The 115343-nt window shown below is 45.6% G+C and carries 104 protein-coding genes and 1 other RNA gene (2 of these 105 cut by a window edge); 56 read left to right on the top strand and 49 right to left on the bottom strand.

Annotated features, from left to right (window positions below):
* Both LG368_RS03795 and LG368_RS15570 read right to left on the bottom strand, forming a co-directional pair.
* Positions 1 to 905 carry the 5' portion of a mechanosensitive ion channel family protein gene (locus LG368_RS03795; RefSeq protein WP_226753399.1) on the bottom strand. Its footprint begins 205 nt before the window's first position, so only the first 905 of its 1110 coding nucleotides appear in the window; the start codon lies at positions 903 to 905; its stop codon lies off the left edge, out of view.
* 28 nt (positions 906 to 933) lie between these two features.
* Positions 934 to 2265 carry a magnesium transporter gene (locus tag LG368_RS15570; RefSeq protein WP_226753398.1) on the bottom strand — a complete coding sequence of 444 codons (1332 nt, stop codon included), beginning with the start codon at positions 2263 to 2265 and terminating at the stop codon, positions 934 to 936.
* Positions 2266 to 2559: 294 nt separating this feature from the next.
* Here LG368_RS15570 and LG368_RS03785 point away from each other — a divergent pair, with 294 nt between their 5' ends.
* The 4 genes from LG368_RS03785 to LG368_RS03770 are packed head-to-tail and all read left to right on the top strand — an operon-like array spanning position 2560 to position 5511.
* On the top strand, positions 2560 to 3138 hold the full coding sequence (locus LG368_RS03785; RefSeq protein ID WP_226753397.1) for an anthranilate synthase component II: 579 nt from the start codon (positions 2560 to 2562) through the stop codon (positions 3136 to 3138).
* A 43-nt stretch (positions 3139 to 3181) separates the two neighbouring features.
* Entirely contained in the window at positions 3182 to 4225 is a 1044-nt protein-coding gene (gene trpD / locus LG368_RS03780) for an anthranilate phosphoribosyltransferase (protein ID WP_226753396.1), read from the top strand.
* A gap of 17 nt (positions 4226 to 4242) precedes the next feature.
* Positions 4243 to 5058 (top strand): indole-3-glycerol phosphate synthase TrpC, encoded by an 816-nt coding sequence (trpC, locus tag LG368_RS03775; protein ID WP_226753395.1) that lies wholly within the window; start codon positions 4243 to 4245, stop codon positions 5056 to 5058.
* A gap of 45 nt (positions 5059 to 5103) precedes the next feature.
* Entirely contained in the window at positions 5104 to 5511 is a 408-nt protein-coding gene (locus tag LG368_RS03770) for an OsmC family protein (protein WP_226753394.1), read from the top strand.
* A gap of 106 nt (positions 5512 to 5617) precedes the next feature.
* Here the strand turns inward: LG368_RS03770 and LG368_RS03765 are convergent, their stop codons facing one another.
* From LG368_RS03765 to LG368_RS03755, 3 genes are all read right to left on the bottom strand, one after another.
* Positions 5618 to 7495 (bottom strand): Lnb N-terminal periplasmic domain-containing protein, encoded by a 1878-nt coding sequence (locus LG368_RS03765; RefSeq protein WP_226753393.1) that lies wholly within the window; start codon positions 7493 to 7495, stop codon positions 5618 to 5620.
* A 108-nt stretch (positions 7496 to 7603) separates the two neighbouring features.
* Positions 7604 to 8089 carry a DUF3015 domain-containing protein gene (locus tag LG368_RS03760; protein WP_226753392.1) on the bottom strand — a complete coding sequence of 162 codons (486 nt, stop codon included), beginning with the start codon at positions 8087 to 8089 and terminating at the stop codon, positions 7604 to 7606.
* A 284-nt stretch (positions 8090 to 8373) separates the two neighbouring features.
* Complete coding sequence (locus LG368_RS03755; RefSeq protein WP_226753391.1) at positions 8374 to 9816, bottom strand: NAD-dependent succinate-semialdehyde dehydrogenase; 1443 nt, start codon at positions 9814 to 9816, stop codon at positions 8374 to 8376.
* 151 nt (positions 9817 to 9967) lie between these two features.
* Here LG368_RS03755 and LG368_RS03750 point away from each other — a divergent pair, with 151 nt between their 5' ends.
* Positions 9968 to 10978: an MsnO8 family LLM class oxidoreductase gene (locus LG368_RS03750; protein ID WP_226753390.1), complete on the top strand. Its 1011-nt coding sequence runs from the start codon at positions 9968 to 9970 to the stop codon at positions 10976 to 10978.
* A gap of 9 nt (positions 10979 to 10987) precedes the next feature.
* Here LG368_RS03750 and hpaR read toward each other — a convergent pair whose 3' ends face one another.
* The 3 genes from hpaR to LG368_RS03735 form a co-directional block, all read right to left on the bottom strand.
* Positions 10988 to 11419, bottom strand: a complete 432-nt coding sequence (hpaR, locus tag LG368_RS03745; protein ID WP_226753389.1) for a homoprotocatechuate degradation operon regulator HpaR — start codon at positions 11417 to 11419, stop codon at positions 10988 to 10990.
* A 287-nt stretch (positions 11420 to 11706) separates the two neighbouring features.
* Positions 11707 to 12621, bottom strand: a complete 915-nt coding sequence (locus LG368_RS03740) for a p-hydroxyphenylacetate 3-hydroxylase reductase component (protein ID WP_226753388.1) — start codon at positions 12619 to 12621, stop codon at positions 11707 to 11709.
* 89 nt (positions 12622 to 12710) lie between these two features.
* Positions 12711 to 13880, bottom strand: a complete 1170-nt coding sequence (locus LG368_RS03735) for a p-hydroxyphenylacetate 3-hydroxylase oxygenase component (protein ID WP_226753387.1) — start codon at positions 13878 to 13880, stop codon at positions 12711 to 12713.
* 314 nt (positions 13881 to 14194) lie between these two features.
* Here LG368_RS03735 and LG368_RS03730 point away from each other — a divergent pair, with 314 nt between their 5' ends.
* The 5 genes from LG368_RS03730 (at position 14195) to LG368_RS03705 (ending at position 19159) form a co-directional block, all read left to right on the top strand.
* On the top strand, positions 14195 to 15151 hold the full coding sequence (locus LG368_RS03730; RefSeq protein ID WP_226753386.1) for a tripartite tricarboxylate transporter substrate binding protein: 957 nt from the start codon (positions 14195 to 14197) through the stop codon (positions 15149 to 15151).
* A gap of 72 nt (positions 15152 to 15223) precedes the next feature.
* Entirely contained in the window at positions 15224 to 16582 is a 1359-nt protein-coding gene (locus tag LG368_RS03725; RefSeq protein WP_226753385.1) for an aldehyde dehydrogenase family protein, read from the top strand.
* Between the two features lie 56 nt (positions 16583 to 16638).
* The gene (locus LG368_RS03720) at positions 16639 to 17151 is read left to right on the top strand and encodes a universal stress protein (RefSeq protein ID WP_226753384.1); all 513 of its coding nucleotides are present in this window, start codon (positions 16639 to 16641) and stop codon (positions 17149 to 17151) included.
* On the top strand, positions 17141 to 17668 hold the full coding sequence (locus LG368_RS03715; protein ID WP_226753383.1) for a tripartite tricarboxylate transporter TctB family protein: 528 nt from the start codon (positions 17141 to 17143) through the stop codon (positions 17666 to 17668). The genes LG368_RS03720 and LG368_RS03715 overlap by 11 nt, the downstream gene beginning before the upstream one ends.
* Before the next feature lie 9 nt (positions 17669 to 17677).
* Entirely contained in the window at positions 17678 to 19159 is a 1482-nt protein-coding gene (locus tag LG368_RS03705) for a tripartite tricarboxylate transporter permease (protein ID WP_264193958.1), read from the top strand.
* A gap of 120 nt (positions 19160 to 19279) precedes the next feature.
* Here LG368_RS03705 and LG368_RS03700 read toward each other — a convergent pair whose 3' ends face one another.
* The 8 genes from LG368_RS03700 to LG368_RS03665 all read right to left on the bottom strand — a co-directional run bounded on the left by LG368_RS03700 (position 19280) and on the right by LG368_RS03665 (position 25982).
* Positions 19280 to 20458 carry a multidrug effflux MFS transporter gene (locus LG368_RS03700; protein WP_226753382.1) on the bottom strand — a complete coding sequence of 393 codons (1179 nt, stop codon included), beginning with the start codon at positions 20456 to 20458 and terminating at the stop codon, positions 19280 to 19282.
* Positions 20459 to 20470: 12 nt separating this feature from the next.
* Complete coding sequence (locus LG368_RS03695; RefSeq protein WP_226753381.1) at positions 20471 to 20908, bottom strand: GlcG/HbpS family heme-binding protein; 438 nt, start codon at positions 20906 to 20908, stop codon at positions 20471 to 20473.
* 61 nt (positions 20909 to 20969) lie between these two features.
* Entirely contained in the window at positions 20970 to 21869 is a 900-nt protein-coding gene (locus LG368_RS03690) for a helix-turn-helix domain-containing protein (protein WP_226753380.1), read from the bottom strand.
* 134 nt (positions 21870 to 22003) lie between these two features.
* Entirely contained in the window at positions 22004 to 22810 is an 807-nt protein-coding gene (gene hpaI, locus LG368_RS03685; RefSeq protein WP_226753379.1) for a 4-hydroxy-2-oxoheptanedioate aldolase, read from the bottom strand.
* A gap of 32 nt (positions 22811 to 22842) precedes the next feature.
* Positions 22843 to 23646 carry a 2-oxo-hept-4-ene-1,7-dioate hydratase gene (hpaH, locus tag LG368_RS03680; RefSeq protein WP_226753378.1) on the bottom strand — a complete coding sequence of 268 codons (804 nt, stop codon included), beginning with the start codon at positions 23644 to 23646 and terminating at the stop codon, positions 22843 to 22845.
* A 10-nt stretch (positions 23647 to 23656) separates the two neighbouring features.
* The gene (locus LG368_RS03675; RefSeq protein ID WP_226753377.1) at positions 23657 to 24424 is read right to left on the bottom strand and encodes a fumarylacetoacetate hydrolase family protein; all 768 of its coding nucleotides are present in this window, start codon (positions 24422 to 24424) and stop codon (positions 23657 to 23659) included.
* Between the two features lie 9 nt (positions 24425 to 24433).
* A complete protein-coding gene (locus LG368_RS03670) occupies positions 24434 to 25171 on the bottom strand; it encodes a fumarylacetoacetate hydrolase family protein (protein ID WP_226753376.1) in 738 nt (245 codons plus the stop codon).
* 76 nt (positions 25172 to 25247) lie between these two features.
* Entirely contained in the window at positions 25248 to 25982 is a 735-nt protein-coding gene (locus tag LG368_RS03665; RefSeq protein WP_226753375.1) for a response regulator transcription factor, read from the bottom strand.
* 226 nt (positions 25983 to 26208) lie between these two features.
* Here LG368_RS03665 and hpaE point away from each other — a divergent pair, with 226 nt between their 5' ends.
* The 9 genes from hpaE to LG368_RS03620 all read left to right on the top strand — a co-directional run bounded on the left by hpaE (position 26209) and on the right by LG368_RS03620 (position 35261).
* Positions 26209 to 27672, top strand: a complete 1464-nt coding sequence (gene hpaE / locus LG368_RS03660; protein ID WP_226753374.1) for a 5-carboxymethyl-2-hydroxymuconate semialdehyde dehydrogenase — start codon at positions 26209 to 26211, stop codon at positions 27670 to 27672.
* A gap of 84 nt (positions 27673 to 27756) precedes the next feature.
* Entirely contained in the window at positions 27757 to 28137 is a 381-nt protein-coding gene (locus tag LG368_RS03655; RefSeq protein WP_226753373.1) for a 5-carboxymethyl-2-hydroxymuconate Delta-isomerase, read from the top strand.
* A 47-nt stretch (positions 28138 to 28184) separates the two neighbouring features.
* Positions 28185 to 29210, top strand: coding sequence for a TRAP transporter substrate-binding protein (locus tag LG368_RS03650; protein WP_338086296.1), 1026 nt, complete (start codon positions 28185 to 28187; stop codon positions 29208 to 29210).
* 3 nt (positions 29211 to 29213) lie between these two features.
* Positions 29214 to 29735, top strand: coding sequence for a TRAP transporter small permease (locus LG368_RS03645; RefSeq protein ID WP_226753372.1), 522 nt, complete (start codon positions 29214 to 29216; stop codon positions 29733 to 29735).
* Positions 29732 to 31060, top strand: a complete 1329-nt coding sequence (locus LG368_RS03640; protein ID WP_226753371.1) for a TRAP transporter large permease — start codon at positions 29732 to 29734, stop codon at positions 31058 to 31060. The genes LG368_RS03645 and LG368_RS03640 overlap by 4 nt, the downstream gene beginning before the upstream one ends.
* Positions 31061 to 31083: 23 nt before the next feature.
* Positions 31084 to 32013, top strand: coding sequence for a 3,4-dihydroxyphenylacetate 2,3-dioxygenase (hpaD, locus tag LG368_RS03635; protein ID WP_226753370.1), 930 nt, complete (start codon positions 31084 to 31086; stop codon positions 32011 to 32013).
* Between the two features lie 268 nt (positions 32014 to 32281).
* Positions 32282 to 33421, top strand: a complete 1140-nt coding sequence (locus LG368_RS03630; protein ID WP_226753369.1) for an ornithine cyclodeaminase family protein — start codon at positions 32282 to 32284, stop codon at positions 33419 to 33421.
* Between the two features lie 50 nt (positions 33422 to 33471).
* A complete protein-coding gene (locus tag LG368_RS03625) occupies positions 33472 to 33894 on the top strand; it encodes a Rid family hydrolase (RefSeq protein ID WP_226753368.1) in 423 nt (140 codons plus the stop codon).
* A 74-nt stretch (positions 33895 to 33968) separates the two neighbouring features.
* Positions 33969 to 35261, top strand: coding sequence for an NAD(P)/FAD-dependent oxidoreductase (locus LG368_RS03620; RefSeq protein WP_226753367.1), 1293 nt, complete (start codon positions 33969 to 33971; stop codon positions 35259 to 35261).
* Between the two features lie 30 nt (positions 35262 to 35291).
* Here LG368_RS03620 and LG368_RS03615 read toward each other — a convergent pair whose 3' ends face one another.
* From LG368_RS03615 to gap, 6 genes are all read right to left on the bottom strand, one after another.
* Positions 35292 to 35765, bottom strand: coding sequence for an Lrp/AsnC family transcriptional regulator (locus LG368_RS03615; protein WP_226753366.1), 474 nt, complete (start codon positions 35763 to 35765; stop codon positions 35292 to 35294).
* 298 nt (positions 35766 to 36063) lie between these two features.
* Positions 36064 to 37134: a 5-(carboxyamino)imidazole ribonucleotide synthase gene (gene purK, locus LG368_RS03610; RefSeq protein ID WP_226753365.1), complete on the bottom strand. Its 1071-nt coding sequence runs from the start codon at positions 37132 to 37134 to the stop codon at positions 36064 to 36066.
* 3 nt (positions 37135 to 37137) lie between these two features.
* Positions 37138 to 37629 (bottom strand): 5-(carboxyamino)imidazole ribonucleotide mutase, encoded by a 492-nt coding sequence (purE, locus tag LG368_RS03605; RefSeq protein ID WP_226753364.1) that lies wholly within the window; start codon positions 37627 to 37629, stop codon positions 37138 to 37140.
* Between the two features lie 250 nt (positions 37630 to 37879).
* Entirely contained in the window at positions 37880 to 38350 is a 471-nt protein-coding gene (locus LG368_RS03600) for a methylglyoxal synthase (protein WP_226753363.1), read from the bottom strand.
* Positions 38351 to 38356: 6 nt separating this feature from the next.
* A complete protein-coding gene (gene pyk / locus LG368_RS03595; protein WP_226753362.1) occupies positions 38357 to 39805 on the bottom strand; it encodes a pyruvate kinase in 1449 nt (482 codons plus the stop codon).
* Positions 39806 to 39887: 82 nt separating this feature from the next.
* Positions 39888 to 40901: a type I glyceraldehyde-3-phosphate dehydrogenase gene (gene gap / locus LG368_RS03590; protein ID WP_226753361.1), complete on the bottom strand. Its 1014-nt coding sequence runs from the start codon at positions 40899 to 40901 to the stop codon at positions 39888 to 39890.
* Positions 40902 to 41302: 401 nt separating this feature from the next.
* Here gap and edd point away from each other — a divergent pair, with 401 nt between their 5' ends.
* Positions 41303 to 43117, top strand: a complete 1815-nt coding sequence (edd, locus tag LG368_RS03585; RefSeq protein ID WP_226753360.1) for a phosphogluconate dehydratase — start codon at positions 41303 to 41305, stop codon at positions 43115 to 43117.
* A 201-nt stretch (positions 43118 to 43318) separates the two neighbouring features.
* Here the strand turns inward: edd and putP are convergent, their stop codons facing one another.
* On the bottom strand, positions 43319 to 44815 hold the full coding sequence (putP, locus tag LG368_RS03580) for a sodium/proline symporter PutP (protein ID WP_226753359.1): 1497 nt from the start codon (positions 44813 to 44815) through the stop codon (positions 43319 to 43321).
* Positions 44816 to 45212: 397 nt separating this feature from the next.
* Entirely contained in the window at positions 45213 to 46079 is an 867-nt protein-coding gene (gene hexR / locus LG368_RS03575) for a transcriptional regulator HexR (RefSeq protein ID WP_226753358.1), read from the bottom strand.
* Between the two features lie 89 nt (positions 46080 to 46168).
* Here hexR and LG368_RS03570 point away from each other — a divergent pair, with 89 nt between their 5' ends.
* On the top strand, positions 46169 to 47110 hold the full coding sequence (locus LG368_RS03570) for a phosphotransferase (protein ID WP_226753357.1): 942 nt from the start codon (positions 46169 to 46171) through the stop codon (positions 47108 to 47110).
* Positions 47111 to 47174: 64 nt separating this feature from the next.
* Complete coding sequence (ung, locus tag LG368_RS03565) at positions 47175 to 47999, top strand: uracil-DNA glycosylase (RefSeq protein WP_338086295.1); 825 nt, start codon at positions 47175 to 47177, stop codon at positions 47997 to 47999.
* Between the two features lie 39 nt (positions 48000 to 48038).
* On the opposite strand, the gene LG368_RS03560 is transcribed toward ung, so the two are convergent.
* The 4 genes from LG368_RS03560 to LG368_RS03545 form a co-directional block, all read right to left on the bottom strand.
* Positions 48039 to 49058, bottom strand: a complete 1020-nt coding sequence (locus LG368_RS03560) for a PDDEXK nuclease domain-containing protein (RefSeq protein WP_226753356.1) — start codon at positions 49056 to 49058, stop codon at positions 48039 to 48041.
* 41 nt (positions 49059 to 49099) lie between these two features.
* Positions 49100 to 50020 carry a CAF17-like 4Fe-4S cluster assembly/insertion protein YgfZ gene (gene ygfZ, locus LG368_RS03555; protein ID WP_226753355.1) on the bottom strand — a complete coding sequence of 307 codons (921 nt, stop codon included), beginning with the start codon at positions 50018 to 50020 and terminating at the stop codon, positions 49100 to 49102.
* 152 nt (positions 50021 to 50172) lie between these two features.
* Positions 50173 to 51177: a response regulator gene (locus LG368_RS03550; protein WP_226753354.1), complete on the bottom strand. Its 1005-nt coding sequence runs from the start codon at positions 51175 to 51177 to the stop codon at positions 50173 to 50175.
* Complete coding sequence (locus LG368_RS03545; protein ID WP_226753353.1) at positions 51174 to 54560, bottom strand: MHYT domain-containing protein; 3387 nt, start codon at positions 54558 to 54560, stop codon at positions 51174 to 51176. Before LG368_RS03545 ends, LG368_RS03550 begins: the two co-directional genes overlap by 4 nt.
* Positions 54561 to 54738: 178 nt before the next feature.
* Here LG368_RS03545 and xylB point away from each other — a divergent pair, with 178 nt between their 5' ends.
* On the top strand, positions 54739 to 56235 hold the full coding sequence (gene xylB, locus LG368_RS03540) for a xylulokinase (protein ID WP_226753352.1): 1497 nt from the start codon (positions 54739 to 54741) through the stop codon (positions 56233 to 56235).
* On the opposite strand, the gene LG368_RS03535 is transcribed toward xylB, so the two are convergent.
* The 6 genes from LG368_RS03535 to LG368_RS03510 all read right to left on the bottom strand — a co-directional run bounded on the left by LG368_RS03535 (position 56232) and on the right by LG368_RS03510 (position 63003).
* The gene (locus LG368_RS03535) at positions 56232 to 57119 is read right to left on the bottom strand and encodes an AraC family transcriptional regulator (RefSeq protein ID WP_226753351.1); all 888 of its coding nucleotides are present in this window, start codon (positions 57117 to 57119) and stop codon (positions 56232 to 56234) included. The two genes, xylB and LG368_RS03535, sit on opposite strands and share 4 nt — an antisense overlap.
* A 147-nt stretch (positions 57120 to 57266) precedes the next feature.
* Entirely contained in the window at positions 57267 to 58697 is a 1431-nt protein-coding gene (locus tag LG368_RS03530; RefSeq protein WP_226753350.1) for a mannitol dehydrogenase family protein, read from the bottom strand.
* A 1-nt stretch (position 58698) separates the two neighbouring features.
* Positions 58699 to 59793 carry an ABC transporter ATP-binding protein gene (locus LG368_RS03525; protein ID WP_226753349.1) on the bottom strand — a complete coding sequence of 365 codons (1095 nt, stop codon included), beginning with the start codon at positions 59791 to 59793 and terminating at the stop codon, positions 58699 to 58701.
* Positions 59794 to 59811: 18 nt separating this feature from the next.
* Entirely contained in the window at positions 59812 to 60642 is an 831-nt protein-coding gene (locus tag LG368_RS03520; RefSeq protein ID WP_226753348.1) for a carbohydrate ABC transporter permease, read from the bottom strand.
* Between the two features lie 10 nt (positions 60643 to 60652).
* Positions 60653 to 61513 (bottom strand): carbohydrate ABC transporter permease, encoded by an 861-nt coding sequence (locus LG368_RS03515; protein ID WP_226753347.1) that lies wholly within the window; start codon positions 61511 to 61513, stop codon positions 60653 to 60655.
* Positions 61514 to 61683: 170 nt separating this feature from the next.
* The gene (locus LG368_RS03510; RefSeq protein ID WP_226753346.1) at positions 61684 to 63003 is read right to left on the bottom strand and encodes an ABC transporter substrate-binding protein; all 1320 of its coding nucleotides are present in this window, start codon (positions 63001 to 63003) and stop codon (positions 61684 to 61686) included.
* Between the two features lie 341 nt (positions 63004 to 63344).
* Between LG368_RS03510 and LG368_RS03505 the strand changes: the two genes are divergently transcribed.
* Both LG368_RS03505 and LG368_RS03500 read left to right on the top strand, forming a co-directional pair.
* Positions 63345 to 63611, top strand: coding sequence for an FAD assembly factor SdhE (locus tag LG368_RS03505; protein ID WP_226753345.1), 267 nt, complete (start codon positions 63345 to 63347; stop codon positions 63609 to 63611).
* Positions 63592 to 64047 (top strand): hypothetical protein, encoded by a 456-nt coding sequence (locus LG368_RS03500; RefSeq protein WP_226753344.1) that lies wholly within the window; start codon positions 63592 to 63594, stop codon positions 64045 to 64047. Before LG368_RS03505 ends, LG368_RS03500 begins: the two co-directional genes overlap by 20 nt.
* On the opposite strand, the gene nadB is transcribed toward LG368_RS03500, so the two are convergent.
* Positions 64044 to 65633, bottom strand: a complete 1590-nt coding sequence (nadB, locus tag LG368_RS03495; protein ID WP_226753343.1) for an L-aspartate oxidase — start codon at positions 65631 to 65633, stop codon at positions 64044 to 64046. The genes LG368_RS03500 and nadB overlap by 4 nt on opposite strands.
* A 335-nt stretch (positions 65634 to 65968) precedes the next feature.
* On the opposite strand from nadB, the gene rpoE reads away from it, so the two are divergent.
* From rpoE to LG368_RS03470, 5 genes are all read left to right on the top strand, one after another.
* A complete protein-coding gene (gene rpoE / locus LG368_RS03490; RefSeq protein WP_226753342.1) occupies positions 65969 to 66556 on the top strand; it encodes an RNA polymerase sigma factor RpoE in 588 nt (195 codons plus the stop codon).
* A gap of 2 nt (positions 66557 to 66558) precedes the next feature.
* On the top strand, positions 66559 to 67197 hold the full coding sequence (locus LG368_RS03485; RefSeq protein WP_226753341.1) for a sigma-E factor negative regulatory protein: 639 nt from the start codon (positions 66559 to 66561) through the stop codon (positions 67195 to 67197).
* Between the two features lie 3 nt (positions 67198 to 67200).
* Positions 67201 to 68172 carry a MucB/RseB C-terminal domain-containing protein gene (locus LG368_RS03480; protein WP_226753340.1) on the top strand — a complete coding sequence of 324 codons (972 nt, stop codon included), beginning with the start codon at positions 67201 to 67203 and terminating at the stop codon, positions 68170 to 68172.
* Positions 68173 to 68178: 6 nt separating this feature from the next.
* A complete protein-coding gene (locus LG368_RS03475) occupies positions 68179 to 68658 on the top strand; it encodes a SoxR reducing system RseC family protein (RefSeq protein WP_226753339.1) in 480 nt (159 codons plus the stop codon).
* 75 nt (positions 68659 to 68733) lie between these two features.
* Complete coding sequence (locus tag LG368_RS03470) at positions 68734 to 70137, top strand: DegQ family serine endoprotease (protein ID WP_226753338.1); 1404 nt, start codon at positions 68734 to 68736, stop codon at positions 70135 to 70137.
* 99 nt (positions 70138 to 70236) lie between these two features.
* Here LG368_RS03470 and argA read toward each other — a convergent pair whose 3' ends face one another.
* Entirely contained in the window at positions 70237 to 71559 is a 1323-nt protein-coding gene (argA, locus tag LG368_RS03465) for an amino-acid N-acetyltransferase (protein ID WP_226753337.1), read from the bottom strand.
* A 305-nt stretch (positions 71560 to 71864) separates the two neighbouring features.
* On the opposite strand from argA, the gene LG368_RS03460 reads away from it, so the two are divergent.
* The 6 genes from LG368_RS03460 to LG368_RS03435 all read left to right on the top strand — a co-directional run bounded on the left by LG368_RS03460 (position 71865) and on the right by LG368_RS03435 (position 79144).
* Positions 71865 to 72815 carry a CYTH domain-containing protein gene (locus LG368_RS03460; RefSeq protein WP_226753336.1) on the top strand — a complete coding sequence of 317 codons (951 nt, stop codon included), beginning with the start codon at positions 71865 to 71867 and terminating at the stop codon, positions 72813 to 72815.
* A gap of 93 nt (positions 72816 to 72908) precedes the next feature.
* On the top strand, positions 72909 to 75848 hold the full coding sequence (gene glnE / locus LG368_RS03455; RefSeq protein WP_226753464.1) for a bifunctional [glutamate--ammonia ligase]-adenylyl-L-tyrosine phosphorylase/[glutamate--ammonia-ligase] adenylyltransferase: 2940 nt from the start codon (positions 72909 to 72911) through the stop codon (positions 75846 to 75848).
* A 145-nt stretch (positions 75849 to 75993) separates the two neighbouring features.
* On the top strand, positions 75994 to 76203 hold the full coding sequence (locus tag LG368_RS03450; RefSeq protein WP_226753335.1) for a hypothetical protein: 210 nt from the start codon (positions 75994 to 75996) through the stop codon (positions 76201 to 76203).
* A gap of 265 nt (positions 76204 to 76468) precedes the next feature.
* Positions 76469 to 77428, top strand: coding sequence for an ABC transporter substrate-binding protein (locus LG368_RS03445; protein WP_226753334.1), 960 nt, complete (start codon positions 76469 to 76471; stop codon positions 77426 to 77428).
* A gap of 13 nt (positions 77429 to 77441) precedes the next feature.
* The gene (locus LG368_RS03440; protein ID WP_226753333.1) at positions 77442 to 78344 is read left to right on the top strand and encodes an ABC transporter permease; all 903 of its coding nucleotides are present in this window, start codon (positions 77442 to 77444) and stop codon (positions 78342 to 78344) included.
* Complete coding sequence (locus LG368_RS03435; protein ID WP_226753332.1) at positions 78341 to 79144, top strand: ABC transporter ATP-binding protein; 804 nt, start codon at positions 78341 to 78343, stop codon at positions 79142 to 79144. Before LG368_RS03440 ends, LG368_RS03435 begins: the two co-directional genes overlap by 4 nt.
* Positions 79145 to 79317: 173 nt before the next feature.
* On the opposite strand, the gene LG368_RS03430 is transcribed toward LG368_RS03435, so the two are convergent.
* The 5 genes from LG368_RS03430 to LG368_RS03410 form a co-directional block, all read right to left on the bottom strand.
* Entirely contained in the window at positions 79318 to 81810 is a 2493-nt protein-coding gene (locus LG368_RS03430; RefSeq protein WP_226753331.1) for a heavy metal translocating P-type ATPase, read from the bottom strand.
* Between the two features lie 31 nt (positions 81811 to 81841).
* On the bottom strand, positions 81842 to 82300 hold the full coding sequence (locus LG368_RS03425) for a MerR family transcriptional regulator (protein ID WP_226753330.1): 459 nt from the start codon (positions 82298 to 82300) through the stop codon (positions 81842 to 81844).
* Positions 82301 to 82475: 175 nt separating this feature from the next.
* Positions 82476 to 83747 (bottom strand): peptide antibiotic transporter SbmA, encoded by a 1272-nt coding sequence (sbmA, locus tag LG368_RS03420; protein ID WP_226753329.1) that lies wholly within the window; start codon positions 83745 to 83747, stop codon positions 82476 to 82478.
* 170 nt (positions 83748 to 83917) lie between these two features.
* Positions 83918 to 85141, bottom strand: a complete 1224-nt coding sequence (locus LG368_RS03415) for an aspartate aminotransferase family protein (protein ID WP_226753328.1) — start codon at positions 85139 to 85141, stop codon at positions 83918 to 83920.
* A 64-nt stretch (positions 85142 to 85205) separates the two neighbouring features.
* Complete coding sequence (locus LG368_RS03410; RefSeq protein ID WP_226753327.1) at positions 85206 to 90023, bottom strand: NAD-glutamate dehydrogenase; 4818 nt, start codon at positions 90021 to 90023, stop codon at positions 85206 to 85208.
* 295 nt (positions 90024 to 90318) lie between these two features.
* Here LG368_RS03410 and LG368_RS03405 point away from each other — a divergent pair, with 295 nt between their 5' ends.
* The 5 genes from LG368_RS03405 to LG368_RS03385 all read left to right on the top strand — a co-directional run bounded on the left by LG368_RS03405 (position 90319) and on the right by LG368_RS03385 (position 94668).
* Positions 90319 to 91338, top strand: a complete 1020-nt coding sequence (locus LG368_RS03405; RefSeq protein WP_226753326.1) for a GlxA family transcriptional regulator — start codon at positions 90319 to 90321, stop codon at positions 91336 to 91338.
* 146 nt (positions 91339 to 91484) lie between these two features.
* Positions 91485 to 92252, top strand: a complete 768-nt coding sequence (locus LG368_RS03400; protein ID WP_226753325.1) for an ABC transporter ATP-binding protein — start codon at positions 91485 to 91487, stop codon at positions 92250 to 92252.
* Positions 92253 to 92391: 139 nt separating this feature from the next.
* Positions 92392 to 93150, top strand: a complete 759-nt coding sequence (locus LG368_RS03395; protein WP_226753324.1) for a transporter substrate-binding domain-containing protein — start codon at positions 92392 to 92394, stop codon at positions 93148 to 93150.
* Between the two features lie 114 nt (positions 93151 to 93264).
* Positions 93265 to 93954 carry an ABC transporter permease gene (locus tag LG368_RS03390; protein ID WP_226753323.1) on the top strand — a complete coding sequence of 230 codons (690 nt, stop codon included), beginning with the start codon at positions 93265 to 93267 and terminating at the stop codon, positions 93952 to 93954.
* Between the two features lie 3 nt (positions 93955 to 93957).
* Positions 93958 to 94668 (top strand): ABC transporter permease, encoded by a 711-nt coding sequence (locus LG368_RS03385; protein ID WP_226753322.1) that lies wholly within the window; start codon positions 93958 to 93960, stop codon positions 94666 to 94668.
* Between the two features lie 134 nt (positions 94669 to 94802).
* On the opposite strand, the gene LG368_RS03380 is transcribed toward LG368_RS03385, so the two are convergent.
* The 4 genes from LG368_RS03380 to LG368_RS03365 all read right to left on the bottom strand — a co-directional run bounded on the left by LG368_RS03380 (position 94803) and on the right by LG368_RS03365 (position 97785).
* Positions 94803 to 95141, bottom strand: coding sequence for a P-II family nitrogen regulator (locus tag LG368_RS03380; protein WP_226753321.1), 339 nt, complete (start codon positions 95139 to 95141; stop codon positions 94803 to 94805).
* Positions 95142 to 95204: 63 nt separating this feature from the next.
* Positions 95205 to 96305, bottom strand: coding sequence for a uroporphyrinogen decarboxylase (gene hemE, locus LG368_RS03375; RefSeq protein ID WP_226753320.1), 1101 nt, complete (start codon positions 96303 to 96305; stop codon positions 95205 to 95207).
* Between the two features lie 177 nt (positions 96306 to 96482).
* Positions 96483 to 97262 (bottom strand): DUF2927 domain-containing protein, encoded by a 780-nt coding sequence (locus LG368_RS03370; protein WP_226753319.1) that lies wholly within the window; start codon positions 97260 to 97262, stop codon positions 96483 to 96485.
* Positions 97249 to 97785, bottom strand: coding sequence for an NUDIX hydrolase (locus tag LG368_RS03365; protein ID WP_226753318.1), 537 nt, complete (start codon positions 97783 to 97785; stop codon positions 97249 to 97251). The genes LG368_RS03370 and LG368_RS03365 overlap by 14 nt, the downstream gene beginning before the upstream one ends.
* A 288-nt stretch (positions 97786 to 98073) precedes the next feature.
* Here LG368_RS03365 and astE point away from each other — a divergent pair, with 288 nt between their 5' ends.
* The 8 genes from astE (at position 98074) to traF (LG368_RS03325) (ending at position 106760) form a co-directional block, all read left to right on the top strand.
* Positions 98074 to 99093 carry a succinylglutamate desuccinylase gene (gene astE / locus LG368_RS03360; RefSeq protein ID WP_226753317.1) on the top strand — a complete coding sequence of 340 codons (1020 nt, stop codon included), beginning with the start codon at positions 98074 to 98076 and terminating at the stop codon, positions 99091 to 99093.
* Positions 99094 to 99183: 90 nt separating this feature from the next.
* Entirely contained in the window at positions 99184 to 100260 is a 1077-nt protein-coding gene (locus LG368_RS03355) for a zinc ABC transporter substrate-binding protein (protein WP_226753316.1), read from the top strand.
* A gap of 188 nt (positions 100261 to 100448) precedes the next feature.
* Positions 100449 to 101423 carry a KpsF/GutQ family sugar-phosphate isomerase gene (locus tag LG368_RS03350; protein ID WP_226753315.1) on the top strand — a complete coding sequence of 325 codons (975 nt, stop codon included), beginning with the start codon at positions 100449 to 100451 and terminating at the stop codon, positions 101421 to 101423.
* Between the two features lie 54 nt (positions 101424 to 101477).
* On the top strand, positions 101478 to 102326 hold the full coding sequence (gene kdsA / locus LG368_RS03345) for a 3-deoxy-8-phosphooctulonate synthase (protein ID WP_226753314.1): 849 nt from the start codon (positions 101478 to 101480) through the stop codon (positions 102324 to 102326).
* 3 nt (positions 102327 to 102329) lie between these two features.
* On the top strand, positions 102330 to 102911 hold the full coding sequence (locus tag LG368_RS03340) for a KdsC family phosphatase (protein ID WP_226753313.1): 582 nt from the start codon (positions 102330 to 102332) through the stop codon (positions 102909 to 102911).
* Positions 102911 to 103711: a 3-deoxy-manno-octulosonate cytidylyltransferase gene (gene kdsB, locus LG368_RS03335; protein WP_226753312.1), complete on the top strand. Its 801-nt coding sequence runs from the start codon at positions 102911 to 102913 to the stop codon at positions 103709 to 103711. The genes LG368_RS03340 and kdsB overlap by 1 nt, the downstream gene beginning before the upstream one ends.
* Before the next feature lie 225 nt (positions 103712 to 103936).
* A complete protein-coding gene (gene traF, locus LG368_RS03330; RefSeq protein WP_226753311.1) occupies positions 103937 to 105220 on the top strand; it encodes a conjugal transfer protein TraF in 1284 nt (427 codons plus the stop codon).
* Positions 105221 to 105347: 127 nt separating this feature from the next.
* Positions 105348 to 106760 carry a conjugal transfer protein TraF gene (gene traF / locus LG368_RS03325; RefSeq protein ID WP_226753310.1) on the top strand — a complete coding sequence of 471 codons (1413 nt, stop codon included), beginning with the start codon at positions 105348 to 105350 and terminating at the stop codon, positions 106758 to 106760.
* On the opposite strand, the gene LG368_RS03320 is transcribed toward traF (LG368_RS03325), so the two are convergent.
* The 3 genes from LG368_RS03320 to LG368_RS03310 all read right to left on the bottom strand — a co-directional run bounded on the left by LG368_RS03320 (position 106757) and on the right by LG368_RS03310 (position 107970).
* The gene (locus tag LG368_RS03320; protein WP_226753309.1) at positions 106757 to 107359 is read right to left on the bottom strand and encodes a 5-formyltetrahydrofolate cyclo-ligase; all 603 of its coding nucleotides are present in this window, start codon (positions 107357 to 107359) and stop codon (positions 106757 to 106759) included. The genes traF (LG368_RS03325) and LG368_RS03320 overlap by 4 nt on opposite strands.
* 4 nt (positions 107360 to 107363) lie before the next feature.
* Positions 107364 to 107541, bottom strand: a non-coding RNA gene (gene ssrS, locus LG368_RS03315) — 6S RNA.
* Positions 107542 to 107670: 129 nt separating this feature from the next.
* The gene (locus LG368_RS03310) at positions 107671 to 107970 is read right to left on the bottom strand and encodes a cell division protein ZapA (RefSeq protein WP_226753308.1); all 300 of its coding nucleotides are present in this window, start codon (positions 107968 to 107970) and stop codon (positions 107671 to 107673) included.
* Positions 107971 to 108114: 144 nt separating this feature from the next.
* Here LG368_RS03310 and prfB point away from each other — a divergent pair.
* From prfB to LG368_RS03280, 6 genes are all read left to right on the top strand, one after another.
* Positions 108115 to 109210, top strand: a protein-coding gene (gene prfB, locus LG368_RS03305) for a peptide chain release factor 2 (protein ID WP_226753307.1) whose coding sequence is annotated in 2 segments (ribosomal slippage) — positions 108115 to 108186 and positions 108188 to 109210 — 1095 coding nt in all. Because the reading frame shifts where the segments join, the coding sequence is not laid out codon by codon here.
* A 77-nt stretch (positions 109211 to 109287) separates the two neighbouring features.
* Positions 109288 to 110790, top strand: coding sequence for a lysine--tRNA ligase (gene lysS / locus LG368_RS03300; protein WP_226753306.1), 1503 nt, complete (start codon positions 109288 to 109290; stop codon positions 110788 to 110790).
* 132 nt (positions 110791 to 110922) lie between these two features.
* Complete coding sequence (hisC, locus tag LG368_RS03295) at positions 110923 to 111990, top strand: histidinol-phosphate transaminase (protein WP_226753305.1); 1068 nt, start codon at positions 110923 to 110925, stop codon at positions 111988 to 111990.
* A 220-nt stretch (positions 111991 to 112210) separates the two neighbouring features.
* Positions 112211 to 112465: a type II toxin-antitoxin system Phd/YefM family antitoxin gene (locus LG368_RS03290; protein ID WP_226753304.1), complete on the top strand. Its 255-nt coding sequence runs from the start codon at positions 112211 to 112213 to the stop codon at positions 112463 to 112465.
* Positions 112458 to 112724, top strand: a complete 267-nt coding sequence (locus LG368_RS03285; RefSeq protein WP_226753303.1) for a Txe/YoeB family addiction module toxin — start codon at positions 112458 to 112460, stop codon at positions 112722 to 112724. Before LG368_RS03290 ends, LG368_RS03285 begins: the two co-directional genes overlap by 8 nt.
* A gap of 139 nt (positions 112725 to 112863) precedes the next feature.
* Entirely contained in the window at positions 112864 to 113313 is a 450-nt protein-coding gene (locus tag LG368_RS03280) for a DUF302 domain-containing protein (protein ID WP_226753302.1), read from the top strand.
* 54 nt (positions 113314 to 113367) lie between these two features.
* Here LG368_RS03280 and LG368_RS03275 read toward each other — a convergent pair whose 3' ends face one another.
* Positions 113368 to 114201, bottom strand: coding sequence for a LysR family transcriptional regulator (locus LG368_RS03275; protein ID WP_226753301.1), 834 nt, complete (start codon positions 114199 to 114201; stop codon positions 113368 to 113370).
* A gap of 143 nt (positions 114202 to 114344) precedes the next feature.
* On the opposite strand from LG368_RS03275, the gene LG368_RS03270 reads away from it, so the two are divergent.
* Positions 114345 to 115343 carry the 5' portion of a YbfB/YjiJ family MFS transporter gene (locus tag LG368_RS03270; RefSeq protein WP_226753300.1) on the top strand. The gene runs 207 nt beyond the window's last position, so the window shows 999 of its 1206 coding nt (coding positions 1-999); the start codon lies at positions 114345 to 114347; its stop codon lies beyond the right edge, outside the window.

Genomic DNA, 115343 nt, shown 5'->3' with positions numbered 1-115343 from the left:
TGGTTGAAATTCACCATGTAGGTTTCATAGGTGTCGAGGTCTTCATGGTCCGCGACCATCTTTTTAATGTCGGCCAATATGGTCGGTAATAGGCGAAAATCATCGTAGCGTACACCAATGGTTTCATTGATGCGTCTATGGGACATTCGAGAAGGGTTCTCGACTGAGATCACAGAGAACGTTGAATTGGGAACATACAAAGGACGCTTTTGAAAGGTGCGAATACGAGTCTGGCGCCAGCCAATGTGTTCTACAACGCCCTCGATGTCTTGATCAGGTGAACGGATCCAATCGCCAATAGCAAAGGGGCGATCAAGATACACCATGAGACCACCAAAAAAGTTTGCCAGTAAGTCTTTTGCTGCAAAGCCGACCGCAATCCCCCCAATTCCCCCAAAGGCCAGTACCCCAGAAATGCTGTAGCCCAATGTCTGCAGGGCGACTAATACCGAGGTAATGATAACGGAAGCGCGCAATAACTTGCTGATGGCACTGGCCGTTGTGTAATCAATTTTATTGGGGAATCTACTGCTCGTTGTGAGCGTTTTCTCACTTTCTGAAATACAGCGCAGAATAAACCAAGTTAGGATAAAGATGACCCCAACTTCTCGAACAGATTTGATCAAAGAGGATAAATCCGGATCGAGTTCCTTACCTGAAATCTCAGCGGCGACGCTCAAACCGGCCAGCCAAATAAAGGTGCCTATCGGTTTTTGTGCTGCATTAACGAGGACATTGTCCCAAGGTGTTTTGGTTTTTTCGAGCTGTCGGTTAATGCGAGAAAGTGCTCGAGTCGCCATAAAATTGACTAAGGAAGTACCTAGTACAATTAAAAAGACCCGTACCACCCAGTGCATTTTGGTGTCACCGAGTCCCAAATAGAGTTGTATCGTTTCCCAATTCATGGTGTTTTTCAGCCTATGATTTGTGTGTTTAAATGAGTAATAAGGTGCCCAATCCTAAGAAAGCCACAAAGCCAACAATGTCTGTCACCGTGGTTAAAATCACCGAACCAGATAACGCCGGATCAATGCGTAATTTATCGAGCAGGACTGGAATGAGCACACCGGAAAGCGCCGCCATAATAATGTTGACGATGATGGCAAGACCAATTACCGCGCCTAGCATGGGGCTTTCAAACCACCAAAGCGTAACCACACCAATCACAATGGCCCACAGTATGCCGTTTAGGCCACCGACCTTGAGCTCTTTCGCCAAGAGGGACTTTAAGTTACTGCGGGTAATTTGCCCAAGTGCTAAGCCACGCACAATTAACGTCAGTGTTTGACTGCCTGCAATGCCGCCCATGGAAGCAACAACGGGCATGAGCACAGCCAATGCGACCACTTGTTGTAACGTGCCTTCGAAAATACCGATAAACGCAGAAGCCAAAAAAGCCGTAAGCAAGTTGATGCCCAACCAAATGCCACGGGTAGCCGCGCTGCGTTGAACGGGGGCAAATAAGTCGGATTCTTCATTTAAGCCTGCGGTCGACATTTGTTGTGCCTCGTGCTCAAGACGCCAAGTTTCCATGGCCAGCCCTGCATGAAAGCGTCCTAATAAGACGAGATTATCGTCTACGACAGGCAGAGCTGAAAGCCCAGAGCGTTCAAGTTGTTCAGCGGCCTTGGTCAACTCTGAGTCAGAGCGAATAAAAGAGCATTCTTCATCGATGAGGCTGGAAATGGGCTCATGACCTTGCGCTTTAAACAGTTTGTCAAATTTGACACAGCCGACCCAGCGCCCTGTACGATTCACTAGATAGATCATGTCGGTATAATCTGGTGTGTGCTTTTTTAACAATCTAAGTGCTTCAGATGTGCGTATGGATTGGGATGCAATCAGCAATTCGTGGTCAATCCAACGACCCACCACGTCTTCATCGTATTCAATACCTTGTTGGTAATACTCTTGCTGTTTGTTGTCCATCTGCCTGAGAGCGATGTCCACAAGGCGATCAGGTAAAGAATCGGTGATTTCCAGCAAATCTTCGGCATCGACATCCGTAAACAGTGCCTCGATTTCTGTATCGTCCAGCTCTTTGAGCAACATTTGGCGAGATTCGCCGCGCATTTCGACCAGAATATCCAGTCGGTTAGCCTGTTTGATATTCGCCCAAGCTTGGGTACGTTGTGCAAGGGGAATAGACTCCAGAGCCAATGCCACATCGTCTGGTGTGAGTTCTGAAATGGCTCTGTTAACAGACTCAGGGGAATGTTCATCCTGAATGAGGGTTTCAATAAGATCAGCAACTTGGTTTTGCACAGAGCATCCTTAAAAAGCACGGAAAAATAAGGGTAAAGATAGCACGCTTTCCAGTGTGCGGTATAACCACATCGTCTTCAAACAAGGCGTTGTTTTTCCATTGAATTATGAATAACTTTGCGTTCTATTTGCTTACTTATGAAAAAAACAGCGCGGTCTGCTTTTTTGGGGTTGAGGAATAGGACCTTCTGTTTGGTCTATGCGAGACAGCGTGTTCCTCACAGTGTAGAATTTAGCCCGAATAAAAGGCGATTTGTTTAATGTGTTTTTGTTTTATAGGCGCGACCCTTCCTTATGTTGTTAATGATCGATAACTACGACTCTTTTACGTACAACCTTGTGCAGTATTTCCGTGAGTTAGGGGCGGATGTACGTATTTATCGTAATGATGAAATCACGTTGGAAGACATAGCGCGTCTTGCACCTTCGCATTTGGTGATTTCTCCGGGTCCTTGTACACCGAATGAAGCGGGTATTTCTTTGGCAGCGATCGAAGCGTTTGCTGGCAAGATACCTATTCTAGGTATTTGTTTAGGTCACCAAAGCATCGGGCAGGTGTTTGGTGGCAAGGTCGTTCGAGCCAAACAGGTGATGCACGGCAAGACGTCGCTGATCTATCATTATGACAAGGCAATCTTTGCGGGTCTGCCCAACCCACAAACAGCGACGCGATACCATTCATTGGTGGTATCGTCGGATGATTTACCGGATTGTCTTGAAGTGACCGCTTGGAGTCGTACTGCGCAAGGCGAACAAGACGAAATTATGGGGATTCGCCATAAAACACTGGATGTGGAAGGGGTGCAATTTCACCCAGAGTCGATTTTAACAGAGGCAGGTCACGCTCTGTTGGCCAACTTTTTAACACGCTAACGCAAAAGCCCTGACATGAAAAATGATCAAATAGGAGAGGCGGGTGGATATTCAACAAGCGATTTCGGCGGTTGTCGAGCATCAAAATTTAAGCAGTGATGACATGCAATCCGTGATGACAGACATCATGACGGGCAAAACAACGCCAGCGCAAATTGGCGGTTTTTTAATTGCCTTGAGAATGAAAGGCGAAACCGTCGAAGAGATCACCGCAGCGGCCCAGGTCATGCGAGCTTTGTCCAGTAAAGTGGCATTGGACCTTGAGCATGTAGTGGATACCTGTGGTACGGGGGGCGATGGCAGTCATATTTTCAACGTCTCTACTGCGTCCGCTTTTGTTGTTGCCTCAGCCGGTGGCAAGGTAGCGAAACATGGTGGGCGTTCTGTGTCGTCAAAATCTGGCAGTGCCGATGTGTTGGAACAAGCGGGTATTTTTCTTGGTTTGGACGCTGAACAAGTTTGCCGCTGTATTGAAGATATTGGTTTAGGCTTTATGTTTGCCCCTAACCATCACTCAGCGATGAAGCATGCTGTGGGTCCTCGCAAAGAAATGGCAACGCGTACGATTTTTAATTTACTGGGTCCGTTAACGAACCCAGCTAATGCAAAGCGTCAGGTCATGGGCGTGTTCCATAAAAAATGGGTGCGTCCGATTGCGGAAGTGCTGAAAGCTCTGGGCAGTGAGCATGTGATGGTTGTGCATTCTGAAGATGGGCTGGATGAAATCAGTATTGCGGCGCCGACCTATGTTGCTGAGCTGAAAAACGGTCAGATTACCGAGTACAGTGTGTCGCCTGAAGACTTTGGTATTCCTCTGCAATCAATAGAAAGTCTCCAGGCGTTCGACGCCACTGAGAGTCTTGCTTTAATTAAGACGGCCCTCGAAGGGAAAGGAAAAGTAAACCCAGCCCGAGACATTGTCGCCTTAAATGCGGGTGCTGCCATTTATGTGTCCGGTATTGCAGATAGCCTTACAGAAGGGGTCACGATCGCAGAAGACGTGATTGGTGGTGGTACCGCTAAGATTAAAATGTCTGAATTAGCAAGTTTTACACGTTGTTTCATGAGCACTGACTCAGCGAAATAAGCAGGAGTAATTACCGAATGCAAGTAGAAACACCGACTATTCTTAAGAAAATTGTTGCACGTAAGTTCGAAGAGATTACAGAGCGTAAGGCACACACGCCATACGGTAACTTGGAAGTGGCGGCATCGGTTGCTAATGTGCACAATGCTCCTCGTGGGTTTGCTCAAGCACTTAGACATCAAGTGGCTATTGGGAAGGCAGGGGTCATTGCTGAGATTAAAAAAGCATCACCGAGTAAGGGCGTATTGCGTGAGTTGTTCAAACCAGCGGACATCGCCAAATCTTACGAACGAGGGGGGGCTGCCTGTTTGTCTGTTCTAACGGACAGAGACTTTTTTCAAGGTCATGAAGACTTTTTAGTGGAAGCGCGTAGTGCATGTAAGCTGCCGGTGATTCGCAAAGACTTTATTGTGGATGAATATCAAGTATTGGAAGCCAGAGCCATTGGTGCTGACTGTGTGTTATTGATAGCGGCTTGTTTAAGTGGCTCAAAACTGCGTCAGCTAGATAATATGGCGCGCGAATTAGGTATGGATGTGCTGGTGGAAGTCCATAATCGACCTGAACTTGAGTTGGCGCTAGAATACACACAAACCGAGTTATTAGGCATTAATAACCGTGACTTGCACACCTTCGATTTGAGCCTTGAACACACTTTTGAACTGATGGACAGCGTACCAAAAGATCGTCTTATCGTTACAGAAAGTGGTATTCACACCAGTGACGATGTGGCATTGATGCGTCAGAAAAATATCCATGCTTTTTTAGTCGGCGAAGCGTTTATGCGTGCAGAAGATCCTGGTAAAAAGTTAGAGGAACTGTTTCAGTATTAACGACATTGCACACAAATATATCGCAAACATAGGTAAGGTGAAGAGATGAAAACGAGTGTAAGTTGGCAAGAAGATGTGCATTTTACTGCTGAAACAGGGTCGGGTTTCAAAATAGAGATTGATGGCAACCAAACGGCCGGTCCTCGTCCAATGGAGTTGCTGTTGGCGGGGCTGGGAGGCTGCACATCTTATGATGTTGTTAATATCCTAAAGAAATCTCGTCAAGATGTGGTGTCTTGTGTTGCACAGATTGATGCCGATCGTGCTGATACGGTGCCAGCGGTGTTTACGGAAATTAGAGTGCATTTCGTTGTAACGGGTAAAAAGCTAAAAGAAAGTGTGGTGGCACGAGCCGTGAAGCTGTCCGCAGAAGAATACTGCTCAGCGTCGTTGATGTTGGAAAAAGGCGGTGTGAAGATTGTTCATAGCTTTGAAGTCATTGAAGCTGAGTAAGTGAATTTTCAAAGAATGATCAGCGGTATAAACAAAAAAAAGAGCCATGGGCTCTTTTTTTGTTTATACCTTCATTTGCAGAGTGCTTTTGCAGGGTGACAACACGTTAAAAGTAGTGAAGTAGGCTTATTTGCACCGTGTTCTCTTCGCGACTGTCACGCTTTTCTTGGGCGACTTTTGTACGAACTTGCCAATCTGGATGAAGTAAATAGGCCCATTCTAGCTCGGTAATGTGTTCGTTTGCTTTGTGCTCATTGACATCATCAAGATACTGATAAGACGCCATAATCCGATGAGTGTCACCAGAGTAGAGCCACTGCAACTGTGGGCCAACTTGTAGCTTATAACTTCTGTCGTATAGATCTTGATAGTCACTATTGAGTGACGCACGCCCATTAAGAAGTGCAGAGAAAAGATGATTTCCTACCTGCTCTGTAATGCCTGCCCCTCCCTTTAAACGAAACACCATGGCGTCATCAATGGCAGAATCACGCACAAACGATAAGTTGACTTGCCATGACTTGGGAGTGGATAAAGCATTCGCTGGAGACAGTGAGCGAATATTGATCAATGAAATATCTTCTATTCTAATATTCTCCTCTTCCATAATACTGACGCTGCCGCTAAACATAGACAGCTCAGCCCCTTCTAAATACCCTCCTTTTGCATCCAGTAAGTCATGGTAAGAGGGACGATATTCTAATTGAGTGAAGGCTTTATCGCCTGTTTCACCGATGGTAAAGGCAAGTCGTTGTGTTTTATGGCCTTCGTCATCCCGTATTTCAGGGACAGGTGTGTCAGTAAAAACAGTAGACTGGGCGTATTTGCTGCGAAGAGACAGCAACTTCATTGACCGTGTATTGAGGTAGGAGCGGGTCGACTTTTTCTTTGCCGATAAATAGCGACTGTATTGGTAGGCGACTTCGAGAATTTGAGCTTGTTCTTCGGTATTAAAATTATCAAGGCCGTCTAAGAGCAGTTCTTCCTGATCAACTAACGTTTTTACTTGAGTAATTTGCTCGTCGCTTAGGCTTTTCAGCATATGTTGCACTTGGTTAGCAATGGAAGGGCGGTAGCTAATGTCTTGTATTAAATCTGCTTCTTTAAGTGCTCTCACGGTATCAGCAGGGATAGCCCACAGAGAGAAGTCTTTCGTTGTGTTTAACTTATCACTGCTGGCATCGAGCATTGCGAGTAATTGATAAGAGCAGTTCTCAGAGAAAAAGTAATACTCGATGTAAGTATTACGCATTTCCCATACATGGCGGACAAATTGGTTGACCTCTTCTTGAGAGAAATCCAGTTTGTATTCCCAAATGTCGCGGTTTTCCAAAAAGTTATATTCTTTGACCTTCTGATGAAAGGGTGTGATCGAAATGACGCCCGGGTAACCGCCTGTTAATCCCTTGTAACTGAAAACCAATTGGTTGTCTTCAGGGTCGTGGTTCGCCGCATAGTTTACTGCGTAATCCAAAAGGGGGGCGTCGTTGCCTTTTTTCTTCACTCTTAACAATGTGTGACCATACATAGAAGATGGGCTGTTCAAGTAGGCTGCGGGGAAAACAAGGTGGATGCTTTCACCGTCAATCGTGTTATACCAGTCTTGAAATTCAGGGCAATCGACTTCGATAAAGTCTTTCCCCATTTGTTGACCTTTAAGCCAGTTAAAGCGAGCAGGGTAGGTACACTGTGGCGCTGTATTGATGTCTTCGCCAGTAAAAGGGGTGCTAAATGCAGTAAGAGTAGCTTGTAATTCTGCTAGAGGGTCTGTTTTGCCTGTGGCTGATAAAAAGAAGCTGTCATCATCAACTTGGCTTTCGTACGGAGAAATAATGCCAATTTGATGATAGTGCAGTAAATCCAGCCAAGATGAATGTTGAGCGAGTTCTGATATATAGGCGTCGTCTTTTTGTTCACTGGGTACTGCAAAAGCGAGCACGGAAAAAGGCAGAAGAAGTGAAACAAAGAAAATAAGAAAAGGCATAAAGTATACTTTTGAAGCGAGTGTTGAAACGAAAATCCATCGTCGTAAAACAAAAATGAGAGTAGGCTTTTAAAGCGCTACTCTCATTTAATCCCTAGAGCAAAGTAATTAGCCTAGGTATTTGTTTAGCTCAGCATTTTTTGACATAACATCAATAACGCCTTGGTAAGCAGAAGCTGGTGTTGTTTCAGCAGACGCAAAAACTTGGTCAAAGTTTTGTTTCATTTGCTCATTGAAAAGTGCTTTGTCCGCATTTTGAACACCCATCAATGCAGCAAGTGCACTCAAGGTTTCGCCTTCACCTTTTGCCATGTCTACAGCCAATGGCTCGATGTTTTCGTTCATGAAAACAGCAACCATACCTGAAAGAGGACCATTTGCATCTTCACAGCCCAATGTACCGGATGTCATACCGGATGTTTGGTTGCCTGATGTGCCGTTTGTTGTCGCAGCGAGAACGTGCTCATACCAAACGTCGGCATCTTTAAATACGTATTCCGTGCCTAGACCACAACCTGCTGGACCATGTCCACCTGCCGCGAATGAAGAAACTGAAACAGTCGCCAATGCGATAGATAATACTAATTTTTTCATATGATTTTCCCTTTATATTCCTTGAAGATTGCGATCTTTAACCAATAAAGACAGAACCATTATAGGTGTAGGGAAAAGTAAGTACAGGATTTGACTACGTTTACGCAGAAAAATAGCAAAAAGTTGACAAAAATCTGTAAAAGTAGATCATATTTTGTTCGTTAATACTTTTAGTTACTGATTTAATATCTGGATCTAAACGTGTTATCAACTCATTACCGTCGAAAAATAATGAGTTGATAAAAAAGACAGTAAACTAAAATAATGGGCAGAGACGATGATTTTTAATCGATCGAACTGCAGATATACTTCATTTCTAAGTAATCTTCGATACCGTATTTAGACCCTTCACGTCCGAGTCCAGACTGTTTTACCCCACCGAAAGGAGCGACTTCATTAGAGATCAATCCAGTATTGTGCCCCACCATGCCATATTCTAAGGCTTCTGAAACGCGAACCATACGGCTATGATCACGAGTAAAGAAGTAAGCGGCTAGACCAAAGATGGTGTCATTGGCCATGGCGATGGCTTCTTCTTCTGTTTCAAAAGAAAATAAAGGCGCCAGTGGTCCAAAGGTTTCCTCTTGAGCAACGTTCATCTCTGGTGTGACACCCGTTAAGACAGCGGGAGAAATAAACAAGCCGCCCAAACGCTCTCCACCGTAAACTAAGGTTGCGCCTTTGCTTATCGCGTCCTTGATATGCTCTTCAACTTTAGTAATCGCCTTGTCTTCAATCATAGGACCAATGTCAGTGTCAGTATCGACACCATTACCTACTTTTAGCGCTTTCACTTTTTCAGCCAGTTTGGCAGCAAATGCGTCATAGACACCGCTTTGAACCAGGATACGGTTAGCGCATACACAAGTTTGGCCTGCATTACGGTATTTTGAAGCCATAGCGCCTTCAACGGCTTTGTCTAGGTCTGCATCATCAAAGACAATAAAAGGCGCGTTACCGCCCAGCTCCAGAGACACTTTTTTAATGGTGTCTGCGCATTGTGCCATTAACAAACGTCCTACTTCTGTTGATCCAGTGAAAGACAATTTGCTAACGATATGACTGTCAGTCAGAACTTTACCTATCTTGCTTGCAGAGCCTGTAACAATCTGTAAAACACCAGCAGGAACACCAGCACGTTGTGCTAATTCACCAATAGCAAGAGCGGTCAGTGGCGTTAAATCAGCCGGGCGAACAATCATTGAACAGCCTGCAGCGAGTGCGGGTGCAGCTTTTCGAGTAATCATCGCCGCAGGGAAGTTCCATGGCGTGATAGCGGCAGTGACACCGATAGGTTGTTTGATGACGGTTAGGCGTTGGTCAGCACGAGGTGCTGGAATGGTGTCACCGTAAATGCGTTTAGCCTCTTCGGCAAACCATTCAATAAAAGACGCAGCATACATGATTTCACCTTTGGCTTCAGCCAAGGGTTTGCCTTGCTCAGATGTCATGATAAAAGCGAGGTCGTCCGCATTTTCAAGCATCAGCTCAAACCATTTGCGTAAAATAGCAGCACGTTCTTTTGCGGGTAAAGCGGCCCATTTTTTTTGGGCTACTTTTGATGATTCAATAACAGCTGGAATCTCTTCAGGAGAAAGGTGAGGGATGTTAACAATCACTTCTCCTGTTGCTGGGTTGGTAACAGGGTGTATGGCTTTTGTATTGGCCTCTACCCATTCGCCATTAATCAAACAGTGAGACTTAAGAAGAGAGCTATCTTTTAACATGCGTACCACCTATTTAGAGTTTTAATTGTACGTATCATTATCATGATTTCATCATTTAAAGTAAATAGGTTAACATGTTAAGTAATTTTTGATGGCGAATTTAACACTGTATCCGCCTTAAAGTTTATCTTTACATTAGTGAGAGTACACAATGACATTAAAACTATCGGTGGTAGATCAGACCCCAGTACACGGTTCCCACCCTAAAAAAGAAGCCCCTCTGCTGTCCGTGGAATTAGCCAAGTTATGTGATGAATTACATTATCACCGCTATTGGGTGGCAGAACATCATGACAGTGTGCATTTTGCTAACCCTTGCCCTGAGATTTTAGTGGCACACTTAGCCAGTGTGACGAAAAACATTAAGGTTGGCAGCGGTGGTGTGATGTTATCGAATTATAGCCCGTTAAAAGTGGCGGAGTGCTTTACGATGCTGGCGTCTCTTTTTCCAGGCCGTATTGACCTGGGTGTGGGACGTGCGCCAGGAGGCTCTAGACTCACATCGGCTGCGCTGTCTTATCCTAATCAGCCATCAAATGGTCAGTATTATGTTGAGCAAGCGGAGCAACTAGAGCAGTTCATTCACAGCGCCTTTCAAGACGATGACCCTTTGTCGGCGATTCATGTGATGCCAGAAGCACGAGATGTGCCGGAACTCTGGATGCTTGGTTCAAGCGGTGGCAGTGCTAAGTTAGCAGGCCAGCTTGGCTATCATTTGGCGTTGGCGCGTTTTATTGATCCGGATAGTTGCCATCCACGCATTTTTGAAGAACATGAAAAAGCCTGGAATCAAGCGGGTCATGAGCATGCATTACAGCGTATGTTGTCCGTTGCTTGTGTTTGTGCAGAAACACAAGAAGAGGCAAAGTTACGTGCTGGGACCGCTGTATATCGTAAGTTTGCAGCACAAATTGGCCAACGTGAGGACTTTTTGACACCCTCGGAAGTGCGCGATCGTTACCGTACCATGCCCGTGTCTCATCAGGCGTTATTTGATCGCGTTGAAGCCAGTTACACTATAGGCACACCAGAACAATGCTGGGCTGAGTTTGAAGGATTTTCGCAGACCTTTAACACGAAGGAGATTTCACTCGTCACCGTGACTTACAGTCAGGCTGACCGGTTAGCCAGTTACCGTTTGCTCGCCAATAACCGCTCGTGAAATACTGACTTAATCATGGCTGCTTTCTAGGGCGATAATATCGTTCAGGAGGCGGCTAAGTTCTTTCATTCTCTCTTCGCCCAGCTTCTCAATAATTCGTTGATAAGACGCATCTACTTCTGGCCGAAACTCTTTGACAATTTTATTGGCTTTGGGTGTTAGGGACAGTAAAGAAATACGTTGATCAGTCAGAGATTTTTTTCTCTTTAACAAACCATCTTCTTCGAAACGAGTGATGATACGAGTGAGGCTTGGGCTCAGAATACAGCATAAGTCCGCCAGTTGTTTGGCTTCCAATTCTTTATGGTCGTTTAAAACCCGTAAGACGCGCCATTGCTGTTCGGTAAATCCCGCCTTTTGTAACACTGGTCGGAAAAAAGCCATGGAAGACTCTCGTGCTCTTAATAGTTGAAGTGTCAGTGAGTCTTCTAATCGTTTCATGCAGTTATTTATATGCCTAGTGAGGTGATCTGGTCGTTTTCAGAACACGAATGTTGAAGTTATATTCGTGAAATTTCATGTACTTATGCAGAAGCGCTGCGTAAGTTGGGTAGAAAGTGTACCTTGTCATATAACAAAGGCAACAGAATATATGACAATCACCTTACTTTTAATATCTGGCATTGTACACACACACAAAGATAACGCTGAGCAAAAGCCTTAGGACAGTAGGAACTCAAAAGAATGACCTTATGAGTGGTAAATGCTCAGCGTTTGAGGGAAATGTATTAAGGCATTTTTTTCAACAAGGTATGAAGAATACTTTTAAATGTATTTCGTTCTGATTCATTAAGTATGGCAAGTATATCTTCTTGCTGTTGATTTGAAATTGCCCATAGACGTTCAGCCATATCACGGCCTTTGTCAGTTAAGGACAAGTCATTATCAATGAGCTCAAAGCCTTTTAAGCTATCGAGACCACTTTCGACATCAACAGCAGGGATAGTGATCAACTGGGTCAAATCTTCTACGCTGGTGCTATTGGTATCGCTAAGTACTAATAACAAACGTGCTTCGCTGGTATTCAATCCAGTGGAGGACTGCTTAGGCAGGTAATTCTCTTGAATTTTCTGCAGCACCTTCGTCATCAAATAAATAGAGCTGTCATGCAAACGAGCCAGTGTTTGTTCCGAGGCGATATTTTGAGCTGGTGTTTTTGCTCCGGTAAAAGGAATAGCGCCGGCATAGCTGCCTTGAACGTAAAGCAAAGGAGCTCGGCCATGATTTTCAAACGCGACGACTTTCCCCATCATAATCCAATGGTCACCACCATCGACGATTTGATATTTCTCGCATTGAAAATTGGCAGCGGTATTTATTAATAGTGGAGCGTCGCCCGCACCAGGTTGAGTGTCAATATTGGCAAATTTATCGTCACTTGGCTTAGCGAAATTATTGGATAAATCAATTTGATCCGCCGCTAAAATATTGACCGAGAAGTGACTCGCGTTATCAAACACCGCATAGCTGCTGGAAGTTTTAGCTATGCTCCATAATATTAAAGGTGGATCGAGAGAGACTGAGTTGAAGCTGTTCGCTGTCACGCCAACTTGGGTGCCGTCACTAGATTTAGCCGTAATAACGGTAACGCCAGTCGCAAAATTGCCAAGGCAACGGCGAAATTCTTTAGCATCAAATTCCATAGAGGGTTTCCTATTTTGTTTTGATAGTACGCATTACCAAGCAGGGTTTAACGTATGGTAATGCGTAATAAGAGGAATAAAGTGGGTGTTTATAGAAGCGTTGGATCGGGTTCTAGGCCCATTATCTCGCGACCAAAAATCTGCGCACACACATCGTAATCTGTGTAGGCGTGGGCACAGGTAATATTACTATCACGGAATAAGCGTTGTGCTTCTTTATCCAAATACCAGTTACTTGCTCCCATACTGCTGAATAGACGGTTGACTGCCTCCACACACATCTTGATGACATAAGCCTGGTTTGTGCGCCATTCAGCAAGAGTTGCGCGATCTGGATAACGGTGCGCTTCGGCGTATTCCGCGTGTTCATCCCAGGTTTTTTCAAGGAAAGCGCGTGCCGCCATGACTTGGTGAGACGATTCGGCAATTCTAAGAATAGCAGGTGTTGCTGTGCCCACTTTTGCACCAGTATAAGCACGGATACGCCCCGCGGTTGATTCTTTAAAATGCTCTAGCATGCGTTCAGCGATACCAAGACCGATGGCGGAAAAGCCTGAAGCGAAATAAGGACGGTAAGGTGAATAGAAAATTTTGCTGTCAGGGTACAAGCCAAAACCACCGGACTTCCCTTCCATCATGTCTTTGGCTTTTTGAATACGATGCTCAGGAACAAACTTCTCTTTGATGACCAATGTTTTTGTGCCGCTGCCTTTCATCGCAGCGGAATACCAATCATCGTCAATGGTGTAATCCGTCGCAGGGATCAAAGCAAAGCAATGATCTTTAGTACCTTCCGCGTTTTCACGTAAAAAACCACATAGTGCCCATTCTGCGTGTTCACAACCACTACTCCAGCGCATATCACCGCTAAAGATAACCCCCCCTTCAGTCTCTTCATATTTGCCAAAAGGTGCAATGCTGCTACTGGCCAGTGCATCGGTATCACGGCTCCAAATGTCATCTTGGGCTTGCTTTGGAAATAGAGCAATCTGATGGCTGTGTGTACAAAGCAAACTAAAAGCCCAAGCAGTACTTGCACAAGCACCGGCTAGAGCCGCGATGCAATCACCGAACTGAGGCAAAGAAATTTCATGACCGCCATAAGCTTTAGGAAGGAAAGCTTTATGCAGTTCTACTTTTTTTAATAGAGCAATATTTTCAGCCGGTACTTTTCTTAGCTCTTCAGTTTCGCTGGCTCTTTTTGCAATTTCTGGCAGAACTTCTTTGAGTGCATCGAGCATAGGGTTGTGACGTTTCATCTTAGTATCCTTTTATTTTTGTTACTTTATTTGGATCAGTATCAACACTTAGCAAACACAAATGAATGTCCTTTTTAGATAAGTGTTAGGACTTTTCTAGAATATTGATAATTGAAATTCGATATTTTGTGTCGATTTAACGATTTTGAATGCTATGACAATGCTAAAAAACAGAGGCTCTCTTCTGCCCAAGTTTTTTGGGCTCATGGTCAAAGTATTCTTGCGATGATCAAATAAAATGTCCCTTTAGGGACATAGAATGCTGCTTTTGAAGGGTGTAATTTGAATTTATTATGGAAAAAGGAGCGCAAAAAATGAAAAAAATTATAAATCAAACCTGTAAAGTACTCACCGCATCCGCCTTATTAAGCAGCGTTTTTGCGGGTACCGTGGCGATGGCCGCAGATTACCCCAACCGTCCTGTCAAGTTTGTTGTACCTTGGCCACCAGGTGACCTAGAAGACGTGCTTACTCGCATCATAGCGGAAGAGATGTCTAAGGAAACGGGTGTACCTGCTACTGTGGTGAATAAGCCTGGTGGCGGTGGTGTGTTAGGTGCAACGACGGTAGCTCAATCTCGACCTGATGGTAGTGTGATTGGCTCTTTTGTGGTGGATTTATTGACCACACAAGTCGTTGGTGGCAACGCGCCTTATTCTGCTGATTCGTTTGTCCCTGTCGGTATTTTTCTCGATTACCCCTTCGTATTGGCCGTTAAATCAGACGCGCCTTACAACACATTAGATGAGCTTGCTGATTACGCAAAAAGTCATGACGTGTCATTAGGGCATTTTGGTTATCAAGCCACTCCTACAGCGATTACTTTTAAAGCAGCGGACAAACTGGATTTTAAGTTTGCTTCGGATTCTGCATTTGACGCCCTCGATTGCTCTACGTTGGCCAACGGCGATGCCGATGTTATCAACACAACTACTCAGTTAATTCTGCCTTGTTTAGATTCAAAAGAAGTGAAATTACTGACGTCTTTCACTTATAACCGTTTGGTTATAAGTCCAGAGGTGCCAACCCTTAGCGAAGCGGCGGGTATTTCACAAACGTTGTGGAACGGTTTGTTCGTTAAAAAAGGGACTCCACAAGCCACGATCGACAAAATAGCCTCCATTGCTGAACAAGCTTTGCAAAGACCAGAAGTGTTAAAACTGCAGGCGACTACAGGGGCTGGCGTGTATTGGACAAATGCGGACAATGCCAAAAAACTGGTTGAGCACGATTATAAAAATGCCGAAGAACTTTCTAAATACGTGAACTGATTGTTCACAGTGTAGAAACCAACGAACGTGTTGGTTTGGGTCATCGCGAAGATAATAATAAACGGAGAGCACATGGCTTTAGATATTCTTAACCCAGCAACCAAACAAATTTATAAGACCATTGAAACCTCTACGGCAGAGGATGTGCAGGTCGCAGTTGAAAAAGGTAAGACGGCCTTTGCTATTTGGTCGGCTAAGACCCATGAAGAGCGTGCAGAAGCGCTTCATTCCGTGGCCAATGCCATTGAAGCCGCAGGTGAAGAACTGGCTAGCATGGTGACATCGGAACAAGGTAAACCTCTCGGATTGGCTCAGTTTGAAGTGGGCGGCGCTGTTGGTTGGACTCACTACAATGCGGCGTTAACTTTGGAGCCGGAAGTGCTCGAAGATAGCCCAGAGCGTACGGTGGAAGTACATCGAATGCCGATAGGTGTTGTGGCGTCAATTACACCGTGGAATTGGCCACTAATGATTGCAATTTGGCATATTATGCCTGCATTGCGAGCTGGAAACAGTGTGGTTATTAAACCTTCTTCATTGACACCGATCAGCACGTTAAAGTTGGCCGACATTATTAACCAGCACACAATACCAAATTTGGTTCAGGTAGTGATTGGCGAGAAAGAAGTAGGTGAGCCCTTACTGACGCACCCAGATGTGAAAAAAGTGGTGTTTACAGGTTCTACTCCGGTTGGAAAGCGCATAGCACAATTGGTAGCGGGGGATTTGAAAAAGGTCACCTTAGAGTTAGGCGGTAACGACGCGGGTATTGTGTTAGAAAATGCCAATATCGACGCCTTGGCAGAAAAAATCTTCATGACGTCTTTCGTTAATATGGGACAAACCTGCGCCTGCTTGAAGCGTTTGTATGTGCATCGTTCTAAATATGAGGCATTGTGCGATGCCTTGGTTAAGATTGCCGCTGCGCAAGTTGTAGGCGATGGTATGCAGTCGGGAGTGACTTTTGGCCCTGTGCAAAACGCCAGCCAGTTCGAAAAAGTCAATGCCATGATTGCACAGGCGAAAGCGTCAGGTGCTGAGGTGATTGCGCCAGAATTACCAGAAAATCTGAACGGTTATTTCATTGCACCAACGATTATCAAAAATCCATCTATCACACTGGATGTGGTGTGCGATGAGCAATTTGGGCCTGTATTGCCGATTATTCCTTATGATGATTTAGAAGTGGTCATGGAAACAGCGATCCATAAAGAGTTTGCCTTAGGTGGATCTGTGTGGGGCGAGCCCGGTGAACAACTGGAATGGGTGATTAGCCAATTAGATTCTGGGACTGTGTGGGTGAACAATCATGCTGAAGTGTTACCTCATATTCCTTTTGGCGGAAATAAGTCTTCTGGATTAGGCGTTGAATTTGGTATGGAAGGGTTATTGGAAAACACGGTGCGCAAGGTGATTAACCGAGCAAAATAAACCGTGAGTGTTAAGAGAGCCACCTAAACGGTGGCTCTTTTGTTTGGAGCTAATACATGAACAATATTTTGTATGCGTCGGATCTCGAGAAGGGCAGTAGAGCTGTACTGCGAGCTGCATTGGCACAAGCTATTATGTCCAACGCAAAAATTTTCTTTCTGCATGTGTCTGAGCAATTCCACCGAGGGAACGATGACAGTTTCGTCGGATTCAAAATAAAAAAATCCCAAGATGCCCATGCTGATTCTTTAAAAGAAGAGCTGCGCGTTTATATGCGACAACGTATCGAGCGTTTTATCGCCGAAGAGCTTAGCGACATTGCCTTCAGTGAAGATCGTATTGAAATCGTTGTTCGCTTTGGGGAGCCGGCGAATAAAATTGTTGCAACAGTAAAGGATGTATCAGCGGATATGGTGGTGATGGGTGACCGAAGAGTGAACGCTTTATCACGGATGTTTCTTGGATCAACAGCACAAAAAGTCATCCATAACGCCACCGTGCCGATTTTGATTGTACCCATTTCAAAGTCAATGGAAAGCGATACGTTAGGGGGCGAAGATGGACATTGAAAACCGTAAATCAAGATTATTTTTTCTGATTATAGTGGTGTTGAGTGCCTACCTAATCGTGTTTTTTCAGGATTACACCGTGGATGTTAAGCGAGATCATGGTTGGTTTACGAAACCGTATGTGGCGCCATTATTTGGCTTAGGCGTATTGCTTTTCTTTTCCTTGATAAAATTGATATTGGTGATAAGGCCGGTTGAAGGTGAAAAAAGCCTAATAGAGAACTTAGCAGACAGCTTGACACATCATCGCGTTGTCCTGATCACAGCGGTTTTATTTTATGTCTACATTAATGCCATTACCGTTATCGGCTTTGTTTTATCCACCACCTTGTTTGTTCTATCAATTGTGTGGCTAAGCCGTTTGTTGTCCGTTCTGTGGGCTATCAATACTCTGGTGGCCGTCGCCATCATTACCTTGATATTCCGCGTTGGCGTAAACATCTGGATTCCGGATGTGGCCTTGTATGAAGCCCTGTTTAGCGGCGAAACCCTTTGGTTTATGAATAAATATTTTTAGAGAGTGAGCATGGATTTAATAGCATTAGGCATTAATGAAGTCTTTGGTAACGGTGTTATTTGGGCGGTTATTATTGGCGCACTGATTGGTGTAACAATCGGTTCAATTCCAGGCTTAGAGCCTGCGGGTGTGATGGCTATTTTATTGCCTTTGACCTTTACGATGGAGCCATTATTTGGCGTTACCCTGTTGTTGGGTGTGTATGGTGGGGCTTGGTATGGTGGCGCCATCCCCGCTATTTTAATGAATACGCCCGGCACCCCTGTGGCGGTATTAACCACCTACGATGGCTACCCCATGGCGAAAAAGGGTCATGGAAAAAAAGCCTTGTCGATTGCTTATACATCGTCTTTCTTTGGTGGCATCGTCAGTGTGTTGTCTTTGGTCTTTTTTGCGCCAGCTTTATCACAGGTCGCCACCTTATTTGGTAGCGCTGAGTTTGCCATGTTGGCCCTTTTAGGGATGGTTTTCGTTGTCTTAGCGCACAACAAATACGCCTTAGAAGCCGCTGCTATGATTGGGCTGGGGATGTTTTTGGGGACGGTGGGTATTGACCGTTCTTACAATTCGCAAGTGTATACCTTTGATCAAGATTGGTTGTTAGCCGGTGTGCCTTTGGTTCCTGCCGTGATTGGTTTATTTGCCATGTCTCAAGGTTATGTCTTGATATCATCCAAAGGTGGAGATTCCTTTAAAACCAAGTTAGAAGGCTCTGGTCGCTTTGAAGGCTTTACTGTTCTGATGCGTAACAAGGTTACAGCGATTCGCTCGGCTATTTTGGGTGTGGTGATGGGGTTATTGCCTGGTGTTGGGGAGTTTGGTTCACAGTTCTTTTCCTACACCCTGGCACAGAAGTTCTCAAAAAAACCAGAGGAATTTGGCAAAGGCGCCGAAGCGGGTATTGTGGCATCAGAAACGTCAAATAATGCAGTAACCGCGTCGGTTCTTGTCCCTCTGTTAGCCTTTGGTATTCCTGCAGATGCTTTGATGGCCATGTTATTGTCTGTCTTTATGGTGCACAACTACACGCCAGGGCCACGTCTGTTTACTGAGCACCCAGAGTTTATCTCTGGTCTGTACGTTTCCTTGTTTATGATGAACGTGTTTATCTTTGTGTATTTAACCTTTGCATCAAAATACATTGTAAACATTACCCGTATTCGTGGACGCTTTATTGGTTCACTGATATTTGTGTTGGGTTTTTTAGGCGCTTACAGCCAAAACTATCAGTTCAGTGACGCTTTTATTGCCTTAGGTTTTTCTATCATCGGCTATATCATGAAGAAAAATAATATTCCTGCAGTGCCCATTATTCTGGGATTGGTGCTAGGTCCGGTTTTTCTAAATCGAATGCGCCAAGCGCTAGGAGTATCCAACGGGGAGTTCAGTATCTTTTTTGATCGCCCGATCGCTTTGACATTGCTGTCAGTGACGGTTTTGTCGATCGCGGTGTTTGTGTTTAGTAAAGTGCGTGACGCTCGCCGAGGTTGATCTTTTTGTTGTAAGGTAAGTTTGTAAGGTATTAATTGAAAATATCAAAAAGACCGACTGATGAGTGTTTTGTAAGAACGCCATTAAGTCGGTCTTTTTTTTGTCTCTAGAATATCGAGATTATGATTTTTTTGTACTCAAGTAAAAAATCATACTCAGTGTGCCACAACAAGCCATGATGATGAGTAAACTGGCAGGCGTTCCATCAAACAAAAGACTGGCAACATAACTGACTAAACTGCCTAAAGCGAACTGGGTAGCGATAAATAACCCCGATACAGTGCCGGCTTTTTCAGGCAGTAAACTAAATAATATGGCTAAGCTGTTTGCCCCAATGGCCCCAGTGACACTGATATACAGCATGGTAGCGATAACAAAAAAACCAAGATGGATGGTATCAAGACCATACAAGTACCAAATGAAGACAGTGGCCGTGAAGGATACCCCTACGGCGCCAGCCAAAGCATGGGTGACACTGTAGCGTTTACTAAGCCAAGAGTTAATTAGAGTAGCGATAATAATGGCGAAAATATTCGCCGAAAACAGCATGGCATAGTGAGTCTCAGATAAACCAAAATATTCGATGTAAATAAAAGCAGACGTGGCAATAAAGGCAAACATACCGGCGAAGGATAAGCCATTGGTTAGGGTAAACTGTATTAATCGAGGTGACCGTAAGCAGTCCAAATAGTTACGAGCATAAGTTTGTAGATTAAAAGCTGCGCTGTGCGTTTTGCTTTTAGGCTCTGGTAGAAGCAGATAGCTACCAACCAGAGCAATGGTTGAAAAGAGGGCCAAAAAGTAAAAAATCCAACGCCATTCAAAATAACTAACAATGTAAGCGCCCAGTATAGGGGACGCTAACATCACCATCATAGAAACCACATGCATATGCGACAAAATGGCCGCGGCCTTGGTCAACTCGTATAAATCTCGAACGAGAGCCCTGGCTAAGACAGACGCCGCTGCACCACCGAGTGATTGTAAAAATCGAAACAGAATAAGCTGTTCACCCGAGCTGGCCATAGCGCACCCTATGCTACTTAAAAAGTAGAATACAATACCGACTAGCAGCAGACGCTTACGTCCCAATAGGTCCGATAAGGGGCCGAACAGCAGCATGCCTATGGCCATGCCTAATAAAAAGACCGTAATGGTGGACTGAATTAACGGATCGCTTGCTCCTAAACTGTTGGCAATGATGGGTAAACTGGGTAAGTACATATCGATAGAGAGCGGACCGAAAGCGACCAAAAGCCCCAGTAGAGGAATGGTTAATTTACTCAATGACGATGGCATAGTGATGTCTGCTTAGTCTTGTAAGAGGTTTGTTATAGATTGTAGGGCGGCTGTGGCGCAGTCGATATCTTGCTGCTCACTACCACCTGAAATACCAATGGCAGCAACAATTTCATTGTCTATTGAGATAGGTAACCCTCCGCCTATGTAAGTGAAATCAGGCTCACTTTGTAGTGCCATTAAAATGGGGGTTCTCTCTGCCAAGCGACTTTGCCACTCCTTGGTTGGAAGTTGAAAAGATGCGGCTGTGATGGCTTTGCGATTCGCAATTGAGTGAGACAAAATCGGTGCGTGGTTCATGTTAGCACTGGCTAAAGTGCGACCTGACAAGCATACAACAGAGACACATATAGTAATCTCAATCTGCTCAGCATAGTCAATAGCCGCTTGGCATAAGGATAAAGCAGTGGAAGTGGTAAGCGTGTGTTGTATTGTTGTAATGGTGGACATGATTTTTCCTATTAATAAGTAAACGTAATAAGTAGATTGACGAGAAAGCGTTAATGAATAGCTAGTGTATTTGGTGCTGTTGTCGAAATACCGTTGGGCTCATACCAGTATTTTTGACGAAAAAACGTGAAAAATAGGAGGGATCGAGATAACCCAGAGTATAGGCGATTTCAGTGGTGTTTTTATTGGTGTGAGACAAAAGGCGCTTGGCTTCTAATAAAATCCGACCATTAATCATTTTTTTGGGACTGATCCCCGTTATCTTTTTGCACAGGTAATTCAAGCGACTTTCATTGATATTCAACGCATGGCAATAAAATGAAATGTGCTTGGCAGTCAAAAAGTGTGTTTCAAGTAAGGTGCTAAAACGTCGAAAACACAGAATTTCGGTTTGGCTGTGTTGTTTTTTGGGCTGCTCATCGCCTGACAGGCGCAGCATGGTAATCATAATTAACTTGACCATGGCTTCTATACTGTCGAGCTTATACAGACTGTCTCTGTGCCATTCGGTTTTGAGCATATCAAAAAGGTTGACGAGCTCATTCCAGTGGCTGTTGTCGGGGGCGAGGTCTTTTTGTCGATCTAGATGGAATGGCATCAACAATGAGTTGTGATTGCTATAACTGTTTAACTCCGAGAGAATTTTCTGTAAATGGGTGTTATGAATGGTAATCACATAACCAGGCGCGGTCGGTTCCGTCAAAAAGGCATGAGGCGTAGCGGGGGGAGTATAGAACGCTCCGCCGGAGTCGGTTTGAAAAACATTTTGATCGATATTAAAAAGGGTTTTACCAGATAAAATAAGGTGTATCTGACAGTAATCTGCATGCAAATGCATTGGCATATCACGACCAAAGAAATCAGCCATTTTACCCAGCACATCAAAATGTATCGTGGCGTCTTGGTAGGCGACATCGTAATCCTGACCAATATTAATATTGGGAATCCACTCTTTCGTCATAAGCTTACCCGCGGTCTGTAATGGAGTCGGTACGAAGTACTATTTGATAATGGATTATTAGATAAGCGATGAGAAGAAAAATCCCAGCCTATGAACAAACACAGGACTGGGTAAACAAGGGTGATCGAACTTGTTTAATACACTGAAGGTGTAGAATCTTCCGTGTCGGCTTGCTCCGGTTTAAAAGTATTTACCAAGGCTTTGGTGCTGTTCATCAACAGACCAGTGTCACTGCCAACGGCCACAAACAAAGCACCTAATGATAAATAGCGTTTTGCCTGTTGTGCGTCTGCCATCAAGATACCGGGTGCCTTGCCGGCAGCAAGAATTTTGGCAATGGCGTCTTCGATGACCTCCACCACGGCAGGGTGATTAGGTTGGCCGATGTAACCTAAAGAAGCACTAAGATCGGCAGGACCAATGAATACCCCATCGACACCATCAACCGCTAGAATATTATCCAGCTCTTCCACTGCTTTAACAGATTCAATTTGTACTAGAACGCAAATTTCATCATTTGCCGTAGTTAGGTACTGGGGCGTACGATTAAACTGCGACGCTCTAGCCAAAGCACTGCCAACGCCACGAATGCCTTCCGGTGGGTAGCGAGTTGCTTTGACAATGGCCGCCGCTTGTTCTGCATCGTCTACCATAGGGGCTAAAACAGTTTGTACTCCCAGGTCGAGGACCTGTTTCAACGCCACATGATCCGCCCAAGCAGGGCGAATAATCGGGTGGCTATTAAAAGGAGCAATGGCTTGTAATTGCCCAATAAACGTTTGCAACGTATTGGGTGCGTGCTCACCGTCGAGTAAAAGCCAGTCGAACCCTGCAGATGCAATCAGTTCAGCGGTATAGTTGTTTGCCAATCCTAACCACAGACCAATCTGCGGTTGACGATTTTTTAACGCCTGTTTAAAGGTGTTTTTAGGGGCAGACATGGTCATCTCCTAAACAATATAAGACGAAGAATTTAGCCAAAGTAGCAAGATACTGTGCCCAGAGGGCCATAATCTACCGTAAAAGTATCACCTTTACGTGCCGCAACAGGACGCGTAAAAGAACCACCAAGGATGATTTGGCCAGGCTCTAGCTCCACATCGAAAGGCGCTAATTTATTCGCCAACCAAGACACACCATTTGCAGGGTGATTCAGTACGCCTGCGGCAACACCGGTTTCTTCGATAACGCCATTGCGTTGCATAATCGCTGAAACCCAACGTAAGTCCAGTTCACTGACTTTGATAGGGCGACCACCCAAAATAATCGCAGCGTTCGCGGCGTTATCAGAAATCGTATCGAATACCTTACGAGGGCGTTTGCTCTCTGGGTCGATCGATTGACTGCGGGCGTCGATGAGCTCAAGCGCTGGTACCACATAGCCAGTTGCATTGTAGACATCAAACATGGTGCAGTTTGGGCCTTTAAGGGGCTTATCTAAAATAAACGCCAGTTCCACTTCGATGCGCGGCACAATGAACTTGTCTGTGTCGATTTCACAACCGTCGTGATACAGCATGTCGTCGAGTAATGTACCGTAGTCGGGCTCGTCAATTTGTGAGCTCATTTGCATAGCACGAGACGTTAAGCCAATCTTGTGGCCAATAACGTGACGGCCTTCGTCGAGCTTCATTTGTACCCATTTACGCTGGATAGCATAAGCATCGTCGATGGTAATTTCTGGGTAATCCAGTGAGATTTGACGAATCTGTACGCGCTCTTTCTCCGCTTTATTCAGGCGTTCAGCGCAGGACGTAATAATATCGTTGGAAAGCATGTTATCCGCCTTATTGGTTTAACGTGTTTAGGTAATCGGTTTCTGAAATAATGGTGTTTTTCAATACGCCCACGCCTTCGACTTCGGTAACAACAACGTCACCAGGCTTCACATCAGCTAGGCCTTCTGGCGTACCGGTGAAAATCATATCGCCAGGTGTTAGCGTCATGATATCGCTCAAGTAAGCAATAAGATGCGGAATGTTAAACACAAGATCCTTGGTATTACCTTCTTGCTTTAGCTCGCCATTAATGTAGGTGCGTAGCATCAAGTTATGCGGATCTTTAACATCTTTAGCGTCAACTAAATATGGGCCGATTGGCGTACAGGTATCGCGGCTTTTTACGCGTAAGTTAGGACGGTAGTAGTTTTCTAGATAATCACGAATGGCGTAATCATTACCGACCGTGTAACCGCCTACGTAATCCATGGCGTCTTCTTGAGAGACATTTTTGGCTTCTTTACCGATAACAACCACAAGTTCACATTCATAGTGCATGTAATCGACATTGTCGGGACGGAAGGTTTGCTGATCGTGGCCAATCAAAGAGTTTTTGTTTTTTAAGAACACAAGTGGTTCTTCAGGTGCTTTAAAAGACAATTCTGCTGCGTGGTCCGCGTAGTTAATGGCCAAGACAAACATCTTGCCTTCACAAGGTGGTAACCAAGTAAAAGTGCCTTCCTCAAGAACCTTGCCTTCTGCAGTGACTACTTGGTCTTGATCATTCACGGTAACGTTTAGGGTGTCGTTATTAAACAGTATGCGAGCGCTTTTCATCACAGATTCCTATTCTTGTTCTACTGGGTTAGTTAGGCTGCCAATTTCTTCAATCTCTATGGTGACGCTGTCGCCTGGTTTAATTTCCAGTTCAGCGTTGCGTTGAGGGGTGCCGGCAATAATGACGTCGCCTTCTTCGAGAGTGATGAAACTACTGATGTAACTAACGATTTCTTCAACGGGGTAAATCAATTGATCTGTGCTGGTTTCATGCACGATGGAACCGTTGATCAGCGTTTTAATGGCCAATTGATTCGGTGTCTCGATCAAGGATTTATCTACTGTCCAAGGGCCAATAGGGCAAAAGGTATCACGGCATTTTGCTTTTACAGCAGGACGGTAAAAAGAGGTTTCTGCTAAGCTGACTTCGTTCACAATCGTAAAGCCTTGAACAAAATCTAAGGCGTTCTCAGCTGGTACCCGAGTGGCCTTTTTGCCAATCACAATGCCAAGCGAAGGACCAGCAAACACAGCGCCTTTGTCGTTTGGTACCTTGATGGAATGGCCATAACCTATGTGAGTGTTGTCCGTTTTGATATGTAAAACAGGCGTTTTAGGTGGCTGTACATGAGGTTTTTCATTGAAGGCTGTTTCAAGCGATGCCGCCAACTGTTTGTTGTTTAAGGCTACGCCAATAACACTGCCTGTCGTTGGTGGCAGTAGCGTACTGTCTAGCGTGATGTCAGCGCGAGAATTCGCTGTTTTTGACACGTTTGTATTGGATTCTTTTTGTTTGTAATAAAACATGTTTTTTTACCAAATGTAGTTAACATGTTAACTATCCTTGCGTAAAAAAATCCCCTTGTCAATATGCTGTCATATTTTATTGTATAAATTGGTGAAACAACTCAGCTTGGGACTTGATGGACAGCTTGCGATAGATGTTTTTGCGGTGATTCTTGACCGTACCTTCAGATACAAAACACTTGTCGGCAATATCTACTGAGGTGAGCCCTTGTAGGATAAGGGTGACGATCTCTTTTTCTCGTTTCGTTAAACTGTGACGGTCAAGGCGTGAAACGTCAGGCATTTGACTTGATGCTGCTGCTCTACGGCAACAGCGTTGTTGGCTAAATACTTCATGCCTCTGAATGGCGGCTTTAACCGCTTTAAAATAACACTCTAGAGCTTGATAACTAGACTTAGGGTTATCTTCAGTGGAATAGACGATACACACTTTCCTATTATCTTGTGTTTCAACGACAAAGTTACTCTCATTTTGCCAGCCAAGCTGTTGATAAAACCGATCGTAGTAAACAGAGTTATGAAAGCTATCATTTGTAAGGCTGTCTAATGTGACCCATTCTTTTGTCTCATGCCCATATATCTCGTCATAAACAGGGTCAAGCAAATAGGCCTGTTGGCAGTAAAATTTATCAAAATCGGACAGCGGGTAGTCATCTAAAAAGAAAGGCGGTTTCACTTTTGAATAGCTCACAATTCGTATATTAGAAATAGGAGCGAGAGTCTGTATCGACGTTAACACATGGTGATAAAAGCAATCTTGACCGATGCTGCCAATGATTGTGGGCAAGATGTCAAATAAGCGGTGACTCATGGTACTTGTGCTCCCATTTTCTTTTTATTTTCACTCTTTCTACTTTTTAAGATAATTCTATCCTTCTGAAAAAGTCAAACTTCGAATAAATAATTTTCAAAATAGCCTTCCTTCTTGTGTCAGTAGACTTGACGATAACATTTTTTAGGTTTAATTTATTTAACATGTTAACTAAATAAAATGTCAAAACTTCATGTTTGATGGCTTGTCAGGAGAAAAAAATAAAATGATTAAGAACTTGATAAATGGCAAATGGGTAGAAAGCAAAGAAACCTTTCAAACTTTTAACCCTGCAACCGGTGAGGTGCTTGCTGAGGTTGCTCATGCATCTGATCGTCAAGTAGCGGATGCTGTTGCCGCGGCTAAAGCGGCGTTTCCTGCATGGGCAAACATGCCTGTGGCAAAGCGTTCTAAAATCATCACTAAGCTGGGTGATTTAATTGCTGACAATGTTGAAGCTTTGGCTCAAATGGAAACAGCAGACACCGGTTTACCTCTGTATCAAACGCAGAACGCTCTAGTACCGCGCGCTTCCAATAATTTTTATTTTTTTGCTGAAATGGCAAAACAAATGAACGGCCATACTTACCCTATGGACGATCAAATGTTGAATTACTCTTTGTACCAACCAACCGGTGTGTGTGCGCTTATTTCTCCTTGGAATGTGCCCTTTATGACAGGCACCTGGAAAACGGCTCCTTGTCTTGCATTGGGTAACACGGCGGTCATGAAGCAATCTGAACTCTCTCCTTTGACGACCGATTTTCTTGGTCATCTGGCACTAGAGGCAGGCATTCCAGCAGGCGTATTCAATATTGTCCACGGTCATGGTGCAACCACAGGTAACGCTTTGATTACGAATCCAGATGTTGCCGCGATTTCTTTTACTGGTGGAACGTCTACGGGTAAACACATTATTGCTGCGGCAGGGTTAAAGAAATTTTCTATGGAGTTAGGTGGCAAGTCTCCGGTGATGATTTTTGACGATTGCGATTATGAGCGTGCATTAGACGCTGCGGTATTCGGCATCTTCTCTATTAATGGTGAGCGTTGTACAGCAGGTTCTCGGATTTTTGTACAAGAAACCATTTACGATAAGTTCTGTGCAGACTTTGCAGCACGTGCTAATAACATCGAAGTGGGCGATCCAACTGATATGGGCACCAAAGTGGGCTCTTTGATCAGCCAACAACACTGGGAAAAAGTGACAGGGTATATTAAAACCGGTATTGAAGAAGGCGCGACCCTCATTGCGGGTGGTCCTGAGAAACCAACGGCTGAATTGCCAGATCACCTAAAAGGTGGGCACTTTGTTCGTCCTACGGCGTTCCGTGACGTGACCAATGATATGCGTATTGCCCGTGAAGAGATCTTTGGCCCTGTCGCTGTGTTGATTCCTTTTAAAGACGAAGAAGACGTTATTCAAATGGCAAATGACAACGAGTACGGCTTGGCGTCTTATTTGTGGACTCAAGATAACGGCAAGGTGCATCGTATTGCCAACCGTATTGAAGCCGGTATGTTATTTGTTAACAGCCAAAACGTTCGTGATCTGCGTACGCCGTTTGGTGGCATGAAATCGTCTGGTACAGGCCGTGAAGGCGGTGTATACAGCTACGAAATTTTCTGTGAGCCAAAAAACGTCTGTATCAGCATGGGCAGTCATCATATTCCTAAGTGGGGCGTTTAGTCTGACAAAAAACAGAAAAAGGGACGCTGTCTCTTTTTTTGTTAACGGACTTACATCGAGAAAAAGGTGTATAGGAGACAGTATATGCCGCATTTTATTATTGAATACTCAGCAAACTTAGAATCTAAATTGGATTTCCAGCCTCTATTTAAAGCATTGCATGAGTATGTTGTGTCCACAGGTGAGTTCCCATTGGGCGGTGTACGCAGCCGCGCTATTCGTTGTGACGACTATCGAATTGCCGATGGTCGTGATGATTTTTCTATGTTGAATTTGACCTTAAAAATTGGCCAAGGACGAAGCTTAGAATTGCGACAGGAAGTGGCTAGTAAGGTTTTTGAGATCTTATGTGAGTGGATGAAGCCCATTACTGACAGTGGCTATTGCCAAATATCGTTTGAATTAACCGAATTACACCCAGTGTTGAAGTTCAACAAGAACAACATCCATGGGCTGTTTAAGTAACGAAAAGCTAACCCAAAAGACCATTAATAAATATAAAAAGGATAGTCATGATGAACATTAAAAAAACCCTATCTATTGCTGTTGCCTCCACACTTGCCAGTGTGAGTTATGCTGAAACCCTACGTGTTGCTAGTTGGTTGCCACCGACTAACCCAATGAATGAAATTGTTATTCCTGCTTGGGGTAAAGCCATTTCAGAGGCGACAGATGGTCGTATTGATGTGGAAATTGTATATGGTTTAGGGCACCCCAAAACCATGTGGAATTTAGTGGAAGATGGCATAGTCGATGTTAGCTACAGTTATCACGGCTATGTGCCAGGGCGCTTTGAATTGCCTCAAGTCGTTGAGCAACCGGGTTTAGGCGCCAACGCAGAAGCCGCTTCTTATGCTCTTTGGAATACTTACGATAAATACTTCGCTGACTCTGGCGAGTTTGATGGTCTTAAATTATTAGCCTTATTCACTCACGGCCATGGCCAGATTCACTCAAATTTTCCTGTGAACAGTCTTGATGACCTCAAAGATAAGAAAATCCGCATCGGTGGTGGTGTACAAAGTATCTTAGCCGAAGAGCTGCAGGTGACCACAGTAGGTGCGCCGGCACCAAAGGTCTATGAAATGATGCAACAAGGTGTTATCGATGGTGCGTTTTTGCCAACCGGTGAACAGAAAATCTTGCGTCTATCAGAAGTCACCAAATACCTGACCGTGTTTCCAGATGGCATGTATATGGGAAGCTTTTCAATGTTCATGAGCCCTTATGTTTTTGAAGATTTAAGTCAAAAAGATCAAGAAGCGATTAATCGAATTTCTGGTTTGTCTTTGTCTACTTTGGCAGGAGCGGCTTGGGACAAGGCGGACGTAACAGGTGTGGAATCGGCTGAAGAGAATGGCGTTCAGGTCACGATCTTGGCTGACGGCGATGACCTTGTTAAACAGCTTAATACCAAGTTAGCCGATGTTGCCGATGTATGGGTAAAAGCGGCAGACGCCAAAGGCTACCAAGGTGAAGAGGCGCTTCAATACCTACGCGATACTGCGCAACAGTACACTGAGCAGCACGGAGGTTAACCCATGTGGCTGTCCGCTATGGTCAATAAACACCATGGTGAATTTGGGCCAGCCAAATGGCTGGCTTTTATTCTTGAGGTGGTGTCATCTGTTGTTTTATTGGGGTTAATGCTGTTGACCTGTACTGATGTTATTGGGCGTTATGCCTTTAATAACTCAGTCAATGGAACAACCGAATTAACCGAATTGGCTTTGTGTATTGTGGTGTTTTGTCAGCTGCCGATTGTGACGTTAACCGGAACGCACGTTGTGGTAGATATTTTGGATCGTGTCTTACCTGACGCTTTTATGAAAGTCAGTAGTCTTGTTATTAACGTCGGTGTCGCAGGGGGCTTGTTCTTCGTAGCGGATCGAGTTTGGTTTCAGGCTGCACGCTCTTTACGACGAGGTGTCACCACTGAATTTTTGCTGATTCCTGTGGCTTACTTTATCCAATTCGTTTCTATCATGTTGTTCGTGACGGCGGCTGTTTTTGTGCTAAAAGCCCTAAGCTCTCTGCTATCTAAATCTGGAGGTGAGGCGTGATAGTTTCCGCTTTTGGCTTTGCTATATTGCTTGGTTTGATTCTTATTTTTCGTATGCCTATTGCTTTTGCGATGGGTACGGTAGGTATTTTTGGGTTTGGGTATTTACAAGGTTTAACTTTCGATAACCTATTTGATTTTCGTTGGACGGGGGCTTTATCTCTGGCGTCGAACCGTATTATTGATACCTCTCAAGAGTATGGCTTGGCCGTTATTCCCCTATTTATCTTAATGGGTAACTTGGTTACAAAAGCCAACCTTTCTGGTGATCTATACAAGGCATCTAATGCGTTTTTAGGTCATCGTAAAGGGGGTCTTGCTATGGCAACGATTGTGGCGTGCGGTGGGTTTTCGGCCATTTGTGGTTCTAGTTTAGCCACTTCTGCCACCATGGCAAAAGTGGCCATGCCTCCGATGAAGAAATACGGCTACAGTGACGGACTTGCCAGTGCCTCTATTGCTGCCGGTTCGACATTGGGTATATTGATTCCACCTAGTGTCATTCTATTGATGTACGGCTTACTAACGGAAACCAGTATTCGTGAGTTGTTCGCTGCCGGTTTTATCCCAGGTATTTTGGGTATTTTCATGTACCTTTTGGCGGTGAGATTTGTCGTGTGGCGAAACCCAGACAGAGGTCCGAGTGCGGAGCGTTCTAGTTTTGCGCAACGGGTTTTGGCTCTCAAAAATGTTTGGGGCGTTTTGCTGCTTTTCGTCATCGTGATGGGTGGTATCTACTTAGGTGTTTTCACACCCTCTGAAGCCGCTGGTATCGGTGCTGGTGGAGCTTTTTTGATTGCCTTGATGCGTAAATCATTGACTGTCAGTACCTTGTTTCATGCTCTGCTAGATACGGGTCGAACCTCAGCGATGTTGTTCACGGTATTGATTGGAGCGTTAATTTTTTCCGATTTTATAACCATTGCTGGTTTGCCTGCTGATCTATTGGCTTTTGTACAAAGCTTTGATTTATCTCCATTTGGGGTGATTTGCATCATAATCGCCATTTACTTGGTGTTGGGTATGGTGTTTGAAAGCCTATCTATGATCTTGCTTACGGTGCCAATTTTTTATCCGTTAGTGCAAAGCCTTGGTTTTGATTTGGTTTGGTTTGGCATTGTAGTGGTGGTGGTCACTGAGATCAGCTTAATCACTCCGCCTGTTGGTATGAATGTCTTCGTGTTAAGTGCGGTATTAAAAGATGTAAAAGCGGGCACTATTTTTAAAGGTATCACGCCTTTTTGGTGCGCCGACATGATCAGGCTCGCTCTAATCGTGGTGTTTTCTTCTATTGCTCTTTTCTTACCTGAGCTTTTGTATCGATAAACTAATTTTTTCTGGAGTATTTTATGGGAAAGCTCGCGCTTGCTGCAAAAATTACGCACGTCCCTTCTATGTATCTGTCTGAGTTAGATGGCCCGCAAAAAGGCTTTCGTCAGGCAGCGATTGACGGCCATCTTGAGATTTCGAAGCGCTGTCGTGAGTTGGGTGTAGATACCATCATTGTGTTTGATACTCATTGGTTGGTGAACGCCAATTACCACATAAACTGCGCACCGCACTGGGAGGGCGTCTATACCAGTAATGAGTTGCCGCATTTTATAAATAATATGCCATTTGAGTTAGATGGTAATCCGGAGTTGGGTCGTTTGATCGCTAAGGTATGTAATGAACATGGCGTGGAAACACTAGCCCATGATGCGACCACTTTAGGCCCTGAATACGGTACCTTGGTGCCGATGCGTTACATGAACAAGGACTTACACTTTAAGGCTGTCTCTGTGTCAGCGTTATTGACGGTGCATTATCTGAATGACTCGGCGCGCTTAGGTTGGGCGATCCGTGAAGCCATTGAAAAGCATTATGATGGTACCGTGGCTATTTTGGCCAGTGGTTCTTTGTCCCATCGTTTTGCTCAAAACGGTACGGCGCCTAACTTTTCTACGAAAGTCTGGAGTCCTTTCTTAGAAACCATGGATCACAGTGTGGTGGATATGTGGAAGAATGGTGAGTGGAAAACCTTCTGTGACATGCTTCCAGAATACGCGGCAAAAGGTCATGGCGAAGGTTTTATGCATGATACCGCGATGTTATTAGGTGCGCTGGGCTGGTCTGATTATGATCAGAAAGTGGAAGTTGTCACGCCGTATTTCGGCAGTTCAGGTACTGGACAAATTAACGCTATTTTCCCCGTTTCACCGCAAACAGGGGAGGCTGTACCACCACCACAAGCGTCGGTCGAAAGTGGCACGTTTGTTTATGGGAAAAGTCGCCTATAAAGAGTCATCTATAAATTGTTAGTTATAAGACTTTTAGTACACACCAATCGATGTTCGTTTTGATCATCGATTGGTTTTTTTATTCTGTATTTCATTCCCCTCTTAGTTTCTATCTGTCCTTTTTTCCTCACTTATAAATGTCCCTAAAGGGATATTTTATTCCTAATGGGTTCCCCTAGAATTATTTGAATGCATTTATTTTATGAGAAATCCCATAGGGCTTGATTAAGTCATACAGGCTCATCAACTTTTAACAGGTAGAGCGACGATGTCACAAAAAACAAAAATTGATTTTATTTACCTCTCCGAACCAGACATGATCGAGGCGGGTGTTACCGATATGCCATCCTGCGTGGATACTATGGAAGAGATGTTTGCTCTTTTGTACCATGGCGACTATCGAATGGCGGGTCCAAACAGTGATTCTCACGGTGCTATGATCACTTTCCCGGATGAATCTCCTTTTCCGAATATGCCAAAACCAACAGCGGATCGACGTTTAATGGCGATGCCTGCGTACCTTGGCGGGAACTTTCAAACCTCTGGTGTTAAATGGTATGGCTCTAACATCGCCAACCGTGACAAAGGGCTGCCTCGCTCTATCTTAACTTTCATTCTTAATGATATTGATACTGGCGCTCCTTTGGCCTTTATGTCTGCCAATTTATTATCGGCTTACCGAACAGGGGCTATTCCTGGTGTCGGTGCTCGTCATCTTGCTCGAAAGGATGCCAAGGTGATTGGCTTACTTGGACCGGGTGTGATGGGAAAAACCACGGTTGCCGCTTTTATTGCCGCTTGTCCTGATGTGGATACGGTTAAGGTAAAAGGTCGTGGACAAGCTAGCTTAGATAACTTTGTCGTTTGGCTTAAAGAATCCTATCCACAAGTAACCACCATCGATGTGGTTGACTCTGTTGAGGACGTGGTTCGTGGCTCGGATTTGGTCACTTACTGTAATTCTGGAGAGGTCGGTAACCCAGACACTTATCCTGTCGTGAAACGCGAATGGGTGAAACCAGGCGCGTTTTTGGCGATGCCTGCCAGCTGTCGTTTAGACGATGGTATGGAGCAAGGGGATGTTCGTAAAGTGCTTGATAATACAGGGTTATACGAAGCTTGGTTTGAAGAAGTGCCTAAGCCTGCCCATCACGTTATTCCGCTTGTTGGCGTTCGCTGTATGGATATGGTTGCAGAAGGTAAATTATCAAAAGCGTCACTAGAAGATTTAGGCAAAATTGTCGCTGGTGAAGCACCAGCTCGTCAAAATGACGAGGAAATCATCATTCTTTCTGTCGGCGGTATGCCCGTAGAAGACGTTGCTTGGGCGACCGTAGTGTATCGCAATGCCATTGAAAAAGGCATCGGCGTACCACTGAATCTATGGAACGTGCCAGTTCTACGATAAACAAAGCATTGATGTGTTGTTAGATGTATTTAAATAAAAGGTAATGATTCATGGTTGATATTATTAAAGCAAAAACGGGTTCTATTTTCGAAGAAAAAGCCAGCTACTCACGTGTTGTGTCAGTAGACAATTGGGTATTTGTTTCCAACACGGCAGGCCGTAACCCTGAAACAAAAGAGATTGCTGACGATGTACTTGTGCAGCTTAATCAGGTATTTGACAACATAGAGACGGCGCTTAAAGCGGTGGATTCTTGTCTTGCCGATGTGGTTATGTCCCGCGTATTTATTCAAGACCCTGCCGATACTCATACAGTGATGGATGCGATTGGATTAAAGTTCAAAGGCGTTAACCCCGCCACAACCGTGACTTGCCCACCGTTAGGCTCAACCGTCTATAAAGTAGAGCTAGAAGTGACGGCGTATCGCGGAGCATCTAAGGCTCAGGTGAAAGAGATTAAAATCGCACAGTAATATCGTTTGACGCACCCTCTATTGTCCATTTCTTATAATACAGGGTGCTTTTTCCGTCTTTAGGGCATGCAATTATGACTATCACACTCAACAGAATTGAAACACAGGATACGCTTCCAACCTCGACCGGTGTGGTCATTGTGGGTGGCGGTATTGTTGGCATCAGTGCCGCATTAGCACTCGCAGAACGGGGTATTTCGGTGGTGCTTCTGGAGAAAGGGCATATAGCGGGTGAACAGTCCTCTAGAAACTTAGGCTGGATTCGTAAAACCAACCGCCATTTGCACGACGTGCCCTTGGCTCAGGCTGCTGATCGCCTCTGGGCTGGTATGGCGGATCGAGTGGGTCAAGACGTTGGGTATCAGCAAGGCGGTATTATGTTTCTTGCTAAAACAACAGCACAGTTGGACATGCACAAAGGCTGGCTTGACTCGGTTGCTTCTCTTTCTCTTGATTCGAGAATTGTCGATGCAGACGATATAGATACGCTGGTGCCTGGCGGTAAAGGAAAGTGGCTTGGAGGCATATATACGCCGTCAGATGGCTATGCTGAGCCCGCACTTGCAACACCTGCCATAGCAAAAGCGGCCATTAAAAAGGGTGCGGTTCTGATTCAAGAATGTGCAGTACGTACCTTAATAAAAAAAGAAGGGCGCATTACTGGTGTGATGACAGAAAAAGGCGAGATTCAGTGTGACCAGGTCCTTTTGGCCGGTGGCGCATGGTCAAGACGTTTTCTGGGCAATCTCAATATCGGCTTTCCAACCTTACCGCTTATTTGTTCTGTACTGCGTACCAAGCCAATGGAAGGGCCAACTGATATCGCTGTTGGTGGCCCAGATTTCTCTTTTCGTAAGCATAAAGACGGTGGCTACATCATTACTCAGCGCGGCAAACTGGACGCACCCATTACATTGGATCATATGTTGGTTGGCCATCGTTATATTGGACAGTTAAAAACACAAAGGGACTTTTTGAATGTCTCTTTGGGGCGTTATTTCTTCAGAGACTTGGCGTTATCTCGCCGTTGGAGTGCGAAAAGTCCCTCGCCCTTTGAAACATACCGAGTAAATTCACCAGCCTTTAATGCGGCTTTAAATCAACAGGCGTTAGACAATTTAAAAGCGGCGTGGCCTGTTTTTGAAAAGGCTGAAATCGCTGAAGCTTGGGCCGGTATTATTGATGTCACGCCAGATTCAAACCCTGTTATAGATCATATTGCCTCCATACCTGGCTTGGTGATAGCCACGGGCTTTTCAGGTCATGGCTTTGGAACAGGGCCCGCCGCAGGTCAGCTCGCCGCAGACTTAATCGCCGGTGCAGAGCCTATCATTGATCCCAGCCCCTATCGTTTCAATCGCTCTTAATCGACAAATAGAGTTCTTCATGCCTAGACATCAATTCGGCAGTGGAATCGAGGGATTATTTTTGACTCGGTTTAAAACGATGGTTGAAGTGAGGTCGCGTACACAGGGTAGGGTGGCGATGCTGTCATTTAAAAAGCAAGAAAGTGAAGGTAGGTCTTCACTGATGACTCTCAACCAGTAATCGGCATCGCCACTGATGGAGTAGCATTCGAGTATTTGCGGTGTGACTTCGATCGCTTGTTTAAACGTGGTATCAGCATGGGGGATGTTCTTTTCGAGTGTGACGCTGACAAATGCGGTAATTTTGTAGCCCAACTCATTGGCGTTCAACTGTGTGAAGTAAGCTTCGATGAGGTTATGTTGTTCAAGCCGTTGTAGGCGCCGAGAACACTGAGAGGGAGAGAGGTTGACTTGTTCAGAAAGGGCGACATTGCTGAGTCTTGCGTTATTTTGCAGCGCTTTAAGCAAGCGCCAGTCGAAACTGTCCAGTTCAATTGAGTTCATGCAAAAATCCTGATCAACGCTAAGCTAAGTAAAGCGTCGTTATTGTTATTGTTAGTATGCTGGTTTGAACCAGAACAAATAGAATAAGGAGTTTTATCAAGGAAACAAGTGTAAAACCGTTCAATGAGTCGATTATTTTGTGCTTTTTTGCACGTTTTTCTTCTCGACAGAATGACAATACCGTTGAGCATGAGTACGCAAACAAAAACGCCACAAAACAGGTGTTTTGCGGCGTTTTAAGCGTGATTTTTGACAAGAGGGTCCTCCTATCAAAACCACCCTATGTCGGTGGCTTGTATCACTGAGCCGTTGGTAAGTTTTTCGCTAACCAAGAAAGTGCTTCAGGGTAAGGCTCTGCTAAATGCAAGGTTGATAGTGCTTCTTGTAGAACAGATAAGTCACCAGAACAGAAATTCAAATGCCCCACCTTACGACCTGGGCGAACTTCTTTTTTATACCAATAAAGCTCTAACCCTTTAATATTAAGCCACTGATAATCAAGGTCTACACCGATCAGGTTCACCATCATGCTTTGATTTTTGACCACTGCAGGGGCTAAAGGCAAGCCAGTGACGGCTCTCACATGGTTTTCAAACTGACAAACATGCGCACCAGCTTGAGTCCAGTGTCCACTGTTGTGAACGCGAGGCGCTAATTCATTGATCAGGAGATCATCGCCTATTCTGAAGCACTCCATCGCCATAACGCCGACATAATCAAGGGCTTCCATTAGCGTGCTTAGCATGGTTTCTGCTTTAGACTGCAAGGGTTTTAAACGCTCTAACGGTGAAATAGAAGCGTATAAAATGCCATTGATGTGTAGGTTCAGCGTTAATGGATAAAAGTGTGTTTCCCCGTTTTTGCCACGAACGCCTACTAAGGAGACTTCTTCGTCAAAATTGATAGCTTGTTCTGCAATGGCAAAACCTTTCCACTCATCGGGAATGTGTGTGCCTTCAGCCTCTTTTAGCCAATATTGCCCTTTGCCGTCATATCCACCGCGGCGACGTTTCATCAAAACACGATCACCGAGCGTCTTGTAAGCCAATTCAGCGGTAGAGTCTTGTTCGACCGGAAACCAGGGGGCTGTAGCGAGGTTGAGTCGGTCCAGCCATTGTTTTTGCGTCAGTCGATCCGCAAGTTGAGGGAAAGTGTCTAAGTTAACAAAGTTACCATGGGTCGCCAATTGTTTGGTAGCGACTGTTTCTGGCCACTCTTCTCGCTCAGCGGTCACGATATCTTGCTCACCAAGCGCTAAGGTGTCATTTGATTCAATATCAACAGGACGCACATCTAAGCCTAGTGGCGTTCCTGCTTGCTTCAACATGGCGCCAAGTTGTCCTGCGCCAAGTACCCATAAAACAGACATAGTCTACGCCTCTCTTGGATCTGGATTTGCTAACACAGTGTCAGTTTGACTGATTCTAAAGGCTTCTATTTTTTCAGCCAGCTCAGGGTTGGTCACAGCAAGAATTTGACTGGCCAGTAAGCCTGCATTGAATGCGCCTGCGGTGCCGATAGCCAATGTACCAACTGCCACCCCTTTGGGCATTTGTGCGATAGACAGTAAGCTGTCCATGCCGTTGAGCGCTTTACTTTGAACCGGCACACCCAGCACAGGCAAACGTGTGTGTGCGGCCACCATACCTGGCAAATGTGCTGCGCCACCTGCGCCACCAATGATCACTTTGAAGCCTTTTTCCACGGCGCTTTCGGCGAATTCAGCCAATTTTACGGGCGTTCGGTGAGCAGAAACCACTTCGACGTGGTAGCTCACGCCCAAAGTATCCATGATTTCTGCGGCGCCTTCCATCGTGGCCCAGTCACTTTTTGAACCCATTATTAGGGCAACGTCTGCTTGCAAGGTGTTTCTCCTATTGTGGTATTCAACGTGGTGCTGAGGGGCTTAAAACGCTGAATGAAGTCGGTAGAGTATTCAATATAGCGATAATATTGATTTTTCATACGTCTGGTAATAATTGGCGGCTAATATAGCCGATTTTATGAAAAACAGCGAGTGTTGAGGCGTTTGCCTCGATTGCGGCATAAAAGTGAGAGAGAAAAGAAGGCAGGAAAGAATAGGCGTAAGAAAAGGGAGCAATAAAAAAGAGCGACTACAGTCGCTCTTTTAGGTATTGGTCATAATCTGGAATTTGTCGTTCAAAAGCACTTTCAAACAAAGGAGAGGACACCAAAAAATTAGCCGAAGACACGCTACAAGCAATGGGAATGTTCCAAACCGCAGCAACGCGAAGTAACGCTTTAATATCTGGGTCATGAGGCATGGGTTCAAAAGGGTCCCAAAAGAAAATCAACACATCGATTTTTCCTTCAGCGATCAGACCGCCCAGTTGCTGATCGCCACCTAGGGGGCCACTTATCAAGGACTGCACAGGCACTTGTAATTGCTTTTGCATCAAGTTACCCGTTGTACCCGTTGCCATTAAGTTATGCTTAATCAGCTTATCTTTGTGGGTGTCGGCCCACTCGATAAGAGCGGGCTTCATATTATCATGTGCCACCAGAGCGATATTTTTACGCTCTGGTGTGACGATGGTTTTTTGTTGCAACGTCTTAGCTTTCACGCTGATTTATTCTCCTACTGAGCCAACCGTGACAATTTTCATCATGTTTGTTGTGCCATAGCTCACCAAATGATCGCCCTTGGTCACAATAACGATGTCGCCGTCTTTGATAAGACCAAAGGATTTTACATGATCCACAAGTCCCGCGATGATAGTGTCAACGTTAAACTCTTGTGACGAAAATGCGACCGGTGTGACACCACGGTACAGATTGACTTTATTAAGTGTGGCCTGATGAGGTGATAGGGCATAGATCGGTAATCCCGAGCTAATGCGTGACATCAACAACGGCGTGGTACCTGACTCGGTTAAACTGATGATGGCTTTTACGCCTTCAAGATGGTTAGCTGCATACATCGCCGACATGGCGATGGATTCATCAATACTGGTGAACTTCACATCAATACGATGCTTAGAGCGATTAATCGCTGGCTGCTTTTCAGCCCCTAAGCACACACGATTCATGGTCTTAATGACTTCTTCTGGGTACGCTCCTGCCGCTGTTTCTGCAGATAACATGACCGCATCGGTACCATCAAGTACGGCGTTGGCGACATCGAACACTTCTGCTCGTGTCGGCATCGCGCTGGTGATCATGGTCTCCATCATTTGCGTGGCGGTAATGACAGGGCGGTTCAATTGACGACAGCGTTTGATCATATGCTTCTGTACACCAATTAACTCTGCATCACCAATTTCGACACCAAGATCGCCACGAGCAACCATCACGGCATCAGAGGCTAAGATAATGGCATCCAATGTTTCATTGTCTGCAACAGCTTCAGCGCGCTCAACTTTTGAAACGATACCGGCTTTTAACCCTGCCGCTTCGGCTAGGGCGCGAGCCTCGTGTAAATCTTCTGCGCTGCGCGGAAAGGAAACGGCTAAGTAATCAGCGTTTAATGCGGCCGCTGTTTTAATGTCTTCTCGGTCTTTATCGGTCAGTGCGGCGGCGGATAACCCCCCTCCTTGACGATTGATGCCTTTGTTATTCGATAAAGCACCACCCACAATCACTTTGGTAATGACTTCTTGACCTTTGACCTCGAGTACTTCCAATACAACACGGCCATCGTCCAGCAGTAAAATGTTGCCGGGCTCAGAGTCTTTCGCCAGTTGTGGGTAATCAATACCAACTCGTTCTTCGTTGCCGTTGTTCTTGTCAAAACCTACATCGAGAATAAAGGTCGCACCGTCTTTGAGTTCTACCTTGGTGTCTTTGAAGCGAGCAATACGAATTTTTGGTCCTTGCAAATCGCCTAAAATAGCCACATGGCGATTATTCTTTTTCGCCATTTCACGAACAACATTGGCCCGATCGATGTGATCTTCAGGTTGTCCGTGAGAGAAGTTTAGGCGAAAAACGTTGGCACCCGCCAAAATCAGTTTCTCGATCATTTCAGGCGAGCTTGAAGCAGGGCCCAACGTGGCAACAATTTTCGTTCTACGAGTCATTTTATGCACCAGAAAGTTAGAAGACATGAATCAGAGTATAAGAAACGACGAAGGCTGCGTCTGCAGCCTTCGTGTATTTTGACTATTTCGCCGCCATCAATGCGATGGTGTTGTCGAGCATTCGGTTTGAAAAGCCCCATTCATTATCGTACCAAGCCATTACTTTCACTAGTTTCCCTTGTACACGTGTTTGCGTGGCATCAAAGTTAGATGTGAAGGCGTTATGGTTAAAGTCAGTAGACACTAATGGTTCGTGGTTGACGTGTAAAACCTGAGCAAGAATCGGGTCGGCTTTGATGGCGTCTTCGATAATCTGATTGACTTCTTCTACTGTGGTCTCACGAGGCGCTAAAAAGGTGAGGTCGACCAAAGAAACGTTAATTGTTGGAACGCGGACAGATAAGCCGTCAAATTTACCCTGCAATTGAGGAATAACCAATCCAACGGCCGCAGCGGCACCGGTTTTGCTTGGTATCATATTCATAGCGGCAGCACGGGCACGATAAAGGTCCTCGTGATACACATCAGACAAACGTTGGTCGTTTGTGTAAGCGTGGATTGTGGTCATCAAACCGCTTTCGATGCCTAAGGTTTCGCTCAAGGGTTTTGCGAAAGGCGCTAGACAGTTTGTGGTGCAAGACGCATTAGAAATCACTGTCATATCAGAGGTTAAGACATCTTGGTTCACGCCATAAACAACGGTCGCGTCCACTTCTTTACCTGGCGCAGAAATAATGACTTTTTTGGCACCGGCAGTAATGTGTGCACTGGCTTTTTCTTTTGTTGTGAAGAAACCGGTACATTCGAAAACAACATCAACACCCAGCTCAGCCCAAGGTAGGTCAGCAGGGTTGCGCTCTGAAAAGGTGCGGATTTTATCGTCGTTGATGTATAACGCATCATCATCGAAGTTAACGTTCTCATTGAAACGACCATGAACGGTATCGTACTTGGTTAAATGTGCGTTTGTTTTTGAATTCCCCAGATCGTTAATGGCTACGATTTGGATTTGATCGCGTTTCCCAGACTCATAGAGCGCTCTAAGTGTGTTGCGTCCAATGCGTCCATAACCGTTAATAGCTACCTTAATCGTCATACTCACCTCTGAAATAGTGTGAAAGTAGCGGAGTAACTTTCTAAAAACTCCGCATTTAATATCATTCTTTGATGTAAAAATACTACAAAAGTAATTTTTTAAGCAAGGATTCGTTGTAAAAACTGTGTTTGTAGGGTGTTTTTTGATCATGCTTTGTGTTTCTAACCATATTATACAGAGTTATATGACAAACGTTAGCGCATGATTAGGAAATAAATGGTTTTTTTCGCTCTTTTTTGAAATTAAGTTACATAATTATTCTTTATATAGGAAATAATTCCCGTTTTTAGGGTGAATTAAAATACAAATGTAGTAATATTACATAAAATATAATCTTTACTCTGGTTATAAGCATATCAAGTATGTTTCTCATATCACCAGATGAAAAAATGGAGCAAAGCATGAACCCGATTGTTGCAAAAGTAACGAACGACATTATTGAACGAAGCAAGGTATTGCGCGAACAATACTTAAAAGACATGAAAACAGCGCAAGAACAAGGTCCACACCGCGGTGTTTTGTCCTGTGGCAACCTGGCTCATGGCTTTGCAGCATGCCAACCTCAAGAAAAGCAAAAGCTCACCATGATGCAAGAAGCGAATATAGGGATCATTTCTTCTTACAATGATATGTTGTCTGCCCACCAACCTTATAAAGAATACCCTGATCAGATTCGTGCTGCTGTGCAAGAAATGGGCTCGGTGACTCAGTTTGCTGGTGGTGTTCCGGCGATGTGTGATGGGGTGACGCAAGGTCAAGATGGCATGGAGTTGAGTCTCTTTAGTCGCGACAATATTGCTCAAGGTGCTGCGATTGCCTTATCGCACAATATGTTTGATGCGGCCGTGTATTTAGGCATTTGTGACAAAATTGTACCTGGACTCTTGATTGCGGCATTGCGTTTTGGTCATTTGCCAGCACTTTTTATTCCGGCCGGACCCATGCGATCAGGCATCAGTAACGCGGAGAAATCTGCCGTGCGTCAGCGTTATGCTCAAGGACAAGCAAGTCGAGACGAATTACTAAAAGCCGAATCATCCTCTTACCATAGTGCCGGTACCTGTACATTTTATGGTACGGCGAACTCGAATCAGCTACTGGTTGAAATGATGGGGCTGCAGTTGCCCGGCTCGTCTTTTGTTAATCCTGACGATCCTTTACGTACCGCCTTAACAAAACATGCCGCTCAGCTATCCACCAAAATAACCGCATTAGGTCGTGATTATCGCCCACTTTGTGAGGTTATTGACGAGCGTAGCATAGTGAATGCGGTGGTTGGTTTATTGGCGACGGGGGGGTCAACCAACCACACTATGCACATCGTTGCTTATGCCCGTGCTGCTGGCATTATCATCACTTGGGATGACTTTGCCGCTTTGTCGAAAGTTGTGCCGCTGATGACGCGCATCTATCCGAATGGTCAAGCGGACATCAATCACTTCCATGCGGCAGGTGGCATGGCTTTCCTAGTGAAACAGCTTTTGAAGGGCGGTTTGCTTCACGAAGACGTCAACACTATTGTAGGTAAAGGGCTAAGTCACTACACCCAAGAGCCCTTCTTACAAGGCGATGGACTTGTATGGCGTGATGGCCCTGAGCAGAGTTTGGATGAGAGTGTCATCCGTCCCATTGATAACCCATTTAGCAAGGAAGGTGGTTTAACCTTGCTGACCGGGAACTTGGGTCGTTCTGTGATCAAGGTATCAGCGGTAAAAGAAGAGAACCGTATTGTAGAAGCACCCGCCGCGGTCTTCCACTGTCAGAATGCCTTAGCGGATGCTATTGCAAGTGGCCAGCTGCAACGTGACTGTGTTGCGGTTGTGCGTTTTCAAGGCCCTAAAGCATTGGGTATGCCGGAGCTTCATAAATTGACGCCATACTTGGTGAACCTACAAGATCAAGGTTATAAGGTGGCTTTAGTCACCGATGGTCGAATGTCGGGCGCATCCGGAAAAGTGCCTGCCGCCATTCATTTAACGCCAGAAGCCCTAGCGGGTGGCATGATTGCTAAGATTCAAGACGGTGACATGATGCGATTAGACGCGGTAAGCGGAACGCTTTCTGTGCTGATTTCGGATGAAGAACTACAGAAACGTGACGCCGCACAACAAGATTTGACCGCTTCCCACCAAGGGATGGGGCGTGAACTGTTTAGCGCACAGCGCAAACTGGTGAATGGTGCAGAGCAGGGTGCCTGTAGTCTATTTAATGATTGATTGTTTCCTCTGACGACTAACGTTTAATGTTAGTCATGGTGTTTTGGGCTTGTTTACAAGCCCTTTTTTTGTCTGGTTTTCGATCTATCCACCGTGGTTGAGCACAAAAAAAGCCCGAGCCATAGACTCGAGCTTTATGATTGCTTTAGGGTGAACTTACTGGGTTGTCAAAGTGCTACAGCCCGGTAAGCGCCCAGTAAATTAGTCCATTGTATCGAGAGACTTCTCGTATTTATCAAACCCATCTGTCACCGATTTTTCTGGTGCGCCAGTCAAAATGCTGAAGACGAGAATCGCCAGTGTTGATAATACAAAGCCTGGTACAATTTCATAAATATCAAAAATGCCACCTGTAAGCTGTTTCCACACGACGACCGTTACGCCACCGACAATAATACCGGCTAGGGCACCATTGCGATTCATGTTACGCCAGAACAAGCTAAGCATAATGGCAGGACCAAATGCAGCACCAAACCCAGCCCAAGCATAAGAAACCAATCCAAGCACTGAGCTTTCAGGGTTAAGAGCCAGCACTAAAGCCACGATAGAAATGGCGATCACCGCAAAACGACCTACGTTGACGATTTGCTGTTGCGTTGCTTCTTTGTTGAACAGTTGTTTGTAAAAATCCTCTGCTAGAGCGGAAGAAGAAACCAATAACTGAGAATCCGCTGTACTCATAATGGCCGCTAAAATGGCGGCTAGCAAAATACCTGCTACAACAGGGTGGAAAACAGCGTTGACAAGAATCATGAAGATTTTCTCAGAATCCGCCAGTTCGCCGGCTAGATTTACATCAACATAGTTAATGCCCACTAAACCGATTAATAATGCACCGACCATGGAGATGAAAGTCCAGATCACCGCAATACGACGTGCTGTGCCGATGTCTTTATTGGAGCGAGATGCTTTAAAACGCGCCAAGATATGAGGTTGACCAAAGTAGCCCAGTCCCCAAGCAACCAAAGAAATGATGGCAATGGTGCTTAATGGCTCACCTTTAACAGAAGTCCATGCGTTTAGAAGCTCAGGATTTTTTGCTGTCAGCGTACTGGACAGCTCAGACCATCCACCATCCATAGCAATCAAAGGAACAATCACCAGCGCGGCACTCATCATGAGGCCTTGCACAAGATCCGTCCAAGCAACCGCTAAGAAGCCGCCAAATAAGGTGTAGGAAACAACACAGATGGTGCCAATGATAACGGCATAGGTGTAGTCTAATCCAAAGACAGTTTCAAACAGTTTGCCGCCTGCAACCAAGCCTGAACTTGTGTAGAACAAGAAGAACAGCAAAATAAACAACGCAGAGATGGTTTGAATCATCTTAGATTTGTCTTGGAAGCGTGTGGATAAAAAGTCAGGTAAGGTGAGGGCGTTATTGGCTTCAATACTGTAGGTTCTGAGGCGTTTTGCACAAATCAGCCAGTTGAGCCAAGTACCGGCCAAAAGGCCGCCGGCAATCCAAATGGCTTCCATCCCAGCAGCAAAGGCATAACCAGGCAGACCCAGCAGCAACCAACCACTCATATCAGATGCGCCGGCAGATAACGCCGTCGGCCAAGGACCTAAAGATCGACCACCAAGAAAGTAATCTTCTGAGCTAGATGTACGTTTGTAAGCGTACAAGCCTATAGCAAGCATACCGATTAGGTACGCTAGGAAAGTGAGGCTGATCGCGTAGCTGTTCTCTATCATTATTATTGTCCCCTATTGGAGTTTTGATGAATGAAACAACCCTAAATAAACGAGGTTGTTTGTCAGTCTCTTTGCGGATGCTGACTGAAAAGAAAGAGTTATATTTTTTCTACCATACAAATAAAAAGCCGTTCATTTATGAACGGTCATGGTCAATGTCATAGTAAATAGATGTAAAGCATATTGATAATCGGTAAAGATAATGAATCTCGTTTACATAAAATTCAATACTTAAAACGATTTTAAGTGGCTAAGAAGGGATAATCTTGTAATAAACTCTGACAAAGTTGCAAAAAACTCTGACTTTATCGTCAAGATCGTCGTTTAAAGAAAAAATATCAGACTATGTGTAAAGACATTTGAAAAAGGCACAAATTTTGTGCCTTTTCGTTTACCGTTATTTCTTATCTGCTTTGGGTAAACGTGTGTCTCGTACGCTCTGTTTGAGCTTTTTGAGATGGGCGTTAAATTCTGGCCCACGTTTAAGCAGTACGCCAGTCGCTAAGGCGTCGATCAATGTTAAATACACGATGCGCGAACTCATGGGCGTATAAATATCGGTATCTTCGGTTTCTTCTATCGGCAAAATAATAGAACAGTGCTCAGTGAGTGGCGAGTCTGGGTTAGTGATGCCAATCACAGTGGCGCCAGCTTCACGGGCAACACGAGCGGTTTCAATTAAAGGAAGAGTACGACCGGTGTAAGAAATAATTACCACCGCATCACCTGGGTGTGTGCCTGCCGCGGCCATACGTTGCACCAATATGTCAGTGTAAGCGACAACCGGCATATTGAGACGGAAAAACTTATGATGTGCGTCTTTTGCCACGGGGCCAGAAGCCCCTAGGCCATAAAATTCAATACGGCGTGCCTGCGCTAAGACGTCAACAGCACGACTAATAAGTGACTCCGGCAAAATATCTTGGGCACGGGTCAGATTGTTTTTCGCTGCTTCAAAAATTTTGGCGGTGACAGCACCTGGTGCATCATCCGGTTCAACATTTAAATTGACGTATGGTGTGCCGGTGGCAAGGCTCTGTGCAAGAGAAACCTTAAAATCGGGGAAGCCACTGCCGATTAAGCTGCGACAAAACCGATTAACGGTTGGCTCACTGACTTCCGCTCGGGCGGCCAGCTTGGCAATGCTCGAATGAATGGTGGTTTTAGGATCAGCAAGAATCGCTTCCGCTACTTTGCGCTCGGATTTACTGAGGGTGCTTAGGCGCTCTTGTATTTTGCGAATAATGTCTTCGTGTTTATTCATGTATCTGCTTCAAAGTTGACTATTGACTCGAATGATTCTGTTGTTCATTCTGACAGCCACTTACAATTCTGGCAATAAAATGATGAAAAATGACAACATTATCTGACTGTTTGACTGAGATTGCCGTTATTTTTCCCGAAATGACTGACCCTGACACCAAGGTTGAAGCGATTCCGTTGACGGATGGCTTCTCAAATCGTGTGTATTTGATCTGTTGGCGTGGTGTCTCTCGTTTAGTATTACGTATACCAGGCACAGAAGAGACCATTTTTTACATTGATCGGGCGGTTGAACGCATTATTTTGCGTCATGCTGTTTCTGCTGGGTTATCGCCGGATGTCGTATGGTATAACGCATCTGGCTGCATGGCTTCTCGCTTTGTTCCTCAGCCGTCATTAGCCTGGACGGTTCGTCATAACGATAATGCCATCAGGCGTATTGCCAGCATACTGAAACAGGTGCATGCCTTACCCGCGAAGGGGCGTTATTATTCAGTGTTTGAGGTGATCCAACAGTACTTAAATTCTATTGCAAATCGGCTGAGCGGTGCGCGGTTCATAAACGATGAAGCCCATCTTGAAAGTCGTCTTACATTACAGAAAGAATATGACTATCTTGTATTAATTTTTCACCAGCTTCGTGCTCCTGAGCAACTTTTGCCCAGGGTGCTGTGTCATAACGACATAAATCCTAAAAATTTATTGATGGATGATGCGGATTTATGGGTAATTGATTGGGAGTACGCAGGAATAGGGGACCCTTTATTTGACCTAGCGGTGGTTGCTCGTTCCCATAATCTTGATACAGACCAACAAAAGCACCTACTTTATGCGTATGACGAATCGCTTTTCGACCGTGTTTCACAGAAGAGAATAAAAGAAGCCATGCAAATCTATATGTGCGCCTATGGGGTTCGTGAAATGGTCTGGATGTTACTAAAGTACATGACCACATCAGATCAAACTTTTTGGATGGCGTATCAAGATTTTAAGTGTTCGGCGCGGCTAAACCCTTTTTACGATTCTCTTTAAATTAACCGTTACTACTTTTTAAATTAACCGTTATTACTCTTTAAAAGGCAAGAAAGGTAGCTACATGCAGATGGCTAAAGATTGGGCACAGTATTTGTCCGGTGAGTTTGATAAAGACTATATGAAGGCCTTGATGACATTTTTGGCCACAGAAAAACAAACCAAAACGCTTTACCCACCAGAGCCAGATTATTTTGCGGCCTTAGACGCCACCCCCTTCGATCAGGTAAAAGTGGTGATATTGGGTCAAGACCCGTATCACGGCGAAGGGCAAGCACATGGTTTGGCTTTTTCGGTGAAACCGGGCATTAAAGTGCCGCCTTCTTTGGTCAATATCTATAAAGAACTAGAAGCCGATGTGGGCACGATAGCGCCTCAACATGGCTATTTACAGGCTTGGGCTGAGCAGGGTGTGTTATTGCTAAACAGTGTGCTGACGGTAGAGGCTCATAAGGCTGGATCACATCAAAACAAGGGTTGGGAGCCCTTTACCGACAGGATTATTGAGGTGATCAACCAAGAGCACCAAGGCGTGGTGTTTTTGTTATGGGGGGGCTACGCCCAGAAAAAAGGCCGTCGCATTGATCGCAACAAACATTGTGTGTTGGAAAGTGTGCACCCTTCGCCTTTGTCTGCTTATCGAGGCTTCTTTGGGTGTCAGCATTTCTCAAAAGCCAACGCGTACTTGTTGTCGCAAAATAAGTCGCCCATAAATTGGACGCTTCCAACGGTTGAGCAGGCTCGATCACTTGAGAAAAATCGATTACTTGCGCAAACGATTCCGTTTAAAGACGCTGTGTTGTTTAAGGAAGCGATACAGCCTAACGAAACGACACAAGCCAACGAAGATACACAACCGCTAGAAGGGCAAATTCCTTTACCCTTCTAGCGGCGAGAGGTGGCGGGTGGTGATGTCTAGATGAGTTTGTTATTCATCATGGCTCTGCTCTATCAGAGTTGCTTCGACTTCTCGGCGTAGCTCTTCTTCGTTGGGGAGATACAGTTGGTATTTTTGTACAAACAAATTTGTGTCCATACCGTAGGTGGCGTATTCAACCAGCAGTTCGTCTTTGTCTTTGCTTAAAATAATGCCAATGGGTGGGTTGTCGCTTTCGATGTTTTCCTCTGCAGCAAAATAGCCCATGTACATATTCATTTGGCCAATATCGTGGTGTTTCACATCGTTTATTTTAAGATCAATCAAAACAAAGCAGTGTAAAATGCGATGGTAAAAAACGAGGTCGACTTTGTAATAGGTGTTGTTTAGCGTGATGCGGTATTGGCGACCAACAAAGGTAAAACCTTTTCCTAGTTCTAGCAGAAATTGCTCTAGGTGCTGGCATAGTGCATCTTCTAGATCTTTTTCACTGTAGTGTTGTTTTTCTGGTAATCCCAAGAATTCAAATACATAGCTGTCGCGTTGTACATCTTCTGGTTTGTTAACTAGTGCCTGCTGCGTGGCAAGGGCTAATACTTGCTCTTTGTCTTTGGATGCCGCTAGGCGCAAAAACAAGCCGCTGTCTTTTTGTCGCTTTAACTCCCGAATACTCCAGTTGGCACTGATACATTGCTGGGTATAAAAAGACCGCTCTGTTACGTTGTCTATTTTCAATAGCTCAACATGATGGGACCAGCTCAAATTGTGCGACACTGTCGCATAATTTGAGTTCTGTATATAAAACTGACGAAAACGTTGCAAGTTGCTGATACTGAAACCTTTGCCATGTTTTAACTTTAGGTCTGCACTGAGCTGTTTTAGAAGCTGCTTTCCGTAAGCTGCTTGTGCTTTACCCTTTTGCTCGTATTCAACAATATGCTGGCCTATTTGCCAGTAGGTGAATACTAACCCTGCATTAATAGCGCTGACCGTTTTTTGCTGTCCTTCACGAAATGCAGTTGAAATGGTGTCAACCAACTCATGGTATTGGTGATCGGTAGGGTTACTCATCTCCGAGTTCCTTCAAGTTCAATCCGCTCACCATTGCTTGGTTAATTGCGGGTAGTTTTTGTCTCTAATGAATAGGGCAGGGGCAACTGTTGGACCAGGGTGTTATCCAAGGTTAACGGTGTCGTGTCGCTGGCGTCGATATTGAGAATAACCTGCGCCATCTGCTGGCCTTGTACACTGCCATGATCGAAAACTTGACCGATGCTTTTACCTTCTTCATTGCAAAGTGCCTGGCTGATATCAAGTTCCCCTTCCCATGTGATTAAGGCCAAATGTTTGGGGGATTTGCCGCGGTATTGCATGCGTGCAACGATTTCTTGCCCTGTGTAACAACCCTTCGTAAAACTGATACCATGATTGGCCTGCATATTGAGCCATTGCGGTAACAGTTGTTCGCTGTGTTTGAGTTGAATAAGGGGGCGTGCCGTCAAAAGTGCGATGTCTGCCAGTTCTGGGTGTTGTTCTATCATGCTTGTATCTGAGTGGCTGACAAGGTGCCATTGCTCAGTGAAGGGTTGATGGCAAAGGGTGACAACGATGCCCGTCTCGTCCTGTTGTGTCGATAAAGTAGCGCCTTGCTCTGCTGTTTCTGAAGGTGAAGAAGACATTTGGCGGTAAAACGTAAACTCTTCACTGGCGTCGTTTAATTGAGCTTTGAAGAAAACGGCGTATTTTTTTAGATGAGACAGTGTTTTTTCAACTAAGTCAGCAGACAGCAACATGAGTACGTCGTCAGCGTGTTGCACCAAGACAAAATTGCTGATGATTCGGCCTTTGACACTGCAAATAGCACCGTATAAACCGGCTTCTGTTGTCAACGTATTCAGATCACAGGTCATTTGTCCCTGCAAGAATTTTTTGCCATCGTCTCCAGCAATACGAATAACCCCAAGGTTCGTTTGCTTTGTGACAACGGTTTTATCTTGCAGTATTGAATTAACAAAGCGATGTAGTGCGCTCACAGAATCATTCCTACTGTCTCCCATAACACTCTCCAAACATTCATGACGTAAACAAGGTTACCTTAACAGTAGGGCTGTTTTTTGTCTTTTCAATGCTTGATATACGTCAGTCTGCCATAAAAAAGTAGGGCAAGGGTTATAAGGGCATTGCGCTATGTTGTTTCCTCTGCAAACAGGCGTTTGATTTCTAGAATCTTTGGCAACTCTTGTTCCAAAATAGGAATAAGGGCGGGATCAAAATGTTTGCCACTCTGTTCCTTGATGAAATTAACGGCTTCTTCGACCGACCAAGCGCGCTTATATGGACGCTCGCTGGTAAGCGCATCAAACACATCAACCAAGGCAACAATACGGCCTTCGATGGGGATGTCCTCGCCAGCTAATCCATTCGGATAGCCGCTGCCGTCCCACTTTTCATGGTGAGTAATGGCAACAGAATGAGCAAGTTCAATTAAATAGGAGCTGGGGTTAGACAGTATTTCAGCCCCGATTTGGGCATGTGTCTTCATAATATCGTATTCGTCGGCGGTTAATTTGCCGGGTTTCAGTAAGATGCTGTCGGCAATACCGATTTTACCGATGTCGTGCATAGGCGCAGCCATCATTAAATCGTCTGCTGATTCATCACAAAAACCGTATGCTTTCGCGATGATACGGGCATATCGACTCATGCGTTGTACGTGCATGCCGGTTTCGTTGTCTTTGTACTCTGCGGCGCGCCCTAATCGGTCGATCAGGTCAATATGCGTATTGAGCAACTCGTCAGCTCGAATTAAAGATAGATGGTTTTTGACTCGTGCCAACACGATAGCGGGAACGACAGGTTTGCTGATGTAGTCAACGGCACCGATGTCAAAACCGCGCTCTTCATCCACACTGTCTTTTAAGGCAGTGACAAAAATGACTGGAATGTGTGCGGTTTTGGGGTTGCTTTTGAGCTGTTCACACACTTCTAATCCTGTCATGTCTGGCATCATAATATCGAGCAGAATAAGATCAACGGTCTCTTTTTCCACCAGTTTAAGAGCATCTTGGCCAGAGCGTGCGAACGAAAGTCGGTAGCGCGCTGGCTGTAGTACTTGTCTCAATACTCGTAGGTTAGATGGTTCATCATCTACGAGCAAAATTCGTGGGGCGGGTTTACTACCAATTCTCACTGAGTACCCTCTTGCGTGATGGTTGTTTTTAACTGGTTAAGGAGTTCGACGGCATTGTTGAAGTCAAAATCTGCCATGGCATTGCTGGCATCAATGGCTTGGCATTTAAGGTGCTTAGGAATATTCTGAATGAGTAGTTCACTGTTGTCATCGTCTAATTCACCAAAACTGGCGATATCAATCAAGGTATCCAGTAATGTGAGTAACTCAGGTTGAGAGAGTGTGGCTGCTTGGCTCTCAACCTGATCTGTTGTGTCTGTCACACGTTGCTCTTTTAACGTCTGAAGCTCTTCATTAAAAGCGGTTAACAAATCACTCAGTATGTTGAGACACTTGAGACACAGGGCGGCATCCTCTTTTTGAGCCGCTTGTTCGATATGCAACATTTCGTTCGCAATAGGAATAAGAGCAAGGTTCCCTGATGTGCCTTTCACACCGTGCGCCAATAAACGTATAGACGTAAACGCGCGCTCTTCAATATAGCCATGCAATTTGCTGATTAGGTCTTGATTGCTGTTGGCAAAGTAATTGAGTTCTTCCAAATAAATATCCGCATCTCCCCACAAAGTAAGCCCTTTGCTGGCATGAATCTGGTGATTTCTATGGGATGTCCCTTGATGGGGAGCCAACATGTTTTTCTGAACGACAATAGGCGATTCATCGAGCACTCTGGCCATTTCGGAGATTAGATTCGCCATTTCTATGGGTTTATTGGCAAAACCATCCATACCCGCTCTTTGTGCATCCAGCTTGTCTTCTGTTAACACATTGGCTGTCAATGCGATCACCGGGGTGCGTGTAAGCTGGTGTTCTTTTTCATAACTACGAATAATTTGTGTAGCGGTCAGGCCATCCATATTGGGCATTTGAATGTCCATCAGAATGATATCAGGCTGCATGGTTTTAAATTGTTTAATGGCTTCGTGTCCGTCTTTTGCTAAAACAATTTCATGTCCCTGTTTTCCGAGTAACAAAGAGAGTAAGGTCAAGTTTTGTTCAAGGTCGTCTGCTAATAGAATGCGTTTTGGCGTAAGGCTAAGCTCCTGTGACGTATGATCGTCCGGAAGAAGCGATGACTCTTTTAAAGGCAAACTAAAGCTAAAGCAACTGCCGACATCCTCTTGACTACTGACGGAAATATCGCCTCCCATCAAGTTGACAAGCTGCTTGGAAATACTGGTGCCCAGCCCTGTGCCTCCAAATCGTCGACTCATAGAAGCGTCAGCTTGAATGAAAGGGTCGAAGACGCTGTCGAGACGATCAGTGGGAATGCCAATACCAGTATCTTCCACGACGAAACGAATATGATTATTTGGCAGACGTGAAACCGTTAGGGTGATACTGCCTTTCTCGGTAAATTTAATGGCATTACCGATCAAGTTCATCAATACCTGACGGATACGATCTTCCGCCCCGAGGTACACATTCGCCATCATGGGTTGGATGGAAAAACTCAATTCCAGCCCCTTGCTTTTTGCCTGTAACCACAACGTGGAAATAACGCTATCGACCAGCGTTTCAAGGGAAAATACACGCTCTTCTAGCTCAAGTTTATTTTTCTCCAGTTTGGCGCTGTCTAAAATGTCATTCAGAAGATGCAACAAGGAACGTGCAGATTTACTGATAGTGGCGAGATGCTTTTTGCTCTCGTTCGGTACATCGGAGTCCAGCAAAATATCGGAAAAACCAATAATCGCGTTCATAGGGGTGCGTATCTCATGGCTCATATTGGCGAGGAAAGACGCTTTTGTTTCGGCAGAAGCCTCTGCGATGACTTTGGCCTTACGCAATTCTTCTTCCATTTCAACACGCTGAGAAATATCAAGAATGACACCGTCTATCCATTCTGGCTGATTATCTTCGTTGTAAACCACGGTGCCATTTTCGAGTACCCACACATAATGACCGTTTTTGTGTTTCAGTCGGTATTCAATGGTGTAGCTTTTACGCTCTTTAATGACGTGGCTAATGTGCTGAGAAATTCGTTCATCGTCTTCGGGGTGAATTAAGTCGGCTAATGAAATACTGTCGTCGTAGAATTCACTGACACACCATCCCGCTAATGATTGGATAGCCTCACTAACAAACACCGTGTTCCAGTGCTCGTTGATTAAACAACGAAAGGAGGCCCCGGGGATATTTTTGATAAGAGAGCTGTATTGCTTCTCACGCTTTATAAGTGTCTCTTCCAGTGACCTTCTTTCAGAAATATCGGTAATAAAGCCAACAAAAAGCGTTTCAGTACCAAGTACCTCAACGCGACCAATGGCGATTCGAACAGGAAAGATACGACCACTTTTATGCACTGCGCACGCTTCACGTTCTGTGCCAGCCATGGTGCTTTCACCGGTATCAAAATACAGCTTCATGGAAGCTTTAAAGGCTTGGTTATCAGCATCCGTAAAGAGTTTGTCAAAGGGTTGGTAAAGAATCTCGGCTTCCTGCCAGCCAAAAATATTGGCTGCGGCTTTATTGTACTCTGTCACTTGCCCTTTGCTGTCCACCGTGACGACACCATCTACAGCGGTATCAAGAGTGGTTTTTAGGCGGACTTCGCTGCAACTTTTCTCGATTAGAAGTTGGCGGTAACGTAATTGTGATGCAATCGTTGCTGCTAATAAAAACAGCATGATGGTGATAACGGAGACAACCGTGATAAGAAACGAGCTAGATTGCTCTAAGCCACCATCAACATTATGCATATGATATAAACGGGTATCATGGGTGACAACAAAACGTGCTCCTGCCATTCCCATATAGTGCATACCTGCAATGGCTAACCCCATAATGAGCGCGCTGATGCTGTTGCACCATAAAAGGTTTAAGTGCTTACATAGACGACTGACATAATAGTGAGTAGACAAAGCAATAAACGCCAAAACAACGGCGGTTAAAATAGAAGCGGTGAACCAAAAGGGGTCGTATTTAAGGCTGACCTTCATTTCCATTGCTTCCATGCCAATGTAATGCATGGTGCCAATTCCTAACCCTACTAGGATACCGTTTGTAATTTGTTGCCAAAGCGTTAGGTGTTTGCGTATCAGTCGTTTTAACGTGATGTAGGAGGCAAAAACGCTAGGCAAAATGGAGAGCAGCGTTAAAAAGGGGTCGTAGTTAACGCCGTGGCCCATGTCAAACGCCATCATTCCGACAAAATGCATGCTCCATATGCCCGTTGCCATAATGAAAGCCCCAGAAACAAGGGCAACGGTTTTGTATGTATTCACCACTATTTTTTCTGCGATAGCGGCAAAGTGTAAGGCGAAAAAAGACGCTGCGCTGGCAAGAATAATCGAAAGGGCAACCAGTGGGTAATTATACTCCCCCATAATTAATGTGGTGGAGTCGGTGTGCATGATGAAAAAATCGTTTAAAAAAGACATGAATGTTAAACTGCTATCAGTAAAAAGTAAGAGGCTATCTGTGGCATCCGTTACAAAAGCACCATCAATCACCGTTTATAAAGCATCCTTATTATGAAACGATTATTTCTATAGCAAATAGGATGCCACAGAAAAATGAATAAAATAACCACTTTTCCTTTAGTAAATGAGTAATCAGATGTATTTAGGGCTTGATCTTGGCACTTCGGGTTTAAAAGGCGTTGTTATTGATGATAATGGCGTAGTTTTAGCACAAGAATCGGTATCTTTAACGGTTCAGTCTCCTCATCCTACTTGGTCTGAGCAAGACCCATTATCTTGGTGGCAGGCTTGCCTTGAGGTAATGGCGCAGCTGCAGGAGCGTCTTGATTTGGGTAAGTTAAAGGCCATTGGCTTATCTGGGCAAATGCACGGTGCGACCTTATTAAACCAGCAAGGCGACGTTTTACGTCCTTGTATTCTATGGAATGACGGGCGCAGTCAAACGCAATGTTATGCGCTTATGGCAGAGTCACCGGACAGTATTGAACGCTCGGGCAATCTTGTTATGGCCGGTTTTACGGCCCCAAAGATCCGCTGGGTAGAAGAAAATGAGCCAGAGATTTTTCAACAGCTTGCGTATGTTTTATTGCCAAAAGATTACTTGGCATACCGCTTAACAGGGCACATGTCGACGGACTGTTCAGACGCTTCAGGCACCCTATGGTTAAACCCCGCAACGCGTCAATGGGATGCTGACTTATTGGCAACAACCGGCTTAACCCTTGCCAATATGCCCACAGTCCATGAAGGGTGTGATGTAGTGGGGGTGCTTTCAAAGGAGTTGGCTGAGCAATGGGAGATTGCCCAGTTGCCTGTTGTCGCGGGTGGCGGCGACAATGCGGCGGGCGCAGTCGGTATGGGCGTAATCAACCCAGGGGAGGGCTTTATTTCACTGGGTACCTCGGGGGTGTATTTTACCGTCAGTGAAGCGCATCGAGCCAACCCTGACAATACCGTCCATGCTTTTTGTCATGCTTTACCGGATCGTTGGCATCAGATGGGCGTCACCTTAAGCGCCGCCAATTCGTTGGCATGGTTGGCCAAGCTGGTGGGAAAAAGTGTTGCAGAGCTTCTGGATGCGCTAGAAGACAGCGACATGGTGCGTACCAACGTCATTTTCTTACCCTATCTAAATGGGGAGCGAACGCCTCATAATGATCCACTGGCTAACGGACAGTTTATCGGGCTGGACAATCAGACCTCATTGGAATCCTTGACCTTAGCGGTGTTAGAAGGGGTCGCGTTCTCCCTGTTGGATTGTCAAAATGCACTGAGTAGCGCAGGCAGTTCAGCCGAGAGTTTATCCCTTATTGGCGGCGGTGCGCGGTCGGGTATGTGGCGTCAGATCATTGCCAATGTGTTGGGTAAACGGATTATTTATCGCGATGGTGGTGATGTTGGGCCAGGGCTGGGTGCCGCTCGATTGGCTTTGTTGGGTGAACAGCGTCGTTTAGGCGGCGAGTTAGAAGCGTTAATTGCTCAATATTGTGTTATGCCTGATGTATTAGAAGAGCATGTGCCGGCGCTAGAGACACAAGCCTACTATCAAGAAAAGTACGCCTTGTATCAAGAGGTGTATCAGTCTACGAAGACGCTCAATGGCCGACTGTCGACGCTGGCGTCTTCTATTTAAATAACACCTTCAACACGAATGTGACTCTGCGTGCGAAAATCGCGTGGCGTCACGCCTTTCAATTCATGGAAGCGGCGATTGAAATTGGCAACGTTGTTGAAACCCACTTGAAAACAAATGGTTGCGATCTGCTGGTCGGTTTCGGTGAGCAGACTGCAAGCTCGACTGATACGAACACGATTTACAAACTCAATAAAGCGGTTCCCAGTGGCCTTTTTGAAGAAGCGTGAAAAGTGACTGTCTGACATGCCAATCAGCCCCGCGACACTGGAAAGTGTGATGTCTTGACTGTAGTTTTGCGACACATAATCCACAACAGTGTTTATTTTGCGTTGCAAAGTTTCATTGGATTTCATGTCAATCTGTACGGTCGACAGCAAACGGTAATCTTGACTTTGAGCCAACTTCTGCAATAAGGGTAAAGATAAGATTAACCGAGACAATCCACTAGAATCACGTACCTTCTGGAACATGTTTTTTAGGTAATCGTGCTCCAAACCAAAGAATTCAATGCCATATTTTGCGCGCGCCAGTAAGGGGAGTATTTCGGCGAGTTCAGGGATAATTTTCATGCCATTGGAAAAAGACTCATGGTCAAAACGGATAACCATGTCTCTGACTTCCACTTCTTCTTTGTCATCTTGGCAAATCCAATTATGGGGAAGGCGAGGCCCTGTTAAGATGAGCTGACCCGCAGAATAATTGCCAATGTAATCACCGACAAACACCTTACCCGATGTCTTAACAATAAAGTGCAGTTCATAATCGTCATGGGCATGCCAGCGCACAAGTTCACTTGGATGACCGTGTTCAAGGTAACGAATAGTTTCGTTATCCTGCACAATCTCGTATTCGGGGGTGATACGTTTAGCGGTAGTTGACATGGTTCTCTCGCTTAAGCGACTTGGCGAGTCTTGGCTATCGACTGCTTTATTAGTTCACTTCTTATTATTTGTTAATAAAAACAGACCCAAAAGATCAAGCAAAACCGGCATTGGGCATGTTTGATCTTTGGGTTAATTGAGCATTATTTAAGCATACTTTGCCATGGTTGTCTGAATCGCTTGGGTTAACTCTGTGACAAAATTGGGGAATTTTGCTGGCACGGTATCCCATAGAAAACGGTCGGTCGCAAAGGCCTGAATACCAGCTTCGTCATTGGTAAAAGGAGCAAGCGACGCCTGATTCGGTTCATGGTAAGGCGTACTGATCTTTCCTTGGTTCGACAAGTGCATAAAGACAAACCAGCTGGCGATGCCCTGAATGGTTTTATGAGGTGTACGACCTTTTAAGTAAGCGCCCTCTAATGTCGGGAAGACAAAAATAGGGAATTTAAAATAGCCATCCGTACAAATTCGCTCTACGGTATCCCCGATATTGGCGTTACTAAAACGCTGAGCAATGATCTCAAAATACGCCGGTAAATCCACCACAGACTCGCCAATGGCTGGGATCGAGTCTTGTGTGATGAAATCAGTGAAGTACTGTTTCAGTTCTTCATCACGCATGGCTTCGTCAAAGTAGGTTAGGCCTTTCAATGCGGCTTGGTAGGTTACACAGGTATGGCCTGCGTTCAAAATACGTATTTTTGCTTCTTCAAACGGCACCACATCGGCGACAAACTGCACACCCACTAAATCCAGAGGCGGTTTTTGTCCGGCGAAATTGTCTTCAATGACCCATTGGATAAAGTCTTCGCCCATGACCGTCATAGCATCGTCCACACCAAAACGAGCGCGCACATCGTCAACATGTTGTTGACTGGGTTTAGGGGTGATGCGGTCAACCATGGAGCAAGGGAAAGACGCATTCTCAACCAACCACTGTGCCAAAGCTGGGTCATTTTTGGCGGCAATAAATTGCATTAAGCCCGCTTTTAACAACTCACCGTTATGACGCAAATTATCGCAACACAGTAAGGTGATCTTTGCGTTTGATGTTTCACTGCGTTGCTTTAAGCCTGCATATAAAAAAGCGTACAGGGTGTTACGCGCCCCTTCTATGTCCGCCTTAATAGCTGGGTTATCGAGCATAAGTGTACGGTTTTCATCTAGGTAGTAACCACTTTCCGTTACCGTAGAGGTTACCAACTGAGTGCGAGCATCGGCCAAGGCGTTATCAACGTCTTGAGGGGCGTGGGCACCATCAATTTGCTTGACCAAGGAGCGAATGTGTTCATATTGCGTTGCGCCATCGGCCGCCATGGTTTTGAGAATATACTCACCATCTTGCTTAGCAAAACGTTCAAATGCTTGACTGTCTTGTGGGCGAATATTGACACCAATAATGCCCCAGTGTTGTTGGTTTTCTTGTGCTAATAAGCGATCAACATAGACCGCTTGGTGGGCGCGGTGAAATGCGCCGACACCAAGGTGAACAATGCCTGTTTGCACGTCGTTTTTGTTGTAAGCTTGAACGTTTAGCTGCTCGATGTGCGTAGAAGCCGTTAGAAAGTTGGCCATTTTATGCTTCCTCTGGAATAACAGAAATAACTTTGTTGTTGTCATCGAATAGGATGATTTCATCCACATCGACTTTAATATGAACTTCTTGGCCGTCTTTTAATTCAAGACGTGCCGCGGCTTTTACGATGATGGTTTGGTCGTTAAGCAGCTGAATATGGGCATAAGCTTCAGAGCCTAAATGCTCAACCAATTCAATGCGTCCGGTTAAATCACCACCTTCTTCCACTAGGCTTAAATGCTCAGGACGAATACCAACGATGGTCGAGTCGGGTTGTGTCCCTTTGATGCGTTTTGCCGGGAAATGAATAGTATGACCAAAGAGATCAAACACCAGTTCGTCTGCTTTGTGGGTAATTTTATCAGCCGGAATCAGGTTCATTTTTGGTGTGCCAATAAACTCGGCCACAAAGCGGCTATTTGGTTTACGGTACAGTTCAAGAGGCGTACCCACTTGCTCGATTTGCCCCGCGTTTAGGATGACCACACGGTCTGCCAAGGTCATGGCTTCTACTTGGTCGTGGGTCACGTAAATCATGGTGGTGCCCAGTTTTTTGTGTAGGCGAGCCAGCTCTAAACGCATTTGCACACGCAAGGCCGCATCGAGGTTAGACAAGGGTTCATCGAACAAGAAGACCTTTGGCTGGCGAACGATCGCACGACCAATGGCCACACGCTGACGCTGTCCTCCTGACAGTTCTTTTGGTTTACGTTCTAACAAGGCATCTAATTGTAAAGACGCAGAAACAGAACGGACTTTTTCTTGAATTTCGGCGTCGGATACTTTCGCAAGGCGCAAGGCAAAAGACAGGTTGTCGGCGACCGTCATATGCGGGTACAAGGCATAAGACTGAAACACCATTGCAAGGTCACGTTTGGAAGACGCCAGTTCAGTAATGTCTCGACCGTCTAGTTCAATGGTGCCACCGGTGCTGGACTCAAGGCCGGCAATGGTTCGCAATAGTGTGGATTTACCGCAACCAGAAGGCCCAACAAACACCACAAATTCCCCTTCTGTGATCGACAGGTTGATGCCGCGTAGCGCGTGGTAATTATCGTAGTGTTTTTGCAAATCAGTGATCGTTAAGTAAGACATAAAAAAGCTTCCTAATAATTATTTTACGGCGCCGAATGTAAGGCCTTGGACTAATTGTTTTTGGCAGAACCAACCGAATACAACGATAGGCGCACACGCCAATGTTGAGGCAGCAGACAGCTTCGCCCAGAACAAACCTTCAGGGCTTGAGTAAGAGGCAATCATCGCGGTCAATGGTGCTGCGTCGGAGGCGGTCAAGGTAAGCGACCAGAAAGACTCGTTCCAGCACAATACGATAGACAGCAACGCCGTTGATGAAATAGCCCCCATAGACAGTGGTAAAACGACTTTAACCACTTCGTCCCAAGGCGTCGCGCCATCCATACGTGCTGCTTCTAATATCTCTTTGGGTAAATCTTTAAAGTAAGAGAACAGCATCCATACCACAATTGGCAGATTCATTAAGGTGAAAATAATCACCAAAGCAGTTTTCGAATCCAACAAGCCATAGTCACGACAAATCATGTAAATCGGCACCAACACACCGACGGCCGGTAGCATTTTGGTCGACAACATCCACAGCAACACATCTTTGGTGCGTTTGCCCGGCGCAAACGCCATTGAAAAGGCCGCAGGCACGGCAATGATCAAGGCCAAAATAGTTGACCCAAAAGAAGTGATGATGGAGTTAATCGCGTGATGCACATAATCACTGCGTTCTTGTACTTCGGAATAGTTATCCAACGTTGGTTCAAAAAACAAAGAAGGCGGAATAGAAATGGCCTGAAGCTCTGTTTTAAACGAGGTGATAAACATCCAAAAAATAGGGAAAAATAGGATCAGGGCGATTGTCCAAGCGAACAACCCCGTGATAAAAGTTTTGAGTTTGCGTTGTTGATTAAGAGTCATCGTATACACCTTATACCGTTAGGTTTTTGCCAACGGCACGAATTAAGAAGAAAGCGACGATATTCGCGAGTACAACAGCCAATAGACCGCCGGCAGAGGCCGCAGCAACGTCAAACTGCAAAAGGGCTTGGTTATAAATCAAGTAAGTCAAGTTGGTGCTGTCGTAACCCGGGCCACCCCCCGTGGAAACCAAGATTTCAGCAAACACCGCTAACAAGAAGATGGTTTCTATCATGACCACCACAGCGATAGGGCGCGCTAGATGCGGAATGGTTAGGTAACGGAAGATGTGCCAGCCAGTGGCGCCGTCCATTTGAGCCGCTTCTTTTTGTTCAGTATCTTGTGACTGCAAGGCGGTAACAAACACCAAGATCGCAAAGGGAAGCCACTGCCAACTCACCATAATGATGATCGACATAAGTGGGTAGGTAGAGAGCCAATCGATGGGCTCAAAACCAAGGGATTGTGAGATCCAAGCAAAGATGCCATACACAGGGTTCATCATCATGTTTTTCCAGATCAAGGCATTGACCGTTGGCATAATGAAGAAAGGCGAAATCAGTAAGACACGTACCATGCCTTGACCAAAGAACGGCTTATCAATCAACGCAGAGAGCATGACGCCTAAGACCACGGTAATGATGAGCACAGAAAGCAACAATATCAGTGTATTGGAAACAGCCGAGATAAAGGCAGGGTCCGTGATAAAGAACTCAAAGTTTAGCCAGCCCACAAAGCCATTTTGATCAGGATTGTAGGAGCTGAACTCGATCGTCGAGAAGTAAATGGTCATGGACAGTGGAATGATCATCCAAGCTAACAGCAGGATGACAGACGGCGCCATTAATAAGCGAGTGATTGAACGCTTCATGTTGTATGTCTCTTATTATAAACAGAAAGTTATAAGCGGAATGTTCACCCTGATAGCGGGTGAATAGGGTAAGAAATAGGGCAGGTGCCCTATTTCTTTATGCAGACCGCGTCTATTGATTGATCGCACCCTAATGATCAAGGACATCGAAGAATCAATAGGTTGAGCGCTTAATAGTAGCGAGCGCGGCGCATTTGGCGATCAGCGGATTTATTCGCGGATTTCAGTGCTTCCTCAACCGTCATAGAACCGGCCAGTGACCCTGAAATCATTTGACCCGTTGTTGTTCCAATGGCTTGGAACTCAGGGATCGCAGCGAATTGAACCCCAACATAAGGAGAAGGTTTCAGTGTGCTGTCATTTGGGTTGGCAGAGTTAATGGCTTTTAATTCCGCTTCAGCAAAGACCGCTGCTTCTTGGAATTTCGGGTTAGCGTAAGTGCTGGCACGTGTCCCTGTTGGTACGGCTGCCCAGCCATTCGTTTCGCCCACAAGCTCGATGTATTCTTTAGACGTAGCCCAACGAACAAACTTTTGTGCTGCATCAGCATTTTTGGTTGCCGCAGGGATGCCTAGAGACCAAGCCCAAAGCCAGTTAGCGCCTTTTTCAGTGACAGAAATTGGAGACTGAGCGAAGCCCACTTGGTCGGCCACTTTACTTTGCTTAGGATCGGTAACAAAAGACGCTGCGATGGTGGCATCAATCCACATACCGCATTTGCCTTCGTTGAACAACGCAAGACTTTCATTGAAGCTGTTGCTGCTTGAGCCTGGAGGGCCATACTTAGACAACAAATCCACATAGAAATTAACGGCGTTTGTCCATTCAGCAGACTCTAGTTGAGGCTTCCATTCTTCATCAAACCAGCGAGCACCAAACGAGTTGGCGATGGTGGTCACCAGTGCCATGTTGTCGCCCCAGCCGGCTTTACCACGTAAACAAATACCGTAGATGCCTTTGCTTGGGTCATTGACGGCAGCGGCCACATCACGAATGTGTTCCCAACTGTCTCGATCATTGATTTCCATACCGGCTTCTTTCACAAGATCTTTGCGGTACATGACCATGGAGCTTTCACCATAGAAAGGAGCGGCGTACATGGTGCCATCGTAGGATAAGCCGTCGCGGATAGAAGGAAGAATATCGTTCGCATCGTAGTCACCGCTAGTATTGACCGCTTGTAGCCAACCACGTTGACCCCAAATTGGTGCTTCGTACATGCCAATCGTCATGACGTCGTATAAGCCACTTTTGTTGGCAATGTCTTGAGTGACGTTTTGACGTAAGACATTCTCTTCTAAGGTAACCCATTTAACTTTGATGCCAGGATTGGCTTCTTCGAAGGCAGGTGTGAGTTTTTGCATTTCAATCATGTGGCCGTTGTTAACGGTTGCCACGGTGATTTCAGTGTCAGCAAACGCTGTGAAGGCTGTCATAGAGGCAGCGGCGGAGACGGCACAAGCGATTGTGTTTTTCATAAGGCGTTTCATAGGTTTTCCCCATTTTGGAGTGTCTTTGTTTTTATAGTGGTACCTAGGTTCTTGATAACGCGGTATCAATTGTTGATCAATATAGACTATGTCGTAATTGACTGGTTAATACATAAATAGGCAATATTAGTACTATTTTGTTTCATTTTTGATTTTTAAAACGCAAAACAGTCAATATAATATTCATTGGGGAAGTGGTTTCTTCGGTATCTCTTTGTCAGTAAAGGATTTCTTTGACAAATGTCATAGAGAAATACAAATATCATAGGGCACTGATCGCAATTTCCTTTTTTTTCGTTAAAGTGGCTATAATGTCGAAAAATTCTACGAAGGATAAAATAATGAGTGAAACGTCAGATTCATTGAGCTTTAAGCGCCTAAAGTGGCAGTGTCGTCGTGGTATGTTGGAGCTGGATGTGCTCCTTGAACCTTTTCTAGATGAAGTGTATTTGACTCTAGAGGAAGAAGACAAAGCGCGTTTCCACGAGCTGATTAAGCGCGAAGATCAAGAGATGTTCCCTTGGTTTATGCAAAAAGAAGTGCCTGAAGACCCCGATCTTGCTCGCATTGTGAATATCATAGTGACCCGTGTTCAGCCTCAAAGCTAGTCGACTGAAAACATCGCGACTGGGCGTAGCGGTCTGGTTGTTGGTCTTGGTGACTTGTCTTGTGTTATTGCAAGGCTACTGGATGCCTGCCGTTTGGCGGGCATTTTTATTATGTGGTGTGGTCATCGTCAGCCTTTTAGGGCTGATTTATACTCATCGACGAGCGAAATACATTACGCTGAATGAGCAAGGGGCTTTCCTGTGTCAGGGCGAGGCGTACGATCCGCTTATTTTTGTTCGGGCCAACGCCATTCAGTTGATTGCCAAGCGGAAGCGATCCGTTCGCGTTGTTGATTGTGTTTGGCCCGCTTATCAGGTTATCTATCGAGACAGCCTTGGTGCGCAAGAGTATGCTGTGCTGCGGTCTTTTGCAGCGCAACAAATCTTGCTTGGTCGCCATGACAATGCAAAAACATCCTCTTACGTTGACCGCTAATCAATCGGTGAGAGGATCGTGGGTTGACTGTTTTCTAATTTTTCTGGGTAGTCCAAAGTGAAATGCAAACCACGACTTTCTTTGCGAGACATGGCTGAGCGGATAATTAAATCAGCGACCATGGCGAGATTACGTAATTCAAGCAAATCATTTGAGACTTTGTAGTTAGCATAAAACTCTTGGATTTCAGAGAGTAATAAATCTACCCTGTGTTTCGCGCGTAACAAGCGTTTGTCTGTTCTTACGATTCCCACATAATCCCACATAAAACGGCGCAGCTCTTGCCAATTATGAGTAATCACAACGTCTTCATCGGAATTTGTTACCTGACTCTCATCCCAATCAGGAATCTCGATGTCGTGGTGACTTTCTTTGTTTGCAACAATGTGCTGTGCCGCAGAGCGCGCAAATACGATGCATTCTAACAGTGAGTTGCTTGCTAAGCGGTTTGCACCATGGAGCCCTGTATAGGCAGTTTCGCCAATGGCATAGAGATGATCCACATCGGTTGCACTGTGTTGATCAACCACCACGCCGCCGCAGGTGTAGTGGGCAGCAGGCACAACAGGAATGGGGGATTTTGTCATGTCGTGTCCGTATTCGAGGCAGCGCTTATAAATAGTGGGAAAATGTTCCTTGATAAAATCAGGTTCTTTGTGGGAAATGTCCAGTAAGACATGATCAACCCCAAGACGCTTCATTTCATGGTCAATCGCGCGAGCTACGATGTCTCTTGGCGCCAGTTCCTTGCGTTTATCAAACTGCGACATAAAGCGTGTGCCATCTGGTAACAAGAGGTGGCCGCCTTCACCGCGTACGGCTTCAGAAATAAGAAACGTTTTGGCTTTCGCATCGTACAAACAGGTTGGATGAAATTGATTAAATTCCATGTTGCCCACACGACAACCTGCACGCCACGCCATGGCGATGCCATCACCTGAAGCAGTGTCTGGGTTACTGGTGTAAAGATACACCTTGCTACTGCCACCGCAGGCTAAGGAAGTAAACTGACCGTGGAAGACTTCAACGACATCATCGTTTAGATTTAAGGCGTACACACCAACCGCTTTATCAGGGCCTGCAAGTCCAAGCTTTGCCGTGGTGATAATATCGATGGCGACTCGATCAGGAAAAAAGTGAATGTTGGGATGGCTGGTGGCGTTTTTGATTAGTGTTTGTGAAATGGCCAGACCCGTTGCATCTGCGCTGTGGATAATCCGTCGATGACTGTGTCCGCCTTCCTTGGTGAGGTGGTACTCTGCTTCATCGCCATAACGGGTAAAAGGGACACCTTGATCAATAAGCCACTCGATGCTTTCTTTGGAATGCTCAACGGTAAAACGGATCGCATCAGGGTCACCAAGTTCGACACCGGCGTCTATGGTATCACTAATGTGTGAGTCCACCGTGTCCGTACCAGACAAAACAGCAGCGACGCCTCCCTGAGCATACAGTGTCGATCCTTCGCGTATATCGGCTTTGGTTAAAATGGCCACGCTGTGATGATCCGCTAATTCAAGCGCCAAGGTTAGCCCTGCGGCACCCGCGCCAATAATAACGATGTCGTGCTTATAATGTCGGCTCATAGTATTGATCTAATTATGACTGAAAAATTAATGTTACTATTGTTGTTAGTTAATAGTGAATACTTTCTGTACCGACCTTTTGAATATTCATTGAATTTTCCATTTTTAAAGTAGGGCGTTCAAGGCCTTTTTATAGGATAAAATGCGTTTGAGTAGGGCGTGACAGAAGGAAGTCCGCGTAGGAGTAGGTCACCATAAAAATACGCCAAATGTGAGCGTTAGGGTTATTGCGAGTAACCGCTTAGATTTATAAGTGGGAACTCGTTGAAGTGGATGCTGTCTTCTTTTTTATAAAGCAAAGGCGCATGCGAACAAGGTTTTTATATGAGGTGCCTATGCAGCACGAAACGTCTTCCGATCAGGCGTTAGTTGAAAAAGTACAGCAGGGCGATAAACGGGCATTCGATTTGCTGGTTGTCAAATATCAATACAAGGTTATCGGTTTAATCGGGCGTTACATACAAGACAGAAGCGAAGTGCTAGACGTCGCACAAGACAGCTTTATTAAAGCGTACCGTGCGATAGGCAGCTTTCGAGGCGAAAGCGCTTTTTATACTTGGTTGTATCGCATTGCGGTAAACACGGCAAAAAATTACCTTGTGAGTCGCTCTCGGCGTCCCCCAGAATCTGATGTGGAGTTGGATAATGAAGACGTTTTTAACGTGTACGAATCACTGACTAATATAGATACACCGGAAGCCAAACTAAACAGCGAACGTCTTGAAAAGGCGATACACGAAGCCATCAAAAATTTGCCTGAAGAGTTGCGCAGTGCACTGACTCTGAGGGAATTTGATGGCCTAAGCTATGAAGATATTTCGCTGATCATGGATTGTCCGGTCGGGACGGTTCGATCACGTATTTTTCGTGGCCGAGAGGCAGTGGAAAAACACATACGTCCGTTAATGGACGGAGGAGAGTAGCCATGTCAGAGTTTAGTACGGGCAATGACCGTGCCGTTGAAACACGTTGCAGTTTGTCGGCCATGCTCGATGGAGAAGCGACAGAGCAAGATATTGCTTACTTGCTGGAGCAAGATCCGGCGACACTGAGCGCCCAGCTGGAAAGTTATCATTTGGTGCAACAGGTGTTGCACAAAGACGACAGGATAGCCACCGGTCTCAATGACAGCTTAATGTCACGAGTGCGTGCCGGCATTGAGGCTGACGAATCGGTCACGCCACTACACGCTGTGGCGACACAAGCGACACAAGCCGACACAGTAAAACAAGATGCCGTGAAGAACCACAAGGTGGTTGCTTTACCATGGCGCAAGCTTTTTTCTGGTATGGCTGTCGCTGCCAGTGTGGCGTTCGTGGTGATTTTGGGTAGCAATCAATTTGTGACGCCAGAGATTCCGACCTCTCATATGATTGCGGATGTGCATTCCTCAATGAATAACCGGATGCTGACGCCGTTAGCCGAATTTGAAAACGATGCCTTGCAAGTTGATAACGTGAGGTTGCAATTGTACCTTCGACAGCATGCTGAGCAGGCCGCTATGACCGTGGGTCAAGGGATGATTCCCATGGCCAGAGTTGTTAGTTACCCAATTAAAGAGTGATTTATGAAGATAACTTTGCCATTGCGTCTTTTCCTTATGATGGTGTGTCTTGCAAGCTCCAGTACGGCGATGGCTGAGACCACAGAAACAGAAGCGTTGAATTTACTGAGAAACATGACACAGTCGTTTGCGGCTTTGAGCTACGATGGCGTTTTTGTTCATTCAGAAGCGACCAATATGAACAGTATGCGCGTGCGTCATGACTCAATGGCCGGCATAGAATATGAAAGCTTGGTGGATTTAGATGGCGACAAAGTGGAAATATTGCGCATCGAAGACAAGATAGTTTCCGTTTATCCCAATGCGCATGTCGCGAACAGGCGTACGCCTTTGACCCCACTTTTTAAGCGTTTCAAAAACCTTGAAAGTGATCGCTTACTAAAAGGCTATGATATGCAAGTTAACCGTCAAGCCAGTCGTATTGCGGGTCGAGAGACGGTTGCCATTAAACTAACCCCTAAAGATGCTTACCGTTACGGGCACCAATTTTGGCTAGACAAGCAGAACCATTTTCTTCTTAAACACGATATGATCGGTGCGGATAACCAGTTGCTAGAACGTATTCAATTCACTTCGGTTGATTTTTCCCCTGACTTGAAACATGAAGACTTTGTCCCCAAAAAAGATTCATACTCAGAACCCATGGTTGAAACCCAGTCTGAGCAAGTGAAAAACCCATGGCAATTTGACTGGTTACCAGAAGGCTTTTCATTAGTTTGGCCAGAAGCGCGTTCTCTAGAGAGTGGCACCAGTATGTTGCTGTTGTCTGATGGCATGACCACCGTCTCGGTTTTTATTAGACCCACTGAGCGTGCAGCAGGTGTGTCTATTTTAAACATAGGGGCGACCATGGCTGGCGAGTGCAGCATCAAGGTGGAAGAGGCGTTATACCTATTAACTTTGGTAGGGGAAGTGCCAAAACAGACTATTGAGAAACTGATGGCGGGGTTTTCGCCGAAAGTTCAAATGGATTAAGGCAAGATGATTGAAGAAACCGGAAGAGTGTTGTCCGTAGAAGACGGTTTTGCTGAGGTGGAAACCATTCGCACGAGCAGTTGTACGGCTTGTCGTGCTCGGCACGGATGTGGTCATCATGCCATTGCACAAGTCTCTTCGGCCAATCGCATGCGTATGAAAGCCATTGACCCTTTATCAGTGAAAGTCGGTCAAGACGTTGTGATAGGGATTCCAGAGGATTCGTTATTGCAGGCGTCTATTTGGATGTACATGGTGCCGCTGTTGGGTTTAGTCGTCGGTGCTGTATTGCCTTCTCTGTGGGGAGGTTCGTCAGGTATCGCCGTGGTGTTTTCTGTATTAGGTTTTCTTATTGGGCTGTTTTTTGCTAGAAAAAAATCCATCCAAGAAAGCCATAACTTGGACTATTATCCTAAAATTGTAAAAATTGCTTCGCTTGATCATGAAAAAGGTCACCACCGCATTCCATTGGTTGTAACGCCCTAAGGGTCAATCCAATGAGCTAACGCCTTCTTCATTTGGCACTGTGATCAATGTGTTATGTCTTAAGGAGACGTATGAATGAACAGACTGCTTAAACGCCTTAGCTTAGTGGTTGTCAGTACCTTTATGGTGACCTCGATGCTTTCCCACGCCGCTTCTTTGCCTGACTTTACCGAGTTAGTAGAAGAGGCCTCTCCCGCGGTTGTGAACATCAGTACAGAACAAGCGGTGACTCCGCAAACAGCTCAACGGGGGCAATCGTTAGGACCAAACAGTGAAGAACTCAACGAGTTTTTCAAACATTTCTTTGGCCAACAGCCTTTTGGCAAACAAGCACCTCAACAACAGCAACGCAGCTCGCTAGGGTCGGGCTTTATCATATCTCGTGATGGTTATGTGCTCACGAACAACCATGTGATTGATGGTGCGGATATTATTCATGTGCGTCTTAATGATCGACGTGAATATCTTGCTGAGCTGGTGGGAACCGACCCAAGAACCGACCTTGCCCTGCTGAAAATTGACGCTGATAATTTGCCCATTGTGACAATGGGGGATTCTGACAAGCTCAAACCGGGTCAATGGGTATTGGCCATCGGTTCGCCGTTCGGTTTTGATTATACGGTCACCGCGGGCATCGTGAGTGCGACTGGGCGAAACTTGCCTTCTGATAATTATGTGCCTTTTATTCAAACGGACGTTGCCATTAACCCTGGTAATTCAGGAGGGCCTTTGTTCAATCTAGATGGCGAAGTGGTGGGCATTAATTCACAGATTTACACACGCTCCGGTGGTTTTATGGGGGTCTCTTTTGCGATTCCTTCCGAGGTGGCTATGTCCGTTGTTGAACAGCTCAAAAGCGATGGTAAGGTATCCAGAGCTTGGTTGGGGGTATTAATTCAAGACGTTGACAATGAGTTGGCCGAGTCTTTTGGTTTAGATCGTTCCAATGGGGCACTTATTAGTCGTGTGATCCCCGATTCACCGGCTGAAAAAGCGGGATTGAGATCAGGCGATATTATTCTCTCGTTTAATGGCGATCAGATTGTTCATTCGGGTGAATTGCCTTATATCGTTGGTCAAATGAAAGCAGGCGATGAGGTAAAAGCGAGAGTGTACCGCGACGGTAAAGAGCAAACCATCGTTGTCACATTAGAAGGTCGTCCTAATGATCCAAACGCGTTAGCGCAGACACAACAAGACCAAAATCGTCTTGGCATGATTGTGGGTGAGCTACCGGCTGACACCGCACAAAAATTTGACATCGACAGTGGCGTGGTAATCGAGCAAGTTCTGGGCGGTACCGCTGCACGTAATGGTTTGCAACAAGGCGACGTGATTACCATGTTAAACGGTAAACGCATTGACAGTGTGGCGGACTTTAGCAGTATTGCGAAAGCCATCCCTAACAATCGCTCCGTCCCGATGCGCGTTATACGTCAAGGTTATCCTATGTTTATTCCATTTAAGATTGTTGAATAAGCACATTAGATAACGTGGAAATAAGATGAAAAGGCGACGCTTGAGTCGCCTTTTTTATGTCATGAATGGGCTTTTTAATATTTTAAACAATACGTTGAGTTACAGCATTTTTGAGAAGATTTTTGAATTGCGCTGGTAGTTGTAAAGCGCTTGTTTTTTGGTTGGCAAACTGTCCAGCGTGGTGGCTTTAAAGCCCCGCTCCATAAACCAATGGGCAGTACGGGTAGTCAACAGAAACAGGGTTGAGAGGTTTTGTTTTTTAGCGGATTGTTCGATGCCTTTTAACAAGCGTTCGCCACGATTTGAGCCTCGATAGTCAGGAGACACGGCTAAACACGCAAGTTCCCCTGCATACTCTTGTTCGAAAGGATACAGTGCCGCACAGGCAACAATGGCCCCATCCCGTTCGATCACAATAAAACGGTCGATTTCATTTTCCAACAGCTCGCGGGAACGTCTGACTAAGATGCCTTTTTCTTCTAGCGGTGACAGCAAGGCCATCATGCCGCCTACGTCGTCAATATGAGCGGGACGAAGTTGCTCGTAGCTGTCTTCGTCTATCATGGTGCCAGAACCTTCACGGGTGAACAGTTCTTGAAGTAGGCCACCGTTGACGTGGTAAGAGATCAGGTGCGCTCTGGGTACGCCGCTTCGTACTGCTTGCACACAGGCTTCTAATGCCGCATGGGTGATGCTCGACAAAGAGCGGGCTTTTAGTATGGCGTCTGCGTCTTTTGTTAAAAGCTCCGAATACAGGTGACCTGACGCATCAAACACACCTGCTTCGTCGGCGTAAATGATCAACTTATCGGCTTTTAATTGAATGGCCGCCTGGGTGGCCACGTCTTCGCTTTTCAAATTGAAAACCTCACCCGTTGGGGAAAAGCCGAGATGGGGGAGCAGCACCATGTTATCGTCTTCGAGTAATCGAAAAATCGCCTCACTATCAATGCGACGCACTTCCCCTGTGTGGCCATAATCAATGCCATCCACCACTCCTAAAGGCCGAGCAATAACATAGTTGCCGCTGCACACTTTCAAACGTGCGCCGTCCATAGGGGTATTAGACAACCCCATAGAGAGCCGAGCTTCAAGCTGCACACGCACCGCCGCTGAGGCTTGAATAACGTCCATCAGTTGATCTTGAGGGGTGACGCGGTAATCGTCTTCGACTCGGCTGGGAAGGCGTCGATCAGATAAAATTCGGCTGATTTGTGGACGGGCGCCTTGGACAAGCACAAGACGAATGCCTAATGAATCCAACAGCGCCAAGTCATGAATGATGCTTGAAAAATGCGCGCATTCAATGGCTTCACCGGGAATCAAAATAACAAACGTTTTTCCCCTGTGGGCATTAATGTAAGGGGAAGAATGGCGGAACCAATCCACATGGTTAAATTCTTCTGGCACGCTATTCCTCATTTATTGGGTTGGTCAGGTTATCCGCATGATGAAAAGAGGGTGTCACGGTATAAACCCCTTCAACCAATGCCTTGTATAAACTAATGATATCCGATTCTGCTGGGCGATAAAAATGCCGAACCCCAGTAAAGCAAGGATTTAGTCGGGTTTGTATGGTTAATTGATGGGCATGGAGGGCACTTTTTTGTCATCCTGCATTTGCTTGGTCTAATATTAAGGAGTCTGACGAGCATCTGTTACACTTGCGCGCTTTCTTTTTTCTGTTGATTTCCCTTATTTGTAGGGTTTTAAAAGGTTCCTAAATTATGGCCACTGAGCTTGAACTTAAATTAATGATCCAACCAGAGCACGTGGCGTCTGCCTGTGCGTTTCTCGATCAATGGTGCCAACGGGAAGTCTCTTCAGATCAAGCTCGGCTACCGACCCTGTCTCTTATGAATGCCTATTTTGATACCGAAGAAGCGACATTGATGGAAGCGGGTATGGCCATGCGTATTCGAGCGGTAAACGGTCAGTTTATCCAAACAGTGAAAACTCGCGGCAGTAATCGAGTGGGCATGCACGCTCGTGGTGAGTGGGAATGGACAGTGCCGAGCGATGCGCTGGATTTGTCTTTGCTAAGCGAAGTGCCCTTGCCAGAGTCTTTACAAGCGTTGGCCTGGCAGGATGCGTTGGTGGAGGTATATCGAACCGATTTTGAGCGCCAAGTGTGGAACATCCGTTTGCCAGCGACTGCGATGGAGGTGGTATGCGATCAAGGTTCCGTCACCTCTTCGTACGGTAATGATCGTATTTGCGAATTAGAGTTAGAATTAAAATCAGGCGACGAGATGGGACTGTACCAGTTTGCCGTACAACTGGCGGAACAGGTGCCTGTTCAAGTCAGTGTGGTTTCCAAAGCGCAAAAGGGCGTTCGTCTTAAGTATGGTCAGATTGAATTTCCCCCCAAACCACTTGCCTCGGCGTCAGATGCGGTGTTGGCGGCTTATTGGTATGAAGTTGGTTTGGTGTACTGGGAAGCCATGCATTTCATGCAAGATGAGGTGTTGTCCCAGCCGTGGCGTCATTCTATGATGCAACTAAAGGGGTATTTACCGGATGACTTAGCACAGAGCTTGGTTCAGCTAGATGACACAGTTGCCTCTTACCTTCTTGAGGAAGAGACAAGCACACTCGCGCAACTGGCCAGCATAAAAGACATCGGCCTTATTATGCTGTCAATCGGTATGTGGCTACAGCAGCAAGCCGACCAGTAAATTTGCCATGACCCTTTTATCACTGTGTTTCAGACAGACTAGAACACAGTATTTCAAACATAATAAGATACTGTAAGGAAGACGCTTTTGTTGATGCCACCGGAACTGAACCCAAATTACACGCTATTTTGTGAACAATCCCCGACGCGCGCGCTTTTGCTAGAACAAATCGAAGAGGCTCGTGCAAGACAAAAGCTCAACCCGTTAACAGACGAGCAGGTCATGACGTTAGAACCCTTGTGGTTACTGAGTCAGTATTTGCACCAACAATTTACGCGTTTTCCTCGCTGGTTAGACGATGTGTTTGCGCTTGAGTCCTTACCTGAACGACCTTGTAAAGAGGCGTTAATGGCTGGGGAAGCCTTTTTTTCCCATGAAGACCGCTTTTTTCAAGGGGAATGGGCGGATAAAGCCGAGACGACACTGACCGAGGCTGAGTTTTTGCAGCGTCTGCGTTTGTATCGCCAGTGGTGGATGGTGCGTTTAATTGCCTTGGACATCCAACAGCGTTTTTCTTTGACGGAGGTGACTCATCGACTTAGCCACCTTGCGGATGCGTGTGTTAATGCCAGCGTGCAGTGGAGTGAAGCGCATTATCTTACTCTTTATGGGCGTGCCTTTGACCGTGAGGGAGAGGCGCAATCTCTGATCGTGATTGGGATGGGGAAACTCGGTGGTAATGAACTAAATTTGTCCTCCGACATCGATCTTATCTTTGCCTTTCGTGAACACGGTGATACTCAAGGAGGTAAGAAAAGTCTCTCTCATCAAGAATATTTCACTAAACTGGGGCAAAAGCTGATTCAGCATCTTGATCAAGTCACTGCGGATGGGTTTGTCTTTCGAGTCGACATGCGTTTGCGACCGTTTGGGCAATCGGGCGCCTTGGTGTTAAACATGGATTCGCTGGAAAATTATTACCAAGATCAAGGCCGAGACTGGGAAAGATACGCCATGATCAAAGCCCGTGTGATGGCAGGCAGTGCGCTTGATGTGCGCGAATTTGAAGCCTTACGCAGGCCTTTTGTGTACCGTAAATACCTGGACTTTGGTGCCATTGGTGCGCTTCGCGATTTGAAGCAAATGATCGCAAAAGAAGTACGTCGAAAAGGCATTGAACATAATATCAAGCTGGGCGAAGGCGGAATTCGAGAAGTTGAATTTATCGTGCAGGCGTTGCAAATACTGCATGGTGGCCGCGATCAGGGTCTACAAAATCAAGCTTTACTAAAGGTGTTGCCCTACCTTGCTCAGCAGGAATATTTGTCGGTGACTGAGGTGGATACGTTGCGAGAGGCGTATTTGTTATTGCGTCGCACCGAGCATGCACTGCAAGCGGTTAACGATGAACAAACTCAGCTGCTACCCGAAAAGGACGAGGCTCGAACACGCATTGCCTTGCTGGTGGGGTTCCCTACTTGGGAGGCGCTGGACACTCAGTTGTGGAGTGTGCGCAATAAAGTACACAGTGTCTTCGTAGCATTAATTGATGACGGCAAGGAAACGTCTGAAGAGGTGAAAAATCAAGAAACGTGGCGTTTATTGATTAAACACCCAGAGGACAAAGAAGCGATTGTGGATGCGATTGAACACATTCATTGGCTTGATCAAGCGGCATCGGTGGTGCGTATTTCACAGCTGTTAAGCACTCGCACCTTAGTGTTTATGCAACCGATTGGTCACGAGCGTTTAGCGGTATTTTTGGCGGCGTTGATGACAAAATTGGCTGATGAAGTGAACCCTGATTTGGTATTGGAGCGAGTCTTCCCTATCTTAGAAGCTGTTTTGCGTCGCACAGCGTATTTGGTTTTACTCTGTGAAAATCAGACGGCATTGACGCATTTGATTCGTCTGTGTCGCGAGAGCATGTGGTTTACGGAAGCCATTTCGACAACGCCTGCTTTACTTGATGAGTTGCTTGATGCCGATACCTTGTTTTCACCGCCGAACAAGGTCATGTTGGAAGACGAGCTACAGCAAATTTTATTGCGTTTACCGGAAGATGATGAAGAAGCGCAGATGGACGCCATGAGACGTTTTCGACGTTCGATTATTTTGCGTATCGCAGCGTGTGATATTACTGAAATATTGCCTGTGATGAAGGTGAGTGATCATTTAACTTGGTTGGCTGAAGTCCTGCTAGAGCGAGTGTTACAGCAGTCTTGGCATTATTTAACCAAGAAGCACGGTTTTCCGGTCAGTCATGGTGAGGCCGCCTTGGTCCCACAGTTGGCAATTATTGGTTATGGTAAATCGGGTGGCTGGGAGTTGGGGTACGACTCAGATTTGGATCTGGTGTTTGTACACAATGCTCAAGGCTCTGGTTACACGAATGGCCACCGCAGTATCGACAATTTGACCTTTTATACCCGTCTTGGACAACGACTTATTCACATGATCACCAGTTTTACCGCTGCGGGTCGTTTGTATGAAGTGGACATGCGTTTGCGTCCTTCAGGGAATTCAGGGTTATTGGTGTCAAGTTTGGATGCGTTTCGTGAATATCAGCAAAAAGAGGCTTGGGTGTGGGAGCATCAAGCATTGACTCGTTCTCGTGGTTTAGCAGGCGAACCTAGTTTACTGACCGCGTTTGAGGCTTGTCGTAAAGACATTATTGCTTCAGTGCGCGATCGACAGCAGCTAAAAGCGGATGTGATTAAGATGCGTGAAAAAATGCGTGCGCACCTGGATAAAGGAGGCAAGGAAAAAGGCTTTGATCTTAAACAGGGAGTGGGTGGCATCATCGATATTGAGTTTATGGTGCAATATTTGGTGCTGGCATGGTCGCCACAATACCCAGAACTGATGCGCTTTTCTGATAATGTGCGACAACTTGAAGCGGCTGCCACCGCTGGGCTGATAGAAACAGAGCAAGCGAATAAAATGAGCGATACCTACACCTTATATCGTGCCTTGGTGCATCGTCTGAGCTTACAGCAACAAGGGCGCATTATTCAAAATGACGCTTTAGCGACAAATCAGCATTTAATCAGTCAATATTGGGAAGCGTTTATTAGTAATGATGAGGTTTAACGCAGAGGCGATGACAGGTGAGTACACCGATAAGTCAGGTAAACATACCTCTCTCTTGTGACGTGGTCTAGCATTAAAGTGTTCGTAAATTGATCACTGGCAAGGTACAATCAAGTTGTTGAACAGACAATAGATGGGAGGAAATATGCCGAGCATCAATGGTGTAGGCAGTTCTGCAATGGACTACGCAAGTGAAGTATACAGCGCAAGCCTTGCAAAAAACGCCCAAGAACAAGTAGGTAAACAAAATCTAGAGTTGTTGGCGGAAGCCACAAAGAATGTTACACCGGCTGCGAGCAGTGGTTCACATACGACAACCGATAATCTGGGGCAAAACATTAATATCAATGTTTAAGCGTAAGTGATCAGTGCTTTTCTGTTATGTTTAAAGAGCGTCTGCTTGTGAGAGTCGGCGCTTTTTTATTGTCTTCTTTACCGCCTACTTTTGATACTAGAGGATTGTTTTTGCTTTTTATCTTGTTTAATCCCAAACCTACGCACCTTGATCTAACCGCGCTCCGTTGATTCATCTAGTTTTTAGTCTCTATCCTGTGATATTTTTAGCAAATAATTCATTGCAATGCATCATTCTGATGCGTGTCCACTCTAAAGGATTCATTATGAAATTCAGTTCTGTCTTTAAAAGTGCGCTTGTAGCAAGCGCGATACTCGGTGGTATGGCACACGCTGAACCGGTTTACGTAGCAACAACGGCGATCGTTGAGCATCCTGCGCTTGATGCAGTGCGCGACGGTATCAAAGAAACCCTAAATGAAAATGGCTACAAGGGCGATGATCTGAAATTTACCTACGAAAGTGCACAAGGAAAGCCCGATATCGCCGCACAGATTGCGCGTAAAATGGTCGGTGACCAGCCTGATGTCATCGTTGCCATTGCTACGCCTTCAGCGCAAGCCGCAGTAACGGTCAGCAATACCATTCCTGTCGTGTTTTCGGCCGTCACAGACCCGCTGGGTGCTCGCCTCGTTCCAAGTCTAGAAAAGCCCGGTGGCAACGTCACCGGTTTGTCTGATATGGCGAATATTAAGGAGCATTTATCGCTTATCAAATCTTTTGTGCCAAATTTGAAAGCCGTTGGCGTACCTTATAATCCGGGTGAAGCCAATTCTGTTTCAATGTTAGCGCAATTGAAGATTGTCGCTGCTGAAATGGGCATTAAGATTGTTGAGTCTTCTGCTCCTAGAACCTCAGACGTGATGATCGCTGCTAAGCAATTGGTCGGCAAAGTTGATGCTATTTATACCCCTATTGATAACACCATTATCAGCGCCGTAGAGTCGGTTGTTAAAGTGGGTATTGATGCGCAAATCCCTGTATTTGCAGGGGACACTGACACCGTTGCACGGGGTGCCGTAGCTGCGATTGGTTACGATTACTTTGACCTTGGTCGTCAAACTGGGGAAATCGTTGTGCGTATCTTAAACGGTGAAAAAGCTGGTGATATTGATGTGAAAATGGCCAAAGGCACCAACTTGTTTGTGAACCCAAAAATGGCCAAACGCATGGGTGTTGACGTACCTGATGACGTACTCGCGCGAGCGACTCAGATAATCGAATAATAGGGTACTTACTTTGTCACTTTTTGCTTTTTTAGGAACACTGGAGATAGGCTTCATTTATGGCTTAGTGGCCATGGGGGTTTATCTTACCTTTCGAATACTGGATTTTCCTGACTTAACCGTAGACGGCAGTTTCACCTTGGGTGCTGCCGTGACCGCGACTTTAATTGTTTTGGGTTATAACCCTTATTTGTCGACCTTGTTAGGCACGTTAGCAGCGGCCAGTGCCGGAATTGTCACCGCTTGGCTAAATTTGCGCTTTAACATTTTGCATTTGTTAGCCAGTATTTTAACCATGACGGCGCTTTACACCATTAACCTTCGGGTAATGGGTAAGCCTAATGTGGCCTTGATTATGGAGCCGACCATGTTGACGCCTTTTGAGGCGTTTGGCATTCCTGCTATGTATATGAAGGTGATTTTTGTGGCCTTCTGTGCCGTCATTGGCGGGCTGCTGGTGGCTTGGTTCTTGAATACACAATACGGTTTGGCCATGCGTGCCGTGGGCTCTAATAAGCGTATGGCGCAGGCAAACGGCATTGTCGTGAACGAAAAAGTCTACGTGGGGTTGGCGCTATCTAATGGCTTGGTGGGGTTAGCCGGTGCCCTGTTTGCTCAGACTAATGGGTTTGCCGATTCCACCATGGGGATTGGTACGATAGTCGTCGGTTTAGCGGCGGTTATTATTGGCGAGTCTCTGTTCGCGACCCGTTCGATCCTCGTTATTGTGATGAGCTGTATTGTCGGTTCCATCCTGTATCGAGTGGCGGTGTCCATGGCGTTAAACGCAGACTTCTTAGGCTTCCAAGCGTCTGACTTGAACTTGTTGACTGCGGTGCTGGTGGCGCTCGCCTTGGTATTCCCTAAATTACGTCGTGAATGGAAGGCCAAAAAAGCGAAGGGAGAAAGAGTATGATTCGTTGTGAAAATCTACACGTCACCTTTAACCACGGCTTACCAACTGAAAAACTGGCGTTACGAGGTGTGGATTTAACCATTCCTAGTGGCGAGTTTGTTACCGTGATTGGCTCTAATGGGGCAGGTAAATCCACTTTACTGAACACCATTGCCGGTGACATCGAATCGACCCGTGGCAAGATTTTGTTTGCTGATCGTGATGTGACTCACTTACCTGCAACAGGGCGCACAAAAGACATTGCTCGTGTTTTTCAAGATCCGTTGGCGGGTACCTGTGGTAATTTGACCGTAGAAGAAAACATGGCGCTTGCCTATGGGCGGGGCAAAAGAGGCAGTTTGTCGTTTGCTTTAAACGATAACCTACGGAAAATTTTCAAAGAACAGTTAAGTCGTCTTAACCTTGGTCTTGAGAATCGTCTGAGTGCTGAAATGGGCTTATTGTCCGGTGGCCAACGCCAATCTGTTAGCTTGCTGATGTCAGCCCTTCAACCTAGCAGCATTCTGTTGTTGGATGAACACACTGCAGCGCTTGATCCTAAAACAGCGGCGCTCATTATGGACATCACGTCTCAGATTATCAAAGAGAAGCAACTGACGGTGATGATGGTAACGCACTCAATGCGTCAAGCGTTGGATCATGGTTCTCGAACCATCATGCTCCACGAAGGCAAAATCATTTTTGATTTGTCGGGTGATAAGCGTGCCGGCTACGATGTAAAAGACTTGTTACAACTGTTTGCTCAAGCCCGTAACGACGGTGAAGAGCTAGACGATGATAAGCTATTGTTAGGCGAATAAGCATGAACGCTTACGTTTATTGATCGTCGGTCATAACCATAAAGCCCACTCGATACTGTTGATTGAGTGGGCTTTTTTTAGGCTTCAAAGAAGGCTCATTTTCCCCAAAACCACCAAGCGATAAATGCAATAGCCAACAGGCCGATAAGATTGACGAGCATAGTGGCTCCTATTTATGAGGTTGTATTGCTTTTAGTTGTATTGCTTTTTGCTGGCTCATAAAGACGCAATCTGTTTGCATTCGTCACAACCGTAATGGAAGACAAGGACATGGCCGCCCCAGCAATAATAGGGCTGAGTAACCAACCTGTGATTGGGAAAAGGATGCCAGCGGCAATGGGAATACCCAACACGTTGTACATAAAGGCTCCCCAAAGATTTTGTTTGATGTTCTTAATGGTTGCACCACTGATGGCAATGACATCAGACACACCATGCAAGGAGCTGCGCATCAAGGTAATGTCTGCACTTTCAATGGCAACGTCTGTGCCGGTGCCGATCGCAAAGCCTACATCCGATTGTGCCAATGCGGGTGCGTCGTTAATGCCGTCTCCCACCATACCCACTACATGACCCTGCTGCTGAAACGTCTTGATCCAAGACAATTTGTCTTCGGGCATTAATTCCGCGTAAAACTCGTCCACTTGGGCTTCTTGGGCAACCGCGGTGGCCGTTGTAAGATTATCACCCGTTAGCATCACAACGCGTAAACCCTGTTGATGAAAGCGTTTGATGGCTTGTTTGGCGTCATCACGAATGGGGTCGCTGATACCAAATACGGCTTCGATGGTGTTGTTTCGTGCCAAGTAACTCACCGTGTTGGCGTCTTTCTCCCATTGTTTTGCCAAAGCGCTGACGGGCTGCATGTCCACTTTATTGTCACGCATTAACTTTTCATTACCCAGTAGCCAATGCGCTCCGTCACATGTTGCTTTGACTCCCATGCCGGTTAAAGACTCAAAGTCAGTGACAGAGGCGATTTGTTTGTCTTGCGAGCGGTGACGTTCAGCGTAAGAGGCTAAAGCCGTTGCCAGTGGGTGCGATGAGCCTTTTTCAAGGGATGCCGTCAGTGATAGGGCGGTTTCCTGATCGCCCAGTGCGTGGAAATGCGTTACGGTCGGTTTGCCTTGGGTGATGGTGCCTGTTTTGTCCAATACGATAACGTCTAGATTACTGGCGTTTTGCAGTGCATCGCCATGACGAATAAGGCCCCCAAATTGAGCCGCTTTGCCGATTCCTATCATGGTTGAAATAGGTGTCGCTAACCCCAGCGCACAAGGGCAGGCAATGATAAGCACAGAAGTGGCCGTGACCAACATGTACACTAAAGTCGGCTCAGGCCCTAGGTTGTACCAAAGCAAGGCAGTAAGAACCGACAGAATCATCACGCATGGAACAAAAATAGACGACACCTTATCCGCAAGATGGCTGATAGGGGGCTTAGAGTTCTGCGCACTGGATACCATCGCAATGATATGTGCCAACGCAGTTTCATTGCCTACTTTCTGAGCTTTTATGATCAAGCTGCCTTGGCCATTGATGGTGCCGGCTGATAGCGTGTCACCTGATACCTTTTCGATGGGCAAGGGTTCGCCTGTTAGCATGGATTCGTCTAGTGTGCTTTGGCCTTCTAAAATAAGACCGTCCACGGGAATTTTTTCACCGGCGCGTACACGGATATGATCGCCCACTTGAATGTCGTCTGTGCTGATCGTGTGTTCTTGCCCTGATCGAATCACCACAGCCGTTTTCACCTTTAAATCCAGCAAACGGCGTATTGACTGTGAGGTTTCTCCTCTGGCTTTTAGCTCCAGTGCTTGCCCCAAATTGATCAAACCTATGATCATGACCGAGGCTTCAAAATACAGGTGTCTTGCACTCTCTGGCAAAGCGTTAGGAGCCAATACCACTACCATCGAATAAAGCCAAGCGGTGCCCGTACCTAATGCAATAAGGGTATCCATATTGGCATTTCGATTTACAAAAGCGTTCAGTGCACCTGAGAAAAAGTGCTTACCCGCTGTCCACATAATGACGAAAGTGACGATGCCGACCAGTAGCCATGCCAACTGGGTGGGAAGGGTTTCTACTGTCATGGCGCCCCCTAGCAAGCCATACAGCATGAGGGGAGCACCTAATCCCAATCCGAGAAAACTCTGGCGCATCTTCTGGCGGTATTCTTTTGCTTCAGTATGGAGGCGGTCTGTCTCGGCGGTGCTTTCATCGACAATCTCTTTTGCGTCGTAGCCTGCCGCTTGAATAGCCTTGATTAAACGTTCTACCGATTGAGTAGAGACAACGGTCGCGGTGCGATTGGCAAAGTTAACTGTGATAGAGGCGACTTCGGGCAGTGCCAAAACGGCACGTTCAACACTGTTTACACAGCTTGCACAGGTAATACCAGACAGCGCCAACTGTACTTTTTTTGCCGAGGGCAAAGGCGTATTTTGGTGAGATTGTGCTTTACCAGGATCACTTTGCGGTGTGTTGTTCTTTGGCTTTTCTTCTGGAAATGCTTGGTAACCTGCTTCGACGATCCGTTTAATCACCTCTTGCTGAGTAAGCGTGGTGGAAAACTGAGCAAAGTCTTTTTTGTCATTGACGGTAATATCGATTGTCGGATCTTGCTCTTGAAGTGCCTCTGTAACCTTTTTGACGCACTTCATGCAGTTCAAGCCTGAAAGCCCTAAAGAGAAATTATTTTTCTTCATCTTGGTGTCTGTCGTCCTCTTTTGCTGGTGAGACAGTATTTTGACCTGACCAGTCTTCTATTAAACAGCAGATTTCTTGGCCATTGGGTACTGTATCTTCCTTATCTGCCCAATCGGATAAAGTAGTTTTCATCATACTCAAATGGGCTGTTAAGCTGACAATTTTTTGTTCGGTCTCGACGATCTTATGGCGAAGCATTTGGCGAACTTGAGGGCAGGGTGATTTACCTTGTTCAGAAGACTGCATAATGTCTTGTACTTCTTTTAGGCTAAAGCCGATCGCTGTGGCATGAGTAATAAAAGTCAGGTGTGTGACAGCCGTTTGATCATAAACTCGATAACCATTACTTGGCTGCTTCACCGCTTTCAGCAAGCCTTGTCGCGTATAAAAACGTACGGTTTCAGGCGTGACCCCGACCAATTTTGCTAACTCAGACGTGAACATACACTGACCTTCCCATTCAATCTGTTTTTTTGATGGCAGTATTGTAAAACCTATTTGTAACACATAGGTCAAGGCAGAGAAGTAAGATTAGGCAGGAAAGACATTGGTCTCTTTGTGGCCTAATACCCCTTGATATGGATAGGGGTATTAGGCGTTGATGAGGGAAAAGTCGGTATTATTCGACTCTTTCTACAGATAGGCCGGCCGCATTGTTTTCGTCAATAGCCAGCTCAAAGGCTTTTAAACGCTTGTAAATGGACAGTAGCTCGACCAGGGTCGTCCAAGAGTTAATCAAATATTGAAAGGAGTTTTCCACTTGATTGAAGGCGTTCATAATTCGCTGCATGACGCCCAAAGTGAAAGCGCCAGCGATAATGGAAGGCGCTAGGACAATCAAGGGCACGAATTGACCGACGTTCAAATAGCCATAACGCACTACGTTGAAGTACAGGTAATTGGCGTACAGGCGGAAGTAATTTTTACGAACATTGCTAAATAACTCTTCTAACGTCATGGGGCTGGCGCGGTCGGCGTGATCTTCACCATACACCAGTTCTTTACGATACGCCGCTTCTACTCGCTGGTTTTTGAATTCCAGTCCGGGCAACTTGATGCCAGCCAGCGCCAATAATAAGGTACCAAAAATAGACCACATGATAGCGGTGAAAACGAGCGCTTGAGGGACTTCACCAATTAAGGGTAGCTCTTTAACGTAACCGGACAAGCCCCATAAAATCGGTAAGAAAGCGATCAGTGTCATAATGGAACGTAAGAAACTCACCCCTAGACCTTCCACAATTGAGGCAAAGCGCATGGTGTCTTCTTGGATACGTTGGGACGCCCCTTCGATATGGCGTACCTGATGCCATTTTGAGGTGTAATAGCTGGTCATAGCGGTGCGCCAGCGGAACACATAGTGACTGATAAAAAAGTTACTGAGCACAGATACAGTAATGGCCACCATGATGATGACCGCCACGGTGGACAATTGCGCGTAATAATCCACCAACGGGATGCTGTTAGGCTCGGCAAGGGCTTTCTGAATAAGGTCGTAAAAAGTACCATACCACTCATTAAGCATGACGCTCACTTGCACCTGAAACCAGGTGATAAAGACAATAAGCGCAGAACCCAATACCGACCATTTGGCCCATTTTTGGCCACCATAAAGGATCCAGCTGCCAACAAACAACAGGTAACACAACGCCATGTATTGATAAAGCCAGACATCCAGTGCCGTGTCTTGAGCGCTTTGAAACGCCGTCATCGCCGCCGCATCAGCGCCTTCCGCTAATGCTTCAGGAAAGGTAACACCAAACCAAGACCCGAGACTGAGCATTGCTCCTAAGTCTTGAAGAAAAAAGTACCAGCTCAATACACAAGCGATGGCCCATAAGGCAAAACTGAGAAAAAATAATTTGGGTTTTGGAAAGAAAGATTGAAACACAGTGTCGTTTCTCTTTATCGGTTGGTGGAAGGAGGAAGGCGTAAAATAATGCCTCACAGCAGCTTAAACCAGTCATCTGATAATCACAATCAATGCCCGTTTAAGGAATCTGAAAAAAAGACATAAAAAAATCGAGCCGAGGCTCGATTTTTTAAACACAATGTGTCGATTTACGCAACAGGGTGGTTTGCGACCACGGTGGCAATGGCTTTCTCAAGGCGAGCAAGACCGTCGGCAATGTCTTCATCGGTAATGATCAGCGACGGTGCCAAACGCAACACATTTGGACCCGCAACCAGAACAAATACCCCTTCTTCTGCACCCGCTTTGATGATTTCACCGGCCTTACCAGCCAGTTGATCAACCACTTCAGCCCCCATCAATAGACCCATGCCACGAATGTCTTTAAAGACGTGGTATTTGTCGTTAATGGCGGTAAGCCCAGCAACAAAAAGATCATGGCGATGTTGAACACCACCTAATACTTCTGGCGTATCTACGATATCAAGCACCGCCTCTGCCACGGCACAGGCCATTGGGTTACCACCGTAAGTGCTACCATGCGTTCCAACTGCCAAGCTTTTTGCCGCCTCTTCTGTCGCCAGCATGGCTGCAACAGGAAAGCCGTTACCCAGTGCTTTTGCCGTTGTCAGTATGTCAGGCTTAATGCCAAGTTGTTCGTGAGCAAACAAGGTCCCCGTTCGTCCCACACCGGACTGCACTTCGTCACACACTAACAAAGCGTTGTGTTGGTCGCACAGTGCACGAACTTGCTGGGCAAATTCTATATCGCCAGGAATAACGCCACCTTCCCCTTGAATCGGTTCTATTACAACAGCACAGGTTTTGTCGCTGATAATGGCTTTTAACTGCTCAATATCGTTGTAATCACAATGTTTGATACCGCCCGGAGTCGGCTCAAAGCCTTCTTTGTATTTGGCTTGCCCCCCTACAGAAACGGTGAACAAGGTACGACCATGGAAGGATTTGTTAAACGCGATAATTTCATGCTTTTCAGGACCAAAGTGATCAAACGCATAACGACGAGCCAGTTTAAATGCCGCTTCGTTGGCCTCGGCACCACTGTTCGCAAAAAAGACGCGGTCAGCAAAGGTTTTTTCCGTTAATTTTTTTGCCAATCGCAACGCTGGCTCATTGGTCATCACATTGGATAAATGCCAAAGTTGCCCTGCTTGCTCACGCATAACATTGACCAGCGTTGGGTGACAATGCCCTAAGCCAGTCACCGCGATGCCGCCAGCAAAATCAACATACTCTTTGCCTTCTTTGTCCCATACGCGAGAACCTTCGCCGCGCACTGGAATAATGGCAGAAGGTGCATAGTTAGGAACCATCACCTCATCGAACGTTGCTCTCGTTACTTGTAGTGTCACTTTATGTTCCTCTTGAAACAGACCTCTTGAAAATAAGGTGGCCGATGCAACGGCCACCTTCCGGTTATATCAGATTTCTTAACTCACGAATAGCAACAGTCACCATCGCCAGCGTTAATTCGCTTTCGGTTTTAATCTCTTTAAAAGTCGAGCGGTAATGCTGGATATTATTACTGTTGGATTCGCGCCAATGGGTCAAGCGAGCGTCCAGTTCTTTAATGTCTGTACTGGCCTGAATGACTTCTTGGGTGAGAGTACGCAAGCTGTTATCAATTTCATCGCCAAGACCGGCTTTGGCACGACGTTGCCACATATCATCTGCAGCAAGATCGCCGACTTTATGACGCAACCAATGCAATTCCAGATCCATTTCGAGGGCAAAATACGTTTGCGCCACGTCCAACACCTCGGTGTCGGTGTTGCTGGCAACACGAATAATATCCAAACCGTAGAATAGATAATGCAATGAGGACAATGCATTCGCCAGGTCCGTTGGGATATGGTGTTCGGTGAGCTCAGTGGCAATATCCGCCAAGTGTGTTTGGCTGGATTCCGTCAAAATCGCTTGCATATTGGCTTTAATGACTTCGATACCAGGTTTGTACGTATCTTTTAGGCGCTGAATGGACAAGGTGTCTCGTGTATTGCGTAGTAGCCACAATGTAGCACGCTCAACAAGTGCTTGAAGGCGTGTTAGCAGCCCATTCAATACCGTATTTGAGACCGTGAAGTCTAATTCATTGATGGCGTCCCACAGAGCCGGAATACCAAAGATATCCTCGGCCGCCATGTAAGCACGCACAACATTGAGCGCAGACGCCCCTGTTTCACCTTGCATGTAAGTGGTGAAAGTCGACCCCATACGGTTACCAAGGTTGTTGGTCACATGGCCGGCAATGATTTCTTGAATCAAGGGGTGGAAGGCCATTTGATCGCCAAAGTGCTTCGTCAATTGCGTTGGGAAGTACTCATTAATCTGTGTGGTAAGGTCCGCGTCTTCACCAATACCATCTTCGACCAGCTGTTCGGATAGCTTGATTTTAGAGTAGGCCAACAGAACAGAGATTTCAGGGCGAGTAAGACCTTGTCCCTTGTTCAAACGTTTTTTGATCTGCACATCGCTGGGTAAGTATTCAATCTCACGGTTTAAGCGACCTTCGCGTACCAAGGATTGAATCAGACGCCAGTGATCGGTTAAGCGCTGGGGTGCTTGAGCGTTTTCCAAAGACAAAACATGACTTTGTCCCAAGTTGTGATCCAACACCAAGTGGCCAACTTCATTGGTCATATCAGCCAATAGATTGTTACGTTGCTTCTCGGTTAAATCGCCATTCTCTACCACACGGTTAAGCAGAATTTTGATGTTTACTTCGTGGTCAGAGCTGTCTACACCGGCCGAATTATCAATGGCGTCGGTGCTGATTAAACCGCCTTTTTGAGCAAACTCAATACGACCCAGCTGGGTTAAACCAAGGTTGCCGCCTTCGCCGACAATTTTGCAACGCAGTTCTTTGCCGTTGACGCGTAGGCCATTGTTGGCACTGTCGCCCACATCCGCATGAGATTCGCCTTCAGACTTAACGTAAGTGCCAATACCACCGTTCCACAATAGGTCTACCGGGGCTTTTAGAATCGCGTTAATCAGGTCCGTTGGAGCCATTGATTTGGTGTTGCCTTCAATGCCTAACGCTTTACGAATGTCGGCGTTGATTGGAATGGACTTAGCAGCGCGATTAAAAATACCACCGCCTTTTGAAATCAATTCTTTGTTGTAGTCTTCCCAAGAAGAGCGCGGCAGTTTGAACATGCGCTCACGTTCTACGAAAGCACTTTCGGCGTCTGGCGTTGGGTCGATAAAGATGTGCATGTGGTTAAAGGCAGCCACCAAGCGCGTGTGTCTGGAGAGCAACATGCCGTTCCCAAATACATCACCGGCCATGTCGCCGATACCGACAGTGGTAAAGTCTTTCGTTTGGCAATCGATGCCGATTTCTTTAAATTGGCGTTTCACCGATTCCCAAGCACCGCGTGCGGTAATGCCCATTTTCTTATGGTCATAGCCGTTGGAGCCACCAGAGGCAAAGGCATCATGGAGCCAGAAACCGTATTTTGCTGAAATGCTGTTGGCCAAGTCAGAGAAGGTTGCGGTGCCTTTGTCGGCGGCAACCACCAAATAAGGGTCGTCTTCGTCGTAACGTAAAACAGACGAAGGCGGTACGATTTCGTTTTGCACCAAATTGTCGGTAATGTCGAGCAAACCACTAATAAACGTGGTGTAACAATAGATCACTTCCGCTTGAACTTCTTCACGAGAAGCATTCTTTTTCAGTTGCTTCGCCACAAAGCCGCCTTTCGCACCAGAAGGAACGATAACAGCGTTTTTCACCATTTGTGCTTTGACCAAGCCCAGTACTTCGGTACGGAAATCTTCCATACGATCCGACCAACGGAGACCACCACGGGCGACTTTACCACCGCGCATGTGAACCCCTTCGACCCAAGGTGCATAGACGAAAATCTCAAATTTTGGTCGCGGTAGCGGCACCGCCGGAATCAAAGAGGGGTCAAGTTTAAAGGACACATAATCTTTGATGTTGCCTTCTGCGTTCGCCTGGTAGAAGTTGGTGCGCAACATAGCTTGAATCACCGACAAGTAGTGTTTCAAAATGCGGTCTTCATCTAGGTTGGCAACTTGATCCAGTTCTGCCTCGATTTTATCCAGAATTTTTTGTACTTTTTCATCGCGTTTCGCCTCTTGAGAAGGGTCAAAACGTTGCTCAAATAATTGCACTAATAGACGGGCAATGCCGGCATTTTTCTCTAGCGTCTGTTGCATGTATGACAAAGAAAAAGGCACCTGCAGTTGCATCAAGTACTTGGTTAAGGCACGCAACATGGTGATTTCTCGCCACGTTAAAGACGCATTTAAGACCAAGGCATTGAAGCGGTCGTTTTCAATTCGGCGACTGAACACTTGGCTGAAGGCATCCTGGAAAGCTTCCCGTTGCGAGCTTTTCTCTAGATTCACATCCGCATCGACACTGATAGAGAATTCCACCACCCAGGTGTTTGCTTTGCCATCACCGTTTTGGTCTAGCTCATAAGGTCGTGCTTCTAGGACACGCAAGCCCATGCATTCTAAAATAGGCAATACATCCGATAAGATCAGCGTGGTGTCGTTGCCATAGACTTTGAAGAAATAGTTGTTTTTAGCTTGTCCCATTTGACGGTAGATGTGAGTCGAAATATCGCCTTCACCGTTGAGTAGACTTAAGCGTTCAATATCGATAACCGCCGCATTTGGGGAGAAATCTTCACGGTACGCTGCGGGCAGATAAGGCGCGTAGTTGTGGTACAAGGCGTTGCCTTTTTCTTCACCATGACTTTTGTGCAATGCGTGCAACAGCTTATCTTCCCATGAATTCATTGCATCTTGCATCTTGCGTTGAATGTCATCGCCATCAATGGTGGGGCTGTGTTTTGGATCGGCGATTTGAATGGTGAAATTCACCCGAGCCAATACCAGTTGCGAAAATTGCACATTGAATTCAGAGCTGGTGCCATTGCAGGCCGTCATCAAGATGTCTTGCATTTTAACGCGCAATTCCGTGTTGTAACGGTCGCGCGGCACATAGACTAAGGCATTTAAGAAGCGACCATAGATGTCTTTGCGTAAGAAAACACGCAATTGACGGCGCTCTTGAATGGCAAGAATGCTTTCTATGGTGCCAAACAGATCCTCGACGGGGGCTTGTAGCATCTCGTCTCTTGGGTAGCTGTTTAGAATGTGTTTTAGATTTTTACCTTTATGGCTGTTCGGGTCGACATTCGCACGATCGACAATGATGTCGAGTTTCTTACGCAACAATGGAATGTCTTGCAAGCGGGCGATGTACGCCGTAGACGAATACAGGCCGAAGAAACGCCATTCTCCGATGACCTTGCCATGTTCATCGCAACGTTTAATGCCCAAGTAATCTAGGTGAACAGGACGATGGATGGTAGAAACCGCGGTTGATTTGGTTAGGATAAGCACATTACTGTTATCCACAGCCATTCTCGCTAGATTGTCGTCTAAGACAATGTCGCGTTTGACTTTTTTATCGTTTAAATCACGGAAAGTGCCTAAGCCAGAGCCCTCGACCAGTTTTAAATGGGTTTCGTCTCCTTCAATGGACAAGTCATAAGAGCGGAAACCGATAAAGGTAAAGTGGTCATCTGCGACCCAACGTAAAAAGTCTAATGTCTCTTTATGATGTTCATTGTCTTTTAAGTGAGGTAATTTTTTCGATTCGTTGATGATGTTGTTCAACGTGTCTTTCATCGCCGGCCAATCGGCCACGGTTTTCTTGATATCGACTAAACTTACTAGTAATTCTTCTTTGATGTTCTCAAGTAATGTCAGATCAGATAGGCGATCAATTTCAAAGCGCATTAGGGCTTCGTGAGATTTAGACGCCGTGTTAATGCCTTTTAGTTCGCCGTTTGCGTTGCGATCAACCGGTATGACAGGGTGTGATGTCATATGGATGGTGTAGCCAAGACGTACAAGCGCCATATTGAAAGAAGACACAAGGAACGGCACGTCGTCGGTTAGGATCTCGATGACGGTATGAGTGGATTGCCAGCTGTGTTCTTCGTAGTTTGGATTATAAACGCGTATTTTGGCCTGATCAGTAGGACGCTGTTGTAAAAAGTCCCATAGGCAAACAATGGTGCCGTAAAGGTTTTCAATGGATTCATTAATGAGGTCTTCTGTTAAAGAATCCTGAAAGTAAAGCTTGGCGAGTTGAACGAGATTGTTGGCTTCGTCAGCGTGGAAGTTTTCATGTATTTCTACGGCAACGCGTTCGATTAATTCGTTTTTTTTGTGATCAGTCATTAGAACCCTTCCTTTTGAATGATGTTCTTAATAAAACTCTGAAAAATGCCATGTTCAGAAAAAGTCTTCGCTACGAGCAAGTGTTACGATTATTATTAAAAATCGACTACTTTAATAGGTATTAACTTTTCCAATTGCGACATATTGTTGTCATGCTTGGTTGATTCAGTTAAAAAAGTCTTGCTCAAGATGAAAAAAACCTTTGTTATCCATTTTAAACGAAATAAACCGCTTTTTTGCCCATAGTTCACAGGACAATATTTTGTACAAGACCGAATTCGCATCAAGAGAAATCATGCAGGCAAGCAAAAAGCCACAGAAATATGGTTTTTTACTCTTACCTCATTATTCTATGCTGAGTTTTTCATCGGCGATTGAAACCCTTCATATGGCCAACTGGGTCGCAGGAAAAAGTCTCTATTCCTTCTGCACAATCAGTCATGAAAAACGCGAAACCCCCTCTAATACAGGGGTTAAGACGGTTTCAGATTATCTAACAAATGAGGTTCCGAGTGATTTAGACGCTATTTTTGTCTGTGGGGCGTCTTCGATACTCAAAAACGAAAGTCAGACTTTAGAAATTTGGTTGCAAAAACAAGCCAAACGACAGATTGAACTGGGAGGAATTTGTACAGGAAGTTATTTGTTAGCAAAGGCAGGGGTGTTAGACGGCTACCGTGCCACGATTCACTGGCGCAGTTTAGGCAATCTGCGGGATGAGTTTTTACAAACTGTGGTGTCCAACCACCTTTTTGAAGTCGATCGAGACCGTTACACCTGCAGTGGGGGTACAGCGGCAATGGACATGATGTTGTTTTTAATTGGTAAGCAACACGGTATGACACTGGCCAGCACCATTTCTGAGCAATTTGTCTGTGAACGTATTCGCACCCATGAAGATCCACAACGCATTCCTTTGCAAGCGCGTATTGGCACTGGACAGCCGAAGCTCATCGACGCTGTGCAGTTGATGGAGGCCAATATTCAAGAGCCCTTATCTTCTGATGACATTGCCCATCATGTAGGCGTATCTCGGCGTCATTTAGAGCGCCTATTCAAAAGCAACCTAGACACGGTGCCATCGCGTTATTATCTGGAATTACGCTTGCAACACGCCAAGCAGTTGATCATTCAGACAGACAAAGCCATTACTGAGATTGGCAGTGACTGCGGTTTTGGCTCTGCTCCTCATTTTAGTACGACGTATAAAGGCTTTTTTGGTGTGACGCCAAGAGAAGAACGTACAAAAATGCATTCAAATAGTGCGGCGCCTGTCCAAACGGACAAGAAAAAGAGGCGACTCTGGAAAAAGTGATTTAAAATACCCAGTAAAATTGGGTTGGCGTGATTTTTGTATCGTGTTTTTGGTGTTTTCTTAATGAAATGGCACCGTTTTCATTGATACTCTTAGGTGTATGCCATTCAATAATAATCGTGATTCAAATAGAAAAGGTGGAAAGCATGTCGAAAGCCCCAGCGTTAGAACTTATCGATATTCACAAAACATTTGGTGATGTCGAAGTGTTAAAGGGGATTTCCCTAAAAGCCTACGATGGTGACGTTATTTCCATTCTTGGTTCCAGTGGTTCAGGCAAAAGTACGTTTCTGCGTTGTGTGAATTTACTGGAAAACCCAACCCGCGGTGACATAGTCTTCAATGGTAATAAGCTGGATCTGATTAAGGGTGAGACAGATTTAGTGGCCAGTAATATGAAGCAGTTAACGCAAATGCGACAGCAGATAGGCTTTGTGTTTCAAAGCTTCAACTTATGGCCACACATGACCATTTTACAGAATGTCATGGAAGGACCGCTCCATGTATTGAAGCGTCCTAAGCATGAAGTCGCAGAGTACGCGGAACATTTGCTGCGCAAGGTGGGGATCGCTGAGAAAAAAGACATGTACCCGAATCAGTTATCGGGCGGACAACAGCAACGTGTTGCCATTGCTCGAACACTGGCGATGGACCCGCAAGTTATCTTGTTTGATGAGCCCACTTCAGCTTTAGATCCAGAGTTGGTGGGGGAAGTGCTGGGTGTGATGCGCAACCTTGCTGAAGAAGGGCGCACCATGTTGATCGTCACCCATGAAATGAATTTTGCCCGAGAAGTGTCCAGTGAAGTCGTGTTTTTGCATCAAGGCGTAGTAGAGGAAAAGGGCACACCCGATCAAGTCTTTGGCGCACCCAAATCAGAGCGTTGTAAGGCGTTTATATCCAGTGTGTTTTAAAGGTAACGGCATCCTTATCGGTGTCCGTAAAAGCAATTTTTGAAAACAATGGATGTAAGAAGGTGTATAACAGGGATGTGTTTAGAAAGTGTATAAAAGCAAAAATCAGAAAATGAGCAAATATACCAAGGGGAAAACAATGAAATTAAAAAAACTTGCACTAGGGTCGGCTCTGTTGTTAACAGCGGCTTTGTCCACAGTCACGGCTCAAGCGGCAGACAAGGTTCGTTTCGCAACAGAAGGGGCTTGGGCGCCATTTAACTTTATTGACTCAGCCGGTAATCCACAGGGCTTTGACGTCGATATCGCGCGCGCTTTGTGTGCCAAGATGGCTTCTGACTGTGAAATCGTGACTCAGGATTGGGACGGTCTTATTCCAGGCCTAAAAGTACGTAAATTTGATGCCATTATTGCGTCCATGTCGATCACTGAAGATCGCCTAAAAGTGGTTGATTTCACAAACAAATATTACTCTGGCGGGTTGCGTTTTATGGGCCGTACAGGAGAAAAATTTGACCTAACGGATCTTGAAGGCAAAACCATTGGTGCACAACGTGCCACACTGGGTGCTCAGTATCTAGAGGACAACTTCGAAGGCAAAGCAGATCTAAAATTCTATGACAACCAAGACAACGTGTACCTGGATCTTGTGTCTGGTCGCTTAGACATCGTATTGTCTGATGAACTGCCGACTTATAACTGGTTAAAAACCTCTGAAGACGGTGACAAGTTTGAATTCAAAGGTGATGCCTTCATGAAAACAGACAACATTGCCATTGCGATCCGTAAAGGCGATAAGAAGTTAGAAGACAAATTGAACAAAGCCTTAGCTGAAATCCTGGCTAACGGTACTTACCAAAAAATCAATGCTAAGTACTTCCCGTTCTCTATCTACTAAGCCAATCTGACGATAAATCGGCGTAACGAACGCTGATTTATCGGTCATTGTTTCTACAAGTTTCTCGGTGTTGTCATCGAGAAACTGACTTTAAGCTTACTCTGAGAAAACACTATGATTGATCTTCATGGATTCGGTGATCAGCTGCTACAAGGTGCGGTTGTCACTTTAGAGCTAGCGCTGTCGTCACTGTTTGTCGGTTTGATTTTGGGACTATTAGGTGCATCGGCCAAATTGTCCTCCGTAAAGGTTTTTCGATGGATTGCTCATGGCTATACAACGATTATTCGTGGTATTCCAGAATTGTTAACCGTCTTGATTATTTATTTTGGCGCGACCAGCGTCTTAATGTCGATTGCAGGCTTGTTTGGCTACGATGAATACATCGAAGTGGGGGCTTTTGCCGCCGGTGTGACGGCATTGGGGTTAACGTTTGGCGCTTACGCGACGGAAGTTTTCCGTGGTGCATTGCAGTCTATTCCTAAAGGGCAGCATGAAGCCGCTATTGCTTTAGGTATGGGGCCTGTCCGAAAGTTTTATCGTATTATTTTGCCGCAGGTATGGCGGATTGCTCTGCCCGGGCTAGGGAATTTGTTTTTAGTCTTGCTTAAAGACACCGCGTTGGTATCGGTTGTTGGGTTGGATGACATTATGCGCAAGGCCAATATTGCGGTGAGCAGCACCAAAGAGGCGTTTTTGTTTTATTTAGTGGCGGCCTTTATGTATTTGGCGTTAACCATTATCTCAATGGCGTTCGTTTCTTATATGGAAAAACGCGCTAGCCGTGGTTTAACTAGGGGATAATGTATGGATTTTTCAGTCGTTGTTGAGTATTTCCCCAAGTTATTAGAAGGGGCTTGGGTCAGTTTGCAGTTGGTTGCTATTTCAATTGTGCTGGGTGGTATTTTTGCTTTACCCATCGCCTTGGCTAGAATTTCACCTGTGGGTTGGATTAAAGCCATCCCATTTGCCTATATCTTCTTTTTTCGTGGTACGCCACTTTTGGTGCAAATCTTTCTGGTGTACTACGGTGCGTCGCAGTTCGATGCTGTACGGGAAAGCGTGTTATGGCCCATATTAAAAGAGCCCTTTTGGTGTGCCATTATTGCTTTTACTTTGAATACTTCCGCTTACACGGCCGAGATTTTTCGTGGCGCGATTCAGGCGATTCCTCAAGGGGAAGTTGAAGCCTGTAAAGTCATCGGCATGACAAAATTTCAAATGTACCGTCGTGTCTTATTACCCCGTGCCTTTGGTATTGTGTTGCCTGCGTACGGTAATGAGATCATCTTGATGTTAAAGGGCAGTGCGTTAGCGAGTACCATTACGATTTTAGATTTGACGGGCATGTCGAGAACCATCATTGCTAGAACCTACACGCCGATGGAGATTTTTCTGGCAGCAGGGGGAATCTATTTGGTGATTAGCATTGTGATTATTGCGATTTTCCGACAAATTGAATTACGACAAAACCGTTACCTAGGTACCTTGTCGATCAAGGTGCCTGATAAGGGATGAAGCACTGTTTGAGGGGTGAACCTCTCTAAGTGAGTAAGCGCTGTGTCACAAGCGTATAAAAAAAGAGGTCAAGGAATAAACCTTGACCTCTTTTTTTTGACTGGACTTGTTTAACGCTGGGTGACAAGCCGTCTTTAAATGGCTTCAGCGCCTGTTTCACCGGTACGAATACGGATGATTTGCTCAATAGCCGTCACAAAAATCTTACCATCACCAATTTTGCCGGTATTGGCACTGCTCTGAATGGCTTCAATAGCGCGTTCTACTTGGTCCGTTTCAACGGCTAATTCAAGCTTCACTTTAGGCAAAAAGTCCACAACGTATTCAGCGCCACGGTATAACTCAGTGTGACCTCGTTGACGACCGAACCCTTTTACTTCTGTAACGGTAATGCCGCTAATGCCAATTTCAGAAAGGGCTTCACGCACTTCGTCTAATTTAAAGGGCTTAACAATGGCCGTAATTAATTTCATCTTTTCTCTCCATACCAATTAAGTGTTATTTAATGTAAAAATACCACTCTATTGACAAAGAGGCTACAGGCCATTCAATTCATCGAGATCATCAAATTGGGTCTCGTGGTACTTTTGCCCCAATTCGTGTACTGCGTCGATCAAGTATTTTGGATGATCCGGATTTACAAATTGATGGATACCATGACCTAGGTTGAATACATGACCGGTGCCATGACCAAAGCCCGATAACACGTTTTCCACTTCGCGCTCAATGACCTCTTTGCCTGCGTACAACACACAAGGGTCAATATTGCCTTGTAAAGCAACGTTGTCGCCAACGCGAGCACGCGCTTCAGCAATGTCTGTTGTCCAATCAAGGCCCAGTGCATCAGGCCCTGTTGCGGCCATATTTTCCAGCCATTGGCCGCCATTTTTCGTGAATAAGATAACAGGGATTTTTCTACCTTCGTGTTCACGAATTAAGCCGTCGAGGATTTGCTTCATGTACATCAAAGAGAACTGCTGATACATAGGGCCACTTAATACCCCGCCCCAAGTATCAAAAATTTGTAACGCTTGTGCGCCAGCCAATATCTGACCGTTTAGGTAGGCGGTCACCGATTGAGCGAGTTTATCCAACAAGGCGTGCAAGGTTTCCGGAGACTGATACATCATGGCTTTGATATGACGAAAGTCTTTACTTGAACCGCCTTCGACCATGTAGGTGGCTAACGTCCAAGGGCTACCAGAGAAGCCAATCAGTGGCACGTCGCCATTGAGTGCGTGACGAATAGTGGTGACGGCCTTCATGACGTAATCAAGGTCGTTAGCACTGATGACGGGAATGGCGTCGACATCGGCTTGGTTACGTACTGTGTGCTTGAATTTTGGGCCTTCGCCCGTTTCAAAATACAGCCCCAGTCCCATTGCATCGGGAATGGTTAATATGTCGGAAAATAAAATCGCCGCGTCTAAGTCATAGCGTTTGAGTGGCTGTAACGTGACTTCACAAGCAAACGCATCATTTTTGCAAAGGCTTAAAAAGTCTCCTGCGGTGGCGCGGCTTGCACGGTACTCTGGCAAGTAGCGTCCTGCCTGTCTCATCATCCATACAGGGGTGGTATCAACAGGCTGTTTGAGTAATGCGCGCAAAAAGCGGTCATTTTTTAGCTCAGGAAACATTAGGACTCTCCGATGTGAATTTCAGTGGGGCGCATTTTACCTAAGTTACTCAGGAAAGGCAGAGTGAATAAGTTTAGTTTATGAGAAGCAGACTGAAAAGGCGAATAACATTGATCTATGGCAGGCTTTGTTTTTCCCTATTTATCCTACTGTAAAATATAGACTTTCTGTTAGGAACTAATCGCCTAGGTAGGTTTTTAAGCTGTACCTTTGTACTCTTTCAATCGCCTTTTCAATGTCTTGTGTTGCGTGTAATTGTTTAAGTACGTTGGGGAAAGCCGCTTTGGTTTGTTTTACGTCCATGCCGGGCGTTAAATAACGCGAATACAGCGCTTTCAATAACAAATAATCCAACGGGCTTAAGTAGGTATCAATGCTCACGTCGTTGAAAACAGAAGGAAACACCTCGTTTGAGTCGTTTGGTAGGCCCATTAATTGGGTGATTTCTTCGACGATGCAATCTAGGAAGCGTCCTTTACTACGCGCATAATCGACTGGAATAATAATGCTTCCTCTGGTGATTTCGTAGCGACCATTGCGACGAAAGTTGCCTAAACAGATGGCTTCATCGAGAGCGGCACGAATGCTTTCAGGGTCACCTATGTACTGTTGAACTTTCTGTTCTAGGTTGTCGTAGTGGGTAAAGACGACAAAGATATTGGCTTTCTTAGGGTCGGAAGTAAAATCAATCGACAGGCCGGTAATAGACGCAAGGTGCTGGGCATGAACGCTGAGTAGCTCTTTTTGTAACAGGGCATCGCCGCTATCACTTTCAAAAAACAGCCGGATAGGCTTGTTCCAACGAATCAGTTTTGGAAATTGAGTTTCTTTGTATTCCCGTTCGAGCGCGATTTTGACGAAACTGTTTTGAATGTATTCGTCTGTTTGCCAGCGCTCTTGGCTGAGCACTGGCCATGACAAACACAAAAACAGCAGGCAAAGACTATAACGGATCATCAGGCTGGGGTTGCGTTAAGCGTTTGGCATAATGCTCTAAAGCGCAAATGGAGTCAGGGGTAAAGTGCAGTTGGTCTGGGTTGGACAGCACATAATCTATGGTCATTTCATGTACAGACGCCACTTCTTTGGGTTGTAGAAGCAGTTCGCCATGAATGGCTTCGTCATAATGACAAGTATAGATTTTACCCCAGATACGAAAGCCGTCGCCTTCGGTCATGAAGACCCCTTGGCTTTCAAGCGGCGCGTCAAAGCCCAGTTCTTCTTGCAGTTCTCGGTGTGCCGATTCTATGTAGGATTCGCCTTTTTCAACCACACCGCCTGTGGTGATGCCGTAGTAACCTGGGCAAAAAGCTTTGTTATCGGTGCGTTTTTGGATGATCAGATTTCCGTTGCGGTTGAACACCAAGATGTAGGTGACGCGATGGTAATCCTTGCCAAAATTCATTAAGCGTCGCGGTACATCGCCAATTATCTTGTTGTTCTTATCGACCAAGATAATGACTTCGTCATTTGCTAGCATAAAATATTCAACCTGATAGTAAATCTAGTAAAGAAGAAAGGGTATCGGCATTTGTCGCGAAAGAAAAGCGTTTTACGGGTTACATTTTAGCCAGACTGAGTCTTATTGGAGGAAATTGCTGTATAGGGCGTAATAGTGAAGATAAGCAGGTAGTAATGCTGAAGATAAGCGGAAAAACTATTGCGAAAGCGACCTGTTTTTTTGTATTTCATTCATTAAGGTTGAGGCGTGCTTACTCAGTGTCAAAAAAACGTATCATGGAGACCAATATCTGACTTTTTGGGTAATATGATGCGGATTCCAAACAATGACTTCTTGGCGCTGACATTAGCCAATCAAGAGAGTTTATCACCTTTTACCGTCTCCTTTCCAAGCGGTTGCGGCGTTGTTGAGGACACGGGGATATTACGTCTTGAGCCCACTGCGTCGAGCGACATACACCTTGTTTTGTCGGTAGGCATTCATGGCAATGAAACCGGCCCCATTGAGTTAGTGAATCAGCTTGTTATGGCGATTCTAAATGGTCAGATGCGGTTAACTGTGCGTCTATTGATCGTGATTGGCCACCCCCTTGCAGCAAACCAGGCAAAGCGTTTTTTTGACGTGAATTTAAACCGCTTGTTTGACGGTGCTTGGCAACACAGTGAGGGTGTAGAGGCCAGTCGTGCCGCCCGTTTGGAAAAAGCCGTGAGCAATTTTTATGCCCCCAGCGTGATTCAATCCACACCCATTAAACTGCACTATGATTTACACACAGCGATTCGCGGCTCAGAGTATGAGAAATTTGCAGTGCATCCTTTTGTTGAAAAAGCCGTTTATGACCAAGCGCAACTGAGCTTTTTGGCAGCGTGTGGCATTGAGGCGGTGTTATTTTCTCATCAGCCAACCACGACGTTTTCTTACCACAGTTATAAGGTGCATCAAGCTCACGCATTCACCATTGAGTTAGGAAAAGTATACCCCTTTGGTAAAAACGATTTGTCCCGATTTTCTAAATTGAAAGACTCCTTGATTCGTCTAATTGAAACCGGACAACAAGCGCATGCGCCTTTATCATCGCTACGATTTTTTACGGTATTGGACAGTCTAATAAAAGACGACCATGACTATAGGTTGCACATTGCCTCTGATGTGAAAAACTTCACGGCCTTTGAGTCGGGGTACACTTTAGCCTCATCGTCAAAAAGCCAATATCAGGTGCAGCAAACGGGCGATGCGATTGTGTTTCCCAATACTCAGTTGCCTATAGGGCAGCGGGCTGGCCTGATGGTGAGAGCCATTCAGCCTGAGCATCTTACTTTGACCTAACCAAATTAAGGGATTTAGAGCAAAGACCTTGAATCTGCTTTTCTTCTATCGTACTGTTACGTTATAACATCAAACACACGGTATAGATTAATGAATAAGCTCGTTTTTGCATTGGGTGTCACCGCACTTTCTCCTTTGGCTTTGGCAAAACCTGTCATCGCCACCAGTATCAAACCTGTTTCTATGATTGTGTCTGCTATCGCGGGCGATCGAGCAGAGATTCAGCAAATCGTGTCTAGTACCGCTTCTCCCCATGATTTTGCCTTACGTCCTTCTGATATTAAGAAAATCCATAATGCTGATACCGTTGTTTGGGTCGGTGAGTCGTTAGAGCACTTTCTTGAAAAACCATTAGAAAACGCCGGTAAAGAAGACTCTTCCATCGAATGGATGGCATTAAATGGCGTAATTCTGCAAGATCGTTCGAAAAAGAAAAATTACGACGATCATGACGAGCACGATGATCATGGCCATGAAGGTCACGACCATGATACGCACGATCACGCAGAGCATGACGATCATGGCCATGAAGGGCACGACCATGATGAACACGATCACGAAGAACACGACGATCATGACCATGAAGGTCACGATCATGATGCGCACGATCATGAAGAACACGACGACCATGGTCATGAAGGTCACAGCCATACGGGCATTGACCCACATTTGTGGTTGTTACCTGACAATGCGTTGGTGCTAGCCAGAGCGGTCACACAAAAAATGATGTGGCTCGATGCTGATCATGCTGCTTATTATCAAGGCAACTTCGTGAAGTTTGAAAAAGGGCTTCATGCTAAAGATGCTGAGATTCGTCAAGCCTTACATGAAGTAAGTGATGTACCTTACGTGGTATTCCACGATGCTTACCGCTACTTTGAAGGTCACTACGGACTTCACAACGCTGGTGCAGTCACTGTCAGCCCTGAGCGCAAACCTGGCGCGAAAAAAGTGGCTGAGATTCGCCGTGATATTGAAGCAAATAAAGTGCAGTGTGTTTTCAGTGAGCCACAGTTTAGCCCTGCCATTGTAGAGACTTTATTGGATGGTACAGAAGTTAAGAGTAGCGTGTTGGACCCTATCGGTAGCCAAATTAAGATTGATGAAAACGCTTACTTTGCTTTCTTAGACAGTCTAAAAGGTCAATTCTTAAGTTGCTTGAAATAATCCATGCGATTGTTTTATTGAATTGAATACCCGTTAAAACGAAAGCAACGCAAGGCTCTGTTTCTTGCGTTGCTTTTTTTGTTCATCATTATTCTATCGTGGGAATCCATGCTCTTTGTTAGGCGAGTGACACTTACCTCTGTATAATCATCCAACATTAGATTGACGACACAGAGCAAAGAGGCTTTATGAGCGACTCATGTAATTCAAGCATTTCCTCCGATACCCTTATCGACAGTGCAAAACGCACCTTATCCATTCAAGCTCAAGCGCTGACGAACCTCGCGAGTCGAGTGAGTGATAGCTTTCCACAAGCCGTTCGAATGATTCTTGAGAGCAAAGGCCGAACTATTATTTGCGGTATGGGGAAATCGGGCCTGATTGGTAAAAAAATTGCCGCGACCTTGGCATCTACCGGCACCCCCAGTTTCTTTTTACACCCAGGCGAAGCTTTTCATGGCGATTTAGGCATGATTCAAGCGGATGACACTCTTATTTTGATTAGCTATTCAGGTGAAACAGAAGAATTAATGCGTTTATTACCGTCGCTAAAAAGTTTTGGTAATCCAAGTATTGCCTTGGTCGGGAATATGTCCTCAACACTGGCGAAACACTGCGATTGTGCGCTAGACATTTCAGTCGATCGAGAAACGTGCCCTAACAATCTTGCCCCCACTACCTCCACCACCATGACCACCGCCATGGGCGATGCTTTAGCAGTGGCGTTGATGGAGTGTCGTGATTTTCAACCGCAAGATTTTGCCCGTTTTCACCCAGGTGGCAGTTTGGGGCGTAAGCTTCTTACGCGCGTAAAAGACTTAATGCATAAGGACGAATTGCCTGTCTGTACACCCGATACCTGCTTAAAAGATGCGATTTCTGTGATGACTCACGGCCGTATGGGGGTGGTATTAGTGCAAGAGGGGGATGTTTTAAAAGGCATTTTTACCGATGGTGATTTACGTCGTGCCATGCTCAAAGAAAGTGAAGGCATGATTCATAAGACCATGGCGAGTCTGATGACAGCAAACCCAAAAACCATTAACGAAAATGTGATGATTGTACAAGCCGAAGAGCAGATGCTACGCGATAAAATTACCTTGCTGGTGGTCGTCAATGATGAGCAAAAAGTGTCGGGTATTTTAGAAATTTACGATCGTTAAGTTGCGCTCACATTCATCGCCTTATTCAGGTATCACCGTATTCAGGAAGTTGTTATGTCAAATATTATTAAAATTGGTGACCACATAGAAGTCGCCAACCATTTACCTTTTGTGCTGTTCAGTGGCGTTAACGTCTTGGAATCACGAGATTTGGCCATGCAAGTGGCAGAAGAACACGTAAAGGTGACACAAGCCTTGGGCATTCCTTATGTTTTCAAGGGGTCTTTTGATAAAGCCAATCGCTCTTCCATTAACTCTTTCCGCGGGCCAGGCATGGAAGAAGGGCTAAAAATTCTTCAAGAAATCAAAGACACCTTTGATGTTCCCGTTATCACCGATGTGCATGAAGTGTATCAGTGTGCACCGGTCGCCGAAGTGGCTGATGTCATTCAATTACCGGCTTTTTTGTCTCGCCAAACAGACCTTGTCGTGGCGATGGCGCAAACAGGCGCGGTGATTAACATCAAAAAAGCGCAGTTTTTAGCGCCCCACGAAATGAAACACATTCTGACCAAGTGCGAAGAAGCCGGTAACAGCCGTTTGATGTTGTGTGAACGTGGCACCATGATGGGCTACAACAACTTGGTCGTCGATATGTTGGGCTTTGGTGAAATGAAGCGTATGGGTTACCCGGTCATGTTTGATGTTACTCATTCATTACAGCGTCCAGGTGGACGTTCCGATTCGGCGGATGGCCGTCGTGCGCAAGTTACCGAGCTTGCTCGTGCCGGTATGTCATTAGGCTTGTCTAGCTTGTTTCTGGAAACTCATCCAGACCCAGACAGTGCGAAATGCGACGGTCCTTGTGCCTTGCCATTGGGTAAATTAGCGCCGTTTCTACAACAAATGAAACAGCTTGACGATTTGGTCAAAACGTTCGATGAACTGGACACGAGTGTATAACGCATGGACACGGATTTTCTGTCTTCCTATCCCGTATTGAGCCAGTCACCTGAGTGGCTTGATGCATTAAAAGTCCTCAAGCTGGTGGTATTTGATGTGGATGGCGTTTTAACGGATGGGCGTCTGCTTTATACCGAACAGGGTGAAACCATCAAACGCTTTAATGTCAAAGACGGTGTTGCAATGAAGTTATTGCCTAGGTGGGGCGTGAGTGTGGCGGTGATTACCGCAAAAGACTCTGCGCCACTTCGCCAGCGTATGAAAGACTTAAAAGTCGAACACTTTTACCCAGGTTGTCATAACAAAGCCGCGGCATTTGCGGAATTGGTCGCGCGCTTGGGGATTGACCCAAGCCAGGCGGCCTATGTGGGCGATGATGTGATTGATTTGCAGGTGATGCCACTGGTTGGTGTGGCTTTATGCCCAGCGGATGCCCATGTGTTAGTAAAACGACACTGTTCGATTGTACTCAGCAAGGCCGCAGGGGAAGGCGTGGCAAGAGAAGTGGCAGACATGATTTTAGCGACACGCATGTCTCTTGAAAGCGCCTATGAACTTGCGCAACAACCGGAGTTTGAAAAATAATGAGCACAAGCAATACATCATTACCGAATTTTCACATCGTGATTCCTGCCCGATACGCGTCCCAACGTTTTCCACAAAAATTGATGGCAGACCTTGGTGGTAAGCCAGTATTGCAATGGGTGTACGAATTAGCACTGAAGGCTGGCGCTCAGTCCGTCACGATTGCAACGGATCATAACACCATCCAAACAGCCGCCATTGAGTTCGGTGCGTCTGTGGTGATGACACGGGATGATCATGAAAATGGTACAGAGCGTCTTGCAGAAGTCGCAGAGAAAATGGGCTGGCAAGGGGGTGACATTGTCGTAAATGTGCAAGGTGATGAACCCTTTTTGCCGGTTGAGCTTATTCACGCTGGCGTTTTGGCATTGAACAATGATCAAGACGCGGAAATGGCGACCATTGCTTGTCCCATTGAGGATAAAGCCGACTTCTTTAACCCTAATGTGGTCAAGGTGGTGTGCGACGACCATCAGCGAGCGCTTTATTTTAGCCGCTCTCCAATGCCATGGGATCGTGATGGCTTTAATGACGACTCCCATAGAATAGGGGTGTTACCGAGTGATTTTCCTGCGTTGCGCCATGTGGGATTGTATGTTTACCGAGCCAGTTTATTGGCGCGTTATGCCGATTTGCCTATGTCGCCGTTAGAGCGCTGGGAAAAACTTGAGCAACTGCGTTTCTTGCATCAAGGCATCAAGGTGCAGGTGGCTATTACGCAAGACTTACCAACGCATGGGGTAGACACACCGGAGGATTTAGAAAAGCTCCGTCACCAACTGCCATTAATAACACCCTAGCAGCGTAATAATGCGTGTTTATAAGCGGTAATACTAATGAAAGGTCTCACCGCTTTTTTACTTTTAAATACGGTATTTTTTCGCTGTTTCTGTGATTTTTCTGTTGTTAATGGCTTATTTTCCTGTCCTATATATGAAATATGCAAATAATGCGTATACAATTATTTATTCTGTGATGATTTATTGCTGTTTATTTACTCTCTTTGCCCTAAAAAGGACACGATCATGAAAAAGCTCGTTTTGGTTTCAACCAGTTTGTTCAGCACTGCTTTGTTTGCCGCCATGCCGGTTAACCAACCGACAGGTTCCAGCTTTACCTTGAGTAATGCGCCAAACCAACGTGCTTTGTCGACGGCATTCGCAAACCCTGCTGCGCCTTTTATCGTGGTTAATCAAGAGGTGGATGACAGCTTCCGCTTTGGCATCTTGGGGCCACTGAGCATTGGTGTTGAAATGGGCGACGTGAGTGACTTGGGGGACCAAGTAGAAGAAGTTGAAGATCTTTTAGATGCCACTTATACAGACTTTAATGAAGCGAACTCCGCTTTGAATAGAGCGAATGAAATACTTGATGGTATAGGTGATACCGCTTACATCAAAACCACTGCCAGCATGCAAATTCCTTTTATGCCGGTGATTTACAAGACTAAAAACAGTGGTGCCTTCATGATTGATGCCAGCTTATCTGGTGTCGCTAAAGGAAGTCTGTTGGCAGGTGATGTTAAAGTTAACAGTACCAACGATGGGTTAACAACCAAAAGCTCTTTTTACGCTCAAACCGCCACTGACCTACAAATTGGCTTTGGTTACAGCCAATCCATGTGGGAACACGAAAAAGGCATGCTGATTGGTGGGGTGAAAGCCAATCTGCATGATATTTCCATGGGGCGAGCTTCAGTTTCTTTGTCGGATGATGATGTAGATGCTGGCGATGCCATTTCTGATTCCATTTCTGACGACGCCGTCAGCAGTACGGGCGTTGGCTTGGATTTGGGTGTTTTGTGGGTATCAAACAACTACCAAGCGGGTTTAACTATTGCCAATATCAACGAGCCTGAATTTGATGGGGCGATTATCGATCAAACTTGTGGAACGCAAAGCTGTAATGATGCGTCTAGTTTGGTTTCTGCAGGCAAGTTGGATGCATCTGATAAATACGTGATGGAAATGCAAAGCACGGTAGATTTTGCGATTTCCACTAAAGGTAAACAGTTTACTATTGGTATGTCTTACGACACCAACGCGGTACAAGACGCTGTTGGCGATGAGTACCAGTGGGCTACAACGTCTCTTTCTTACTACGGTGATTCTCACTTCCTTCCTGGTATTCGCGTGGGTATGCGCCAAAACATGGCAGGCACGGAATTGAGTTACGCCACATTTGGTTTGACCATCTTGAAGCGTCTAAACATTGATCTGGCTGTGGCATTGGACACAGTAGAAGACGAAGAGGGTGATGAGTTACCTCGTAGCGGCTATTTCTCTATCGGTTATGATACCGCTTTCTAATAACCTATAAGACGGTTCAAAAAGAAATAACGCAAAAGCTGACAACGCACTAGGTTCTCGGCTTTTTTTGTGGTCTGATTTTATACTGAACAAAAAACGTCGTGAAACCAATAGGCATGAGTGCAAAATGAAAACATATTTGACGATTTTTGGGGTAGGTCTGCTGAGTTCCTCGGTGATGGCATCCTCCTATATCTACCAGCCGATTGGCTCTAGTACGGTGCTTGGCAGTTATGGAAATCGCCATGCGTTATCCACAGCAGGCGCAAATCCGGCATCGTCTTATTTTATGGCCAACCTACAAGGCTTTCGTGTCGGCTTTATTGGCCCTGTAGGAATAGGTGTGGAAGGCGGCGGTGTCGGTGATATTAACGACAAGCTGGATGAGTTGGACGACATATTTGATGAAGACTTTGAGCAACGTATTAACATTGATTCAATCAAAGCACAGGCCGCTGTTGCGTCTGACCCTGACGCCTTTACAGTTGCAAAAATTGATGAAGTGTTAGCGGACATCAATGGTTCTTTAGATCAGTCGGATACTATTATTTCCGACATCGGTCAGACCACCTATGTGAAATTTTCCACCACAGCGCAAGCACCGTTCATGCCGATCATTTACAAAACTCGTCGACGAGGTGTTTTCACATTGGACGCTGGTGCTTCTCTGGTAGGGCGAGCAGATATTATTGCTGACGAACTGACATTGACGGGTGTAGAGGACTTAGAAGCGATAACAACGGCCTCGGGATTGAACAGCGTTGACACGAGCAATATTGATATTGAGTCGGATACTTCCCTGTATCTAAAACGTGCTTCCGATTTCCGTGTCAGTTTGGGGTACAGTGAAATGGTTTCCCGTAGCACCAGCAGTGCACTGATTGTGGGTGGACGATTGAATTTCCATCGTTTTTCTTTGGATCAAAAAGTCACTGTGCTAACGGAAGATGAAGATCCGAGTGTTTCCTATGGTGACTTTTTCTTAGGTCGAGAGTCGGTGTCATCGAACGTCTCTTTAGATTTGGGGGTGATCTTAACCGGTCGCAATTATCAGCTGGGTGCGTCCATTGCGAATGTCAACGAGCCGGAGTTCGATTATAACAGCATGGTATCGAATTGTTCCGGTTTGCCTACCGCGGATCAGAGCAGTTGTGAGGCGCGCTTGCGCTTGTCCAATAAGGGGGCAATTGAATTAAATGAAACCTATAAAATGGAGTCACAAGTTACCTTAGATGCTGCGCTAAAAAGCAAGGATCAGCATTTTTCTTTAGCCGCGTCTTATGATGCGAACCCCATTCTTGACCCACTTGGCGACGAATATCAATGGGCGGTGGTGTCCTTGTCGTATTTCAGTGGTAATTGGGTGTTGCCCGGGATGCGGGTTGGTGTGAGAAAGAATTTGGCCGGAAGCGAGTTAAACTACTACACCGCCGGCTTAACCTTTTATCGTCGATTAGATTTTGATGTGGCGTACGCACCAGAAAATGATGAAGGTAACAGTGGTGCGTATTTCTCCGCCGGTTACAGTTTTGTCTTTTAAGGGAAAATGATGTGTTTTGGGGTGAGGATGGCCTGCAAAGGGACATCCCAGCCCTCAATGGGTAAGCGTTTGACCTCTTGGCACTCATGGGCCAAGCCAATCAGTAATGGAGGTGTGTTGGCTTTTTTATTCGCAAAGGTTCGATCATAAAATCCTCCTCCCATACCTAAACGCCCACCTTGTTGATCAAAGCCAACGAGCGGCAGGAATACCATGTCTAGCTCATGGCCTGAAATAGTGTCGTTAGTAAGCGGCTCATTGATGCCAAATTTATTTTCTTGCCAGAGTGTGTCTTTGGAATACAGAGCAAAGGTCAGCTGTTTGTCGTTAATAACAGGTAAGTAGGTTTGTATATCCTGTTGCCAAAAATACTCACACAAAAGGTGCGGAGAGATTTCACCGTCGTTTGACAGATACAAGGCCACTTTTCGTACAGACTGAATACTGGTGTTGGAGGTTTTGCTGAGTGCGACAAGACGCTGGGGAAGGTCTATCAATAAAGCGTGAGCAGCGTTTTCTTGTTGCTGCGCCGTAAGGCTTCTTCTGGCTTGACGTAATTTTCTACGAAGGGTTTGTCTGGCATTAAGGTGAGAAGTCATAAAGGTGTTTCCCAAGTTGCCGTTTCGGCTATTGGCCTTGAACCCAGTGGTTCAAGGTGGAAAGAGCTGTGATTCTTTAGGCTTTCCGACGCACGGACATGCACACCAAACCAGCAGGCTCGTTCCGGGGTATTACTCATAGGCTCAAGGGCGTTAAGCCGCTTCGAACAACCCAGGAAACAGATGGCAGTATAGAGTAATTTATAACGTAAATCACCCGTTAGACTGGCTTGTTTGCGACGGTGTATGAAGAAAATTCGTGTTCTCCGCTTGCAATCAAAAAATGTGCTTAAAGAGTACGCCACAGGTGATTATTCATTAACCAGCTTCGTTTGATGTGTTAAAGCCGAATCAAGCTGTGAGGTCAGTTCTCGCAACTGTTGTTCATTAGCACGAGCGTATTTCTGGTTTGATAGCATATCGTGAGTAATATTCAATGCCGCCAGCACGGCAATTTTTTCAAGGCCAACAATTTTTCCGCTGGCTTTGATCTCACGCATTTGATTGTTCAAATACTCGGCGGCTTCTTTTAAGTCAGCTTCGTGCCCTTTGGGGCAATTAATTTTATAACTTTGTCCGAGTATTGCGACGGTAACGGTTGGTTTGTCCATATTGACTCCATTTGATAGCAAGGCCCACAAAAAATGGTCTGTTTTTCCATCATTGGGTAGCGAATGGCATTTTATGCTGTGAGTAAATTCGTTACAATTCCGAATCATCTTAATCCACACTGTTTATAGCAAATTGACGCCAATATGGAAATAAACCCGATACTTTCTAAGATAAAAGACCTCTCTGCCCGCGCCCTCACTCTACGGGGGTATCTTTGACTATGAGTCAAAGAAAGAACGCTTAGAGGAAGTCAGCCGCGAACTGGAAGATCCAGCCATTTGGAACGACCCAGACTACGCACAAAAATTAGGCCGCGAACGCTCGTCATTGGAAGCCATTGTCGAGACGTTAGACAACATGGAGTCTGGCGTTAACGACGCTCAGGAGTTGTTGGACATTGCGGTTGAAGAGAATGATGTTGATTCTGTCGAGGCGGTGCAACTGGAGTTGGACGCGTTAGACGATCAACTGGCGAAGCTGGAATTTCGTCGTATGTTCTCCAATGAAATGGACGAGAACAGCGCCTTCCTAGATATTCAATCCGGCTCCGGCGGTACCGAAGCACAAGATTGGGCCAATATCCTTCTGCGCATGTACTTGCGTTGGGGCGAGGATAAAGGCTTTAAAGTCGAACTGATGGAAGTGTCGGCCGGAGACGTCGCAGGCATTAAATCGGCGACTATTCGTTTTGAAGGCGAATACGCCTTTGGCTGGTTGCGTACGGAAACGGGCGTGCACCGTCTAGTGCGTAAATCGCCTTTCGACTCCGGTAACCGTCGACATACCTCGTTTGCTTCGGTGTTTGTATCGCCTGAAATCGACGACAATGTGGACATCGAGATTAACCCAGCGGACATTCGTACCGATACGTACCGTTCTTCTGGTGCGGGTGGTCAGCACGTTAACACCACCGACTCGGCGGTTCGTATTACCCACGTGCCAACGGGTATTGTGGTGCAGTGTCAAAATCAGCGTTCACAACACGCTAACCGTGACTTCGCCATGAAACAACTTCGTGCCAAATTGTACGAATTTGAAATGTTGAAACGCACAGAAGCCGCGCAAGCAGTAGAAGACAGTAAGTCTGATATCGGCTGGGGCAGTCAGATTCGCTCTTATGTATTGGATGCGTCACGCATTAAAGATTTACGCACGGGCGTGGAAACCTCAAACACGGGCGCGGTGCTTGATGGCAATTTAGATCAATTTATTATTGCCAGTTTAAAACAGGGACTTTAGCTGTCCCTTCAAGGGTTGATGAGACCTGTTACGCACCGTTCCTCACTAAGAATATTGAAAAGAGTAGATAGCAAATCATGGCTAACGAAAAAAATACAGAATCCACAGCACAAACCGATGATAATCGTTTGGTGGCAGAGCGTCGCAACAAGCTGGCGGCGATCCGCACAGAGCGTAATGCTTTTCCAAATACCTTTCGTCCAGACGCGTATGCCGCCGATCTTCAGACCGAGTTGGGTGAGATTGAAAAGCCTGCTTTAGAAGAAAAGAATCATGTGGTCAGTATCGCAGGACGTATTGTACGTAACCGTGGTGCGTTTATGTTGCTACAGGACATGACGGGTCAGATTCAAGCGTACATCAACCGTAAAGTATTGAGCCCTGAGTTACTTGCTGAGCAAAAGACTTGGGATCTAGGCGATATCATTGGTGTAACAGGCCCTGTGCATAAGTCAGGGAAAGGCGACTTGTACGTTGATATGCAAGAAGCGCAATTGCTAACCAAATCTTTGCGTCCTTTACCGGATAAACATCACGGTTTGGCCGATATGGAAATGCGCTATCGTCAGCGTTATGTGGATTTGATTGTGAACGAAGAGTCTCGCGAGACCTTTCAAGTACGTTCAAAAATCATCTCTACGATCCGTCGTTTCTTAGAAGATCGTCGCTTTATGGAAGTGGAAACGCCTATGTTGCAGACCATCCCTGGTGGTGCAACAGCGCGTCCTTTTATCACGCATCATAATGCCATGGACATGAGCATGTACTTGCGTATTGCGCCTGAGCTTTATTTGAAGCGTTTGGTGGTGGGTGGTTTTGAACGTGTGTTTGAGATCAACCGTAACTTCCGTAACGAAGGAACGTCGACGCGCCATAACCCAGAATTCACCATGATCGAATTCTACCAAGCCTACGCCGACTACAAAGATTTGATGGATCTTACCGAAGCCATGTTGCGTGAAGTGGCTGAGAAGGTATTGGGTACAACAACCGTCACTTACCAAGGCTCAGAATACGACTTCGGCGCGCCGTTTGTTCGCATGACCATGTTGGATTCGATTTTGCATTACAACCCAGAACTGACCGCGGACGATGTTAGTACCATCGAAAAAGCCACTGTGGTGGCTAAGAACCTAAAAATCGATGTGAAACCGATTTGGGGCTTGGGCAAGTTGTGGACAGAAATCTTTGAGGAAACGGCTGAGCACAAACTTGATCAACCGACCTTTATTACTGAATACCCAGCGGAAGTATCGCCGCTTGCACGTCGTAACGACGACAATGATTTTATTACCGACCGTTTTGAATTCTTTGTCGGTGGTCGTGAAATTGCCAATGGTTTCTCGGAGTTAAATGATCCAGAAGACCAAGCGGAACGTTTCAAGCGTCAAGTCGAAGAAAAAGACGCCGGTGACGACGAAGCCATGCATTACGATGCGGATTACATCAATGCCCTAGAATACGGCTTGCCGCCAACAGCGGGCGAAGGTATCGGTATCGACCGTTTGGTGATGTTGTTCACCGATGCGCCGTCTATCCGTGATGTTTTATTGTTTCCACATATGAAGCCTCAGGACTGATCCTAGGCCGGACAGTGACTGATTCATTTTAATGTATTTATAAGGCCTCTTTTGAGGCCTTATTTTGTTTTACTCTCTATTATCACGTACCTCTATTATTACGTACCATTATTAACGTACAACGGAGCATCCATGAGTCGTTTTTGGACAGATAAAATCGCTTCTCTTGACCCTTATGTGCCAGGCGAACAACCGCAAGATAAGCAGTACATCAAGTTAAACACCAATGAAAGCCCTTACTCACCATCGCCGAAGGCATTGGACGCCATGGCCGCAGAAGTCAGCGAGCGTTTACGACTGTATCCTGATCCGAATGGCGTTACGCTGAAAACAGCACTGGCAAAAAGCTACTCATTGAACACGGATCAGGTGTTTGTTGGTAATGGTTCTGACGAAGTGTTGGCGTTGGCGTTTATGGGCTATTTTGCTGGTGGCAAACCATTGGCGTTTGCCGACATCACTTACAGCTTTTATAAAGTCTATGCAGGTTTATACAGTATTGAACCTCACCTGATTCCATTGGACGAGAATTTCAATATTGTGCCGACGGATTATGAGAATCTGGACGTATCCGGTGTGGTCGTGACTAACCCGAATGCGCCAACGGGTAAAGCTTTGCCGCTTGCCGACATTGAAGCCATTTTAAATGCGAACCCTGATGTGGTCGTGCTGGTGGACGAAGCCTATGTAGACTTTGGTGCGCAAAGTGCCTCTGTGTTGGTAAATCAATACCCGAACCTTCTCGTTGTGCAAACCTTGTCAAAATCTCGTGCTTTGGCCGGGATTCGTGTGGGTTATGCGTTGGGGCATCCTGATTTGATTGAAGGGCTGGAGCGACTGAAAAACTCTTTCAACTCCTACCCAATCGATCGCATCGCCTTGGCCGGAGCCACGGCCGCAGTAGAAGACGAAAGCTACTTAAAAGAAATCTGCGACAAAACCATCGCCACCCGTGAGCAGTCGGTTAACGATCTAAAAGCGCTTGGTTTTACTGTCTTGCCATCGGCGACCAATTTCGTTTTTGTGACACACCCAGAGAAAAACGCCGAACAGATTTACCTTGCGCTAAAAGAGCAGGGTATCTTGGTGCGCTTCTTTGGTAGCAACAAACCACGCATCGGCAACTACCTACGCATCACCATAGGCACAGACGCCGAAATGGCTGACTTAACCACGGCATTAAAAGCCTTGCTTGCCTGAAAACTTGATCATTACTAGCTCAATCGGTGTTTCACTTCGAAGCTTTCTCTTCAAAATAAGCGCCTACCTCGAGGAAACACCGATTGATCTTGCTTGAATACACCACGACCGTCTGCTAGTTAAAATAGTATTTGCCACGGCAAAGTAATGCACAACATTCTGTACATGTATTTAGTTTCAAATTAAACTTGTTCCATATATTGTACAAGTGAGGTGTAAAATGAAAATAGTCTCTTTTACCGAAGCCCGAAATGGCCTAAAAACCGTTTTAGATAATGTAATTAACGATGCAGACGCTACTGTAATTACTCGTCGTGATTCTGAAGATGCTGTTGTAATGTCATTGGATTATTACAATAGCCTTATGGAAACCGTCCATTTACTTCGTTCTCCAGCGAACGCTGAGCACTTAAATCGTTCCATTGCACAGTTTAAAATGGGTAAAACAACTCAAAGAGAACTTATTGATGAGTGATAGGCTGTTATCATGGACTGATGAAGCTTGGAATAGTTATGTCTATTGGCAGACTCAAGATAAGAAAACCTTGAAACGTATCAATAAGCTTATTGCTGAAGTTAAGTGCGCTCCGTTTGTTGGGATTGGAAAGCCGGAGTCTCTTAGAGAAAACCTTTCAGGCTTCTGGTCTCGCAGAATAGATGATACAAACCGTTTGGTATATGCCGTAGATGATACAGCAATTACGATTATTTCGTGTCGTTATCACTACTCCTAGTGACACTGATTCGGGCGTCGCTTCGTTGTTAAAAAGTGTTCGTTTGAAGTGGCACTTGCTTAATTTTTACACTCATTGGTTTGTACACTAAGGCTTTATACTGTCTAATTGGCTTTATCTATTATAAGAAGGAGTCGGTATGTTTAAGTCAGTATGCCTCACCGCAGCGATGGTGTTATGTCCTTTGGCGGCCAATGCAACGGAAAGTTTGTTAATGCAAGAAAGCACGCATTCCGTTCAAGCAACAGCCGACAAGTTTGTGTCCATTGCTGAAGGTAAAGGGCTGAATGTGTTTGCGCGTATAGATCACCAAAAAAATGCACAGGGTGTCGATTTAGCATTGCGTCCTACGCAGGTTATTATTTTTGGTAATCCGGTTGTTGGAACCAAGTTAATGCAATGCTCGCAAAGCATGGGGATTGATTTACCGCTTAAAGTGCTCGTGAGTGAAGATGAAAACCAAAAAGTGTGGTTAACCTACCAAAATCCTCATTACCTAAAGACGTTGCATAATGTAAAAGGCTGTGACGCAGTGATTGAGAAGGTTTCTGGTGTGATGGGTGCGTTGACATCCGCTGCCGCGAAGTAAACAACAAGGCTATTTGTGTTGGTGTATAAAAACAGGCTATTTTGGCCTGTTTTTTTATGTCTGAAACAAGTCAGCAATGGCGAGAATGTCTTCTACTAGAGGATTGTTGTCTTGATAGATGAGCGATATTTTAAATGGCGCTTGGTGTTGAGTCGCTGGTTGAGAAATGAGAGAGGCTTCATAGCGACTATTTTTCAACATGCCTTCTCCAATCACGGTATAGCCCAATCCTGCAGCAATACAGCCAAGCACGCCTTCGACACTGCCCATGGTCATGACTTCTTCACTCCCTCGCCCAGCGGTTTGTTGCCAATCGAGCGCGGCCTGTCGGTAACCACAGCCTATGTCTCGGACAATCATTACAGGGTTGTAGTCTTGATCGGCGGGCTCTACGAGCACCAATGGTTCCTCGATGATGGGCAGCGAGACGAGATTATTATGAGTCACTTGAATGCCCACAAAGGCACAGTCTATTTTGTTGCTTAGCACAGCGGAAATAAGATTAGCACTGGTGGCGGTGTGGATTTTAGCAGCGATATGCGGGTGAGTTTTTTTTAATTGCTTGAGTGTGTAGGGTAAATGAACGGCGGCAAAGGTTTCGGTGGTGCCGATTTTGAGTTCGCTGCGCCCCTTGTTGGTCAAAATAGCGGTTCGAGCTTGGTGCTCTAACTGAAGTATTTGTTGGGCGTAGTGATAGAGCAAGGAACCGTTTGCTGTCAATTCGAGCTTGCGTCCTTGTAGCGTAAACAGCTTGATGTCTAATTCATTTTCGAGTTTTTGTATGCGCATCGAGACATTAGACGGCACTGTGTTGAGGGCAGCAGAGGCGTTTTTTACTCCTCCTTCATCAACGACGGCTTTAAAGGTTTTTAGGCTAACGATTTCCATAGTGTGCTTCCACTGGCTGTTTTTTGTTTGCTATTTGGTTATTTCATTTCTTTTTTATTGAACGGTTTGTTCAAAACTATTCGATTTTTATGATGATTAAAAGCGTTTATGGTGTGTGTCTAATCAAACAACAGGTTAAATGTATGCAAACGAATCTCACTCGAATGAAAGTGTATATAGCGGGTATTTGCAGCTTGATCGTGACGGCGGGCGTCGCGCGGTTTTCTTATACTTCCTTGCTTCCTATTATGCAGGCGGAAGCTGGGTTAAATGAAGTGGGAGCAGGTTGGTTAGCAACGGTGAACTACGCGGGGTATTTAACCGGTGTGTTGATTGTCGCCTGTTTGAATAATTTATCGCATAAATTTGTGTTGTATCGCTTGTATTTGGTGTTGGCGGTGCTCACCACGGCGGCCATGGCATTAACCACAAACCTGTATCTTTGGTCGTTGTTACGCTATGTATCAGGCATTGGAACGTCGGCAGGATTTATTTTAGCGTCGGGTTTGATTTTAAAGTGGTTAGTGAGCCAAGGAAAAAGAGGCGAGTTGGGCATACACTTTTCGGGTATTGGGCTGAGTATCTTCTTTGCGGCTTTCTTGGTGGAAGTGTTACTTAGGGCGTCGGTAGGCTGGCAAGGTCAATGGTTGTATTTGTCGTTAATGGCGGTGTTTTTTGCTGTGCCGGCATGGATTTGGATGCCCAATCCGAACAAGATAGTGTCGACGCATGCCAATCATCAGGTGTTAGATAGACCCCCGAGTCGATTGTTCGCATGGATCATGATGGCGGCGTATTTTTGTGCGGGCTATGGTTATGTAGTGAGTGCGACTTTTATTGTCGATATTGTGGAAGGATTTTCAGCTTTAGCAGGGCGTGGGCAACACGTCTTTATTGTGCTGGGGTTAGCGGCGACGCCGGCCGTCTTAGTATGGGATTTGGTGGCTCGAAAGTGGGGCTATTTAAAAGCCTTGCTGTTGGCTTATGGGTTGCAAATTGTCGGTATTATGTTGCCAGCAGTGAGTGATAACTTGTTGGTGATTGGTGTAGGAGCAATTTTATTTGGGGCGACTTTTGTTGCTTGTGTGAGTCTCGTGTTGACGATGGCTGGGCAGTTTTATCCTTCTAACCCCGCTAAGTTT

Source organism: Marinomonas algarum (assembly GCF_020532605.1).
GTDB lineage: Bacteria > Pseudomonadota > Gammaproteobacteria > Pseudomonadales > Marinomonadaceae > Marinomonas > Marinomonas algarum.
This window is presented reverse-complemented; position numbering and strand designations above follow the sequence as displayed.

Coding starts and splice junctions, on each gene's coding strand:
- kdsB (WP_226753312.1), top strand. CDS start 102,911: ATGAGCACAAGCAATACATCATTACCGAATTTTCACATCGTGATTCCT.
- LG368_RS03510 (WP_226753346.1), bottom strand. CDS start 63,003: ATGAAACGCCTTATGAAAAACACAATCGCTTGTGCCGTCTCCGCCGCT.
- LG368_RS03280 (WP_226753302.1), top strand. CDS start 112,864: ATGTTTAAGTCAGTATGCCTCACCGCAGCGATGGTGTTATGTCCTTTG.
- LG368_RS03435 (WP_226753332.1), top strand. CDS start 78,341: ATGATTCGTTGTGAAAATCTACACGTCACCTTTAACCACGGCTTACCA.
- LG368_RS03425 (WP_226753330.1), bottom strand. CDS start 82,300: ATGTTCACGTCTGAGTTAGCAAAATTGGTCGGGGTCACGCCTGAAACC.
- trpC (WP_226753395.1), top strand. CDS start 4,243: ATGCAAGTAGAAACACCGACTATTCTTAAGAAAATTGTTGCACGTAAG.
- hpaR (WP_226753389.1), bottom strand. CDS start 11,419: ATGAAACGATTAGAAGACTCACTGACACTTCAACTATTAAGAGCACGA.
- LG368_RS03750 (WP_226753390.1), top strand. CDS start 9,968: ATGACATTAAAACTATCGGTGGTAGATCAGACCCCAGTACACGGTTCC.
- LG368_RS03675 (WP_226753377.1), bottom strand. CDS start 24,424: ATGAAAAGCGCTCGCATACTGTTTAATAACGACACCCTAAACGTTACC.
- LG368_RS03355 (WP_226753316.1), top strand. CDS start 99,184: ATGAATAAGCTCGTTTTTGCATTGGGTGTCACCGCACTTTCTCCTTTG.
- LG368_RS03445 (WP_226753334.1), top strand. CDS start 76,469: ATGAAATTCAGTTCTGTCTTTAAAAGTGCGCTTGTAGCAAGCGCGATA.
- LG368_RS03535 (WP_226753351.1), bottom strand. CDS start 57,119: ATGTCAACTACCGCTAAACGTATCACCCCCGAATACGAGATTGTGCAG.
- LG368_RS03470 (WP_226753338.1), top strand. CDS start 68,734: ATGAACAGACTGCTTAAACGCCTTAGCTTAGTGGTTGTCAGTACCTTT.
- LG368_RS03310 (WP_226753308.1), bottom strand. CDS start 107,970: ATGGACAAACCAACCGTTACCGTCGCAATACTCGGACAAAGTTATAAA.
- edd (WP_226753360.1), top strand. CDS start 41,303: ATGAACCCGATTGTTGCAAAAGTAACGAACGACATTATTGAACGAAGC.
- LG368_RS03655 (WP_226753373.1), top strand. CDS start 27,757: ATGCCGCATTTTATTATTGAATACTCAGCAAACTTAGAATCTAAATTG.
- LG368_RS03615 (WP_226753366.1), bottom strand. CDS start 35,765: ATGAACTCAATTGAACTGGACAGTTTCGACTGGCGCTTGCTTAAAGCG.
- xylB (WP_226753352.1), top strand. CDS start 54,739: ATGTATTTAGGGCTTGATCTTGGCACTTCGGGTTTAAAAGGCGTTGTT.
- hemE (WP_226753320.1), bottom strand. CDS start 96,305: ATGTTTCCTGAGCTAAAAAATGACCGCTTTTTGCGCGCATTACTCAAA.
- LG368_RS03475 (WP_226753339.1), top strand. CDS start 68,179: ATGATTGAAGAAACCGGAAGAGTGTTGTCCGTAGAAGACGGTTTTGCT.
- hpaI (WP_226753379.1), bottom strand. CDS start 22,810: ATGTCTGCCCCTAAAAACACCTTTAAACAGGCGTTAAAAAATCGTCAA.
- LG368_RS03765 (WP_226753393.1), bottom strand. CDS start 7,495: ATGCCTTTTCTTATTTTCTTTGTTTCACTTCTTCTGCCTTTTTCCGTG.
- LG368_RS03645 (WP_226753372.1), top strand. CDS start 29,214: ATGTGGCTGTCCGCTATGGTCAATAAACACCATGGTGAATTTGGGCCA.
- hpaE (WP_226753374.1), top strand. CDS start 26,209: ATGATTAAGAACTTGATAAATGGCAAATGGGTAGAAAGCAAAGAAACC.
- LG368_RS03770 (WP_226753394.1), top strand. CDS start 5,104: ATGAAAACGAGTGTAAGTTGGCAAGAAGATGTGCATTTTACTGCTGAA.
- LG368_RS03625 (WP_226753368.1), top strand. CDS start 33,472: ATGGTTGATATTATTAAAGCAAAAACGGGTTCTATTTTCGAAGAAAAA.
- LG368_RS03400 (WP_226753325.1), top strand. CDS start 91,485: ATGTCGAAAGCCCCAGCGTTAGAACTTATCGATATTCACAAAACATTT.
- LG368_RS03545 (WP_226753353.1), bottom strand. CDS start 54,560: ATGTCTTTTTTAAACGATTTTTTCATCATGCACACCGACTCCACCACA.
- nadB (WP_226753343.1), bottom strand. CDS start 65,633: ATGAGCCGACATTATAAGCACGACATCGTTATTATTGGCGCGGGTGCC.
- LG368_RS03290 (WP_226753304.1), top strand. CDS start 112,211: ATGAAAATAGTCTCTTTTACCGAAGCCCGAAATGGCCTAAAAACCGTT.
- LG368_RS03630 (WP_226753369.1), top strand. CDS start 32,282: ATGTCACAAAAAACAAAAATTGATTTTATTTACCTCTCCGAACCAGAC.
- LG368_RS03340 (WP_226753313.1), top strand. CDS start 102,330: ATGGACACGGATTTTCTGTCTTCCTATCCCGTATTGAGCCAGTCACCT.
- LG368_RS03450 (WP_226753335.1), top strand. CDS start 75,994: ATGCCGAGCATCAATGGTGTAGGCAGTTCTGCAATGGACTACGCAAGT.
- traF (WP_226753311.1), top strand. CDS start 103,937: ATGAAAAAGCTCGTTTTGGTTTCAACCAGTTTGTTCAGCACTGCTTTG.
- LG368_RS03785 (WP_226753397.1), top strand. CDS start 2,560: ATGTTGTTAATGATCGATAACTACGACTCTTTTACGTACAACCTTGTG.
- LG368_RS03560 (WP_226753356.1), bottom strand. CDS start 49,058: ATGAGTAACCCTACCGATCACCAATACCATGAGTTGGTTGACACCATT.
- LG368_RS03670 (WP_226753376.1), bottom strand. CDS start 25,171: ATGTTTTATTACAAACAAAAAGAATCCAATACAAACGTGTCAAAAACA.
- LG368_RS03570 (WP_226753357.1), top strand. CDS start 46,169: ATGACAACATTATCTGACTGTTTGACTGAGATTGCCGTTATTTTTCCC.
- LG368_RS03665 (WP_226753375.1), bottom strand. CDS start 25,982: ATGAGTCACCGCTTATTTGACATCTTGCCCACAATCATTGGCAGCATC.
- LG368_RS03365 (WP_226753318.1), bottom strand. CDS start 97,785: ATGCTAGCAAATGACGAAGTCATTATCTTGGTCGATAAGAACAACAAG.
- LG368_RS03320 (WP_226753309.1), bottom strand. CDS start 107,359: ATGACTTCTCACCTTAATGCCAGACAAACCCTTCGTAGAAAATTACGT.
- LG368_RS03760 (WP_226753392.1), bottom strand. CDS start 8,089: ATGAAAAAATTAGTATTATCTATCGCATTGGCGACTGTTTCAGTTTCT.
- LG368_RS03285 (WP_226753303.1), top strand. CDS start 112,458: ATGAGTGATAGGCTGTTATCATGGACTGATGAAGCTTGGAATAGTTAT.
- traF (WP_226753310.1), top strand. CDS start 105,348: ATGAAAACATATTTGACGATTTTTGGGGTAGGTCTGCTGAGTTCCTCG.
- glnE (WP_226753464.1), top strand. CDS start 72,909: ATGCCACCGGAACTGAACCCAAATTACACGCTATTTTGTGAACAATCC.
- hexR (WP_226753358.1), bottom strand. CDS start 46,079: ATGAATAAACACGAAGACATTATTCGCAAAATACAAGAGCGCCTAAGC.
- purK (WP_226753365.1), bottom strand. CDS start 37,134: ATGTCTGTTTTATGGGTACTTGGCGCAGGACAACTTGGCGCCATGTTG.
- LG368_RS03385 (WP_226753322.1), top strand. CDS start 93,958: ATGGATTTTTCAGTCGTTGTTGAGTATTTCCCCAAGTTATTAGAAGGG.
- LG368_RS03390 (WP_226753323.1), top strand. CDS start 93,265: ATGATTGATCTTCATGGATTCGGTGATCAGCTGCTACAAGGTGCGGTT.
- hisC (WP_226753305.1), top strand. CDS start 110,923: ATGAGTCGTTTTTGGACAGATAAAATCGCTTCTCTTGACCCTTATGTG.
- gap (WP_226753361.1), bottom strand. CDS start 40,901: ATGACGATTAAGGTAGCTATTAACGGTTATGGACGCATTGGACGCAAC.
- hpaH (WP_226753378.1), bottom strand. CDS start 23,646: ATGCTTTCCAACGATATTATTACGTCCTGCGCTGAACGCCTGAATAAA.
- pyk (WP_226753362.1), bottom strand. CDS start 39,805: ATGACTCGTAGAACGAAAATTGTTGCCACGTTGGGCCCTGCTTCAAGC.
- rpoE (WP_226753342.1), top strand. CDS start 65,969: ATGCAGCACGAAACGTCTTCCGATCAGGCGTTAGTTGAAAAAGTACAG.
- LG368_RS03405 (WP_226753326.1), top strand. CDS start 90,319: ATGCAGGCAAGCAAAAAGCCACAGAAATATGGTTTTTTACTCTTACCT.
- LG368_RS03430 (WP_226753331.1), bottom strand. CDS start 81,810: ATGAAGTGCGTCAAAAAGGTTACAGAGGCACTTCAAGAGCAAGATCCG.
- LG368_RS03700 (WP_226753382.1), bottom strand. CDS start 20,458: ATGCCATCGTCATTGAGTAAATTAACCATTCCTCTACTGGGGCTTTTG.
- ung (WP_338086295.1), top strand. CDS start 47,175: ATGCAGATGGCTAAAGATTGGGCACAGTATTTGTCCGGTGAGTTTGAT.
- kdsA (WP_226753314.1), top strand. CDS start 101,478: ATGTCAAATATTATTAAAATTGGTGACCACATAGAAGTCGCCAACCAT.
- LG368_RS03485 (WP_226753341.1), top strand. CDS start 66,559: ATGTCAGAGTTTAGTACGGGCAATGACCGTGCCGTTGAAACACGTTGC.
- LG368_RS03705 (WP_264193958.1), top strand. CDS start 17,678: ATGGATTTAATAGCATTAGGCATTAATGAAGTCTTTGGTAACGGTGTT.
- LG368_RS03380 (WP_226753321.1), bottom strand. CDS start 95,141: ATGAAATTAATTACGGCCATTGTTAAGCCCTTTAAATTAGACGAAGTG.
- LG368_RS03690 (WP_226753380.1), bottom strand. CDS start 21,869: ATGACGAAAGAGTGGATTCCCAATATTAATATTGGTCAGGATTACGAT.
- LG368_RS03720 (WP_226753384.1), top strand. CDS start 16,639: ATGAACAATATTTTGTATGCGTCGGATCTCGAGAAGGGCAGTAGAGCT.
- LG368_RS03530 (WP_226753350.1), bottom strand. CDS start 58,697: ATGGCCAACTTTCTAACGGCTTCTACGCACATCGAGCAGCTAAACGTT.
- LG368_RS03735 (WP_226753387.1), bottom strand. CDS start 13,880: ATGAAACGTCACAACCCTATGCTCGATGCACTCAAAGAAGTTCTGCCA.
- astE (WP_226753317.1), top strand. CDS start 98,074: ATGATGCGGATTCCAAACAATGACTTCTTGGCGCTGACATTAGCCAAT.
- LG368_RS03695 (WP_226753381.1), bottom strand. CDS start 20,908: ATGTCCACCATTACAACAATACAACACACGCTTACCACTTCCACTGCT.
- LG368_RS03275 (WP_226753301.1), bottom strand. CDS start 114,201: ATGGAAATCGTTAGCCTAAAAACCTTTAAAGCCGTCGTTGATGAAGGA.
- LG368_RS03460 (WP_226753336.1), top strand. CDS start 71,865: ATGGCCACTGAGCTTGAACTTAAATTAATGATCCAACCAGAGCACGTG.
- LG368_RS03515 (WP_226753347.1), bottom strand. CDS start 61,513: ATGAAGCGTTCAATCACTCGCTTATTAATGGCGCCGTCTGTCATCCTG.
- LG368_RS03350 (WP_226753315.1), top strand. CDS start 100,449: ATGAGCGACTCATGTAATTCAAGCATTTCCTCCGATACCCTTATCGAC.
- LG368_RS03370 (WP_226753319.1), bottom strand. CDS start 97,262: ATGATCCGTTATAGTCTTTGCCTGCTGTTTTTGTGTTTGTCATGGCCA.
- LG368_RS03650 (WP_338086296.1), top strand. CDS start 28,185: ATGATGAACATTAAAAAAACCCTATCTATTGCTGTTGCCTCCACACTT.
- hpaD (WP_226753370.1), top strand. CDS start 31,084: ATGGGAAAGCTCGCGCTTGCTGCAAAAATTACGCACGTCCCTTCTATG.
- LG368_RS03715 (WP_226753383.1), top strand. CDS start 17,141: ATGGACATTGAAAACCGTAAATCAAGATTATTTTTTCTGATTATAGTG.
- argA (WP_226753337.1), bottom strand. CDS start 71,559: ATGAGGAATAGCGTGCCAGAAGAATTTAACCATGTGGATTGGTTCCGC.
- putP (WP_226753359.1), bottom strand. CDS start 44,815: ATGATAGAGAACAGCTACGCGATCAGCCTCACTTTCCTAGCGTACCTA.
- LG368_RS03505 (WP_226753345.1), top strand. CDS start 63,345: ATGAGTGAAACGTCAGATTCATTGAGCTTTAAGCGCCTAAAGTGGCAG.
- LG368_RS03525 (WP_226753349.1), bottom strand. CDS start 59,793: ATGTCTTACTTAACGATCACTGATTTGCAAAAACACTACGATAATTAC.
- LG368_RS03410 (WP_226753327.1), bottom strand. CDS start 90,023: ATGACTGATCACAAAAAAAACGAATTAATCGAACGCGTTGCCGTAGAA.
- LG368_RS03730 (WP_226753386.1), top strand. CDS start 14,195: ATGAAAAAAATTATAAATCAAACCTGTAAAGTACTCACCGCATCCGCC.
- LG368_RS03725 (WP_226753385.1), top strand. CDS start 15,224: ATGGCTTTAGATATTCTTAACCCAGCAACCAAACAAATTTATAAGACC.
- lysS (WP_226753306.1), top strand. CDS start 109,288: ATGGCTAACGAAAAAAATACAGAATCCACAGCACAAACCGATGATAAT.
- LG368_RS03620 (WP_226753367.1), top strand. CDS start 33,969: ATGACTATCACACTCAACAGAATTGAAACACAGGATACGCTTCCAACC.
- LG368_RS03755 (WP_226753391.1), bottom strand. CDS start 9,816: ATGTTAAAAGATAGCTCTCTTCTTAAGTCTCACTGTTTGATTAATGGC.
- LG368_RS03740 (WP_226753388.1), bottom strand. CDS start 12,621: ATGGAATTTGATGCTAAAGAATTTCGCCGTTGCCTTGGCAATTTTGCG.
- LG368_RS03480 (WP_226753340.1), top strand. CDS start 67,201: ATGAAGATAACTTTGCCATTGCGTCTTTTCCTTATGATGGTGTGTCTT.
- LG368_RS03395 (WP_226753324.1), top strand. CDS start 92,392: ATGAAATTAAAAAAACTTGCACTAGGGTCGGCTCTGTTGTTAACAGCG.
- LG368_RS03520 (WP_226753348.1), bottom strand. CDS start 60,642: ATGACTCTTAATCAACAACGCAAACTCAAAACTTTTATCACGGGGTTG.